General features: G+C 35.1%; 99 protein-coding genes and 3 pseudogenes. 67 read left to right on the top strand and 35 right to left on the bottom strand.

The genetic code is table 11. The features are described 5' to 3' along the window. Nucleotides 1-14: 14 nt before the first annotated feature. Nucleotides 15-131 (top strand): IS3 family transposase, encoded by a 117-nt coding sequence (locus ACR1PN_RS14970; RefSeq protein ID WP_433980698.1) that lies wholly within the window; start codon nt 15-17, stop codon nt 129-131. Nucleotides 132-191: 60 nt separating this feature from the next. Here ACR1PN_RS14970 and ACR1PN_RS14965 read toward each other — a convergent pair whose 3' ends face one another. The 4 genes from ACR1PN_RS14965 to ACR1PN_RS14950 all read right to left on the bottom strand — a co-directional run bounded on the left by ACR1PN_RS14965 (nt 192) and on the right by ACR1PN_RS14950 (nt 7,474). After that, the gene (locus ACR1PN_RS14965; protein ID WP_433980697.1) at nt 192-1,007 is read right to left on the bottom strand and encodes a hypothetical protein; all 816 of its coding nucleotides are present in this window, start codon (nt 1,005-1,007) and stop codon (nt 192-194) included. A gap of 18 nt (nt 1,008-1,025) precedes the next feature. Next, a complete protein-coding gene (locus ACR1PN_RS14960; RefSeq protein WP_433980696.1) occupies nt 1,026-2,600 on the bottom strand; it encodes a RagB/SusD family nutrient uptake outer membrane protein in 1,575 nt (524 codons plus the stop codon). 19 nt (nt 2,601-2,619) lie between these two features. Further along, complete coding sequence (locus tag ACR1PN_RS14955) at nt 2,620-5,469, bottom strand: SusC/RagA family TonB-linked outer membrane protein (RefSeq protein ID WP_433980695.1); 2,850 nt, start codon at nt 5,467-5,469, stop codon at nt 2,620-2,622. Nucleotides 5,470-5,554: 85 nt separating this feature from the next. Beyond that, nucleotides 5,555-7,474: a S8 family serine peptidase gene (locus ACR1PN_RS14950; RefSeq protein WP_433980694.1), complete on the bottom strand. Its 1,920-nt coding sequence runs from the start codon at nt 7,472-7,474 to the stop codon at nt 5,555-5,557. Between the two features lie 220 nt (nt 7,475-7,694). Here ACR1PN_RS14950 and ACR1PN_RS14945 point away from each other — a divergent pair, with 220 nt between their 5' ends. After that, nucleotides 7,695-8,375 (top strand): hypothetical protein, encoded by a 681-nt coding sequence (locus tag ACR1PN_RS14945; protein ID WP_433980693.1) that lies wholly within the window; start codon nt 7,695-7,697, stop codon nt 8,373-8,375. A 135-nt stretch (nt 8,376-8,510) separates the two neighbouring features. On the opposite strand, the gene ACR1PN_RS14940 is transcribed toward ACR1PN_RS14945, so the two are convergent. The 15 genes and pseudogenes from ACR1PN_RS14940 to ACR1PN_RS14870 form a co-directional block, all read right to left on the bottom strand. Then, nucleotides 8,511-8,849: a hypothetical protein gene (locus tag ACR1PN_RS14940; RefSeq protein ID WP_433980692.1), complete on the bottom strand. Its 339-nt coding sequence runs from the start codon at nt 8,847-8,849 to the stop codon at nt 8,511-8,513. Between the two features lie 27 nt (nt 8,850-8,876). Beyond that, nucleotides 8,877-9,452 carry a DUF6705 family protein gene (locus tag ACR1PN_RS14935; protein ID WP_433980691.1) on the bottom strand — a complete coding sequence of 192 codons (576 nt, stop codon included), beginning with the start codon at nt 9,450-9,452 and terminating at the stop codon, nt 8,877-8,879. A gap of 24 nt (nt 9,453-9,476) precedes the next feature. Further along, nucleotides 9,477-10,889 carry a hypothetical protein gene (locus tag ACR1PN_RS14930; protein WP_433980690.1) on the bottom strand — a complete coding sequence of 471 codons (1,413 nt, stop codon included), beginning with the start codon at nt 10,887-10,889 and terminating at the stop codon, nt 9,477-9,479. 102 nt (nt 10,890-10,991) lie between these two features. Next, a pseudogene (locus ACR1PN_RS14925) lies at nt 10,992-11,525 on the bottom strand (DUF6705 family protein); the annotation flags it as partial. Between the two features lie 46 nt (nt 11,526-11,571). Next, nucleotides 11,572-12,513, bottom strand: a complete 942-nt coding sequence (locus ACR1PN_RS14920) for a hypothetical protein (RefSeq protein WP_433980689.1) — start codon at nt 12,511-12,513, stop codon at nt 11,572-11,574. A 32-nt stretch (nt 12,514-12,545) separates the two neighbouring features. Further along, a complete protein-coding gene (locus tag ACR1PN_RS14915) occupies nt 12,546-13,124 on the bottom strand; it encodes a DUF6705 family protein (RefSeq protein ID WP_433980688.1) in 579 nt (192 codons plus the stop codon). Between the two features lie 12 nt (nt 13,125-13,136). Continuing rightward, entirely contained in the window at nt 13,137-13,412 is a 276-nt protein-coding gene (locus ACR1PN_RS14910; protein ID WP_433980687.1) for a hypothetical protein, read from the bottom strand. Nucleotides 13,413-13,462: 50 nt separating this feature from the next. Then, nucleotides 13,463-13,615: a hypothetical protein gene (locus ACR1PN_RS14905; RefSeq protein ID WP_433980686.1), complete on the bottom strand. Its 153-nt coding sequence runs from the start codon at nt 13,613-13,615 to the stop codon at nt 13,463-13,465. A 35-nt stretch (nt 13,616-13,650) separates the two neighbouring features. Next, a complete protein-coding gene (locus ACR1PN_RS14900; RefSeq protein WP_433980685.1) occupies nt 13,651-14,463 on the bottom strand; it encodes a hypothetical protein in 813 nt (270 codons plus the stop codon). Nucleotides 14,464-14,538: 75 nt separating this feature from the next. Beyond that, nucleotides 14,539-15,201 (bottom strand): DUF6705 family protein, encoded by a 663-nt coding sequence (locus ACR1PN_RS14895; protein WP_433980684.1) that lies wholly within the window; start codon nt 15,199-15,201, stop codon nt 14,539-14,541. A gap of 11 nt (nt 15,202-15,212) precedes the next feature. After that, entirely contained in the window at nt 15,213-16,823 is a 1,611-nt protein-coding gene (locus ACR1PN_RS14890; RefSeq protein WP_433980683.1) for a hypothetical protein, read from the bottom strand. A gap of 38 nt (nt 16,824-16,861) precedes the next feature. Further along, nucleotides 16,862-17,413 carry a DUF6705 family protein gene (locus ACR1PN_RS14885; protein WP_433980682.1) on the bottom strand — a complete coding sequence of 184 codons (552 nt, stop codon included), beginning with the start codon at nt 17,411-17,413 and terminating at the stop codon, nt 16,862-16,864. 50 nt (nt 17,414-17,463) lie between these two features. Further along, on the bottom strand, nt 17,464-18,021 hold the full coding sequence (locus ACR1PN_RS14880) for a DUF6705 family protein (protein ID WP_433980681.1): 558 nt from the start codon (nt 18,019-18,021) through the stop codon (nt 17,464-17,466). Between the two features lie 50 nt (nt 18,022-18,071). After that, nucleotides 18,072-18,626: a DUF6705 family protein gene (locus ACR1PN_RS14875; protein ID WP_433980680.1), complete on the bottom strand. Its 555-nt coding sequence runs from the start codon at nt 18,624-18,626 to the stop codon at nt 18,072-18,074. Nucleotides 18,627-18,637: 11 nt separating this feature from the next. After that, complete coding sequence (locus ACR1PN_RS14870) at nt 18,638-20,149, bottom strand: hypothetical protein (RefSeq protein ID WP_433980679.1); 1,512 nt, start codon at nt 20,147-20,149, stop codon at nt 18,638-18,640. 156 nt (nt 20,150-20,305) lie between these two features. Here ACR1PN_RS14870 and ACR1PN_RS14865 point away from each other — a divergent pair, with 156 nt between their 5' ends. Both ACR1PN_RS14865 and ACR1PN_RS14860 read left to right on the top strand, forming a co-directional pair. Next, nucleotides 20,306-20,662, top strand: coding sequence for a helix-turn-helix domain-containing protein (locus tag ACR1PN_RS14865; RefSeq protein ID WP_433980678.1), 357 nt, complete (start codon nt 20,306-20,308; stop codon nt 20,660-20,662). Nucleotides 20,663-20,831: 169 nt separating this feature from the next. After that, nucleotides 20,832-21,572 carry a DUF6261 family protein gene (locus tag ACR1PN_RS14860; RefSeq protein WP_433980677.1) on the top strand — a complete coding sequence of 247 codons (741 nt, stop codon included), beginning with the start codon at nt 20,832-20,834 and terminating at the stop codon, nt 21,570-21,572. Between the two features lie 226 nt (nt 21,573-21,798). Here the strand turns inward: ACR1PN_RS14860 and infB are convergent, their stop codons facing one another. The 3 genes from infB to rimP form a co-directional block, all read right to left on the bottom strand. After that, the gene (gene infB, locus ACR1PN_RS14855) at nt 21,799-24,804 is read right to left on the bottom strand and encodes a translation initiation factor IF-2 (protein WP_433980676.1); all 3,006 of its coding nucleotides are present in this window, start codon (nt 24,802-24,804) and stop codon (nt 21,799-21,801) included. A 78-nt stretch (nt 24,805-24,882) separates the two neighbouring features. Next, nucleotides 24,883-26,118 carry a transcription termination factor NusA gene (nusA, locus tag ACR1PN_RS14850; RefSeq protein ID WP_378176552.1) on the bottom strand — a complete coding sequence of 412 codons (1,236 nt, stop codon included), beginning with the start codon at nt 26,116-26,118 and terminating at the stop codon, nt 24,883-24,885. A 15-nt stretch (nt 26,119-26,133) separates the two neighbouring features. Then, a complete protein-coding gene (gene rimP, locus ACR1PN_RS14845) occupies nt 26,134-26,601 on the bottom strand; it encodes a ribosome assembly cofactor RimP (protein ID WP_433980675.1) in 468 nt (155 codons plus the stop codon). Nucleotides 26,602-26,862: 261 nt separating this feature from the next. On the opposite strand from rimP, the gene ACR1PN_RS14840 reads away from it, so the two are divergent. From ACR1PN_RS14840 to ACR1PN_RS14755, 18 genes are all read left to right on the top strand, one after another. Beyond that, nucleotides 26,863-28,185 (top strand): UDP-glucose dehydrogenase family protein, encoded by a 1,323-nt coding sequence (locus tag ACR1PN_RS14840; RefSeq protein ID WP_433980674.1) that lies wholly within the window; start codon nt 26,863-26,865, stop codon nt 28,183-28,185. Between the two features lie 172 nt (nt 28,186-28,357). Next, entirely contained in the window at nt 28,358-29,437 is a 1,080-nt protein-coding gene (gene rfbB, locus ACR1PN_RS14835) for a dTDP-glucose 4,6-dehydratase (protein ID WP_433980673.1), read from the top strand. 4 nt (nt 29,438-29,441) lie between these two features. Next, nucleotides 29,442-29,891: a hypothetical protein gene (locus ACR1PN_RS14830; protein WP_433980672.1), complete on the top strand. Its 450-nt coding sequence runs from the start codon at nt 29,442-29,444 to the stop codon at nt 29,889-29,891. 7 nt (nt 29,892-29,898) lie between these two features. Next, nucleotides 29,899-30,762 (top strand): glucose-1-phosphate thymidylyltransferase RfbA, encoded by an 864-nt coding sequence (rfbA, locus tag ACR1PN_RS14825; protein WP_433980671.1) that lies wholly within the window; start codon nt 29,899-29,901, stop codon nt 30,760-30,762. Between the two features lie 159 nt (nt 30,763-30,921). Continuing rightward, nucleotides 30,922-31,779: an ABC transporter permease gene (locus ACR1PN_RS14820; RefSeq protein WP_433980670.1), complete on the top strand. Its 858-nt coding sequence runs from the start codon at nt 30,922-30,924 to the stop codon at nt 31,777-31,779. 95 nt (nt 31,780-31,874) lie between these two features. Further along, a complete protein-coding gene (locus ACR1PN_RS14815; RefSeq protein WP_433980669.1) occupies nt 31,875-33,137 on the top strand; it encodes an ABC transporter ATP-binding protein in 1,263 nt (420 codons plus the stop codon). Further along, the gene (locus tag ACR1PN_RS14810) at nt 33,134-33,862 is read left to right on the top strand and encodes an FkbM family methyltransferase (protein ID WP_433980668.1); all 729 of its coding nucleotides are present in this window, start codon (nt 33,134-33,136) and stop codon (nt 33,860-33,862) included. The genes ACR1PN_RS14815 and ACR1PN_RS14810 overlap by 4 nt, the downstream gene beginning before the upstream one ends. A gap of 6 nt (nt 33,863-33,868) precedes the next feature. Next, nucleotides 33,869-34,855, top strand: coding sequence for a nucleotide-diphospho-sugar transferase (locus tag ACR1PN_RS14805; protein WP_433980667.1), 987 nt, complete (start codon nt 33,869-33,871; stop codon nt 34,853-34,855). A 76-nt stretch (nt 34,856-34,931) separates the two neighbouring features. Further along, a complete protein-coding gene (locus tag ACR1PN_RS14800) occupies nt 34,932-35,726 on the top strand; it encodes an FkbM family methyltransferase (protein WP_433980666.1) in 795 nt (264 codons plus the stop codon). Next, nucleotides 35,723-36,745 (top strand): hypothetical protein, encoded by a 1,023-nt coding sequence (locus ACR1PN_RS14795; RefSeq protein ID WP_433980665.1) that lies wholly within the window; start codon nt 35,723-35,725, stop codon nt 36,743-36,745. Before ACR1PN_RS14800 ends, ACR1PN_RS14795 begins: the two co-directional genes overlap by 4 nt. Beyond that, complete coding sequence (locus tag ACR1PN_RS14790; RefSeq protein ID WP_433980664.1) at nt 36,745-37,668, top strand: GDP-L-fucose synthase family protein; 924 nt, start codon at nt 36,745-36,747, stop codon at nt 37,666-37,668. Before ACR1PN_RS14795 ends, ACR1PN_RS14790 begins: the two co-directional genes overlap by 1 nt. A 4-nt stretch (nt 37,669-37,672) precedes the next feature. Then, nucleotides 37,673-38,746: a GDP-mannose 4,6-dehydratase gene (gene gmd / locus ACR1PN_RS14785; protein WP_433980663.1), complete on the top strand. Its 1,074-nt coding sequence runs from the start codon at nt 37,673-37,675 to the stop codon at nt 38,744-38,746. A gap of 1 nt (nt 38,747) precedes the next feature. Next, nucleotides 38,748-39,563, top strand: a complete 816-nt coding sequence (locus tag ACR1PN_RS14780) for a glycosyltransferase family 2 protein (RefSeq protein WP_433980662.1) — start codon at nt 38,748-38,750, stop codon at nt 39,561-39,563. Nucleotides 39,564-39,766: 203 nt separating this feature from the next. Next, on the top strand, nt 39,767-40,579 hold the full coding sequence (locus ACR1PN_RS14775; RefSeq protein WP_433980661.1) for a glycosyltransferase family 2 protein: 813 nt from the start codon (nt 39,767-39,769) through the stop codon (nt 40,577-40,579). A gap of 1 nt (nt 40,580) precedes the next feature. Beyond that, a complete protein-coding gene (locus tag ACR1PN_RS14770; RefSeq protein ID WP_433980660.1) occupies nt 40,581-41,423 on the top strand; it encodes a glycosyltransferase in 843 nt (280 codons plus the stop codon). A 3-nt stretch (nt 41,424-41,426) separates the two neighbouring features. Then, the gene (locus tag ACR1PN_RS14765; protein ID WP_433980659.1) at nt 41,427-42,449 is read left to right on the top strand and encodes a hypothetical protein; all 1,023 of its coding nucleotides are present in this window, start codon (nt 41,427-41,429) and stop codon (nt 42,447-42,449) included. A gap of 29 nt (nt 42,450-42,478) precedes the next feature. Beyond that, a complete protein-coding gene (locus ACR1PN_RS14760; RefSeq protein WP_433980658.1) occupies nt 42,479-43,609 on the top strand; it encodes a glycosyltransferase family 4 protein in 1,131 nt (376 codons plus the stop codon). 4 nt (nt 43,610-43,613) lie between these two features. After that, the gene (locus tag ACR1PN_RS14755) at nt 43,614-44,594 is read left to right on the top strand and encodes a hypothetical protein (RefSeq protein WP_433980657.1); all 981 of its coding nucleotides are present in this window, start codon (nt 43,614-43,616) and stop codon (nt 44,592-44,594) included. Here the strand turns inward: ACR1PN_RS14755 and ACR1PN_RS14750 are convergent. Beyond that, the gene (locus ACR1PN_RS14750) at nt 44,583-45,425 is read right to left on the bottom strand and encodes a glycosyltransferase family A protein (protein ID WP_433980656.1); all 843 of its coding nucleotides are present in this window, start codon (nt 45,423-45,425) and stop codon (nt 44,583-44,585) included. The two genes, ACR1PN_RS14755 and ACR1PN_RS14750, sit on opposite strands and share 12 nt — an antisense overlap. Before the next feature lie 169 nt (nt 45,426-45,594). On the opposite strand from ACR1PN_RS14750, the gene ACR1PN_RS14745 reads away from it, so the two are divergent. Further along, nucleotides 45,595-46,284 (top strand): alpha-1,2-fucosyltransferase, encoded by a 690-nt coding sequence (locus tag ACR1PN_RS14745; RefSeq protein ID WP_433980655.1) that lies wholly within the window; start codon nt 45,595-45,597, stop codon nt 46,282-46,284. 36 nt (nt 46,285-46,320) lie between these two features. Here the strand turns inward: ACR1PN_RS14745 and ACR1PN_RS14740 are convergent, their stop codons facing one another. Further along, nucleotides 46,321-47,199, bottom strand: a complete 879-nt coding sequence (locus ACR1PN_RS14740; RefSeq protein ID WP_433980654.1) for a glycosyltransferase family 8 protein — start codon at nt 47,197-47,199, stop codon at nt 46,321-46,323. Between the two features lie 179 nt (nt 47,200-47,378). Between ACR1PN_RS14740 and ACR1PN_RS14735 the strand changes: the two genes are divergently transcribed. From ACR1PN_RS14735 to ACR1PN_RS14715, 5 genes are all read left to right on the top strand, one after another. Continuing rightward, on the top strand, nt 47,379-48,437 hold the full coding sequence (locus tag ACR1PN_RS14735; protein WP_433980653.1) for an acyltransferase family protein: 1,059 nt from the start codon (nt 47,379-47,381) through the stop codon (nt 48,435-48,437). Nucleotides 48,438-48,440: 3 nt separating this feature from the next. After that, nucleotides 48,441-49,295, top strand: coding sequence for a hypothetical protein (locus ACR1PN_RS14730; protein ID WP_433980652.1), 855 nt, complete (start codon nt 48,441-48,443; stop codon nt 49,293-49,295). Beyond that, entirely contained in the window at nt 49,285-50,373 is a 1,089-nt protein-coding gene (locus ACR1PN_RS14725; protein WP_433980651.1) for a hypothetical protein, read from the top strand. The genes ACR1PN_RS14730 and ACR1PN_RS14725 overlap by 11 nt, the downstream gene beginning before the upstream one ends. A gap of 159 nt (nt 50,374-50,532) precedes the next feature. Beyond that, the gene (locus ACR1PN_RS14720) at nt 50,533-51,219 is read left to right on the top strand and encodes an NAD-dependent epimerase/dehydratase family protein (RefSeq protein ID WP_433980650.1); all 687 of its coding nucleotides are present in this window, start codon (nt 50,533-50,535) and stop codon (nt 51,217-51,219) included. A 19-nt stretch (nt 51,220-51,238) separates the two neighbouring features. Beyond that, nucleotides 51,239-52,255, top strand: coding sequence for a glycosyltransferase family A protein (locus ACR1PN_RS14715; protein ID WP_433980649.1), 1,017 nt, complete (start codon nt 51,239-51,241; stop codon nt 52,253-52,255). Between the two features lie 3 nt (nt 52,256-52,258). On the opposite strand, the gene ACR1PN_RS14710 is transcribed toward ACR1PN_RS14715, so the two are convergent. After that, nucleotides 52,259-53,266 carry a glycosyltransferase gene (locus ACR1PN_RS14710; RefSeq protein WP_433980648.1) on the bottom strand — a complete coding sequence of 336 codons (1,008 nt, stop codon included), beginning with the start codon at nt 53,264-53,266 and terminating at the stop codon, nt 52,259-52,261. Between the two features lie 70 nt (nt 53,267-53,336). Here ACR1PN_RS14710 and ACR1PN_RS14705 point away from each other — a divergent pair, with 70 nt between their 5' ends. From ACR1PN_RS14705 to ACR1PN_RS14660, 10 genes are all read left to right on the top strand, one after another. Beyond that, on the top strand, nt 53,337-53,906 hold the full coding sequence (locus ACR1PN_RS14705; protein ID WP_433980647.1) for an acyltransferase: 570 nt from the start codon (nt 53,337-53,339) through the stop codon (nt 53,904-53,906). A gap of 8 nt (nt 53,907-53,914) precedes the next feature. Next, nucleotides 53,915-54,721 (top strand): glycosyltransferase family 2 protein, encoded by an 807-nt coding sequence (locus tag ACR1PN_RS14700; RefSeq protein ID WP_433980646.1) that lies wholly within the window; start codon nt 53,915-53,917, stop codon nt 54,719-54,721. A 95-nt stretch (nt 54,722-54,816) separates the two neighbouring features. Beyond that, nucleotides 54,817-55,971, top strand: coding sequence for a glycosyltransferase (locus tag ACR1PN_RS14695; protein WP_433980645.1), 1,155 nt, complete (start codon nt 54,817-54,819; stop codon nt 55,969-55,971). Further along, nucleotides 55,971-56,864: a glycosyltransferase family 2 protein gene (locus ACR1PN_RS14690; protein ID WP_433980644.1), complete on the top strand. Its 894-nt coding sequence runs from the start codon at nt 55,971-55,973 to the stop codon at nt 56,862-56,864. Before ACR1PN_RS14695 ends, ACR1PN_RS14690 begins: the two co-directional genes overlap by 1 nt. A 73-nt stretch (nt 56,865-56,937) precedes the next feature. After that, nucleotides 56,938-58,089 (top strand): glycosyltransferase, encoded by a 1,152-nt coding sequence (locus ACR1PN_RS14685; RefSeq protein ID WP_433980643.1) that lies wholly within the window; start codon nt 56,938-56,940, stop codon nt 58,087-58,089. Nucleotides 58,090-58,100: 11 nt separating this feature from the next. Then, nucleotides 58,101-58,652, top strand: a complete 552-nt coding sequence (locus ACR1PN_RS14680) for a serine acetyltransferase (RefSeq protein WP_378176451.1) — start codon at nt 58,101-58,103, stop codon at nt 58,650-58,652. Between the two features lie 159 nt (nt 58,653-58,811). After that, nucleotides 58,812-59,480, top strand: a complete 669-nt coding sequence (locus ACR1PN_RS14675; protein WP_378176448.1) for a carbonic anhydrase — start codon at nt 58,812-58,814, stop codon at nt 59,478-59,480. Nucleotides 59,481-59,502: 22 nt separating this feature from the next. Continuing rightward, the gene (locus ACR1PN_RS14670; RefSeq protein WP_378176445.1) at nt 59,503-59,802 is read left to right on the top strand and encodes a hypothetical protein; all 300 of its coding nucleotides are present in this window, start codon (nt 59,503-59,505) and stop codon (nt 59,800-59,802) included. A 143-nt stretch (nt 59,803-59,945) separates the two neighbouring features. Continuing rightward, nucleotides 59,946-61,562 carry a SulP family inorganic anion transporter gene (locus tag ACR1PN_RS14665; protein WP_433980642.1) on the top strand — a complete coding sequence of 539 codons (1,617 nt, stop codon included), beginning with the start codon at nt 59,946-59,948 and terminating at the stop codon, nt 61,560-61,562. Nucleotides 61,563-61,615: 53 nt separating this feature from the next. Then, nucleotides 61,616-62,251: a carbonic anhydrase family protein gene (locus tag ACR1PN_RS14660; protein WP_378176439.1), complete on the top strand. Its 636-nt coding sequence runs from the start codon at nt 61,616-61,618 to the stop codon at nt 62,249-62,251. 59 nt (nt 62,252-62,310) lie between these two features. Here the strand turns inward: ACR1PN_RS14660 and pth are convergent, their stop codons facing one another. The 3 genes from pth to mfd all read right to left on the bottom strand — a co-directional run bounded on the left by pth (nt 62,311) and on the right by mfd (nt 67,561). Next, complete coding sequence (pth, locus tag ACR1PN_RS14655; protein ID WP_433980641.1) at nt 62,311-62,874, bottom strand: aminoacyl-tRNA hydrolase; 564 nt, start codon at nt 62,872-62,874, stop codon at nt 62,311-62,313. A gap of 88 nt (nt 62,875-62,962) precedes the next feature. Further along, on the bottom strand, nt 62,963-63,889 hold the full coding sequence (locus ACR1PN_RS14650; protein ID WP_433980640.1) for a hypothetical protein: 927 nt from the start codon (nt 63,887-63,889) through the stop codon (nt 62,963-62,965). A gap of 309 nt (nt 63,890-64,198) precedes the next feature. Continuing rightward, complete coding sequence (mfd, locus tag ACR1PN_RS14645; RefSeq protein ID WP_433980639.1) at nt 64,199-67,561, bottom strand: transcription-repair coupling factor; 3,363 nt, start codon at nt 67,559-67,561, stop codon at nt 64,199-64,201. Between the two features lie 241 nt (nt 67,562-67,802). Here mfd and ACR1PN_RS14640 point away from each other — a divergent pair, with 241 nt between their 5' ends. From ACR1PN_RS14640 to ACR1PN_RS14550, 19 genes are all read left to right on the top strand, one after another. Continuing rightward, nucleotides 67,803-68,192: a hypothetical protein gene (locus tag ACR1PN_RS14640; protein ID WP_433980638.1), complete on the top strand. Its 390-nt coding sequence runs from the start codon at nt 67,803-67,805 to the stop codon at nt 68,190-68,192. A 165-nt stretch (nt 68,193-68,357) separates the two neighbouring features. Then, complete coding sequence (locus ACR1PN_RS14635) at nt 68,358-68,612, top strand: hypothetical protein (protein WP_378176424.1); 255 nt, start codon at nt 68,358-68,360, stop codon at nt 68,610-68,612. Nucleotides 68,613-68,728: 116 nt separating this feature from the next. Further along, entirely contained in the window at nt 68,729-70,228 is a 1,500-nt protein-coding gene (locus ACR1PN_RS14630) for a GH3 auxin-responsive promoter family protein (RefSeq protein ID WP_433980637.1), read from the top strand. A gap of 21 nt (nt 70,229-70,249) precedes the next feature. Then, the gene (locus ACR1PN_RS14625; protein WP_433980636.1) at nt 70,250-70,627 is read left to right on the top strand and encodes a hypothetical protein; all 378 of its coding nucleotides are present in this window, start codon (nt 70,250-70,252) and stop codon (nt 70,625-70,627) included. Between the two features lie 132 nt (nt 70,628-70,759). Beyond that, on the top strand, nt 70,760-71,122 hold the full coding sequence (locus tag ACR1PN_RS14620) for a hypothetical protein (protein ID WP_378176415.1): 363 nt from the start codon (nt 70,760-70,762) through the stop codon (nt 71,120-71,122). Between the two features lie 93 nt (nt 71,123-71,215). After that, nucleotides 71,216-72,451 (top strand): MFS transporter, encoded by a 1,236-nt coding sequence (locus ACR1PN_RS14615; RefSeq protein WP_433980635.1) that lies wholly within the window; start codon nt 71,216-71,218, stop codon nt 72,449-72,451. Nucleotides 72,452-72,537: 86 nt separating this feature from the next. Next, nucleotides 72,538-74,616 carry a gliding motility-associated C-terminal domain-containing protein gene (locus ACR1PN_RS14610; protein WP_433980634.1) on the top strand — a complete coding sequence of 693 codons (2,079 nt, stop codon included), beginning with the start codon at nt 72,538-72,540 and terminating at the stop codon, nt 74,614-74,616. 113 nt (nt 74,617-74,729) lie between these two features. Next, nucleotides 74,730-76,784 carry a gliding motility-associated C-terminal domain-containing protein gene (locus ACR1PN_RS14605; RefSeq protein WP_433980633.1) on the top strand — a complete coding sequence of 685 codons (2,055 nt, stop codon included), beginning with the start codon at nt 74,730-74,732 and terminating at the stop codon, nt 76,782-76,784. A 154-nt stretch (nt 76,785-76,938) separates the two neighbouring features. Next, nucleotides 76,939-78,516 carry a replicative DNA helicase gene (dnaB, locus tag ACR1PN_RS14600; protein WP_378176403.1) on the top strand — a complete coding sequence of 526 codons (1,578 nt, stop codon included), beginning with the start codon at nt 76,939-76,941 and terminating at the stop codon, nt 78,514-78,516. A gap of 76 nt (nt 78,517-78,592) precedes the next feature. Beyond that, nucleotides 78,593-79,069, top strand: a complete 477-nt coding sequence (rnhA, locus tag ACR1PN_RS14595; protein ID WP_433980632.1) for a ribonuclease HI — start codon at nt 78,593-78,595, stop codon at nt 79,067-79,069. Nucleotides 79,070-79,224: 155 nt separating this feature from the next. Next, entirely contained in the window at nt 79,225-81,474 is a 2,250-nt protein-coding gene (locus tag ACR1PN_RS14590; protein ID WP_433980631.1) for a lectin-like domain-containing protein, read from the top strand. Between the two features lie 186 nt (nt 81,475-81,660). Beyond that, nucleotides 81,661-83,931, top strand: a complete 2,271-nt coding sequence (locus ACR1PN_RS14585; protein ID WP_433980630.1) for a T9SS type B sorting domain-containing protein — start codon at nt 81,661-81,663, stop codon at nt 83,929-83,931. Nucleotides 83,932-84,060: 129 nt separating this feature from the next. Next, nucleotides 84,061-84,690, top strand: a complete 630-nt coding sequence (locus ACR1PN_RS14580; RefSeq protein ID WP_433980629.1) for an NAD(P)H-dependent oxidoreductase — start codon at nt 84,061-84,063, stop codon at nt 84,688-84,690. A 30-nt stretch (nt 84,691-84,720) separates the two neighbouring features. After that, entirely contained in the window at nt 84,721-86,298 is a 1,578-nt protein-coding gene (nadB, locus tag ACR1PN_RS14575; RefSeq protein ID WP_378176388.1) for an L-aspartate oxidase, read from the top strand. Between the two features lie 19 nt (nt 86,299-86,317). After that, complete coding sequence (nadC, locus tag ACR1PN_RS14570) at nt 86,318-87,178, top strand: carboxylating nicotinate-nucleotide diphosphorylase (RefSeq protein ID WP_433980628.1); 861 nt, start codon at nt 86,318-86,320, stop codon at nt 87,176-87,178. Between the two features lie 212 nt (nt 87,179-87,390). Next, nucleotides 87,391-89,880 (top strand): TonB-dependent receptor, encoded by a 2,490-nt coding sequence (locus tag ACR1PN_RS14565; RefSeq protein WP_433980627.1) that lies wholly within the window; start codon nt 87,391-87,393, stop codon nt 89,878-89,880. 85 nt (nt 89,881-89,965) lie between these two features. Beyond that, nucleotides 89,966-90,403, top strand: a complete 438-nt coding sequence (locus ACR1PN_RS14560; RefSeq protein ID WP_433980626.1) for a hypothetical protein — start codon at nt 89,966-89,968, stop codon at nt 90,401-90,403. A gap of 31 nt (nt 90,404-90,434) precedes the next feature. Next, the gene (locus ACR1PN_RS14555; RefSeq protein ID WP_433980625.1) at nt 90,435-91,424 is read left to right on the top strand and encodes an aspartate-semialdehyde dehydrogenase; all 990 of its coding nucleotides are present in this window, start codon (nt 90,435-90,437) and stop codon (nt 91,422-91,424) included. 193 nt (nt 91,425-91,617) lie between these two features. Next, nucleotides 91,618-92,610: a cation diffusion facilitator family transporter gene (locus ACR1PN_RS14550; RefSeq protein ID WP_433980624.1), complete on the top strand. Its 993-nt coding sequence runs from the start codon at nt 91,618-91,620 to the stop codon at nt 92,608-92,610. A gap of 130 nt (nt 92,611-92,740) precedes the next feature. Here ACR1PN_RS14550 and ACR1PN_RS14545 read toward each other — a convergent pair whose 3' ends face one another. Then, nucleotides 92,741-93,187, bottom strand: a complete 447-nt coding sequence (locus tag ACR1PN_RS14545) for an exosortase F system-associated membrane protein (RefSeq protein ID WP_433980623.1) — start codon at nt 93,185-93,187, stop codon at nt 92,741-92,743. Further along, nucleotides 93,184-93,705: an exosortase family protein XrtF gene (gene xrtF / locus ACR1PN_RS14540; protein WP_433980622.1), complete on the bottom strand. Its 522-nt coding sequence runs from the start codon at nt 93,703-93,705 to the stop codon at nt 93,184-93,186. The genes ACR1PN_RS14545 and xrtF overlap by 4 nt, the downstream gene beginning before the upstream one ends. 50 nt (nt 93,706-93,755) lie before the next feature. Here xrtF and ACR1PN_RS14535 point away from each other — a divergent pair, with 50 nt between their 5' ends. The 5 genes from ACR1PN_RS14535 (at nt 93,756) to ACR1PN_RS14515 (ending at nt 97,407) form a co-directional block, all read left to right on the top strand. Then, on the top strand, nt 93,756-94,775 hold the full coding sequence (locus ACR1PN_RS14535) for an aminoglycoside phosphotransferase family protein (protein WP_433980621.1): 1,020 nt from the start codon (nt 93,756-93,758) through the stop codon (nt 94,773-94,775). A gap of 153 nt (nt 94,776-94,928) precedes the next feature. Continuing rightward, nucleotides 94,929-95,336, top strand: a complete 408-nt coding sequence (locus ACR1PN_RS14530) for a RapZ C-terminal domain-containing protein (RefSeq protein ID WP_378176361.1) — start codon at nt 94,929-94,931, stop codon at nt 95,334-95,336. A gap of 71 nt (nt 95,337-95,407) precedes the next feature. Beyond that, on the top strand, nt 95,408-96,121 hold the full coding sequence (locus ACR1PN_RS14525; RefSeq protein ID WP_433980620.1) for a nucleotidyltransferase family protein: 714 nt from the start codon (nt 95,408-95,410) through the stop codon (nt 96,119-96,121). Nucleotides 96,122-96,127: 6 nt separating this feature from the next. Further along, a complete protein-coding gene (locus tag ACR1PN_RS14520; protein WP_433980619.1) occupies nt 96,128-96,880 on the top strand; it encodes a TIGR00730 family Rossman fold protein in 753 nt (250 codons plus the stop codon). Between the two features lie 56 nt (nt 96,881-96,936). After that, nucleotides 96,937-97,407, top strand: coding sequence for a DUF6702 family protein (locus ACR1PN_RS14515; protein ID WP_433980618.1), 471 nt, complete (start codon nt 96,937-96,939; stop codon nt 97,405-97,407). A gap of 319 nt (nt 97,408-97,726) precedes the next feature. Here ACR1PN_RS14515 and ACR1PN_RS14510 read toward each other — a convergent pair whose 3' ends face one another. Next, nucleotides 97,727-99,787 (bottom strand): DUF5689 domain-containing protein, encoded by a 2,061-nt coding sequence (locus tag ACR1PN_RS14510; RefSeq protein ID WP_433980617.1) that lies wholly within the window; start codon nt 99,785-99,787, stop codon nt 97,727-97,729. 13 nt (nt 99,788-99,800) lie between these two features. Continuing rightward, on the bottom strand, nt 99,801-102,530 hold the full coding sequence (locus ACR1PN_RS14505) for a carboxypeptidase regulatory-like domain-containing protein (protein WP_433980616.1): 2,730 nt from the start codon (nt 102,528-102,530) through the stop codon (nt 99,801-99,803). Nucleotides 102,531-102,769: 239 nt separating this feature from the next. Between ACR1PN_RS14505 and ACR1PN_RS14500 the strand changes: the two genes are divergently transcribed. The 4 genes and pseudogenes from ACR1PN_RS14500 (at nt 102,770) to ACR1PN_RS14485 (ending at nt 107,504) form a co-directional block, all read left to right on the top strand. After that, a complete protein-coding gene (locus tag ACR1PN_RS14500) occupies nt 102,770-103,969 on the top strand; it encodes an endonuclease (protein WP_433980615.1) in 1,200 nt (399 codons plus the stop codon). 297 nt (nt 103,970-104,266) lie between these two features. After that, nucleotides 104,267-104,350: pseudogene (locus ACR1PN_RS14495) on the top strand (hypothetical protein); the annotation flags it as partial. 453 nt (nt 104,351-104,803) lie between these two features. After that, on the top strand, nt 104,804-105,619 hold the full coding sequence (locus ACR1PN_RS14490) for a hypothetical protein (RefSeq protein ID WP_433980614.1): 816 nt from the start codon (nt 104,804-104,806) through the stop codon (nt 105,617-105,619). A gap of 4 nt (nt 105,620-105,623) precedes the next feature. After that, nucleotides 105,624-107,504, top strand: coding sequence for a T9SS type A sorting domain-containing protein (locus tag ACR1PN_RS14485; RefSeq protein ID WP_433980613.1), 1,881 nt, complete (start codon nt 105,624-105,626; stop codon nt 107,502-107,504). Nucleotides 107,505-107,575: 71 nt separating this feature from the next. Here ACR1PN_RS14485 and ACR1PN_RS14480 read toward each other — a convergent pair whose 3' ends face one another. Next, on the bottom strand, nt 107,576-108,172 hold the full coding sequence (locus ACR1PN_RS14480; protein WP_433980612.1) for a superoxide dismutase: 597 nt from the start codon (nt 108,170-108,172) through the stop codon (nt 107,576-107,578). 260 nt (nt 108,173-108,432) lie between these two features. Beyond that, entirely contained in the window at nt 108,433-110,253 is a 1,821-nt protein-coding gene (rho, locus tag ACR1PN_RS14475) for a transcription termination factor Rho (protein ID WP_433980611.1), read from the bottom strand. Between the two features lie 144 nt (nt 110,254-110,397). On the opposite strand from rho, the gene ACR1PN_RS14470 reads away from it, so the two are divergent. After that, nucleotides 110,398-110,787 (top strand): DUF4293 domain-containing protein, encoded by a 390-nt coding sequence (locus ACR1PN_RS14470; RefSeq protein ID WP_433980610.1) that lies wholly within the window; start codon nt 110,398-110,400, stop codon nt 110,785-110,787. A 197-nt stretch (nt 110,788-110,984) separates the two neighbouring features. On the opposite strand, the pseudogene ACR1PN_RS14465 reads toward ACR1PN_RS14470, so the two are convergent. Continuing rightward, a pseudogene (locus tag ACR1PN_RS14465) lies at nt 110,985-111,148 on the bottom strand (IS982 family transposase); the annotation flags it as partial.

Here is a 111,148-nt window from a genome sequence, read left to right as displayed (position 1 = left end):
AAACAATCAATGAGTTGAAAAAAGAAATAAAACAATACATCACTTATTACAACAACGACAGAATACGATTAAATCTAAATGGAAAGAGCCCGGTACAGTACCGAACTCTTTTCTTTAATAATTTTGTTTAATTTTGTCTAAACTTTTGGGTGCAGTCTATTAGGGACGGTTTTTTTATTTCCTTTTATTTCTTAATAAAGAGCTGGCCAGTTACCATTTGATTTAGTCAAAGTAGTTGTACCGTATTCTCCATATGAAGTTGTCCATTTGAAGGTTAATTTATTTCCAGCTACTGCTATATTAGAAATCGCAAATGTATCTCCGTATTGATTAGCAGTCTTGAATGTGAGCTTACCACAAAGATCCTCAATTCTAACACCTGTAGAAGTTGGTTGATAGCCAGAGAATTGTGCAAAAGCACCAAAACTGGAATCAGAAATTTGATAAAGACCATCACCTACTTTAGAAAAAACTACAGTACCCGTTAATGGACCTGGAACATCAGGTAGACCTGGAGCAAAAGCATTAACTGTCGAATACTGATATGTACCTTCTAAAGCAGAATCACATCCAAAAATTAAAGATAAGCTTATTGTAGTATTGTAATCAGCTTTTCTAACTGAAGGAGAAATGAGATCAAAAACTAATGTTTTAGCAACAGTTTGTGACAAATTTGCTCCGTAAACTCTCAATTTGATAATACCTAAATTGCTCCCTGCAGCAATTTGTACTTTACCCCCGTTAAGAATTTCATAATCAGTTCCCAATACAGCATCTCCACTAATTCTAGTAATTGAAAATTCTGCTGGAGAACTTAACGGACTCATAGTCCCGATTTTAATATCAAAATCTTTATAACCGACACCTGGTCCTTTAGCTACAGCAAATTTATCGAGAAAAAATGATGTTGGCTCCCCCTCATACATCGAATTTTCTGTGCCATCTTCACAAGAACTAATTGCAAATAGAGCAACTAATAAATAGACGAATTTAAATATATTTTTCATTTTTTGAAGATTTTAAAATTAATAACCTGGGTTTTGTACAATAAGCGAATTCACATTAACTTCAACATTTGGAATAGGCAGTGTCCATTTGTAACTTGTTAACGGTAGATTAACAGGATTTGCAGCTGGATAGTTTGAGGTAAGAGAGCTATAATCAGCTGGATCTCTGTCAAGACCAGAATTAGCTTTTGCGCCTAAACGCTTAATATCCATAAATCTATATCCTTCAAAAGCAAATTCTAATCTTCTTTCGTCAAGAATCATTTTCCAAGCTGCAGTTGCATTTGCTGGAGTGGTAACAGTTACTGATGCACCATAACGAGCATCTCTTACTGTTTTAATTGCAGTTCTTACTCCTGCAAAATCACTAGCCTGAGCTCTTGCTTCTGCTTTAATCATGTACATTTCTGATAGACGCATGATTTTGAACGAATTGTTATTGGCATTTGCTCTTGTATCAGCCCAAAATGCAGATGATGTGTTCAAACGACCTCCATGCTTATTGATTATTAATCTGTCTGAATTTCTATAATCCGGTGCAAAAGCGTAATTAGGGTCAATAGAAGAGTCAGGGCCAATAATCACATTTGCTCTTACATCGGCAACCGTAGTACCTAAAGTATTTGCAGTTAAATTACCTGGATTCAGCTTATTATGTAAAGCTCTACTTACCTCAAAAGAAGGTGCGCCAGTAGCAGTAGGTTGTAGTGAAAACCAAGCATTGTGGAGATTTGTATCTTGATTATTCTGCTGCACAATTCTTTGTATTCTAAAAATAACTTCAGGTGCTACAGCATCAGTCCAGAATATTGATCTATATGTTGCTTTATTTGCTAAAATAAGTCCTGCAGTATTAATCACCTGATCAGCCCAAATTTCTGCATTAATGTAATCTCCTTTATAAGCATAAGACCTCGCTTTAAGCCCTCTAGCAAAATTGATATTTCCATAATTTGGATTTGCTGCAACACCAGATGACTGATAAAGAGCAATAGCATCATCTAAATCCTTATGAATAAATGTATAGAATTCTCCATTGGTATTTCTAGGGAAATCATTTACATCAAAAACATCTATTCTATTAGAGATAAGTCCAGCTAAAGCATTATTATCAGTTGGATCTGTACTAAAATATCCTAATATTAATAAATGTCCATAGGCTCTTAAAGTCAGTGCTTGAGCTTTAATATTAGCAATTACATTAGCATCTGCAGTGTTAGCAGGTACAATTTTATTTGAAGCATCAATAATTCTATTTAATCTAGAAATACTTGCATACGTATTAGCCCACAAAGCAGTTGGTAGATCAGATCCAGAATTTAAGAAAAAAACATAATCATCGTTTATCCCTTGTCCACCGTTAGCAAAGCCAATTCCCACCTCATCGGTAAAAATTGAAACGACTTCTGATTCAGTTCTACTCCCCATAGTAGTAAGTGCCGAGTTAAGTAGCAATTGCAGATCTGCACTGCTTAAAAGAGCATCCTCTTCATAAATAACCCCAGGAGAATATGTGTCTAATAAATCTCTATTACATGAACTTGTTAAAAGAACACCTAATGACAATATAGAAATTTTAAAAATATTTTTCATTGTATTATATTAATTTTAATTAAAATTTAACATCAATTCCTAATGTGAAAATTTTTGGCGTAGGATACCCATACTGATCTGCCGCTCTTGTACTTTCAGCATCAAAACCTCTCCATTTTGACCATGTGTATAGATTCTCACCTTGCACCATAATTGTCATACTTTTTACAAAAGTACCATTTAAAACACTTTGTGGAATACGATACCCAATCTGAAGATTTCTTAATCTCAAATAAGATGACTCAACTAAGAAACGATCTGATCTAGTTTCGAAATTTCTGTTTGCAGCCGTATTTGATGGAATATCAGTATTTGTATTTGTTGGAGTCCACGCATTCAATAAATCTCTTGAGACATTGAACTGACCTACATCATCTGGACTATAATATCCTGACATATCATAGTCATATCTGTAAATACCAGCAACATAATTGAATGTAGTGTTAACAAAAACACCTTTATAATCAAAATCAAAACCAAATCCTCCGACATATCTCGGATTTCTAAAGTTATATTTTAATGGCTTTAAATCGGCATCTGTCGGTGACTCTGTAGGACTCCCGTTAGCACTTTCAAATAGTAAATTACCATTATTCGGATTTACTCCCAAGTAGTGATAAACATATGGAGCTTGCCAAATACTTCCATTAGCTGAGTAAGTTTGTACAGTCGCTCCTTGAATCAATGGATTTTCCGGAATATTAAATACTTTCTCCTTATTTAAAGCACCATTACCACGCAACGTTAAATTAACTCCTTCAGTATTTTTAATAACATCAATAGCTAAGTTTAACTCATAACCATAATTCTTTAAATCAATGTCGGAATTTTTATTTAAAGAAGTCTGACCTAATAAAGGACTTTGCGGCCACGGATAGAAAATATTTTTTGATGTCTTATCGTACACGTCAAATTGACCTCTAATTCTTCTTGACAACAATTCAAAATCTAAACCTACATTCCAAGTACGCGTAGTTTCCCACCTTAGATCAGGATAACCTAGATTAATACCATAACCTAAACCTGTACCATATGCAGGGGAAGAAGTGACTGAAAAAGTATTAAGATATCTCTGAGGGTTTAAGCCTTCAAAAACGCCTGGCAAAACACGCTCATTTCCTACAGTTCCATATGAACCTCTAAGTTTCAAATCGTTTACCCAAGTTACATTTTCCATGAAACTCTCTCTATTGATATTCCATCTACCTCCAATAGACCAAAAGGTACCCCAAACATTATCTTCTGAAAAACGGCTAGATCCATCATAACGAATATTAGCTGCCAAACCGTATTTACCAGCATAGTCGTAGTCCGCATTAGCAAAATAAGAAAACAGATTATGCCTAGCCTGACCAACACTAATTGGACGAAGATAACCTGCAGCTGTGTTAGTAATATAACCTGTTCCTGTTCCTGGCACCCAAGTTCTTGGATTCAATCCGATCTGTCTTTGAGACGATTGTTGTAGCATATTATTATTGAACTCAAATGCTCCCTGAACTCCGATTTTATGATCCCCAAATGTTTCGCTATACTCTAACTGCGCTAAATTATTGAAACTGAATATTCTAGAATTTGCCATATCTTCCTGACCTTTAAATTCTAAAGAGCTTTGAAGAGCAAATGAATTAAAGGAAATAGGATGTTGCCATGCATTATCATTTAAATTCCTGAACGTAGCATTAGCACGAACACGCCCCGTTAAAGTAGGCAAAAATTTATATGATGCTTCAGTAGTAACATCTATTCTCACTTCGTCAGTAGACGCTCTATAAGTTCTTTCCTTATCGATCAAAAACAACGGAGTATACAAAAAATTACCAGTGGCTTGATATAGAGCTAATAAATCCTGACTTCCTTGATATTTGTCCGGAGAAATATGTGGTGCTCCTTTCATTGCTCCCAAGACAAGGTTTTGATTCACTCCTCCTGTGTTTAAATTCGAAGCTTGCGTATTTCTAGTTAATGATAATGCAGTACCAATTGAGAAATTGAATTTATTATTCTTAGATTTACCATTTAAGTTGTTTCTTAATGAAAATCTTTTCATTCCAGTAGTTGCAAGTAACCCTTGTTGATCTAAATATCCAATACTAGTATAATTATTTAAGTTTTCAGATCCAGCAGACACTGAAAAGTCATGCGATTGCAAAATAGAAGGCTGAAAGAAATAATCTAACCAATCTGTATCAACATTATAATCTGCAATTTGGGCATCCGTCATACTTGCACCAGGACCTCTACCAATCATTTTTTCAAGAGTTAATAATTCTCTAGAATTAGCAAGATTATATCTGTGCTTCTGTAATTGAGATACTCCAAATTGAGAGCTGTATCCAAAGTTAACACCTTGATTATACCTTGCACGCTTGGTTCGAATTACTACAACTCCATTAGACCCTCTGTTACCAAATTGCGAAAGTGCAGAAGCATCCTTAAGAACTTCCATGCTTTCAATATCGTTCGGATTTATATTTCTAAAACTTTCACTAGTTCCAGGGAAACCATCAATCACATATAAAGGCTCGGTATTACCTAATAAAGAACCTTTACCTCTAACAGTAATTGTCGGTGTAGCACCGGGTTGCCCTGTACCTGTAGCAATATTAACACCAGCCAACTGCCCTTGCGCTGCATTTAGTACGTTCGAGCTAGGACGATTATTAAGTGATTCGCTGCCAATTTTTGCAGTAGAAGTTACAGCCGAGCTTTTTGTAGTGGTTTTATAACCTACAACAACAACTTCTTCAATTTCTTTTTCTTTTACAGGTTTATTAATGGTATCTTTCACGCTTTCCTGCGCTTGCATACTTTGAAAACCTAAAAAGAATAGTGCACCAACACTTAATACTTTTAATTTTACATTCATATTAACAAATTTTAATATTATAATATTGCAAATATGTTAAAAATATTTAACATCTGCAAACGATTTTATTTAGATAATTATTTTCTTAATTTTTAATGAACTTCAAGCTCACTTCTCTATTTTGTTTATCAGAATATATAAGCATATAATTTCCGGGAACAAGATTTTGCACATTTATTTTAGAATCTTTAACATTATCTTTAACCACTATTCTGCCGGTAGTATCCAAAATTACCACATGAGCTTCAATGTTACTGTTCCTAATATTCAAAACATCTTTAACAGGATTAGGATAAATTTGAATAAGATTTTCTTTTTGCTTTACATCATTGGTATTAAGTATAGAAAGATTTTGTCCATTTACTATTAACGTGAAATTTTGATTTGAATCCACCAACGAACCTTTATGTGTAACTAAGATAGTGTATACTCCATTAGCATTTGGAATATCTACTCTTTCAAAATTATCAACGTCATTTGTGGAGTTATTAGTAGCTGGTGAAAATGCATTCGCCAAACCTTGTAATTTCCAAGGATAATATACTGTACCGTCTTCAGCAACCACCTTAAGATCTAAATCATTTACCAAATATTTTGTCGAAGGATCAATAACACCATTATTCACAGATGCCACTGGCGCAGCAGGATCAGTCCAGGAAATAGAAACTTTTAAAGGTCTATTACTAGTCATATTAACAGATTCTGTAAATGTAGATCCATTGTTCAGATTTAATTCTCTAATTACACTTCTGTTTGACAACAAGTTTTTATCTCTAATCAATCTTGCTGCAGCTTCTGCATTTATTAAGCCCCATCCAAATCCATAATCCGGACCAATCGCACCACCAGCTTCATCTGCAGTATGCATAATCAACCCCTTAACTGTAGCTGCTTTCATATAATTATTATAGAGTTGATTATGATATTGTTGCAATAGCGTCACAACACCCGTAACCGCCGGCGCAGCCATCGAAGTCCCATCTTTATAACCTATTGATGTATCTGTATTACTGGTAGTTGATAGTACATTTACTCCCTTCGCTGAAATTTCTGGCTTGATTCTTCCATCATCAGTTGGTCCATAGTTACTAAATGACGACATCACTACACTTTCATCATTTACGTATTGTAATACTTGATTAACAGCAGCTACGGTAAGCGCATTTTTAGCAACAGCATCACCAGCTATTAAATCGTATCCAAACTTTGAGGCGTTCTGAGTTCCGTAAGGAACAGCTGTTTTAGACCTATCATTACCCGCGGCATAAACTGGAAGATAGAAAGGATTATTATAGCATAATGCATCTAGTTGTCTAGCATCACTAATATAAGCCCCTAAAACCCAAAGCTGGCTATTATTAGTTAAGCTTGGTCCGTATGAATGATTTGAAACCAATAAACCTGTAGAAGCTTCACTTTGCATTTCTGTAAGATCATCGTTCCAATCATAAGACTTTATGGAAGAATTAAACGCTAAACCTCTCACAGCAGGAATAACACCTTTAGCAGCAATCGTTCCAGCTACGTGAGTTCCATGATCAGACATCGTTGACGTAAAATCAAGAATCGAAACTTTCGTAAATCCATCTACCATAAATTCTTGATGAGTATCCCGAACTGGACCACCATCCCATACTCCGGCTATCATACCCTGTCCTTGGATATTCAAACCTAAGCTTCCGCCATTATATAATGATGTTGCTCTAGCTGTAATTGCAGATCCTTCATTAGTAGTTGCCTTATACAAAGGACTTCCGTCTGGAAGAATATCAGTTAATTCGATTTTTCCAGAAGCATCGTCTTTAACGATCTTTTTTGCTGTTGGATTTTGAATTAAGTAATTTTGTATTTTATTCTTTCTTTTACTCTCATCACTTTGCAACTCCTGACGAAGCGTTGCATTTGCTGCTTTATTAGAACTCTCTGCTATTTTCCTTCTCTCCTCATTAGTTTGAGAAAAGATAAAGATAGGCAAGAACATTATTAAAAAGTATGTCTTTTTCATTTTTTATTCTTTATCTTCGTTTAATATAATATCAATTAAACTTTATAAGTAAAAAGCTAAATCACCTCAGTATTTATAAAATTCTTGCAAAAATGTTAAAAAAAACCTAAACCACCAAATTTTTTAACATAAAAGCTTTATATTAAAAAAAACAAGAATAATTTGCTCATTTAATAATTATCTATATGTTTTTTGTATTTTTGAATATAAATTGAAAGTTATGAAAAAAATATTGCTTATAATAACTAGTGCATTTTGTATACCTGCATTTGCGCAAAACACAATGATTTTATCCAGAAATGACTTATTAGCGGGAACTGCATTTGACAATCGCATTACAGGGGCTTCGGGTAAAACACTAAAATACGACGAGATTTCAGGCTCAGCTTATCCTGATAAGGCTTTTAAAAATGCTAAAATTGCAGAAAACTATGAAATTACTGCAATTAGATACAATTCCTATAAAGATGAAATAGAATTTAAAAATGACACAGCCATAATGGTACTTCCAAAAGAAAACAAATTTGCCAGACTTGAAGTTTCGTCCCCTAAGCAGGTTTTTGTACTAATGAGTCTTGATAATGAACCAGAAGGATATTACTATGAATTAGTAAATGGAAAGTCGTCACTATATAAGAAGGTGAAAACTAATTTTATTGACGTTAAACCAGCCTCAACTCCTTATGGCAGTGATCAACCTGCATCATTTAGCTCTCCCGTTACTACCTATTATTTAGTCTATAACGGTAAGACAATTAAAAAACCAAAAAATCAAAAACAGATTATTGATTTAATTCCAGAAAAAAAAGATACATTAACCTCTTTTTTTAAGGAAAATAAAATAAAACTCGATAAAGAAGATGATTTAAAAAAATTAGTTATTTTCATTAATCAACAATAATCATAATAAAATTTATAAAAACCAGATGAATTCTGGTTTTTTTTCGCTTCGTATAAGGCCAATTTTTATTGAGCATTTTTTACCAAATCCATAAAATATGCTATATCTGCAGGAGAAAATATCTTAATACCTTTCTTATTCTTTTGCTTTACTACTTTCTGCAACAATTCTATCACAGGGCTTACCTTTCACAGGTGGATCATTCGGCTGTGTAGCTCCACCAACATGACAACCGTTTTCATCGATGATACCTACTTCACCAGGATTATTGGCGACTGTAGTGCATTCATCCGGACCATTTCCTGCGGGACCGCCTCCGCCACCTCCGCCACTTCCGGGATCTGTCGGCATAAATGTTTCGTCCACCTGTTCCACACAGCTGTAGGTACTCACAAGGTACGGATAAGGTGGAAAACCGGGATTACCTGCATTGTCTACGAAATCACCAACAAATTGTCGGTAATAATTAAACAAAAACGCCCTACGTTAAGGGCGTTTTTGTTATTGCTTCGTAAAAACCATATTCAACGGGAAAGTAGAACCCAAATACAAAGTTCTTGGTTTTTTAGGATTTACATAAGAGCTATGTTGTGGTATCTTACCTATAAACTTCATTTGTGTGGGTGAAAGCATTTCTAAACTTACGGTAATTCTTTTTTCTTTGTTTCTATCCACAAAAAAACCTGTGTCTATTGTTGAATCGCAAGAAATATCAAAAGAAACAGCTATTCCGACATCATTTTGTAGATTATCTCCTGAAGTATCAGCTATAACAACTCCATTTTCTTTATAAATATAATACCCAACTAAACGGTCTTTATAATAATTGTGACTGTGTTGTGTATAATGAAATTTTGTTTGTTTAATTAGGACTAAAGTCATTTCCTTATTTCTAGATGACCATTTCCAAGTCCCAACATAAGGAGCATATATATTGTTAACATCTTTTAAGTAAAGACTTCCATTTTTTCTATCTAATGGAAGATGATTGCATCGATCTGTAATATCTATAATGTTTGTTTGTGCTTTACAAGACAAAGTAAAAACTAATATTAATATTAAAACTATTTTATTCATATTTTTGATTTTATCTGTTAATTATTATAGCGGACAATCATCTTGTCCCACTGTCCCGTCAGGGTTTAATTTAAGTTTTGCCCAACGCTTGGTTGTTTTGTCTCTTCGATACAAATGTACGCCATCTCCACTTCCTATGTCTGAATCATTTAACACGTTCATTAATATTTTTAAAGCTTCGTCTTCTGTATAATCTTTGTCTTCTTTAAAGCCATTTGCTCTATAAACTTCATAAATTAAGTTATTTGCTTTATCATCTTGTTCTGTTGTAGCTGGAGGATCAACGGTATCCTGATTAAGACCCGCAAGCAAAGCATCTAACGCTGTAGTATCATTCATCCTAAACGCATATTCTATACCATTAAAATTAACGACATAGTTCGTATAAGCATTTGTTCTGGCAGGGGCAGAAATTTTGTATCCGCTGTAGAACGTAAGAATATCCCCAAACTGCGGTACCGGGAAGGTACCTTCGTAGTGATTGTGTGCGGCAAGAATATCCCAGGGGTGAAGCCCTATTTCTACTGAAACAACTCCTGGAATACCGGTCTCCTTAGGTTTCTTAAAAACTTTATGTCTTAGTGTAGCCCCTCTCTTAGCTATGGTGATTCCGGTTTCGTGATGATCTCTACCCGTAGTTGTAAGAGCCACACGTTCTTTAAGGCTATCGAGCTTCGTCTGTATGTAAGGAGTTTCCGAATTTTCTTTTAATACTTCGCAAGGGGTTCTTTCGTCGGGATCATCAGAATCATTCGGTTGTGTAACACCACCCACATGACAACCGTTCTCATCGATGATACCTACTTCACCGGGATTATTGGCGACTGTCGTACATTCATTAGAACCATCGCCACCAGGTCCGCCGCCACCATCTGAACTGCCTCCTCCACTGTTTCCAGGGTCTATATATTCCGGTTGCTCGGTAATGCAGCCACCGGTTACAATAGTGTAAACACCTGGCGGTGTAGCCGCTTTGCATTGATGCCATTGTTCTACATTAGACGCATTATGTACATTGTCACTACACGTTACATAAATTGTTTGTTCAGTCCAGTTACAGCTCATCTTTGCCAGTTGACCTCCAGAATTGAATGTACCTTTTGCCAGTTCGGCAATCGTGGTTTTCCCTTTTGTGTTTACAGGTTCTCCGTTTCTTATTTTTTCCCTTTCCTGAGCGGTAAGATTATAAGTTACCAGAAACTCCTGATAAGTGCCATCGGGAAGAGGTGAAAGCAAAAGATTTTCTAATGGAGCATCTTCAGGAGCATTCTGCCTTTTAATATTAAAAGTATAGGTGTGGTAATTGGCACCGTTCTCTATGTAGATCACATGATCGGTATCAATGGAAACACCGTTTCCATAATCAATCACTCTTCTGTTGACATTGGTCTTAGAATTCTTAAAAGTGGCTTCTGCCTTTTCAAGTTCAGGAACCAAGACACTTTTGTGCCTGCTATCGTTTAAAGATATCCTCTTGGAGATCACCTTACAAATGAACAGCTTAAGACAAACTAAACCTCCTTTCAGAGGTTTAATTTATTACTGTTTTACCAAATGAATGAGTTGTTCATAAGGAATCGTAGGTTGAAAATTTACAGGACATTTTCCTTCAACAACAATATCATTATCCGGAAGCATAAGAATAGTCATTTGTGAAGGTGTGGAAGGTTGTATCCTTAAATAGACATCTCCATATTCCGCACATCCTACACTATTGCCCACAAAATACATTTTATAAGCTTTCAGGTCAGATTGAAAGTTAATTCCTTTAAATTTAGTCTTTAGATCATCTTGTTCATTAAATGTATTGTAAGTTACATTTCCATTAGAACCTGACACCTTCAATCTTCCCACTAAAAAGTCCCAATTGACATCATATCCTCCTACATTTTCCTTTTTAATAAAACTAAATTCATAAGTCTTTCCATTCAAATCCCCCTTCCATATCCCTATATATTTATTCAATGAATTATTGACATCTTTTATGTAGGTTGTACTTTGAGGAACACTTCCTGTTTGCTGTTCATAGATTACAGCTTGTTCCAATGAAATAATCTGAGATTTACAAGAATAAAAATATAATAAGAATTAAAAATGTATTTTTCATAAAATTTGTTATTTATTGTGGACAATTTGTATCAATTGTATCTGTCTTATCATCGTTTAGTTTAATTTCAGTTGAACTGCCATCTGAGTTCATCCTGTACAATGTCATACCTTTTAAGTTCATATTTTCATCAATAAATTTAAGAAATTTCAATTCTAAACTCATTTTTTTATTTTTAGAAATAAAGTCAATAAAAGGATCTTTGTATGCTTCTTTTTGGGCGTCAGTAAAAGTTTTTATTTGATACTCATTTCCTGTAAAACGAATCTGATAGTTCCCTACACTGGAAACCATTACTGCATATACATCACTTAGCGGTTGCCCTTTTGTTTGAGCATTTTTTACCAAATCCATAAAATATGCTATATCTGCAGGAGAAAACATCTTAATACCTTTCTTACCTATTCCATATCCTTCTGCATTAAGAAATTCATAATCATTCACATGCGTATGTATAAATCCTTTAATATAAGTGTTTGTTTCAACATCGGGCAACCTCAAGGTATTTGCATTATCTGTAGCACCTGCATTATCTTTATACACATAATCTCCTCCAAATTTTTGAATATATCCCGTCTCTTTTTTTAATGAAATCTTTGTTTTAAGAGTATCTATTCTTTTAGAAAATTCTTCATCTTGCCGTTGTTCCTTTATTTTTGTGCAAGGATTTTTTGGTCTTGTATCATTCGGCTGTGTAACACCACCCACATGACAACCGTTTTCATCGATGATACCTACTTCACCAGGATTATTGGCCACTGTGGTGCATTCATCCGGACCATTTCCTGCGGGACCGCCGCCACCACCTCCGCCACTTCCGGGATCTGTCGGCATAAATGTTTCGTCCACCTGTTCCACACAGCTGTAGGTACTCACAAGGTACGGATAAGGTGGAAAACCAGGATTACCTGCATTGTCTACGAAATCACCAACAAATTGTCGGTAATAATTCAACAAAAAACGCCCTTCGTTAAAGGGCGCTTATGTTACTGCTTTGTGAAAACCATCTCCAATGGAAAACTATATCCGCCATAAACCAATGTTGGTGTCTTCGTTTTAATAATGCTGTTTTCTCCCATCTTGCCAGTAAATTTCATCTGGGTAGAGGATAACTTCTCCAACTTTACTTCATAATATTTATTTTTTGGAATATCTTTAAAATTTACTGTATAAATACCTGTATCATCATCACAATGAATATCAAAACCAATTTTAAAACTATAATCACTCATTAAGTCAACATTGGAGGTGTTTATTATTTCTATACCGTTTTCCTTATAAATATAATAGCCTACCAACCTATCTTCATAAAAATTATCAATACCAGAACTGTAGTGAAACTTAGCTTGTTTAATCAAGACAAGTGTCATTTCCCTGTTTCCTTCTGTCCATTTCCAAGTACCTATAAATGGCTGATAAATGTTACTTATATCCTTTTTATATAAACTTCCATTCATTGAATTAAATGGATGGCTGTTACAAACATTAATTATATCTATAATTTTATTCTGACTTTTACATGATATCGAAGATATTATTATAATTATTAAAATTATCTTTTTCATTTTATTATTTTATTAGTTAAACGTACAGTTTTCTTTAATTACATTTTTTGCAGAATCCCATTTTAGTTTGCCCCAGACATCACCGTCTTTTCTATAAATTTGAATTCCATTTCCACTCCCCATTCTTGGGTCGCTCAATACATTCATCAACAGTTTTTCTGCTCCCGCCTTCATAAAGGCTTCAGGCTTAATTTGACCATATTCATCATAAATTTTTCTTATTTTCTCTTTCGCATCATATTTTCCTTGATCCGTATCTAAATCAAGTCCTGCAAAAAGAGTAGCCAAAAACGATGGATCATTTATTTTTATAGCATACGTTGTTCCGTTTTCGCTGGTTACATAAGAAATATATATCTTGATGCTACAAGATACTGATAACCCTCGTAATACGTGACAATATCAGCAAAGGAAAATATGGGAAGATAATCTTTCACATGATTATGCATTTGTGCAATATCATAAGGTGAGAGATCAAGTTTTACCGACATGGTGTTGGCAAAACCAATATTTGTAGGAGTTGCACTTAACTTATATTTTTAGTCTTTTTTACGGTAATGCTCGTTTCGTGCTTATCATTATACGTCACTACTCGATTTTTAAGGCTTTCTAATTTCGCCTGAAATACAGGATCTGCAGAGTTGTCTCTTAAAACTTCACAGGGTGTTCTACTATCTTCGACACCAGAATCATTCGGCTGTGTAACACCACTCACATGACAACCGTTTTCATCGATGATACCTACTTCACCAGGATTATTGGCGACTGTAGTGCATTCATCAGGACCATTTCCTGCGGGACCGCCGCCGCCACCTCCGCCACTTCCGGGATCTGTCGGCATAAATGTTTCGTCCACCTGTTCCACACAGCTGTAGGTGCTTACAAGGTACGGATAAGGTGGAAAACCCGGATTACCTGCATTGTCTACGAAATCACCAACAAATTGACAGGAACCATAAGTAGATTCACCATGTACTCCTTCTGAACAAAGAGCCCATTTTACACTATTATTCCAGCCACATACCATCGTCGATTTGGCAAGCTGACCACCGGAATTAAACGTTCCCTTTGCCAGTTCGGTAATCGTGGTTTTCCCGTTGGTATTTACCGGCGCTCCGTTTCTTACCTTCTCTCTTTCCTGAGCAGTGAGATTGTAGGTTACCAAGAATTCTTTATAGCTTCCGTCTGCAGTCGGCATAAGCAAAAGATTTTCCAGGGGTGCAGTTTCCGGAGCATTCTCTCTTTTGATTTTAAAAGTATAGGTATGAAAGTTCGGACCGTTTTCGATATAGATCACTTGATCGGTATCTATAGAAACTCCGTTGCCGTAATCGATCAACCTTCCGTTTAAATTCTTTTTAGATAAAAATTTAAACTCAGCTTTTTCTAAAGACTATGTAATTTTTTAAATTCTTTAAGGTACTTTCTTCATCACCACCATATTAGGAATGCTTAACGTGGGTTGACCATTGTATAAAGGGTTTTTATAAGGATCACCAATACCGCCTGTAAAGTTTTCTAAATACAGTTTGAATTTTATTCTTTGCGGCTCGTTTGGGATATTGGGCATTTTCTCTATAATACATGTTGGACGATAATACTCACCTCCTTGATGCAGCACTCCTAAATTAGAAAATGAAGGCCAATTGACTGGTACGGTTACCCTTCCATAATCTACAAATGAACCTTGTAACTTTTGACCGTTTTCGCTAATGAAGGAAGGTTCGTCAAAAAATGGTGATTCAAAAATAAGATTACCATTTTGGGATTTTTTGTATTTTATATTAATTCTGTCTTCAAAAAAATTTAATCCCACATCATTGTAAATAATATGATATTTTGTAGATTTAACTAAGGTAATTTGAAATTTCTCACTTCCTTTTATATATTCCCAAGTCCCAATAAAATCATTAAGAAAATTATTTACATCTTTATAATAATATTGTCCTGAGCTTAAAAAATTTTCAGACAAAGCTCCATTATTTTGACCTCTCACAATTATTGTTTGTGAATTAAGCATTGTGAAAGTTGTTAGGCTAAAATTAAATAATAAAATTTTATATATAATTGTTTTCATACTTTACATTTTTAAAGTTTACATGGTATCTCATTAAAGCTATAATTTCCGCTTCCGTTATTTACGAGTTCAAGTTTTCTCCAATTCTGATAAGTGTCTTTGCTCCCTTCATATAATTCCACCCCAATATCTTGATCATTAATAAATCTTAAAAACCCTGTAACCTGTTCATCATGCGTAGAATTATGTCTAATATTATATTCTTCTTGATTTTCGAATTTATCTTTCATATATTCTTCTTTTTTATTTTTTGACCATCCTGAGTAATTTATTACAAACGCTTTGAGTTTATTTATGTCTTTAATCTTCAAAGCAAACAATCCTATATCTGTAATTACATACGTTACAGCTTTTTTAGGCACAGGACTGTAGTAAGTACTTTGGGGGAGAGTTTCTATTGTTCCAAACAAAGCTATGGAATTCAAATCGAATGGAGCAAAAATACCTATATGTGTTGTATCTGATTTTAAGTGATTATGAGCATTACCATACAATGAGTTTGCCATGTCATTCGATAAACTTTGATAATATGTTCCATAGTCAATCGCATTGGTGTCATTTTGATTTGAACCCATTAACAAATAAGAAATAGGGGTACCGCTGTTTTCATGCAATACAAAACCAAACTCTTGTGTTCCATCATCCACATTATTTTTAAGTTGGTCCATTCTATCTTTGAAATACTGCTTTCCTCCTAAAGATTCCAATTGTTCACAAGGGTACTTCTGCCCTGGCCTTGGATCATTCGGCTGTGTAACACCACCCACATGACAGTCATTCTCATCGATGATACCTACTTCACCAGGATTATTGGCGACTGTAGTGCATTCATCCGGACCATTTCCTGCGGGACCGCCTCCCCCACCTCCCCCACTTCCGGGATCTGTCGGCATAAATGTTTCGTCCACCTGTTCCACACAGCTGTAGGTGCTTACAAGGTACGGATAAGGTGGAAAACCCGGATTACCTGCATTGTCTACGAAATCACCAACAAATTGACAGGAACCATAAGTAGATTCACCATGTACTCCTTCTGAACAAAGAGCCCATTTTACACTATTGCTCCAGCCACATACCATCGTCGATTTGGCAAGCTGACCACCGGAATTAAACGTTCCTTTTGCCAGTTCGGTAATCGTGGTTTTCCCGTTGGTATTTACCGGCGCTCCGTTTCTTACCTTCTCTCTTTCCTGAGCAGTGAGATTGTAGGTTACCAAGAATTCTTTATAGCTTCCGTCTGCAGTCGGCATAAGCAAAAGATTTTCCAGGGGTGCAGTTTCCGGAGCGTTCTCTCTTTTGATTTTAAAAGTATAGGTATGAAAATTCGGACCGTTTTCGATATAGATCACTTGATCGGTATCTATAGAAACTCCGTTGCCGTAATCGATCAACCTTCCGTTTACATTGGCCTTGGTATTCTTAAGGTCAGCTTCTGCCTTTTCGATTTCAGGAAGAAGTATGCTTTTGTGCTTACTTTCATCCAATGAAATTCTTTTCGAGGTAAGCTGAAACTTCGAGCTGTTGTTAAAAGTTTCGTTTTCATGGAACTGGTCTGTCCTGCAGGAATAGGCAGTAAGGGCGACCATAAGAACCAGGCAGAGCCTGAACAGTAGATTTCCCATAATATAAATAGAAACCTCATTTCAGAGCTTTTCTATTATTACTGTTTTATCAACTCCACATTAGTAGGAACCCTAAAATCCGTCGCCTGATTCATATTGAGATCACGGGAAGAAATATAACCTGTCAATTTTAAGTCCCAATGCAGTTTCTCAATTCCATTAACGTTTGAATAGGTTAATGTAGCTTCACTTGACATTTTTGGTCGCTCAGGATCATAAAAAAATAATGTAACTTTATTAAGATCTCCTTCCCAAAGTCTAGCACCTGTTAGTTTTGAATTTAAAAGAGGAAAATTACTTGTATCTACAATAGTAATTCCATTATTTGTATACTTATATTTTCCTTTTAATAAATCTTTATAGTAATCTATTATAAAAACCATTTCGACTTTCTGTAAAATTATTGTAAAGATTTTCCCATTTTCACTATAAACCCATGTTCCTGCGAACTTGTTTAGAATGTTGTTCGTATCCTTTATATATGAGTTTTGTGGTTTATTGATAGGACTTTGCCCTAAAGTGTAAACTGGTGACTGTGCTTTACAGTTTACTATCATTGTTAATAATAATATGGCTAAAAACTGTTTCATAATTTGTATTTTAAATGAAGAGGTTTTTTATAAAAACAACCTCTTCATATTTACTGTTTTATTAACTCCACATTGGTAGGAACTCTGAAATCTGTTGCTTGGTTCATATTGGGATCACGTGACGAAACGTAGCCTGTCAATTTCAAATCCCAATGTAGCTTTTCAATTCCATTTATGTTTGAATAAGTTAATGTTACCCTTGCACCTATTTTTGGACGTTCAGGATCACTAAAAAACAAAGTTACTTTATTAGGGTTCCCTTCCCATAGTGTAAAGCCAAAAATAGTTGAATTTTTACCAGAAAAATTTGATGTATCTGTATTTGCTATCATATTATTATTCACTGAATATTTAAAGTTTCCCTGCAGCTCATCAACATAATAATCGTTTAAATCAATCATTTCTGATTTCTGTAAAATTATTGTAAATACTTTCCCATTTTGACTATAAACCCATGTTCCTGCGAACCTGTTTAAGATATTATTAGTATCCTTTACATAAGAATTTTGTGGTTTATTGATAGGGCTTTGCCCTAATGTATAAACTGGTGACTGCGCTTTACAGTTTACTATCATTGTTAATAATAATATGACTAAAAAAATTTTCATAATTTGCATTTTCTAAATGGATAGGTTGTTACAAAACAACCTATTCATATTTACTGTTTTATTAGCTCCACATTTGTAGGAACTCTGAAATCTGTTGCTTGGTTCATATTGGGATCACGTGACGAAACATAGCCTGTCAATTTTAAATCCCAATGTAACTTTTCAACTCCATTAATGTTTGAATAAGTTAATGTTACTCTTGATGACATTTTAGGTCTTTCAGGGTCATTAAAAAGTAATATGACTTTGTTAGGATTATCTACCGAGATCCATGCTCCTGTGATTTTAGAGTTAGATAATGGATAACTACTTGTATCTACAATAGTAGAATTATTATCTATGTATTTAAAAAAACCATTTAACTCGTCGACATAATAAGTTGCAAGCTTTTTCATTTCTGATTTTTGTAAATTTACTGTGAAAATTTTTCCATTCTGATTATATTTCCAGGTTCCAACAAATTTATCTAATAGATTATCACTGTCTTTAATATAAGAATCAATAGGTATTCTTGTTGGAGTATTACTCCCTAAAGTATAAACTGGTGACTGCGCTTTACAATTTACAGTCATCGTTAATAATAATATGGCTAAAATTTGTTTCATATTGTTTATTTTTAATTGCAAGGTATTTCATTAACTGTATCTGTTGCTGGATCATAAACCATTTTATTCCAGCCATTCAATTGATCATCTGTTGCTTTGTATAAGCTGAGACCAAATTCAGGCAAAACACTGACAACTTGTTTGATTATATCATTGTAAGTAACATTAACCAATTGTGGAAGTTTGCCATAATATTGTTTATATAAATTATCTCTATTTGTCATCATTTCTCCACCTGCATTATAAAAACGAGTAGAATTATCAACCAATAGCGCATATACACCTGCTTTACTTATCACCATGATAGTCAATTTATCCAAAGGTTTATTATTGGTAAATCTTCGGAAATGAATCGCGTCAAAAACACCCAAATCTTCAAAGCTAAATATAGGCAACATCGTAGAACCCTCGAAATGAGTATGGATAAAAGCTGTCTGTTCCCCAGTAGGAGGTGTTAATACATTAATCAAGGTTTCTCCAGGGTTTCCATCAACAGATGTAACCACACTTTCTCCTTGTGCGTTATCGGCTACAATTGCTCCTCTCTCATAATTCAATGCTAAGTTCGCGGGGGTATTTAAAGTTTGGATTTTATTTTTTAGCCCTGTTGTATTATCCGTAATATTTTTTACTTTTTCGCACGGATTACCTTTCACAGGTGGATCATTCGGCTGTGTAACTCCACCAACATTACAGCCGTTTTCATCGATAATACCTACTTCACCAGGATTATTGGCGACTGTAGTACATTCATTAGAACCATCGCCACCAGGTCCTCCGCCACCATCTGAACTACCTCCACCGCTGTTTCCCGGATCTATATATTCAGGCTGCTCGGTAATGCAGCCACCGGTTACAATAGTGTAAACACCTGGCGGTGTAGCCGCTTTGCATTGATGCCATTGTTCTACATTAGACGCATTATGTACATTGTCACTACACGTTACATAAATTGTTTGTTCAGTCCAGTTACAGCTCATCTTTGCCAGTTGACCTCCAGAATTGAATGTACCTTTTGCCAGTTCGGCAATCGTGGTTTTCCCTTTTGTGTTTACAGGTTCTCCGTTTCTTATTTTTTCCCTTTCCTGAGCGGTAAGATTATAAGTTATCAGAAACTCCTGATACGTGCCATCCGGAAGTGGAGAAAGCAGGAGGTTTTCTAATGGAGCATCTTCAGGAGCATTCTGCCTTTTAATATTAAAAGTATAGGTGTGGTAATTGGCACCGTTCTCTATGTAGATCACATCATCGGTATCGATTGAGACGCCGCTCCCATAATCTACCACTTTACCATTTACATTCTTTTTAGATAAAGATTGAAATGCAGATTCAGCTTTTTCGATCTCAGGAAGAAGCAGGTCTTTGTGCTTTGCTTCATTGAGCGAAATACGTTTCGAGGTCAGCTGGAATTTTGAGCTGTTGCTGTATGTTTCTTTTTCATGGAACTGGTCTGTCCTACAGGAATAGGCAGTAAGGGCGACTGCAAGAACCAGGCAGAGCCTGAGCATTAGTTTTTTTCTCATCTTTGTTTTTAAAATTAACGGTTAAATATATCACTTTTTTATGATGCTACAAATATGTGACAAATATCCAGGGAATAAACGGAAAAAAATTACTGGTTTCCGTAGTATGTTACTAAAAGAAATTTTTATGTACTTTTGAAAAAAATACAACGCGCCATGACATTAGGTGACAAACTGAAGAAAGCGAGAATCAACAAAAACTTTACGCAGGAATATCTTGCCGAAGTGCTGAATGTTTCGCAGAAAACCTACTCCAATTTCGAAAACGACAAAAGCAAACCCGATTTTCAGCAGGTAGAACATATTGCCAAAGCTCTGGAAGTAAGTGTTCTTGATTTTTTGAGTGGTGATTCTCTTTCATTTAACTATGATAATACGCATGGTGGGAATAATGGTTTTATATATCAAAATCAACTTCCCGAAAAATTGGTAGAACAATACGAAGAGCGCATTAAAGAGCTGAAAGAACAGGTCGAGTTCTGGAAAAGCCAGTCGCAGGGCAGAACATCATAAAACTCCTTTCCCGAAAGGCTGCCGCACCCTCGCAACAGCCTTTCGGGAACATCCGAAAACCTGCTGCGCCCCTGCGACGGGTTTTCGGAAGCCCCGGAAAAATAACGCAGCCCTGCGCCATACTTTCGGGGAAAACAAGACACATTAACCTTTAAATAAAAACACATCTATGAATGCAATAGATCTCCCAAAACTTCGAAATGCAGAATATCTGCAATACGTGAAAGACTACTCAGGGATCATTAACCTGAATAACCCTACCCAGCTAGGGATCGAAGCAAAACTTTCTGCTTTCAACAACAGAATAACTGAATTGGAAGCCTTATACAAGAAAGCTTTAGCCAGTGAAAAAACGCAGGAGCTTTTAACACTTGATGAGCGAAGAGATGATGCCATCAACGGAATTTATTATTTCCTGCTCAGCCAAACTTACCATTTTGAAGCTGACAAACAGCAGAAAGCACAGCTCCTGTTATCCAATATGGAACTCTATGGCAGCGGAATCTCCAGGCTTAATTACCAGGCAGAAACAGCCACCCTCAACAACATCATCCGCGACTGGGAAAATAAGCCCGAGCTGATCGATGCAATTTCTTCTTTTAATCTGTCACCCTGGGTAAATGAACTGAAAAACGCTAATGATGAGTTTAATACAAAGTACCTTTCCAGAACGCAGGAATACGGCGACGCCAGTCCCGAAACCATTAAGCTGAAAAGAGAAGAAACGAATGCAGCCTATTATGCATTAAGAGACAGGATCGATGCGCTTCATCTTTTGGTGGAAACTCCGCCTTCGCCCTATGCTACCGTTATCAACCAGCTTAATGCACTGACGGATCAGTATAACAAGCTGCTGGTGAACAGAACGGATGGTGCGTCGACAGGCAATTCGGAAACTCCAACTGTTTAGGGCTTTAATTAGCTGACTACAAATCAACAAGGAGTTTGTCATTGACTTTGTCGAATCTTCGATTTCCGTAGGAATCTAGACTATACCTAAAAAGCATTGCTGAGATTCCTACGGAATGACAAACTAACTGCTAATCTCTTGGAAACTTTATCACAAATTCAAAGCTTAGAAACAAAAACTGCCCGCATCAAAGATGCGGGCAGTTTTAATATATTACAAAATTAAATTACTTCAATTTCTTCTTCACAGCAACCTCTTCGTATACTTCAAGAATGTCGCCCTGTTCGATATCATTGTAACCTTTAAGGTTCAATCCACATTCGTAACCTTTCGTTACTTCTTTTACGTCGTCTTTGAAACGCTTTAAGCTTTCAAGCTCACCATCGAATTTCACGATACCGTCTCTTAGCAAACGTACTTTAGAATTTCTCGTTACTTTTCCGGTAAGAACCATACAACCTGCAATCGTTCCGACTTTAGAAATCTTAAATACTTCTCTAATTTCAACATTACCGATAACCTGCTCCTGAATTTCCGGAGAAAGCATTCCCTCCATCGCTTCTTTCACCTCATCGATGGCTTTATAGATGACAGAATATGTTCTGATCTCAATTTCTTCACGGTCTGCAAGATCTTTCGCATTGGCTCCGGCTCTTACGTTGAATCCGATGATAATGGCATCAGATGCAGCCGCTAAGTTGATATCAGATTCAGTGATCTGCCCAACACCTGAGTGAAGGATTTTCACACTGATCTCTTCTGTTGATAATCTCTGTAACTGATCAGAAAGTGCTTCCACAGAACCATCCACGTCCCCTTTAAGGATAATGTTCAATTCCTTGAATTCACCCAAAGCAATACGTCTACCTAATTCTTCAAGGGTCGTATGTTTCTTGGTTCTGATTGATAATTCTCTCTGTAACTGCTCTCTCTTATTCGCAATCGCTTTACCTTCACTTTCGTCAGCATAAACACGGAATTTATCACCTGCTGTAGGCGCTCCGTCTAAACCTAAGATCGTTGCCGGGATTGAAGGACCTGCTTCCGCAAGATTCTTCCCTCTTTCATCCAGTAAAGCTTTTACTTTACCGTGGTTTTTACCTGCTACAACATAGTCTCCAACTCTTAAAGTTCCGGTTTGCACCAACATGGTTGCCACGTATCCTCTACCTTTATCTAAAGATGCTTCAATTACTACTCCATTTGCAGCACGATCCGGATTCGCTTTTAATTCAAGCATTTCTGCCTGTAATAAAACTTTCTCCAACAATACATCCACATTATTACCAAATTTTGCCGAAATCTCCTGAGCCTGAACGTTTCCACCCCATTCTTCCACCAAAATATTCATTCCGGAAAGTTGCTGACGGATGTTATCAGGGTTTGCATTCGGTTTATCTACCTTGTTGATCGCAATAATCATCGGTACACCTGCAGCCTGAGCGTGAGAAATCGCTTCCTTCGTCTGTGGCATCACATCGTCATCGGCAGCGATTACGATAATCGCAATATCGGTAACCTGTGCACCTCTCGCTCTCATCGCCGTAAAGGCTTCGTGACCCGGCGTATCTAAGAATGTAATTCTCTGACCGTTTTCCAGTTTCACATTGTAAGCTCCAATGTGCTGTGTAATTCCTCCTGATTCACCAGCGATAACGTTGGTTTTTCTGATGTAATCCAATAATGATGTTTTACCGTGGTCAACGTGCCCCATTACGGTAACAATCGGTGCTCTCGGCAATAAGCTTTCTTCAGTATCGATTTCGTCTTCCGCATCGGTATCTTCAAGATCCGCATCAGAGAATTCGATTTTATATCCGAATTCATCAGCTACCAATAATAAAGTATCGGCTTCCAATCTCTGGTTCATGGTAACCATTACTCCTAAAGAGAAACAAGCTGAGATTACTTCGGTTGGAGAAACGTTCATTAAACTTGCCAATTCACCAACAGTGATGAACTCTGTTACCTTTAATGTTCTGTCTGCAGCATCAATTTCCTGCTGACGCTCGTCCTGCTCTCTACGGAAACTTCTCTTATCTTTTCTGTGCTTGGAAGATTTAGATTTACCTCCTTTATTGGTAAGCTTTTCTAAAGTCTCCTTAATTTGATTTTTAACTTGTTCGTCAGTCAGTTCAACAGGCATTGTTCTCTGTCCTGGTCTGTTTCCACCTTGTCCGCCTCTATTGAAGCCCGGTCTGTTTCCACCTTGTCCGCCCTGACCTTGAGGACGGTTACCTTGGTTGTTGTTTCCGAAACGGTTTCCACCGCCTTGTCCACCCTGACCCGGACGGTTTCCGCCTTGACCTCCCTGACCCTGAGGACGGTTACCCTGACCTCCTTGTCCCTGAGGACGGTTTCCTTGACCTCCTTGCTGATTGCTTCCACCCTGTTGGTTGTTCCCTGTATTTTGGTTCGGGCCACCCGGCTTCTCAATTCTCTTTCTTTTCTTTTTCGCTCCCGGACCTGGCTTTGGTGCAAACTGAGTTAAGTCAATTTTTTCACCGACAATCTTAGGTCCGTCAAGCTTTTGATAAACAGTTTCTATTTTCTGAGGTTCCTGAGATTCTTCAGACGCAGGTGCTGCTTCTGATTTGGTTTCCTCTACTTTTTCTGCAGGTTTCTCAACCGGTTTCGGAGTTTCTTTCACCGGTTCAGCCGGTTTTACCTCCGCTTTTACCTCTTCTGTTTTTGGTTTATCTTTTTTTGCAGGTCTGTTTCTGTTCCCTTCGATTTGCGAAAGATCAATTTTATCCAGAACCTTGAATTCCTGTTTTTCAGATGTTGCTTTTACTTCAGAAACCGGTGCAACTTCTTCTTTCTTCACCTCTTCTTTCACCTCCTTCACTTCTTCTTTCTTCTCTTCTACCGGAGCAGGTGCAGGAGCTGGTTCTTCTGCAACAGGTTCAGATTTTTTAGGCTCAAGATCTATTTTACCTAAAATTCTGGTTTCTGGTTTTGTATTAGCTTTAGCTCTTATTACTTCAGGGGCTTTTTTCTCTTCCATTTCCAGTTTTTCTTCCGGAACTTTAGAAATCACCACCTCATGGGAAGCTTTACGCTGCTCACCGTCTTTGGCAAACTCAGCTTCCAATGCAGAATATGCCGCTTCTTCTAATTGAGCGTTAGGATTGTTTTCAACCACGAAGTCTTTAGACTGTAAAAACTCTACCAGTCTGGACATCGATATGTTGAATTCCTTAACCGCTTTATTTAATCTAATTTTTGGCATCTATATTATTTACTGTTTTTTTTAATTCTTAAAATTAAAGTGTTCTTTTTACTGTTTATTAAAATTTATTTCTAAATATTAATCTTCAAATTCCTCTCTCAAAATACGTTTTACATCTTCGATGGTTTCCTCTTCAAGGTCTACCATATTCAGAAGACTTTCCGTTTCCTTATCCAACACCGATTTTGCAGTTGTAAGACCTACTTTCTTAAACTCATCCAAAATCCACTGTTCGATATCATCATTAAACTCTTTCAAGTCTACATCATCATCTTCACTTGATTCTCTGTATACATCAATTTCGTATCCAGAAAGCCACGAAGCCAGTCTGATGTTTTGTCCCTGCTTTCCGATTACTTTAGAAATCTCTTCAACCGGAGTATAAACCAATGCATAGTTTGCGTCCTCATTGATGTCAATTTTATTGATGGTAACATTACCTAAAGCTCTCTTCACCATAATCTCAGGGTTTTTAGACCACTGGATCACATCTATATTTTCGTTTCTTAATTCTCTTACAACCCCATGAATTCTGGAACCTTTTACCCCGACACAAGCTCCTACAGGATCAATTCTGTCATCGTAAGCATCCACAGCGATTTTGGCTTTTTCACCAGGAATTCTTACTGCTTTTTTAAGGATGATGGTTCCGTCCTGAATTTCAGGAATTTCCAACTCCAATAATTTTTCTAAGAACTTCGGAGCCGTTCTGGAAACAATGATCTGAGGTTTTGAACCTTTAAAATCTACTGTTTCAACAATTGCCCTGATGTTTTCTCCTTTTTTGAAGAAATCTGAAGGTATCTGATTTTCTTTTGGCAGTATAAATTCATTTCCTTCGTCATCCAATAAGATTACATGCTTGTGACGGATATGGTGAATTTCACCAATTACAATCTCCCCGATTCTGTCTCTGAACTGGTCGTACAACATAGCGTTGTTATGCTCCTGCAATTTTGTTGCTAAAATCTGTTTCAGCGTCAAAATATTTCTTCTTCCCAACTGAGCTACCGGAATTTCCATTGTAAAATCTTCACCTACCTCAAAAGTCGGATCGATTTTTTTAGCTTCTGTAATTTCAATTTCCAGATCATCATCTTCAGACATTTCATCTTCAACGATTGTTTTATTTAAAAATATCTGAAAATCTCCTTTGTCAGGGTTTACAATAACATCAAAATGATCATCCGAATCATATCTTTTTCTCAACAAAGTTTTCAGAGAATCTTCAATGATCGCCATCAGATCAATCTTACTGATCCCTTTTTCGTCTTTAAAATCACCAAATGATTCAATCAACGCTATATTATCCATGTATCTTTTTTCTTTTTAAAATTTAATTACTACCAATGCTTTTTTTATTTCGGAGTAAGGAATTTCTTTTTCCTCCTCAACATCCACTTTCCCCTTACCTATATCTTTCGGTTTGCGGTAACGAAGTACGAGAGTGATTTTCTCTTCGTCTACTTTTACAAGTTCGCCCTCGGTTTTTGTTGAATCATTAAGCAAAACCTCAATTTCTCTTCCGATATTTTTCTGAAATTGTCTTGGGATTGCAAGTGGCTCGCTTAATCCGGCAGACATTACCTGAAGGCTGAAATCATGCTCTTCACGATCCATATTAAACTCGATGGCGCGGCTTGCATCCAGACAATCCTGAACAGAAACACCATTATCTCCGTCAAGAATTACCGTAATATCATCACCTGCAGAAATCTTTAAATCAATAAGAAACAAATCTTTTCTTGTTTCCAGGAAATCATTTAATAATGCTTCAATATTTTTTCTAAACTCCATATTCTTTATCCTGATTTACCAGTACGAAAAAAGGCTTTCTCTTCGAAGCCTTTCCATTTTTTCCGTAAATCTTATGCAAATATATGACAATTTTATAAAATATGCAAATCAGGTTCATAATCAACAAAATAAGATCATCAAATTATTTAAGGCTTTATGGTAAAATATTTCAGCATCATCTTCAAGAAGTTATTATTCATTTAAAAATACAATGAAACAATTTTTAGTATTTTTGTGACGAATTTTATAAAAACATATATTTTGAATATAACAATAGTAGGAACAGGCTATGTGGGTTTGGTTACAGGAACTACCCTTGCAGAGCTTGGCAATTCGGTTTATTGTGTTGATATCGATGAAAAAAAAGTAGAGGGAATGAAAAACGGCATCGTGCCGATTTACGAGCCCAACCTTGAAGAAATGTTCCTGAGAAACATTCAGTCTGAAAGATTATTTTTCACTACCAACCTAAAGGAAGCTTTAGACAAGAGTGAGGTTGTATATCTTGCTCTTCCGACGCCACCAGGTGAAGACGGGTCTGCAGATCTTTCTTATGTATTGAAAGTAGCTAACGATATTGGTGAAATGATGACAGACTATAAGGTGGTTGTCAATAAAAGTACAGTTCCCGTAGGTACAGCCGATAAAGTAAGAGAAACAATTTCTGCCAAAACAACAATAGACTTTGATGTAGTTTCGAATCCTGAGTTCCTGAGAGAAGGTTTTGCAGTAGAAGATTCGATGAATCCAGCGAGAGTTGTTGTGGGGTCAAGTTCCGAGAAAGCGAAAGATATTATGGCTAAAATTTATCAACCATTTACCAATACCGGAATTCCTATTATTTTCATGGACGAAAAATCGTCCGAGCTTACAAAATATGCAGCCAACTCATTTTTAGCGGTAAAAATTACCTTTATGAATGAAATTGCCAATTATTGTGAGAAAGTAGGCGCCGATGTAGACAAAGTAAGGCTAGGAATGGGAAGTGATGACAGAATCGGGCACCGTTTTCTGTTTCCGGGAATCGGGTATGGCGGAAGCTGTTTTCCTAAGGATGTAAAAGCTTTAATTAAATCAGGAAAAGACGACCATTTTGATTTTCAGATTCTTCAGGCTACAGAAAAAGTAAATATTTCCCAAAAAATAATTTTGGTCTCGGAAATTGAAAAGTATTTCGGAGGAAATATTAAAGGAAAGAAAATTGCGATGTGGGGATTGGCATTTAAAGCCAACACAGATGACATAAGAGAAGCGTCTTCACTCGACAATATTGCATTACTTCTGGAAAAAGGAGCAGAAATCATTGCTTACGACCTGATTGCTGAACAGAATGTTAAAAAATTATTGGGTGACAAAATATCGTATGCCAATACCATGTATGATGCGTTGGAAGGAACCGATGCATTATTTATTGCTACGGAATGGCCTGAATTTAAAAATCCGAATTTCGATCTGATGGCAAAAAAAATGAAAAATAAGGCTATTTTTGACGGAAGAAACATGTTCCCATTAGAAGTGCCGCAACAGAAAGGCTTCTTCTATAAATCGATTGGAAGAAAAACTGTTAGGCAAGAGACAAGATAAAAGTAAAGATACTAAGTATTTTACATTGTGAAAATATTTTGTCAGATAAAAAAGTACTGCAGAACCACGCAGTGCTTCAATATTAATAGCCGTAGGTAAAACCTATGAAAAAAAATCAGAAAGACATTAATAAATGCCAAAAGCTATAAGCCAGCGGCCATTAGCATAAAATATGAAAAACATCATCATTACCGGCGGCGCCGGATTTATCGGTTCACACGTTGTAAGAGAATTTGTAAAAAACAATCCGGCATCAACCATCATCAATCTTGATGCCTTAACCTATGCCGGAAATCTTGAAAATCTGAAGGACATTGAAAATGAACCCAATTATGTTTTCGAAAAAGCAGATATTACCAAACCTGAAGAATTAAGAAAAATCTTTGAGAAATATAATCCTGATGCAGTGATCCACTTAGCTGCGGAAAGTCACGTTGACAGAAGTATTACCGATCCGATGGCATTTATCAACACGAATGTAAACGGAACTGCAAATCTTCTGAATCTTTGCAAAGAATTCTGGACTTTGAATCCGGATCACACTCACGGAAGATTTCCTGATGAAAAAAGAACTAATCTTTTTTATCATGTTTCCACAGATGAAGTTTATGGAAGTCTGGGAGAAACAGGATTTTTTCTTGAAACAACACCTTACGATCCGCAATCTCCTTATTCAGCATCAAAAGCAGCCTCTGACCACTTAGTAAGAGCTTATGGAAATACTTACGGAATGCCATTTATTGTGTCCAATTGTTCAAACAATTATGGCCCGAACCACTTCCCGGAGAAGCTAATTCCACTCTGTATTTCAAATATTATCAATGAAAAGCCTTTACCAATTTATGGTGACGGGAAATACACAAGAGACTGGTTATTTGTGATCGACCATGCAAAAGCTATTCATCAGATTTTCAACGAAGCCAAAACCGGAGAAACATATAACATCGGAGGATTCAACGAATGGCAGAATATTGATCTGGTAAAAGAATTAATCAGACAGATGGATGAAAAGCTTGGAAATCCTGCAGGCCATTCTGAAAAACTGATCACTTATGTGAAAGACCGACCGGGACATGACAAACGCTACGCCATCGATGCCACAAAACTTAACAAAGATTTAGGCTGGAAGCCTTCAGTAACATTTGAGCAAGGTCTTGCCAAAACCATCGACTGGTTTTTGGAAAATAAAGAGTGGCTTGAAAATGTAACAAGCGGAGATTACCAGAAATATTACGAAAAACAATATAACTAAAATAATGAGGTACATTGTTTCATTGCTTTTCGTAGTGTTTTCGTCCTTGGTTTATGCCCAGTCATTCCCACCTCCCCCGGCAATGGCCAATTCATCACAACAAAAATTAATTGATGAATTCATAGAAGTATCTCATTACCGGGAAGCATTGGTTAACTACGCTAAAGAATATCTCGAACTAAAAATGTTTGATTATAGTATAGACCCTCCAAAGGAACTCCTTACAAAGGAACAAGCCCGTTCAATCATCAAAAACTTTAATTTTGACGATTTCAAGATTTCATTATATAGTGCATTCTCCTTTATACCGGAAAAGGAATTGAAGGAACTGATTAACTTCTATAAAGGCATAGGTGGTCAATTATCAAGAAACAACTCAATACTTTTGATGGATCCCAATATTGATTTGAACATCAAGAATCATATGGACTTTGCAATTGAGAATATAAAATAACAAAAAGATGAAAGGAATAATATTAGCCGGAGGTTCCGGAACAAGACTTTACCCTCTAACCATTGCCGTAAGCAAACAATTGATGCCTGTGTACGATAAGCCGATGATCTATTATCCACTTTCCACCTTGCTTTTGGCAGGAATTAAAGATATCCTGATCATAACAACTCCGCATGATCAGCCAGGATTCATCAAGCTTTTGGGAGATGGTTCACAGATCGGGTGCAATATTGAATATGTAGTACAGCCCAGTCCGGACGGATTAGCACAGGCTTTTATTTTAGGCGAACAGTTCATCGGAAATGATGCAGCTGCTCTGGTTTTGGGAGACAATATTTTTTATGGCTCTGAAATGGGAACATTGCTGAAAAACAAGACTAATCCTGACGGAGGAGTTGTCTTCGCCTATCACGTTTCAGATCCCGAAAGATATGGTGTCGTGGAATTTGACGATAACTTTAAAGCTGTTTCTATTGAAGAGAAGCCTTTACAGCCAAAATCTAATTATGCGGTTCCGGGATTGTATTTTTATGATAACGAAGTTGTAGAAATTGCTAAAAACATTCAACCTTCGCCGAGAGGCGAGCTCGAAATTACCGACGTCAACAACGTTTATTTAAACAAAGAAAAACTGGAAGTTGGTGTTCTGGACAGAGGAACAGCCTGGCTCGATACAGGAACTTTCGATTCGCTGAATGATGCTTCGGAATTTGTAAGCGTTATTGAAAAAAGACAGGGTTTTAAAATCGGATGCATTGAAGAAATCGCTTACAGAAATGGATTTATCAATGAAGAAAAACTTCTGGAAACCGCCACAAAATATGGAAAAAGCGGATATGGTGAATATCTGAAAAAGCTTATCGGTAAATAAAATAATAACAAAAAGCTATTGGTCTGTGATCAATAGCTTTTTTGTTAAAAGATAAAATATTAATATATTAGCTCTGTTTTTGCCAGCCTATGAAGATTTCACCATTCAGAACACTGCCAATCAATTAATTATTTTAAATTTGCAAAAAATTCCCCACAAATGAATGAACCACAACAAAAGTGGACAGAAACCATTGAGTCTGGTCACTCTTTATTCCAGCTCAACCTGAAAGAAGTCTGGCGATACAGAGACCTGGTTTTAATGTTTGTAAAAAGAGACTTTATCTCTTCATTTAAGCAGACCATCTTAGGCCCGCTCTGGTTTTTTATAAATCCTATTTTAACGACGATTGTCTTTACACTTGTATTTGGAAATATAGCCAACTTACCTACAGACGGTATTCCGCCGATATTATTTTACCTTGCAGGAAACACACTCTGGGGATATTTCAGTACCACAATGCTCAGCGTTTCCAATGTATTTACAGGAAATGCGGGAATTTTCGGGAAAGTGTATTTCCCAAGGCTGGTAACGCCTATTTCTACGATCATCTCGAGTTTTATGAGACTGGGAATACAACTCGTCCTCTTTTGGATTGTATTGATTTATTACATATACCGTGGAGAAGTACAACCTAATGCATGGGCATTATTCTTTCCGGTTCTGATCATTTTCCTTGCATTGTTTTCATTAGGATTAGGAATGATATTTTCTTCGCTTACGACAAAATACAGAGATTTATCTCTACTTTTAGGCTTTGGTGTAAGTTTATTTATGTGGTTTACCCCTGTTATTTTGCCAACTTCTTTAGTAAAGCAAAAATTAGGCAGCTACAGTTTTTTAGCAGATTTAAATCCTTTAACCCCAATTTTTGAATGCTTTAAATACGGATTTATAGGATCCGGAGATTTTAGCTTAACAAGGCTGTTGTCAAGCTTTGCTTTTATCATTGCCATTCTTCTTTTGGGCATTGTTATTTTTAATAAATCGGAAAAATCATTTATTGATACCGTTTAATTATAAGTAATAAATGATGAGTAATAAGGAGCTTTATATATATAAACTTATAACTCAACTTTAAACTCAAACTTTAAACCTTAAACAAAAAACACATGCTTGCATTAAAAGCTGAAAATATATCAAAACAATACCGTCTCGGACAAGTGGGGACAGGAACGCTGACCCACGATTTAAACCGATTCTGGCACAGAATGCGGGGAAAGGAAGATCCTTATCTGAAAATTGGCGAGACAAATGACCGATCATCTAAAGGAAGTTCAGAATACGTATGGTCACTGCGCGATATCAATTTTGAAATTGAGCAGGGCGATGCTGTAGGAATTATCGGCAGAAACGGCGCCGGAAAATCTACACTGCTGAAACTTCTCAGTAAAGTCACCAAACCAACAACCGGCAAGATTTATACCAACGGAAGAATTGCATCGTTGCTTGAAGTAGGAACCGGCTTTCATCCCGAAATGACAGGTCGCGAAAATATTTATCTTAACGGTGCTATTTTGGGAATGACCAAAAAAGAAATTAAAAGGAAATTTGACGAAATTGTAGATTTCTCAGGAGTAGAACGATATATCGACACTCCTGTAAAAAGATATTCTTCCGGTATGTATGTGCGTCTGGCTTTTGCCGTTGCCGCTCATTTGGAATCTGAAATTTTGATTGTGGATGAAGTTTTGGCGGTTGGCGATGCTGAGTTTCAGAAAAAATGTCTAGGAAAAATGGGGGATGTTACTAAAGGAGAAGGTAGGACGATCCTTTTTGTGAGCCATAATATGGCTGCTGTAAAATCACTATGTAATAAGGGAATACTTCTTCAAAATGGAAAGTTGCTATTTAATGGCGGTGTTAATGACTGTTTAGACAAGTACCTTGTCAGTTCTATTGATTATACTAAATCAAAAGTATCCGACATTACTGATAGAACAGGATCTCAACAGGTAACCTTCTCCGATGTATATATTGAAGATCAAAATGGTTACACAATTAATTCTATTTTTACAGGTCAAAATTTAAAATTGGTGATTATCTTGAATTGCGTAAGCGATACAGAAAATGTTGATATAGGAATATCTTTTCATGATAAGTTTGATGACACACTAAGTTATATTTACAGTGGATTTCAAAATCATTATTATCATCTAAAAAAGGGAGAAAATAAAATTGTTCTATTACTTGAAAATTTTTCGATATTCTCTAGCCTACTTAAAATAAGAGGTCGGATATTAGTAGGAACAGTTGAAAGTGATTGGCCACAACAGGCTCTTTTGGAAATAAAAATTGAACAAGGAGATTTCTTTAACACGGGTAAAACAATAGAAATAGAAGCACCATTTTTGATAAAAGGCAATTGGTCATGAAAAACATAATTAAGAAAAAATTAATCTTACTAAAAGAACTTTTTTTCGGAAATATAGAAAAGCAAGGGGAAATTGATGTAAAGAAACAGTATCAAAATTTTTCCTTTGCTCAAGAAGGTGAAGATATGATTCTTTCAAGATATTTCGAAGGACAGCAAAATGGCACCTTTGTAGATGTTGGTGCCCATCATCCTTTTAGGTTCTCTAATACATATCTTTTTTACAATAAAGGTTGGCGAGGTATTAATATTGACCCACTTCCGGAAAGTAAAGAGCTCTTTGATAAATATAGACCTGAAGATGAGAATCTTTGTATTGGTATTTCGAATACGGAACAAATTCTTACATATTACATGTTTAATGAAACCGCTTTAAATACATTTGATGAAAAAGAAGCAAGAGAAAAAGATGGAGCTGGTAATGGAAGATTTTTAATCACAAATAAAGTTCAAATTCAAACAAAAAAATTATCAACAATACTAAATGAATCTAGCTTAAACTTAAATACTATTGATTTTCTCAGCATTGATGTTGAAGGTCTTGACATTGAAGTTTTAGAAAGTAATGATTGGGAAAAGTATCAACCAAAAGTAATTTTAATAGAAGAACTTAGAGCCGATATTCAAACAATTGTTGAAAACAGTAAGATCAACAATTACATGATAGAAAAAGATTATAAGCTTTATTATAGAACAGTAAATACTTCATTTTACGTCAAAAACTAAGAGCAAATGCCAACAAAGCAATATAACACACCCATTTTATTTCTCATTTTCAAGCGAGAACAATCTAGTCTTTGTGTCTTAAATGAGATACGAAAAGCAAAACCGACACATTTATATATTGCTGCAGATGGTCCCAGAGAAGATAACAACGATGATATAATTAATTGCGAGAAAACTAGAAAGGCTGTTTTAAAAGCAATTGATTGGGAATGTGAAGTGAAAACTTTATTCAGAGACATAAATAGAGGTTGTGGTTATGGTCCCGCAGAAGCAATAACATGGTTTTTTAATCAGGTAGAATATGGCATTATCTTAGAAGACGACATCATACCTTCGCAATCATTTTTCTCCTTCTGCGAAGAGCTTCTTATCAAATATAAAGACGATGATAAAATAATGTCGATTGCAGGCACAAATTTCGTTAGCCAGATATTCAAATCAGCAGAAAGTTATTATTTCACCAATTATGCTGGGGGATGGGGATGGGCGAGCTGGAAGCGAGCTTGGAAACATTATGATTACAACATTTCATCTTGGGAAAAACCACAAACAAAAAAGAAAATACGTGAAAAGTTTTCAGCAGCAGGTTATGCATTCTGGGAGGAAGCTTTCGATTTAGTATGCAATAAAAATATAGATCATATATGGGATTATCAATGGGTTTTTTGTAAAATGGTGAATGACGGTATTGGAATTATTCCTTCAAAAAATCTTACAACGAATATTGGATTTGGAGAAGATGCTACACACACTTTTGAAGCGAGTGAAGACATAATAAAAGCCAATATCAATGAAGAGATTCTCTTTCCTTTAATTCATCCACAACAAATTGTGATTAATAATGATTTTGATAAATTTATTTCTGAAAAGTTTTTTTCGAAGACACCTAAACAAAAATTTCAAACAAATCAATTTAATATAATATACCAGAAAAAAACTTTTTTAAAGAATATTATTAAAAAAATATATTGGAAAATATTTCATATTAATTAATATAGAAATATTGGTATTTAGAGCTGATAATCATTATAATAAAAAAAATGCTAATATTAAATCACAATAATATCTGATGTTTAATTTTCTAAATAAAAATACTAATAGAGAATTGTATAACAAATTCTCTTCAATAATACCATATCACGAATATACAGAACTCAAAAAAAATAGTTCACAAAAAAAAGAATCCCTACTTTTCAATAAAAAAGTAAAGATCACCGATCCTTTTTGGTATTTACATTCTTTAAATGAATTGTTCATCGAGGAAGTATATAAATTCAAATCTGAAAAAGCAAATCCCAAAATAATAGATTGTGGATCCAATTTAGGTTTAAGTATTATTTATTTTAAAAGACTTTTTCCTCAAGCGAAGATTATCGGGTTTGAACCTGACAATGATATTTTTGAAATGGCTAAACATAATCTACAGCAGTTTGGAATACACGATGTTGATCTTCACCAGAAGGCAGTTTGGATTAATAATGATCCGCTTATCTTTGCAAAATTAGGATCACTAAGCGGACACTTTGTAGAAAATGAATCAGATAATACAATTAACATCGAAACCGTTCGTTTAAAAGATTATCTCCATGAAAAAATTGACTTCCTTAAAATAGATATCGAGGGTCCTGAATTCGACATTATAAAAGATTGTAAAGATGATTTAAAAAATGTTGAGAATATATTTGTTGAGTATCATAGTTTTGCTGAAAATCCTCAAATGATAGGTGAACTTTTAATTTATCTAAAAGAGGCCGGATTTAAAATATACATTAAAGAAGCCTGGGAAAACATGAAAAATCCCTATTTGGAAAAAAAAGGTCCGTACTTCGATTTGCAACTGAATATTTTTGGATATCGCTTATGAAAATAATTTTCACAATATGTTCCAATAATTATCTTGCCCAGGCAAAAGCTTTGGGAGATTCCATTAAAAAAACAAACCCCGATTATACTTTTTTTATAGGATTAGTTGACCTTCTTTCCGAAGAAATTAATTACCAAGAAGAAATTGGCCATCCTATTATCCTTACACATGAGATAGGCATTCCTGATTTCGATAGCTTGTGGAGAAAATATAATATCATTGAATTAAATACATGTGTAAAGCCATTCTATTTTGAATATTTTACTAAAAAATATTCAGAGCTTACACACCTTATGTATTTTGATCCCGATACATTCTTATTTGGAAATCTATCTGCTGTTGAAAAAGAACTAATGGATGGTAAAGAAATTATCCTTACGCCACATATTCTCACGCCTATTCCGATCGACTACAAAATGCCTTCTGAACAGACGTTTCTTAATTACGGAACTTATAACTTAGGATTTATTGGTGTAAAAAATCCCAACAACAATTTACCCTTTTTTAAATGGTGGGGTGAGAGAACATACAATATTGGCTACGATAAAGTTTCTGAAGGTTTATTTGTGGATCAGCTTTGGATGAACCTTACTCCAATCTTTTTTAAGAACTGTGTTGTTTCTAGAAATCCCGGATTAAATATGGGGCCTTGGAATCTTCATGAAAGATACTTATCGAAAGACGAATTTTCAAATCTCATTATTAATAAAAACGAAGAACTTATATTTTATCATTTCAGCAATTATAAATACAGTTCACCAGATGTTTTAGCAAGCTATTATGACAGATTTTCTTTCTCAACAAGGACAGATTTGATAGAATTGTACAGTGATTACCGTAAAAAATTGATTCTGAATAACATTGAAAAACTAAGCTTTTTACAATGTCACTATGTCCTTTTAAGGAAAAAACTCTTGGAACAGGAATCAATCAGAAAGCAAAAAGAAGCGGATGAAATCCTTAAAAACAGAAGTCTTAAAACAAAAATCAAAGATAAGCTAAAAAGCTATTTAAAATAATGCAAAAAAACTCCAAAATATACATCGCCGGTCACCGAGGAATGGTGGGAAGCTCACTTCTAAGAAATCTTGAAGCTAAAGGTTTTACCAATCTGGCCCTTCGAACCTCTTCTGAATTGGATCTTCGCAACACAGCTGCAGTTGCAGAATTTTTTGAAAAAGAAAAACCTGAATATGTATTTCTAGCTGCCGCCAAGGTAGGAGGTATTATGGCAAACAATACGTACAGGGCAGATTTTCTGTATGAAAACCTGATGATACAGAATAATGTTATCCATCAATCTTATTTATCTGGTGTTCAGAAACTGTTGTTTTTAGGCTCCAGCTGTATTTATCCTAAAATGGCGCCACAGCCACTAAAGGAAGACTATCTTTTGACAGGAACCCTGGAACCTACTAACGAACCTTATGCAATCGCAAAAATTGCAGGAATTAAAATGTGCGATGCTTATCGCAGCCAGTACAACTGCAATTTTATTTCTGCTATGCCTACCAACCTCTACGGTCCAAATGACAATTACGACCTCAACAACTCTCATGTTCTACCGGCTATGCTCAGAAAGTTTCATGAAGCAAAAAACGATAATAACCGTGATGTAGAACTTTGGGGAAGCGGAACTCCGTTGAGAGAATTCCTGCATACCGATGATCTTGCCGAAGCATGTGTATTCCTTATGGAAAATTTTAATGATTACGGACAGATTAATCTTGGTATTGGCGAAGATTTAAGTATTAAAGAACTTGCAGAGCTGATACAGAAAATCACAGGACACGAAGGAAATATTATTTGGGATAGCTCAAAACCAGACGGAACCCCAAGAAAACTGATGGATGTAAGTAAAATAAATGATATGGGCTGGAAAGCAAAAATAAGCCTGGAAGAAGGAATCACAAAAGTATATCAGGATAAATTTTTAGTTTAATATAATGAAGAAAGCACTTATTACGGGGATTACAGGGCAGGACGGCTCTTATCTTGCAGAGTTACTCTTAGAAAAAGGATACGAAGTTCACGGGATAAAAAGAAGAGCCTCTTCTTTCAATACCCAGCGCATTGATCACTTATATATCGATTTACATGAGTCTAATGTACGCTTTAAGCTGCATTATGGTGACCTTACCGATTCTACCAACATCATACGAATTATACAAGAAGTACAGCCAGATGAAATTTATAATTTGGGAGCGATGTCTCACGTGAAGGTAAGCTTCGACTCTCCCGAATACGTTGCTAATGTAGACGGCATCGGAACGCTTAGAATTTTGGAGGCGATAAGAATTTTAGGGCTGACCAATAAGACAAGAATCTACCAAGCTTCAACTTCAGAATTGTATGGTGGCTTGCCTGAAAACAAAAACGCTGCAGGTTTCTACGACGAGAACTCCCCCTTTTACCCACGTTCACCTTATGGAGTTGCAAAAATTTATGCATTCTGGATTACAAAAAATTATCGGGAAGCATACGGAATGTACGCTTGTAACGGAATTTTGTTTAACCACGAATCTCCAAGAAGAGGTGAAACTTTTGTAACGCGAAAAATTACAATGGCCGTAGCAAAAATTGCGAAACGCAAACAGCAGGTTTTATATCTGGGGAATTTAAATGCTCAGCGAGACTGGGGACATGCCAAAGATTACGTAGAAGCCATGTGGAAAATACTGCAGCAGGATAAGCCAGAAGATTTTGTCATTGCTACAGGAAAAACAACTTCAGTGAGGGACTTTGTCAAAATGGCTTTCGCAGAGGTAGGAATAGAAATAGAATGTGAAGGTGAAAATGAAAATGAAGTGGCAAAAATAAAGTCATGCAGCAATCCGATGTATCAATTAGAAATCGGTAAGATTGTCGTTAAAGTAGATCCTGAATACTATCGTCCCACAGAAGTTGATTTACTGATTGGCGATCCTACCAAATCGAAAACCCAACTCAATTGGGAGCCAAAATACGATTTGCCGGCTCTGGTAAAAGATATGATGCAATCAGACCTTAAACTTTCTTAAAATGAATCCGAAGATTTCTGTCATCACCATTAACTTCAATAATAAATACGGTTTAGAAAAAACGCTTGAAAGTGTAACCTCACAGAATTATACAGATTATGAGTACATTGTGATTGATGGCGGTTCTGCTGATGGAAGCAAAGACTTACTTGAAACGTATTCTAAAAATATCACCTATTGGGTAAGCGAACCGGACAAAGGGATATATCATGCAATGAATAAAGGGATTGCATCGGCTAAAGGAGAATATCTTATCTTTATCAACAGTGGTGACCATTTTTATCATGCAGATACCCTTTCTTCAGCGGAACAGTTTTTATCGCATGAAGATATTATTTATGGTAATTTAGAAGTGGTTCAAGGCGATCACAAGTATCTTAAGAATTACTCTCAAGACCTTACCCTGTTCTATTTCTTTTACGAGTCTCTGCCTCATCCCGCAACATTTATCCGAAGAGATGCATTTGAAAAATATGGTTTTTATGACGAACAGCTTAAAATAGTTGCAGATTGGAAATGGTTCATGATGGCAATCTGCAAACAGCAGGCTAGTTACAGAAAGATTGATAAGACAATTTCAGCGTTTTATTTAGATGGCATTAGTTCAAATACACAGAATTTAGAAAAAATTGCAAATGAAAAAGACCTTACATTTTCTATTCATTTTCCATTTATAACGGATGATCTCAAACGCCTGAAGTTTTTACAAGATGAAAATAAGCGATTACAAAACGCTGAAAATAAATTTAATTATCTGAAAAATTACAGAGTCATTAAACTTTTACACAGGCTCGGTCTGATAAAAATACCGAAGTGAAAAACGCAATGTTGATTATTAATGTATTCTTTATTTATAATGAGATGAGCCTATCTTAATACCATTTAAGAGCAAATTAATACAAATAAGCAACAATAAAAGAACAAGTCAAAACCATCCTTCACTACATTTAAGGTGATCCTAAATCAATTATGAGACATCTTTATTCCTGATTTTTAATATCTTTGTATCTAAAACACTTTATGACTATCCCTCTGATCTCTATCATTGTTCCATGCTATAATCAAGCACAATATCTCGACGAATGCCTTCAGTCTGTTCTTGATCAAACCTATCACAATTGGGAATGCATCATCATCAATGACGGATCTACTGATTGTACAGAAGAAGTGGCAAAGGGATGGATTGAAAAAGATCCACGGTTTCACTATATTCATCAGGAAAACAGAGGTGTGTCAGCTGCCCGGAATAATGGAATCAATCACGCTTCCGGAGATTGGATTTTGCCTTTGGACGGAGATGATAGAATCAGCACGCATTACCTGGAAAAAGCAAAAGATTATTTCGACAAAAATTTTACATTGATCTACTGCAAAGCAGAATTTTTCGGGAATACTACCGGAGAATTTGGATTGCCTGAATATAACTTCAAAAAAATTCTCCTTCACAACCAAATCTTTTGTAGCGCTTTTTTTCGAAAAGACACCTGGATCTCTGCGGGCGGATATGACGAAAATCTGATCCATGGTCTGGAAGACTGGGATTTCTGGATTTCAGTATTGGAAAACAGCAGTCAGGTCTACAAATTGGATTATGTAGGGTTTTTCTACCGTAGGAAAGCTCATTCAAGAGATACCGCCATCAATGCAAATACGGATCATAAGAACTCTGTTAAACACTATATTTACCAAAAACATTACAAAAAATACATAAACGAATACCCCGATTTTTTTGATTTAATGAACAAAATTTATATTTTAGAAAGAGAAAACGCCCGCTTGCTTGATTTAATGAACGAATCTATTTTTCGCAAAGTACTTCGTAAATTATTTTAAAATGCTTTCAATCATCATATCCTCATATCAGCCCGACCTTTTTGCTGCACTGGAAAAAAACATTGCGGAGACATGCGGCATTTCCTATGAAATCGTGAGGATTGATAATCCTGGACTAATGGGAATGTGCGAAGCCTACAATAAAGGTGCTGCAATGGCGAAGTTTGAAAATCTTCTGTTTTTACATGAAGATGTCTCTTTCGAAACTAATGGCTGGGGAAATATTTTAGAAAGTTACCTTCGGGAAAATAAGCCAGGTTGCCTGGGTATTGCAGGTTCGGCATATCTACCTAATGTTCCCTGTGGATGGTGGATGGTAGAAGGTTACGCCTACAGTCACATTACTCATTTTAATAAAAATACAGCAGCCCGGTCACATTATACTTTTGAAGGGAATAAGGATGGCCTGAAAGAGGTCCGTTTTATAGACGGAGTTTTCATAGCCTGTACAAAGAACAGATGGATGGAGAATAAATTTGACGAGAGATTAAAAGGCTTTCATGCGTATGATGTTTCATTCTCTATAAAGATGACTCCTACATCAAAGAATTACATTACCAATGCGATCGATCTCGTGCATTATTCGGCCGGCAGCCCGGGAAAAGCCTGGCTTACTCAGCTTCTGCTCAACCGTAGAATTAATGCCAGATTCTTTAGCCAGAAAATAATTGACAATAGCACTGAAATAAAAGCTTACCAGCAGCTTGCCAGAGAATTAATCCATAAGAAATTTGACAGAACAGAAATCGTCACAAACCTTATAAATTTCCTGTCTTTAAGAAGACTGGGGATGATGGGATATTTAAAAGCGTTGAAAACCATATATTGGTCATTAAAAAATTAAAACATGAAACCGAAAATACTGATCATCGAACAAGGCTTTTTAAGAAAAGATGCTTTTAGATTTTTAAGGACTCAGGGATACGATGTTGATTATTATCTTATTGATAACAATTATTCTTCACAACGCAGATTTTATGATAAATACATCAATATATTCAAAAGGCAGGTTCTGAATAATACTTCCCACTGGACAGATCTTGATACCAGAGATAAAAACAGGCATTTTGTTAAACAGATTAAAGAACATATCAAAGGTATGTATGACCACATCGTTGTGATCCGTCCTGACAATTTCAGTGTTGAAACGCTGAAATACCTCTCTGCACATACCCATCAGAAAATGACGGGATATCTTTGGGATAGTATTAACGACTTTAAAGCTCAGTCACTTCGCAGATCAAGAAACCTGTTTGCTGATGTATTCTGCTTTGACAAAAACAGTGTAGAAAAATACACTGAACTGAGACTTGGGTATGAGACAAACTTTTATTACCCCGTTGAAGAAATTGAAAATTTAAAAAGAAATGTTCATGCTGCATCACGATCAATCTCATATGTTGGGAATATTGCAGACCGACGGGATAAGACGATTACCGATATTTTAGACTGCATAGACGTTTCGGAATTTTCTCTTGATATACATATTGTAAAACATCATATGGATGAGGATATATTAGAAAAAAAATATCCTTTCCTGTATTTGGATGGCGGCATCTCTATTCACGACTATCTTAAAATCACGCTTAACTCTACAATCGTTCTGGATATTCAAGCCGGTTGGCAGAATGGTTTTACGTTCAGAATCATTGAGGCAAATTATTTGAAGAAGAAAGTAGTCACAACCAATCAGTTTGCAAAAGAGCTTAAATTCTACCACCCGGATAATATATTTATATACAACCAGAATACTAAGCAGGATCTTGCGGCATTTATGGAGAAGCCATTTTTTGAAAGCGAAAAAAGTGCAATTGAATATTATCGTATTGACAGCTGGTTAAAACGCATCTTAGGCTTAAGTAGCATCTAAACACGACAACTAATTGCCCAAATAATAAGATGAAAATAGGTTTTTACAGTTCAATGCCATTAGAAAATAAAGCCAACTGGTCAGGTACGATGTACAAAATGTATGAGAAGATGCAGGAGATGGGTCATGATATAGAGTGGATTCCTCAGCAGAAACTAAGTGGAAAAGAAGAAAGGACATTAAAAAAAATACAAAATATTTTTTATCGGATATTCCACCGTGGTTACAACACAAAGGTTAATTTGTACACCTCCTGGAGATTGGGAAAGAAAATCACTCCTTTTCTTAAACAAAAAGATTATGACTTGCTTTTTGTTCCAACATATCTTAATGATTTTGCTTTAGTAAAAACAAATATCCCTATTGTATATCTGAATGATGCCAATGTTGCACAATTGCTGAACTATTATCCGTATTATTCTGGTTTCGGTTGGCTTTCTAAATGGGAGACGAAAAAGATTGAAAAGATGATGCTAAAGAAAAGTTCAGTTAATATTTTCTCTTCCGAATGGGCAGCGAATTATGCTGTTAATCATTACGGAATTAATCCTGATAAAGTGAAGGTTTTAAAATTCGGTGCCAATCTAGCGGTTCCCGATTTTTTATATTTTAATGAAGACAAATGTGAAGATATCGTTTTCTTATTTCTTGCTGTAGACTGGGAAAGGAAAAGAGGAGATCTTGCTTATGAAGCAGTAAAAATCCTGCGCCAAAAAGGCTATTCGGTTAAACTGCAAATCATTGGTTGCAATCCGCAAATTCAGGATAAATGGGTAAACATTATACCCTATCTCAATAAAAATTTCCCGAATGATTTAGCAAAAATTCAGATGCATCTTTTACATTCTCATTTTCTATTTGTTCCTACAAAAGCAGATTGTACACCTATCGCATTTTGTGAGGCTGCAGGATATGGTTTGCCCGTAATTTCTACTGATACGGGAGGTGTTTCCGCACATGTCGAAAATGGCAAAACAGGCTTGCTTCTTGCACAAAATTCTTCTTCTAAAGATTATGCTGATGCTATTGAAAAAATTATTATAGATGAACCTTTAATGCAGAAACTGTCTTTGCAGGCAAGAAAAAAATATGAAAACGAGCTAAATTGGGAGGTTTGGAAGGGAAAATTTTTGGAAATTATCAGCAAAACTATTGACTAACAGTATGGCAAAAGTTCTTTTCATTTATAAAAATCAAGTTCTAGCAGAACCATTTGTAGAGCAGTTTGTAAAAAATGGCTACGATTTAGAAATTTTGTTCAAAGAAAAACTCTATTATAATCAATTCAGTGTTTGGCAAAGGCTTATAAATATCTTTCATAGAAACGTTTTGAAAAATAATTTCTATCCTATTACCGCCAATCAAACTAATTTTGAAAAATATTGTGAAAAAAGTCTAGAACAGCTTGAGAATAGTTATTTTGATTATTGTTTAGTTATCCGTGGAGATTTGGTTCCTGAATTTGTCTTAAAAAAGGCAAGGGCAATAAGCAATAAAATGATTGGCTTTCAACTTGACGGAATTTCTGTATCAAAAAAAATTCTCTCATACAGGAATTATTTTGATGAAATTTTTGTTTTTGATAAAGATGATATAGAGAATAATTCGGATTATCATTTTAAGTTTATTACCAATTGTTTTTTTGGAAAAGACTTTACAACTTATACAGAAGAATATGATTTTTTCTATATCGGACAATACCTTGAAGAAAGGCATAAAAAAATAATTAACCTTCTTACTTATCTTGATTATAATACTATTAAAACAAATCCCCTCATTTACCTCAATAATGATAAAGACTATCCAAATATCGACTCCAGAATTAACAATCTTGTAATTGTGTCCACTTATAAGGAGAACCTAAAAATGGTAAAAAAATCATCTATTCTTATTGACATGAAACGAAAAGAACATAATGGGCTTTCTCTTCGATTTTTTGAAGCTCTTCAATACAGAAAAAAAATGATCACCAATAACCCAACGGTAAAAGGATACGATTTTTATCACCCGGATAACATTTTTGTCACTGATTTTGAAAACTTTGATGGCCTATCAGATTTCCTTAAAAAACCATACCACCCTATTGATGAGAAAATTACAGATCAGTATGAATTTAAAAACTGGATTAGAAGACTATTTGCTTAGATAATAAAAAAGAATTTTTGGGATAGAGATATCTTTCAGAATTCTCAAAAAACGATGAGGTACACTGTGAGAAAATGCAAAATAATTTTTCAGAGCTTTTATCTTAATTTCTTTTGGAACATTCGAAGCAGCAAGCTCAGACCAATAAATCATAGAATAATTGACTGATTTTTTAAAATTCTCCCAATACTTTGCATATAAACCATCTTCTAGATAATCTCCTGTATATATTGATTTTCCAAAATAATAAAACGTGTAGTTCTTAGAAATTCTGTTCAAAACTAAAGATTCCGGGCAGAATTTTTCACCTTTGATTACCGGAAATGGAAAATTTTTAGCGACAGAAGTTTTCAGGCAGACTGCCATCTCTTCATTATAACCATATTTATAAGTAAAATCTAGAGATGAGCATTCTACATTTTTACCGTCAAAAGTTCTTTTTATAACAGATTGATTAAGATATGATCTAAGACCTATCAAACCCGCATTATCTGCTCGTAGTACATTTTGACTTTCTTTATTTAATAATTCAAGACTATCATTCGGTAAGAGATCATCACTATCAACCGTGAAAAACCAATCTCCTTTTGCTTCCTTAAGCCCTGAATTAATTGCAATATGTTTACCTTGATTTTCCTGCTTATAATATCGTATTTTTATTTTACCTTCTTTAATAAAAGAACTTATCAACTCTTCAGTATTATCTATAGACCCATCATCTACAATCAGCCACTCAAAATTTGTATAAGACTGTAGAATAAGACTCTTATAAAGATTTTCAATAATATAAGCCCTGTTGTAAGTTGGGGTAAAAACAGTAAATTTGTGCATCGTGCTAATAGTAATGCATAAAATTACAACAAATATGAACTACTCAAAAAAAATAAGAAGATCTATTAAGAAGATCTATTCTTTTTGTTCTGGAAAAGAGCAGAAAAACATAATCCAAATACCTGTACAAGCAAGATTCGGAAATTTGTTATATTTTTATTTGCATTGCATGATTGCGCAACAGAAAGGAAATATGGTTTCTATATTACACACGGAAACAATGGATTACTGGTTGAAATTTTTCCCTGCACTTAGAAATTTCGTTATTAGCCCAGAGCAACTCATAAAAAAAGTAGATAATCTCGATTGGTTTAATTCTTATTATCAGCAATTTGGAAATGATTTCACAAAGAAGGAGCTAAATTATTTTATCCAGAACATTCTTTTAACAAACTCTATATTAGACAATATAGAAATATCAGAAAAAACAATTATTAATATAAGAAGAGGTGATTATTATTCTACAGAAAAAAAGCTTCCATCAAGCTTCGATCAGAATGCATATTTAAATGAAGTAATAGAGAAATTTCCAAAAATATTTAATTATCCGATTGAAATTGTCAGTGATGACGTTGAATGGTGTAAAGAAAATCTTAATTTCCCCTATCATATAAAGTCTGAAGATATTTTTTTCAAAAAAGACAGTACCCCAATTGAAGACTTTAAATCGCTGTGCTCAGCAAGAAATTTAGTAATCACAAATTCAACTTTTTCGTATTGGGGTGGCTACATATGTAAATTTCTTTCAAATAAGAATACAGTTATAGCACCTAATTTTGCGTCAACGCTTTATGAAAATTCTACCGCATACCAGCTACATCCTGAATGGGAAATTATTGATGTTCTGCACTTATGCTAACCCCCCCTACAAAGCATTTATGTAAATAAGACTAAATTATGTACTAAAAATTAAAGAATAAAAAGGAGACTTCTTGGCATATTTTTCAAATAACAGTCCATCTATTCTTTTTTCCATCCATGGCTTGTTTTTCCCTACATAATGGTAGATATAAAACCAATTGCCCTTTTTACTAAGACCAAACAAATCTTTTAGATTCTCCAGAAAAATTCTTTTTGAAGTTATCGTGTAAGCCTTGGTCATATTATATTTACTGGATATCATCTTTATTCCTCCGTTTCTGGACAAAACCGAATTCAGAATATCCTGATCCTGCAATAGTGGTTTTTTAATTTCTTCAATTGCAGTGAAAAATTTCTTTGTGATTTCGATTTCGTGCATTTTCTTGAGATTATAAAGCATAACTCCTGCATTAAAATATAAGGTAGGATCGGGCATTTTCAGATATTCGTGAAAATATTCTCTTGTAAAAACCTCATCGTTCCCCGCTTTCACTTTATCTACAATGAATGGACTTGGGCTACAGATCGCAAGCTTATCATCAAAATCCATGACCGCTAATTCAGAAATATCTGCATCTACGATCAGATCACTGTCCAGATACAAAATTCTTTCATAATTTTTAAATAACTGAGGAATATAAAACCGATAATAAGTACTTACCGTCATATAAGAATTCAGATAAAATTTACCTGCATCAAAATTTTCTAAAATGATGAATTTTATAGAAAAATTGCTGAATTTGGAAATTTGTTTTTCGGCTAATGCCTTGTTTTCATCACTGATGTATTCACTAATAATATTAATTTCATATCGACAATTTTTATTTTGATTTACAAGCAACGAAGCAATAACTACGCTGGTGTATTTAAAATAAGAATCATCGCAAGTGAATACAATGGGAAGGAAATTCATCATTTAAAATTTTCAACAAAAATAGGAAGAAATTCATTATAAAATTAATCTTACTATATTTGCCAAAATCATTTTTCTATTTCGGAGAATGTATTGTGCACCAAAGGTATTTTTAAAATCATTTAAAAATACGAAAGCTTTGGAACTTTGATGAAAAACTTTATTTCCCAAGAATCTGTATGAAGATTGATCAACTTACTTTCACCCGATTTGTAGCAGCAATCGCTATTGTTGCCTACCACTTTGGAAGACCGCTCAATATTTTTTCCCAGCCTTTGGTCAGCAAAATTCTCACACAGGCAAATATCGGGGTTAGCTTTTTTTTTATTTTATCCGGTTTTGTGATGATTATTGCGTATGGTAACAAAAAAAGCATCGATCCACCTTCTTACTTCAAAAACAGATTCTCAAGAATCTATCCTTTGTATCTATTTGCAATTATACTTATGCTTATTTTGCAGACTTTCGATCCAAGAGAAGGTTTTGGCCTTATTGATTTAGTCTTAAATATTTTCATGTTGCAGGCGTGGTTTCCGGAAAAAGTTTTCACTGTTAATCTTACGGGATGGTCATTATCCGTAGAATTTTTATTCTACGCAGTATTTCCGTTAATGTTCAACTTTTTCTACCGGAAATATAAAATAACAAAACTGTTAATACCCATTTTTTTGATTTGGCTTTTTACGCAGATATTTCTTTTTTGTGCAATAAATGATAATTGGGTAATCATCAATGAATCTGTTACAAAAAGATTTCTTCTATATTTCCCGCTGATGCACATTAATCAGTTTCTTGCAGGGAATCTTGCAGGATTATTTTTCATACAGCATTTGAAGAACAGGTCCGGCAACTATGATTGGATAATTTTGCTGTTATTTTGCCTTATTCCTTTAGCGCTCATTTTCCGTCCTGAATATTTGAATTACCACGATGGCTTATTAGCTTTGATTTTCATACCATTGATTATTTTCATATCATTAAATACCGGGATAATAACAAAAATTTTCAGCAAGAAAATTTTCGTATTTTTAGGAGAGATAAGTTATGGTATTTATATATTACAGATCCCTGTGTTTGGCTTCACAGAATATGCTTTACAAAAGCTAAATATTTCCGGAGATCTGAAACTATTTTTATGTGGCGTGACGGCATTACTGTTTTTTTCTGCTCTCAGCTATCTGTTGATAGAAAAACCACTCCGTGAAAAAATAAAAAAAATAAACTTTTCTATTCGATAAAAAATGATTGGAACTTTGCTGTATAGACTGGGACGTGCGTGGGCAATTCTGAAAGGAGATGCTTTTGCCGTCAACAAAAAAAAGAGAAAACCTTTTAGAAATATTCCTTTCTCAGAGACGGATAAAGAATTTATCAATTCCATAAGTATCGAATTTTTATTTTCAGAATTCGGAGAACAAAGAGTAAACGGCGGCGGCGCAGATTTTCAAAATAACGAATCCAGATTAGACCCATCTCTCAGAACTTTAAAAGAATACTTTCCCAATGCAACATATACCGTGTATTCTGACTTTGATCTGAAAATTGATGGGGTAAACCTGATCAAAACCCAATCTCCTGTTGTCGATTCAGAGCATGAGCGATATGGCTACCGGACGGCAGATTACTTTAAATTTCTGTCACTTAATCAGTCAGATGCAGACTTTAAATGTGTTTTAGATTCTGATATGAAGGTTGTTTCCAGCGATATTATTGCTCTGATCTATCTCACCAAAAAATTTGGGTTCTGTGTTCCGGATAATGACAGACAACTGCTCAGACAGGATATGATTTGGTCTAAAGATGCAAAACCAATACAAGATGAGAGCTTAGGACTCGGGCATTCTTACAACCAAAGCCCAATGACTCTGTGGAAAAATGATGAAAGAGGCAACCTTTTTTATAAAACCTGTGCAGAAATTATGAAAAACGACCCTTCGAGATCTTCTTTAGTCATGTGGAAAACTGCATGGAAGACAGGGATTTACCCATACATCCTACCAAAACAATGGTGTCTTTGTGAGGGAAATGAGGGTTTGGGTGAAGAGGTAATATTGCATGTGGGACATAAGAAAATTAAAGAATTTTATGAAAAGTAAACTATATGTTTTAATTCCAGTTATTCAGGTTTTATATATCTTATTTACCTCATATTTTTTTATTACAGAAACAAATGATAGCAGATCATATTATGGAATAGCATCACAACTTCCTAAGATTTCTGAAAGCTTATTTCCTATCTTTTATCCTTTCTTGCTAAGAATTGCATCGTTCATATGTGGAAGTTATTTTGTAACATCTAAGATTATCAATGTAATCTGCATTCTCAGTTTTTTCTTAATCACTAAAAAATATATTGAAGAATGGAAGATCCTTTGGTTATTCTCTTTATCATGGTTTTTCTTTTCAATTCTTAGTAACTCATGGTCAGAAGCCGTCTTGATTCCGCTAATGACAGCTATTTTTGTCTTACAAAGAAAATTTTGGAATACTAAAGGTGAAAATAATATTTATATCATATATCATACCTTATTACTATTTCTTTTGTTTATTACAAAATATTCAATGGTATATATGATAATAGGTACTTTTCTATTCGGAGCCTTAATGTATATTTACACAAAGCAAAGAAAGTTTTTATTTTTTATTTACTCTGCTTTTTTTTCGATAATTTTAGCCTTATTATATTTGTATGCAAATTATCAATTGACGGGATATTTTACAGGAAATCGAGCTGCATTAGGTGACCTTAACATCAATTTACGATTAAGCCTTTTTAATACTTTGCAGGCAGTAAATCCTTTTTTTGGAAATATATATGGCAGAACTCCTTTTTTTGTAGTAATCATTATTTTCATCATCTTATCAGTAATATACATTAATCGTATTTTTACAATCTGGAGAGAGAAAAAGACAGAAAACTTATATTTTATATTTGTCGGCCTGTTCTATCTCTTTTTCTTATGGGCTTCTTATTTCTATACAAAAATTGATATTCTCAATATTAGACTCCTATTCCCATTTTGTTTTTTATTTTTTTTAGGATTGATAGCCAATAATTTAGAAACAAAAAAAATTAAATTTTATAAATACCTAATAATTTTTATGTATACCTTACAAATCTTAATATCATTAAATAATATTCTTTCTCATAACAATTATTATTTATCTCATTAATTCCGATAAAATAACAATATTTATTGTGTTAATACTTAAGAATTGTTTATTTCAAAATAGATAAACTCTGAAAATAACCTTTACTTATCTTTGTATTAACAGTCGTAATATATAATCTATTTTTAACTACATATAATTAAACACAAAATAAAATCGAAAATGATTATTGGTAACGGTCTTATTGCCTCACTATTTACAAATAACGATAGAGAAAATACTATTTTCTTTGCATCCGGAGTATCCAATTCGTTAGAAACAAAACCTGAAGAGTTTTTAAGAGAAGAAAATCTGATAAAAAATACGATTGCAGGAAACGAGGAAAAGATTTTTGTTTACTTCTCTACCTGCAGTATATATGATTCTTCAAAAACAGGTAGTGACTATGTGCTTCACAAACTGAAAATGGAGCAGCTTATAAAAAAACTGTGTTCAAAATTTCTTATTCTAAGAGTAAGCAATGCAGTGGGAAAAGGAGGAAATCCTAATTTGCTGATCAATTACATTATACGGGCTGTCAACAATAACGAAACCATAAATGTTCACACAAAAGCAACCCGTAACCTCATCGATGTCGATGATATTAAAAATGTTACTTTTTCTCTCATTGATAGTCAGAAATTAAACAGAGTTGTAAATGTTGCTTATATCAAAAATTATTCGATTATTGAAATTCTTGAGATTGTAGAACAGTTTTACGGTAAAAAAGTAGATATAAATCTCCACAGAAGTGGATCTGGATACGACATTAATATTCCGGATATTGAAAATTATTTTGTCGAAAACAATTTAAATAACAAAGAAATATATTTCAAAAATATATTAAGAAAATATTATCCGACTTTATAAGCATTTATAATCACCCCCCATGCAAGATCTACCTTTAATCTCAATCATAACAACCTACTACAATTCTGTACAACTTGGCAATTTTGTAAAGTCGTCGATGAACTGCCTTCTTAATCAAACCTATCCAAATATAGAATTCATCTGTGTAAATGACGGTTCTACAGATTCTACTTTAGAAGAGCTGCTTTATTTCGAAAAGCGGGATTCTAGAGTAAAAGTCTATACAAAAGAAAATCAAAAGTATGCACAATATTCTAAAGCCTATGGACAAGATAAGGCATCCGGAGAGTTTATTTTTTTGTTTGATCATGATGATCTCATCGAACTTAATACTATTGAAAAATGTTTTAACACTTTCTGTCAATCGCCCGATTTAGATATTGTTACTCCGATTGTAGACACAAGATTTACAACGGGACAGCTGAAATATATTATTAATCTCGACATGAGTTTTAAGAATCACACTCAATTTATTTCCCGAAAAATCTCTGGTAAAGATGCAATAAAAAAAACCGTTGGCAAATATGACATTCACATCAGAGGATTATACCGCAAGGAAGTTTTCAAATCTCATTCATTCAGATTTACAGAACCTCTACTAAATGCAGATGAAATAGTAGAAAGAATGATTTTCGAAAATGCAAAGTTTATCGGCAGTTGTGATGCTGTATATACACATTACATACATCCAGATTCTTCTGCTAAAATGCCATCTGTAAAAAAAATAGATATTGTAAGAACAGATGTCTTATTAAGAAAAATTTTTAAAGACAAAAACATCTATTCGTCAAGAAAATCGATTTTTGAACTGACAGCTTACAAAAATCTGGTGAATGCCATCAAAATATATCATCGTTTTTCTGAGAGTATGAATACTGAAGAAAAAGTATTCCAGAAAAAAAGGCTTCGGGATTCTTATAATCATCTCGAAAAGCACACCGTAAAATCACAATTTAAAGGCTTCAGCAAAATTTATAATTCTATAGTAATGTGTACCTTTCCTTTCCTTTTTTTGTTTTATAAATTCAAAAAATAACATTTACCTTTCAAATCGCCAGATAAATAATTTCGTTGCAAGCCCTGCGGAAATATTGTGAAAAAAATTCTTCTTTTTTATATCTGTATTAAAATCAGATTTAAAATAATCAGCCATACTCAATCTCGTCAATTTCTGCATTCTGGCTATATTTGCTTTAAGATAATCTCTGTCTTTTAAGGCTTTCCACTGCATAATCAGAACCATTTCTTTAAACAGAATGACCTTCGTTTTGATCAGCTTTTTTAATGTGACATTTTTCTCCCTTTGATAAGCTTTGGTAAAATACTCTAAAATGGTCAGGAAATTTTCAAAATTCTTTTTTGTTCTGTTAAAAATGACAGATTCACCGTGAAGATAATACAGATATGTGATATTGTCAATCACTGAGAGTGTGTCGGCTTTCAGAAGAAGATCAAAAAACCACAATTCATCCTGTGCAAATAATCCCGGTACAAAGTAAATTTCATGATCAACAATAAAGTCACGTTTGATTAATTTGTTCCAGGATGAAGAAGGGAAACCGCCGTTACTGTAAACAGAAAAAATCTCAAGCCTGTCATTATAATATTTTTTATCTGCCGTCGTAGGAAAACCAAAATCTTTCGTTGTGCTATCAAAAGTGTTTATCCATTGGTTTTGTGAAATGGTGATTTGTGCATCAGTTTTCAAAGCATTCTCAACAAGCAGTGCAATGCAATCTTCAGTGATCTCATCATCGCTATCTAGAAAATAAATATATTCGCCAACAGATGCATTTATCCCGGTATTTCTCACCACAGAAAGTCCAGAGTTTTTTTCATGTTCATAAACTTTTACCGTCAGATCAGGATTTTCATTTACAAATTGTTTGATAATCGTCATACTTTCATCCGGAGTACAGTCATTAACCAAAATAATTTCTAAATTTTTATAGGTCTGATTTTTTACAGATTCCAGACATCGAAGGATGTATTTCTCACATTTAAAAACTGGAATATTAATACTGACTAATGGTTGGTTGGGTATCATCAAGTTGTTTTTCCTTTAATTATTACAAAACTATAAAGAATATTTAATACTTTTGAATAAAACATCTTAGATGAAAAAGGTTTTAGGTCTGTGTTTCATAAAAATAAAGAATTTTGCAAATAGCTGCATTAATGCAAAAAACCGGGATCTCTTTTTTACCCGTAAAAGTTCTGTTCATCAGTCTTTCAAATTAGGTTCTGCTAATTTTCTTGACATTTCTCCCGAAGCTGAATTTCAATTTGGGAAAAACGTGACCATTAACCAGTCAAATTATATTACGGTTAAAGCCAATGGTAAAATAAGTATTGGAGACGATACGTACATAACAAGAGCTACGATCTCTTGTCTCGGAGAAATAGAAATTGGAAAAAACTGCATTCTGGGAGAAGGAATGAAAATTTTTGATCATAACCACCATTACGAAAAACAACCATTTTCTGTTTCAAAAACAGATTTTAACATTGGAAAAGTAAAATTAGGAAACAATGTCTGGACAGGAGCAAACGTCACTATTTTGAAGGATGTAACAATTGGTGACAATGTGATTATTGGAGCGGGATGTGTGATTCATAAAGATGTTCCTGCCAATTCGCTTATTATTAATCAACAGAACCACAATATTATTCCGTTCATAAAATAAAGTTTGTCATGCTTTTTTCTATTCTTATTGCCCATTATAACAATTATGATTATTTTAAAGACTGCTACAAAAGCATTCTCAACCAGACATACCAAAATTTCGAAGTTATACTCGTTGATGACCATTCTTCTGACGATTCATTCTTAAAAATATCTGAGCTTACCCAATATGACAAAAGATTTCGCCTATTCCGCAATGAAGAAAACAAAGGGGTCGGATATACTAAAAAACGTTGTGCAGAATTAGCGTCCGGTGAGATCTGTGGCTTTTTAGATCCAGATGATGCACTTGCTGAAAATGCAGTTCAGTTGAGCATTGATAATCACCATATGGGCAATGTTGCAACCTATTCGAAATTTCACCTATGTGACAGTGAGCTAAAGCCTGTTCGTTTATTCCAACATTCACGTGCTGTGAAGAATGGAAATAAATCTTTTTTCAATATTTTTCTCGAAATAAATCATTTTTTTACTTTTAAGAAAGAGGCGTATAACAAAACAGAAGGCATCAATCCCGAACTCACTTCTGCTGTTGACCAGGATCTCTATCTAAAGCTTTATGAAGTCGGAAAAATAACGTTTATTAATACCCCGACCTATTATTATCGATTGCATGATAAAGGTGTGTCACAGGAGGCTTCAAAAAAAGACAAACTCCATCATAATTGGCATAAAGTCATTCTAAACTCTGCAAAAAGAAGAAATCTAGAAAAAATTTTTAGCCGAAAAATAAATGATATCGACAATTTACCCAGTTTTTTGAAAGAGAAACAAAATAGCTTTTATGCCAAAGTTCTCAGAAAATTTTCCCGGTAAAATTGTTCTCAATAGAATTTCCTAAACAAGTCGGAGAGAAATTAGATAAAACAATCTTATATTTGTCTTTTAAAGATTAATTTTAAAACACACAAATGCCCAAAAAAATAAAAGTTCTGTTCTACCATCGTTCCATGGAGATGGGAGGTGTGGAGCGGGTAATTCTGGATCTGTTTCAAAATCTGCCGCAAGATTTATTTGATATTACACTGCTTCTCAACACTTTCCAGGGAGAGCTCAGGCATGAAATTCCACCACATATCAGAGTAATCACCGTGGAGAAAGGCAGAGAAGACATGAGTTCCAATAAACTGATCAAATTTGCCCAGTTGGTGAAAAGAGCCATCATCCTGTGGTATTACCGCAAAAATCCCAAGGCACTCTTCCGTAAATTCATTAAAACAGATTTCGACATTGAAGTCGCATCAGGATATACCGATTTTGACGCAGTTTTAAACAGCCCAATGAAGGCAAGAAAAATTGCATGGTTTCATAGCGATGTTTCCTATGATCCTGACCAAAAACGTGTTATGAGCAGAATTACGAGCCTTAAAAAATTTGACTGGGTTATTTTCGGATCGCTACAGACAAGAGATGTCATTAAAGAGTTGTACCATATAGAATACCCCAATAGTTGTGTAATTTATAATGCGATTAAAATTGACGAAGCAAGAAAAAAATCCTTAGATTTCCCTGTTTCTTTCGATCAAAGACCCGTTTTTTCGTCTATGGGAAGACTTCACATCCGGAAAAATTACCATACACTTATGAAAGTTCACAAGAGACTTTTAGATGATGGATTTGAACACTCTATTGCAGTAATTGGCGGAGGCTCTGAGATGGAAAATCTGAAAACCCAGGCTAAAGATCTTGATGTAGAAAAATCTTACCTTCTTTTAGACTCACAAATTAATCCTTATCCATATATAAAAAATTCAGACTATTTTATATTTCCTTCTGAATCCGAATCTTATCCGTTAACTATTGGAGAAGTCATGGGTCTTGAAATTCCTGTTATCAGCACCAATGTAGGCGGTATCCCAGAGATGATCGAGCATAATTATGATGGTTTACTGGTAGAACCAAATGAGGAATCCATCTATCAGGGTATGAAACTTTTCCTGACTGATAAAACCCTTGTTGAGAAAATAAAAACCAGCGCTAAAGTTTCTGTAACAAAATTTGATAATGATGAGATTTATCGTCAGGTAACATCTGTTTTCGAAAAACAATACCAGCTGAAACAATAATGAAACCCTTAGTCACAATTCTTACACCAACTTATAACCGGGCTCATACACTTCCCCGGGTTTTTGACTCTTTGCAAAGACAAACTTTCAAAGATTTCGAATGGCTGATTATAGATGACGGGTCTACAGATGGTACTGATGTATTGGTAAAACAATTTAAGGAAAAAGCAGATTTTCAAATCCGATATTATCATCACGAAAACCAACACAAGTTTATAACATTTTTCAGAGGAATTGAACTTTCTGAAGGAACCTATTTTTCACCTCTCGATTCGGACGATGCATTGCTGGATGATGCCCTGGAAGTACTCGTAGAAAAATGGAAAGAAATAGACGATAAACAAAATATTGTTTTTGTATCCTCTCTTTGTCAGGATCAAAATGGAAAAATTGTCGGGGATAAATTTCCTAAAGACCCTCTTATCTGCAGTATATTCGATATGCGTTACAAATACAATGTAAAGGGAGATAAATGGGGAATGGGAAAAGTAGAAATTTATAAAAAAATGGAGCTTGACCTTGAAAAACTTAGCGGTAAGGGATTTATTCCCGAAGGAGTTTTTCAATTTCAGTTTGACACACTGGGGTTTCATTATTGTATCAATAAAATAAGCCGTATCTATTACAGAGATGAAAATGACGAGCAATCTCTCGCCAACCAGTTTTATGATAAAAAAAACGCTTTTGGGCTCGCAGAAAACTACAAAGCTTTTCTGAACACGTATAGCTCAAAATTATGGACCAATCCTGTACCCGTCCTGAGAAATCTGGGTGGATATTTAAAATTTTCAGCAACTGATCGAAGAAGTTTCGGAAGAACAATTTCTGAACTCAATTCTGCTCCTGTAAAATTATTGGCAACCCTGCTCTATCCTGTATCAAAATTAATTTAATGAAAAAAATTATTTTTAGAATATTAATTTGCTGCCCGTTAAAGATTATTTAAAAGAATATAAATTTAAATTTATGTCACAAAAAAAGAAGATCTTAATCCGCATTGGCTCACTCCGTCACGGTGGCGCCGAGAAAGTTTTGATTAATTTTCTCAAAAATCTTCCGGAGGACAAATACGAAATAGATTTATTGATCAATCTTTACACGGGAATGTACATAAAAGAGGTTCCGTCTTGGGTTAATCTGTATTATCTACTTAAAGGGGAAATGATCACCACCAATAAACCCCATGAAATTCCTGTAAAAATATTCAGAGTACTTTATCAGAAAATGTTTTTATGGTTTCCATGGCTTCTATATCGTTTTGTGTTGAAAAATAAAAAATATGATGTGGAAATTGGAGCCATCCATGGAATGTACAGGGAAATTCTTTCTAGTCCGCAGAGCAATTCAAAAAAAATCATCTGGATACAGAATGATATTTTTAATCTTAAAGAATATACGCCCGAGGTCATCAAACAGTTTTTCAAATTTGATAAAATTCTGGTGATCTCAAATAAACTCAAAGAGGAAATGCAGAAAGTTGCAGAAGATAGAAAGCAACGACAGGCCGTTATTCAAATTTTTAATCCGATAGATAAGAATGACACCTTACGGAAAGCAAATGTAGAAATCGATGACTATCCTTTTTCCAATACCATTCCAACTTTTATTACGATCGGAACAGTTTACCCCCAAAAAGGTTACGACAGGCTTCTGGATGTGCATAAAAAATTGATAGATGAAGGATTAAAGCACCAGATTATTATTATCGGTGACGGTTTTGATTTTGAAAACATCTATACAAAGCTTAACGATCTGAACCTCATGAAAACTGTTAAAATGCTTGGTTTCAGAGACAACCCCTATCCTTATCTGAAAAAAGCTGATTTTTATATCATGTCTTCAAGACATGAAGGCTTCCCAACAATAATTGCTGAAGCTTTGATTTTAAACAAGCCCATTGTATCTACCGATGTTTCAGGGATAAAAGATCTTCTCCAGAATGGGAAACTGGGAATGATCACGCCAAACTCTGAAGCCGGAATCTACGAAGGCATGAAAAAGATGTTGACCAATCTGGAACTCGCAGACCAATACAGAAAAGAAATCGCTTCGGCTGAACTTCCTTTTGTACTGGAAAAATCTGTGGCGCATCTTCAGGAAATTATTGATAACGTTTAAAAAACAGTTAAATGAGTTATACAATTATTCAAAAAGATTTTTATCGGGAAAGCGGGAAATGGCTATCAAACTTTCAGATCTTGAAGAAATGCCTGAATCCGAATCTTCACTTCATTTATATTTTCAGAAAAACCCAGAAATATAATAAGACTCCTTTTTTAGGATTGTACTGGCGAATTGTTTTAAGACATTTTCAGATTAAATACGGATTCCAGATTTATCCCGAAACCGAAATCGGTGAAGGATTTTATCTGGGGCATTGGGGAAGTCTTGTGATCAATCCAAAAACAAAAATTGGCAAAAACTGCAATATCGCTCAGGGTGTAACAATAGGACAACAAAATCGCGGAAAGAATGCTGGTTTTCCGGTGATTGGTGATGAGGTCTGGATCGGTCCGAACGCTGTGATCGTAGGAAAAGTGAATATAGGGAGTAATGTTTTGATCGCTCCGAATGCCTATGTGAATTTTGATGTTCCGGCAAATTCGGTTGTAGCAGGAAATCCCGCAAAGATTTATTCTAATGAAAATGCTACAGAAGGGTATATAAATAACAAAATATAAACCTGAATTTTATCATATCTTTATCTTTATTAAACTTTGTTAAAAAATGTTTGATAATTCAGCAAAATTAATACTTTTGTATAATTATTGATTCAGTCTATTGAATTTGAAAATAATTTACACGAAATAAATAATTATACTCTTTAAAATTTTTAATTAATGAAGAATTCGTACGAAGTTATTTTTGAAAACAACAGAAAATGGGTAGAATCTAAGGTAGCAGATAACCCGAATTTCTTTGAAGATCTTGCTAAAACTCAAAATCCTGAATATCTTTACATAGGGTGTTCAGACAGCAGAGCAACAGCCGAAGAACTCATGGGAGCCAAACCGGGAGAAGTTTTTGTCCACAGAAACATTGCTAATGTTGTTAACACTTTAGATATGAGTTCCACTGCTGTCATTCAGTATGCAGTAGAGCACCTGAAGGTAAAACACATTATAGTTTGCGGGCATTACAACTGTGGTGGTGTGAAAGCAGCGATGACCTCACAGGATTTAGGACTTTTAAATCCGTGGCTGAGAAACATTCGTGATGTGTACAGGCTTCACCAGACCGAACTAGATTCTATCAATGATGAGACCAAACGTTACGACAGGCTTGTGGAACTTAATGTTCAGGAGCAATGTATTAACGTTATTAAGATGGCCTGTGTGCAGGAAAGATATATCTTAGAAGAGTATCCTATTGTTCACGGCTGGGTTTTTGACCTCAGAACGGGTAAAATTATTGACTTGAAAATCGATTTCGAAGAGATTCTGAAAGACATTCAAAAGATTTATAACCTTACAAGTTCAGATTGGGTCATGAGCAGAAAGACGAAATAATCTTTCTAAAATTTGAGTGAAAATGAAATTCTGGAGCATCATTACATTACTGTTCATCATCAACTTTACAGCCTTGCCGAGCATCGCTGCAATTTGCGGGTGGAAATTACAGAGAACGAATGTAATTCTGAACGAAGAAGAAACACACTCTCATTATTCATCATTTACGGTTTATGAGAAGACTTTACCCAAGACTCTGAACGTACATGATTTTCTGAAGTTTTTCGAGCCTGATCTCGAACGCAGATCCTTTGTATTGATCGATGATTCTTGTCATCTATCCCCATTTCTCACCATATTTTCTCCGCCTCCGGAAGCTTAATTTTTCTTCACAGACCAATAAAATATTCATATCAGATTTTGATGTTGAATAGATGTCTTTTTAAATTAATTTCCAATTTACTGTAAGTTTTAGTTAATATTTTAATTAAGATCCAACGGTTACACTAAGTATTTTTCGCTGTCATGAAAAAAACAAACTCATTATTTGGAGGAATTAAGGAGAATTTCCCTTCAGGCCTCGTTGTATTTTTAGTAGCTCTTCCTTTATGCCTGGGAATTGCTTTAGCATCCGGTGCGCCACCATTATCCGGCATTATCGCAGGTATCGTGGGAGGTTTGGTGATCGGCTCGATCAGTAACTCAAACATTTCAGTTTCGGGACCCGCCGCAGGTCTTACCGCCATTGTTTTAACGGCAATTACCGATTTGGGAGCTTTCGAACTGTTTCTGTGCGCTGGTATTATTGCTGGTATTATTCAGCTGATTTTAGGCTTTATAAGAGCGGGGAGTATTTCCAATTATTTCCCAAACAATGTGATTGAGGGAATGCTTGCTGCCATCGGAATTATTATTATTTTAAAACAAATTCCCCATGCATTAGGAATTGATACAGATTATGAAGGAAATGAAAAATTATTTAAGGGAGGAATCAATTTGAATTACTTCAAAGAATTATTTCAATATTTCCAAGATGCAATAAATGATATTCAGCCGGGAGCAGTAATTGTAACTATTGTTTCAATTTCTTTACTTTTAGCTTGGGACAAAATTCCAACTTTAAAAAGAATGAAAATGCTTCCTGGAGCTTTAGTTGCTGTTGTTGTAGGAATTTTATTAAATGAACTTTTTAAATTATCCGGAAGTTCTTTGGCAATCGGTAAAGAACATTTGGTTAATTTACCTGTACCTAAAGGTTTTGATGACTTTAAAAACCTGATTACACTTCCTGATTTTAATGGCTTCACAAACACAAAAGTTTGGATTGCAGGTGCAACAATTGCCATTGTCGCATCAATTGAAACTTTACTTTGTATTGAAGCTTCAGACCGTCTGGATGTTCAGAGAAGAATTACCGATACCAATTTAGAATTAAAAGCCCAGGGAATCGGAAACCTTGTAAGTTCGTTCATTGGTGGACTTCCAATGACATCGGTTGTAGTAAGAAGTTCGGCAAATGCTAATGCAGGAGCAACTTCGAAAATCTCTGCTATTATACACGGATTTTTATTATTAGTTTGTGTATTGTCAATTCCGGTGATTTTAAATCTAATACCTTTGGCAACGCTTGCTGCGGTTCTACTTTTGGTGGGATATAAATTGGCAAAACCTGCAACATTTAAACATTTCTGGCATTTAGGAAAATTCCAGTTCATTCCTTTTGTGGCAACCGTAGTTGCGATTGTAGCAACCGATTTACTGAAAGGTGTAGGAATTGGTTTGGCGATTTCGGTTTTTTATATTTTACAGGGAAATATGAAACGTGCATATTATTTAAGCCGAGAGAAACTGAGTAATGCAGACGCAATTACAATAAAATTGGCTGAAGAAGTATCTTTCTTAAATAAAGCTGCTATTAAAAAGACATTGAAAAACATTAAATCAAACTCTACGGTAACGATTGATGCGAGAGGAACATCATATATCGCAACAGATGTTCTGGAAATGATCCAGGATTTTGCCAACATCAGAGCGAAAGAAGAAGATATTAATGTGGAACTATTAGGCTTCAAAACTTCGTATAAAGATTATGAAACTGATGAAGACTCTCACATCGTCATTACCCATAAAAGAGCAATGTAAGCTCAAACAAAATAAATTTTTTAACTTTAAAAATAATTCAAAAAAATAAAAATATGAAAGCACATACGTACGAAACTCAGTCAACGATCACTCCGGAAAAAGCATTAGACTTTTTAAAAGAAGGAAACCAAAGATTTGTAAACAATTTAAAGGCAAACAGAGATCTTTTGGAGCAGGTAAATGCTACACGTGAAGGTCAGTGGCCATTTGCGGTAGTTTTAAGCTGTATCGATAGCCGTACTTCTGCAGAACTTATCTTTGATCAGGGATTGGGTGATGTTTTCAGTATCAGAATTGCAGGAAATTTTGTAAATCAGGATATTTTAGGATCAATGGAATTTGGCTGTAATGTAGCAGGCTCTAAACTGGTCGTTGTTTTAGGTCACACAAAATGCGGAGCTTTGAAAGGTGGTCTTGATGCTGCTAAAATCGAGGGAATGGGAATGGATAACCTAAACCACCTGATCAACCATTTTGATCCGATCATTAATACAATCATCGAAGATGGCGAAGAGCGTTCTTCTGCCAACGCAGCACTTCTGGAAAGGCTGAATCAGCATAATGTAAAGCATGCAATTGAGGACATCCGTAAACAAAGCTCTACTCTGAAAAGACTGGAGGAGGAAGGTAAAATCAAAATCGTTGGTGCAAACTATGACGTTGAAACCGGCGTTGTAACATGGCTATAAGCAAACATTCATCTTTCATAAAAGTTCGGGCGGAAGCTTTGCTTCCGCCCGAACTTGTTCTATTTCCCGTTAAAAGCAGACATGGTATTGTTAATTCCTGCAAAAACAAAAGACAGACACGCTTTTGAAAACTTTTCAATTCTCTCGGACAGCTTCTCATTTTCTTCTGCATTCCATGTACCTAAGACATAATCGACTTGTTTACCTTCAGAAAACTCAGCAGAGATTCCAAAACGCAGTCTCGCATAATTCTGAGTTTGCAAAACCTCCTGAATATTTTTCAGTCCGTTATGACCTGCATCAGAACCCTTCATCTTCATTCTTAACGTTCCGAAAGGCAAAGCGAGATCATCAGTAATGATCAATATATTTTCTAAAGGAATATTTTCTTTCTGCATCCAGTATTTCACGGCATTTCCAGACAGATTCATATACGTATCAGGTTTTAAAACCAAAACTTTTCTTCCTTTATATTTTCCTTCTGCCATCCAGCCGAAATTGGTTGTATTGAATGATGTTTCTAAAGTTTCCACAATTTTTTCAGCAACCTTGAAACCTATATTATGACGTGTATTTTCGTATTCTGTGCCTTTATTACCAAGACCTACAATTAGATATTTCATGAGAAATTTTTTGCAAAATTAAGGGTTCTGAAATAAAAAACTCAATCCTTATCGGATTGAGTTCTAAAATATTTTTAAAAATTAATGATTACATCGGTTTATAGAAGTAATTTACTCCAAACCCCTGAATCATGTAAGTCTGCGGATCGTATTTATAATTTGTAGAGACCACAATAGGGTTAGGAATCGGCTCCGTCAAATCTGTCATAGAAATTCTTCTCGGGCTGTTTGGCGACAAAATTAAACTTCTTTCATCATTGATTTTTGTATCAATAAGCACTGAAACCTTGTATTCAAATGGTAAAAGTGTATAACCATTGATTTGGGAATCGTAATTGGTAAATCCAAATTCATAATTTTCCACAGGTGGTTCAAATGTTGTACCGTTGGTAAGAAGCCCCACTTCTTTTGTTACTTTAGAAACATTATCTCCTAAATAAGTGTAATTTGCTTTTGTATAATCTGTGTATGCAAAAGGTATAATATCTTTCCCTCTTTTCATTACGATTAATGCCAATTTTGCTGTCGTAGAACTATAAGTAAGATTATATTCTGCTTTTGTTTTTTCGTAAAGAGCATAGGGACCTACTGTTGCAGGAGGAACTGGTGCTAATCTTCTGTAAACAGATCTGTTTTCAGAGATTAATGTTAATCTTCCTAAGTTTCCGTATGTATATTGCTGAGTATAAGAAATGCTGTCGGCATCTATTGTACCATCATTATCCAAATCCATAAAACCATTAAATGTTACCTTACTGATTTTATCGCCACTCCATTCCACATTTTTCACAGAACCTTTTTCTGTAAGAACTTTTGTAAGAAGCAGACCGCTGTATTGATATTCAGCAATCGTTCCAAAGTCGGTGATCTCTCTTGAAAGCGCTCTCGGACCAATCAAACCCGTGTTTTCATTAAGATCCAAAAGCGGATCTCCTTCTTCATTGGTCATATCTTTACAAGAGTTTATAGAAGAAAACCCTGCGATGATTAAAACAAAATAGAAAAATCTTTTCATTTCTAAAGGGGATTATTTATTTTTCCACAAATATAATTTTTTTTTGTATAAAAATCATATTTTTATTAATATTCTAACAAAACCATCAACAAAAAAACTCTTTATAACATCTTTTATATATACTTTTATGCTTGCGTTTGATCCAAAACCGGATAATTTTGAGAATCATACAGATAGATCAAATAAAAAAGAAGGACTTATAAATATTGAAGCATATAGGATAATTAGCTGACAGACTAAATTGTTAAAAAGACAAAAGCCACCTAAAAACAAGATTTATATGGCTTTAATTATTTATTTACTAGCTAATTAAATTCCTAATATAGATTTCAGCAAGACATTCACCTCATCTACATTCTTCACTTTATCTTTTCGCATCATCAGATTATTCCCTTCTTTTCCAGCTTTTTCTTTCAATTGAGCTTGTGCCGGATTTTGGGTTAAATAGGTAATAATATGTCTGAATTTCTCGGTCTGATAAAATTTATCCTGCGGATTACCCGGAAAATACCCAAGGAAAACGCCGTTTTTCATGACAATTTTTTCGAAACCAATATCTGCAGCAAGCCATTTCAGGGCAACACTTTTTAATAAATTAACTGCTTCTTCCGGTAAAGTTCCGAAACGGTCTTTCAACTCGGCTTCAAACTTCTGAAGATCTTTTTCATTATCGATTTCAGCCAATTTCTGGTAAAGCAGCAATCTTTCTTCTGTACTCGACACATAAGAATCAGGCAACATCAGTTCGAGATCGGTATCGATATTCACTTCCTTTACAGACTTGAATAATTTCTGGCGATCTTCTTCGTTTTCAAAAAGATTTCCGAAGTTTTCATCATCTTTTAATTCTTCCAAAGCTTCCTGCATTAGTTTTTGATAGGTTTCAAAACCCATTTCATTGATAAATCCGCTTTGTTCGCCACCCAATAAATCTCCGGCTCCACGAATTTCCAAATCTTTCATTGCAATCTGGAAACCGCTTCCCAAATCTGAAAACTGTTCAATGGCTTCCAGTCTTTTCCTTGCATCGGAAGTCATCATATCAAAAGGCGGCGTAATCAGATAACAGAAAGCTTTTCTATTGCTTCGTCCTACCCTTCCTCTCATCTGGTGTAAATCTGCCATCCCGAAACGTTGTGCATCATTAATGAAGATCGTATTCGCATTCGGAACGTCTACTCCACTTTCAACAATTGTTGTAGAAACCAAAACATCGTATTTCCCTTCCATAAAATCCAGAACGTTTTGCTCAAGCTGCTTTCCATCCATTTGTCCATGACCGGTAATTACCCTTGCATCAGGAACGAGTCTTTGAATCAAGCCCGCAATATCCTTCAGGTTTTCAACTCTGTTGTTGATAAAATATACCTGTCCGTCACGCTGAAGCTCATAAGAAACCGCATCACGAATCAGCTCCTCATTAAAACCTACAATCTGTGTTTCTACAGGCTGCCTGTTTGGTGGCGGAGTTTTTATCACCGATAAATCTCTTGCAGCCATTAAAGAAAACTGCAGTGTTCTCGGAATCGGTGTTGCCGTTAAAGTCAGCGTATCAATATTAGTTTTTAAAGTTTTCAGTTTGTCTTTTACGGCTACTCCAAATTTATGTTCTTCATCAATGACCAGTAAGCCTAAATCTTTAAATTTAATTTTGTCTGAAGCCAATTGATGCGTTCCTATGACAATATCAATTTTTCCGGTTTTTAAGCCTTCAATAGTTTCATTTTTTTGCTTTGCTGTTCTGAAACGGTTCAGATAAGAAATATTAACGGGGAAATCTTTCAGTCTGTCTCTAAAACTTCGGTAATGCTGAAATGCCAAAATTGTGGTCGGAACCAAAACAGCCACCTGTTTTCCGTCTGTTGCAGCTTTAAATGCAGCACGAATTGCAACTTCAGTTTTACCGAAACCTACATCTCCACAAACCAAGCGGTCCATTACCGTTTCGGCTTCCATATCGGTTTTCACATCGATGGTTGCTTTTTCCTGATCCGGAGTATCTTCGTAAACGAAACTAGCTTCCAGCTCATTTTGCAAATAAGAATCCGGTGTAAAAGCAAAACCTTTTGCCGTTTTTCTTTCGGCATATAATTTAATCAGGTCAAAAGCAATCTGCTTAACTTTTGCTTTGGTTTTTTGTTTTAAAGATTTCCAGGTCGGTGAACCGAGCTTGCTTAGAACAATTTCTTTTCCGTCGGGACCGTTGTATTTCGAAATTTTATGAAGCGAATGAATACTTACGTAAAGTAAATCGCCATTTTTATAGGTTAGTTTGAAACATTCCTGAATTTTACCGTCATTGTTCACTTTCACTAGTCCCATGAATTTTCCGATTCCGTGATCGATGTGAGCAATATAATCGCCAACTTTAAGAGACATTAAATCTTTCAAAGTCAATTGTTCTGATTTTGCAAAAGCATTTTTGGCTTTGTATCTCTGGTAACGGTCAAAAATCTGGTGATCGGTATACACTAAAACTTTATGATCCGTATCTACAAAACCTTCGTGAAGCTCAGATTTAAAACTTTTAAATGCAATCTGATGACCAAGCTCTTCAAAAATAGATTCTAATCTGTCTTTCTGTTTATCGCTGGAAAATGAAATCCAAAGATCAAAACCTTCTTCTTTTTTTTCCTGTAAATCTTCAATCAGCAACTGAAAATTTTTATGAAAAGACGGCTGAACAGTCTGATTGAGCCTGATTTCTTTAGATTTTATTTCCTCAATTCCCACAGCACTGAAATCAATCGTTTTGAATTTTTTATAATCAAAAAGAAATTCCTGGTCAGAAATAAATAATTCCTGTGGTGTTCTATGCGAAATATCTTTGCTTAAACCTTCATATTTTTCTAAAGCTTTTTCATAAAAAGAACGAAGTTTCTGAAGACCAACAATTCCGTTTTTCGAAACAATCAGGCTGTCTTCCGGTAAAACTTCAAGCAACGAAACTTTTGTCCCCGAAACTGAAAAATTCATATTTGAAACCAATTGAAACTCATCTACTTTATCCACAGAAAGCTGAGTTTCAATGTCAAAAGTCTTAATATTTTCCACTTCGTTTCCAAAGAAAGTGATTCGATAAGGTTTTTCATTGGAGTAAGAAAAAACATCAACAATTCCGCCACGCACAGAAAACTCTCCCGGCTCAGAAACAAAATCAGTCTGATGAAACTGATAATGATTCAGCAGTTCATCTACAAAATCAAAATCGAGCTGGTCTCCGGTTTTTATATGATGGGAAATTGCTTTAAAATCCTCTTTTTTAAGAACTTTTTCAGACAATGCGCCGATGTAAGCTACTATGACTTTTTGTGACTTTTCAGAATTTATTTTATTTAAAACTTCAGTTCGCAAAACCAGATTGGCATTCTGAGTCTTTTCAACCTGATAAGGTTCCATGTGAGTTGCCGGAAAATAGAGTACATTTTCTTTTCCGAGCAGATCTTCCATCTCACTATTTGCATATAATGCTTCCTCTTTATCATCAACAAGAAAAAGCAGATTTTTTTTGTAGGTAAGAAAAAGTTCGGCCGCAAAAACCGAAGCTGAAGAACCCGCGGTTCCCCTTACTGAAAGGTGAGATCGGGTATCAATTTGTGCGAAAATTTCTTTGCCAAATTCTTTTTTAAGTAAGTCGGGAAGGAAGTTTTCACTGATATTTTTTAGCTGCATAAATAATGTAGATATAAACGACAAAAGCGATTTCGGGATATTTCCGAAACCGTTTGATATGTCAAAGATACGTTATTTTTTATTTTTAACCTTTTAGACAAAACCAATCAAATTTCAACCCAAAAACATTATTCTCTTAATTTTTAGAAAATTTTGTTTAAAAAAAGTTAAAATTATTCACAAATTCAATTTAGGCACATTCTTTGAAAATTCATTACTCACAAACCAAAAAATAAATATTATGAAAAATGTATTCAAAATTTTAGGAGTATTCATTCTTCTATTCACAGCCTTCTCGCTTTCATCATGTAGTGACGATGATGATCCGGCAGACAACGACTTCTTTGCGGGAACTTATAAAGGAAGCATTGCTTACACCGACAACGACAATGACATCTCTACGGATAACGGGGAAGTTTTTGTCACAAAAATCGCAAGTGGAACTAAGTACAACTTCAGATTTTCAAACGGAATTCCTGATCTGAACGGTCTTGAATTCCAGAAACAAGGTGATAATACTTTGGTAATGGTAAATTCTACAGCACTTGTATACGTAAGAATCGACAATAACGAATTAAAAATGCTTTACACTGCAGATGGCAAAACATGGAGAGCAAACTGTACAAGGTAATCTGACAATAATTCATTCATATGTTTACCCGCTTCCGACTTTGGAGGTGGGTTTTTTATTTAAATTAATTGGAATTTAATAATTTATAAAATTTAGTTAAGTTTTAATAACCGTATTTTTATAATAAGTTTTTACTTACATTTACTTTACTAAAAAATAAAACAAATGAAAAAATTCCTTACTGCAATGTCTATCGTATTAGGACTAGGATTTGCAACTGCACAACAAGCTGTTCCTGCTACAAAAAGCACAACAACAAGAACAGTAACAACAACTAAACCTGTAAAAGCTGCAGAAACAAAAGCAGTGAAACCTGCACAAAAACTTAAAAAAGACGGCACTCCCGACAAAAGATATAAGGAAAATAAGAAACTCAAGAAAGACGGGACCCCGGATATGAGATATAAACAAAACAAATAACAACATATATCAGTTGTCATTCATAATCAAATTTTTCAATAAACCGATGCCTGGATCATCGGTTTTTTATTTTAAAATATTTCCCTGAATTCTATTCTTATTTATAAATTTGGACCATGTTAAACTTTCTAAAGAAAAATGCAGCGTTGATTTGGGCGAAAAAACATGTTCAAAAGGCTGAAGAATTTAAGAAAAACGCCGAAAAAAATCAGGAGGAATTATTATTATCCCTTGTAGATACTGCTAAAAAAACTCTTTTTGGAAGAACATACGGTTTTGAAAACATCAAATCTGTAAAGAATTTTCAGGAAAAAGTTCCCGTTGCAGATTATGAGGATTTAAAACCATATATTGAAAAAGTAAAACGCGGACAACGGGATATTTTATGGATTGAAACCCCTGAATATTTTGCCAAGACTTCCGGAACGACTTCCGGCTCAAAATACATCCCGATTTCTAAAGAAGGAATGCCTTTTCAGGTGAAAGGAGCCCAAAGTGCACTTTTCCATTATATTGCTAAAAAAAACAATGCTGATTTTGTCGGCGGAAAAATGATTTTTTTACAGGGAAGCCCGGAACTCGAAGAAGTTTTTGGCGTAAAAACCGGAAGACTTTCAGGGATTGTAGCCCATCACATTCCCAATTATCTTCAGAAAAACCGTTTACCGAGCTGGGAAACCAACATGATGGAAGACTGGGAAGCCAAAGTAGATAAAATTGTAGAAGAAACTGAAAAAGAAAACATGACGCTGATTTCGGGAATTCCGCCCTGGCTCATTATGTATTTTGAAAAGCTGATCGAGAAAAACGGTAAGAAAATCAAGCAGATTTTTCCGAATCTTCAACTCATCGTTACAGGTGGTGTAAATTATGAACCTTATCGCGATAAAATGGAAGAACTTTTAGGCGGAAAAGTAGATATTGTACAGACATTTCCTGCTTCGGAGGGTTTTTTTGCCTTTCAGGACGATTATACGAAAGAAGGCTTACTTCTTTTAACCAATCACGGAATTTTCTATGAATTTATTCCTTTGGAACAATATGGAAAACCAAATGCACAAAGATTAACTTTAAAAGATATTGAACTCAATAAAGATTATGCATTAATTTTGACCACGAATTCCGGTTTGTGGGCATATTCGATTGGTGATGTTGTACGATTTATTGACAAAAATCCGCACAGAATTTTGGTGAGCGGAAGAACAAAACATTTCACCTCAGCTTTCGGAGAACACGTCATTGCGTTTGAAGTGGAAGAAGCTATAAAATCGACAGTAGAAAAATTTCCGGCTCAGATTACAGAGTTTCATTTAGCCCCACAGGTAAATCCGGAAGAAGGTTTGCCTTATCACGAATGGTTTATCGAGTTTGAAAAAGAGCCTGAAAATTTAAATGCATTTAAAGATGAACTGGATGATCAGCTGAGAAAACGCAACACGTATTATGATGATCTGATTTCGGGGAACATTCTTCAAAAACTTCATATTTCTAAGCTTCAAAAAAATGCATTTCAGGAATATGCAAAAGCAGAAGGAAAACTTGGCGGGCAAAATAAAATACCAAGACTGGCAAACGACAGAACAATTGCAGAGTTATTGCAACTTTATAAAAAGTAACACACCAAAAAGCCATTAATCATGAAAAGAATTTTAGCAATTTCAGTAATGATATCAATTGCATCATGCTCATCATTGAAATATAGCTCAGCAAAAAATCCTGACAATTACAAAAAAATAAAAACTGGCGATAAATATACTTTTCATCAAACAGACGGAAGTAAAATCCCTATGACCATTTCTTCCATTGCTAAGGACAGCATTATTGGAACCAGAAAAAAAGAAAGAATTTCGATTGCAAAAACCAATATTACAGAAATAAGAAAAGACAGAACGGCAGTTGCAGTTGTTGCAACAGCCGGTGGAGTTGCCGCTTTAACGACTTTGGTTGTAGTAATGACAAAAGCCACAGATGTTGTAGCTGATACCGCTGCAGCATTTGGAAGTGGCGCAAATTAATTAAGCTAATTATCTTTTAATTATAAAATTGTTTCATTTTAGATTAAAATCTTACAAAAAATATGAGATTTTCTTTTCAATGAAAACGTATATTCAAAAAAAATTATAAATTTGAAAAACTAAAAAATTATAATGAAAGCATCTGTACTTTTAAAATCATCATTATTAACATCTTTATTTGTAATCTCATCTTGCGCAACAACAAAGTACAGCGAAGATATTGCACAAAATAATTACTCAAACCTTCAGGCCGGAAAAATCTATGTGGTAACTCCGAGAGACGGATCTAAAAAACAAAAATTCCTTTTCCGTAATATTGATGGCGATAACCTTATCGGAACTGCAGGAAAAAAAGACAGTACAGAAGTAATCATTCCGAAATCTAATGTTGCATCTGTAAAAGACAGATCAAAAGCAAGAGTTGCAGGAGGCGCTGTTTTGATCGGTGCTGCAGGCGCTGCTGCGATTGTAATCAGTTCTTTGAGAGCAGACTAAAATAGACAAAATCTTTCAGGTGATATTTTATTTATCATTTGAAAATTGAAAATACAGATAGCCTTAAATAAACATTTAAGGCTATTTTTGTGCATGATTTCTTTATTGCCGCTTAAAACATTACAAAATGTTGAATTCAGAAATCTTCTTACCGGAAGATTTTTCATTGTTTTAGCTTTCAGAATGCTTGCTACTTTACTTGGGTGGTGGGTTTATCAGTTAACAAAAGATCCTTTTTCTATAGGACTTATCGGGCTTTCTGAAGTTATTCCGGCGGTAAGCTGCGCTTTGTACGCAGGTCATGTCATTGATATGAATGAAAAGAAAAGGCTTCTTTTAATTTGTAATTACGTTTATGTTTTCCTGATTAGTTTACTAATGATTCCTGCATTTTTTGATGTTGAACTTCATTTTACAGGACATGAAATCACGTATTTTATTTACGGTGTTATTTTCTTTACCGGAATTGCAAGAGCATTTATTGGCCCAATTGTACCTTCAATGATTCCTAAAATTGTTGAAAAGATAAATCTTCCGAGTGCAATTACTTTAAATCAGGCAACGTTTTTGGTTTCTTCGGTTTGCGGTCACGCTGTTGGAGGATTTTTAATCGGATTTTTTGGCGTTAAATGGACATTATTGGTCATAATTTCACTTTTACTTGTCGCTTCAGTATTTTTCTGGCAGCTGAAACCTCAGTTTTCGGAATACAAAAAAGAGCAAATCAAAGTGATGGAAAGTATGCGAGAAGGAATTTCTTATATTTTTAAAACGAAAGAAATCTTAGGTGCACTTTGTCTTGATATGTTTGCTGTACTTTTCGGAGGTGCCGTTGCGATGATTCCGGTTTTTGCAACAGACATTCTGAAATCAGGAGCGGAAGGTTTTGGATTATTGAACGCGGCTTCAGACATTGGTTCAATGATTATTATTATGACCCTTTCATTGGTTCCGTTGAGAAAAAACCAGGGCAAAATTTTACTGGCAGTTGTTGCCGGATTCGGGCTGTGCATTATTGGCTTCGGATTATCACATTATTATTGGCTTTCGTTCATGTTCTTAGCACTAAGCGGAATGCTGGACGGAATTTCCGTAGTGATTCGGGGAACGATTGTTCAGCTTAAAACTCCGGATCACATTAGAGGAAGAGTTTTAAGTGTAAATTCTATTTTCATTATGTCGAGTAACGAGATGGGTCAGTTTGAAAGCGGATTGATGGCGAAACTTTTAGGAGTCGTAAGATCGGTTGTATTCGGCGGAAGCATGACTGTTTTGGTTGCCTTAATTGTAGCAACTTCTAATCCTAAATTGAGGAAAATGCAATATTAATGTTCCAATAACGTTATACAAGAATATGCAATGAAAATTAAATTAAGATTAATAAATTCTTTACATTTGTATAAAAATATTTCAGAATGAAAAAAATTTTACTCATTTTTTTGATGATTATTTCCCAAGCTGTATTCAGCCAGTCAAGCTCAGATTGCGGAGGAACAATACAGGTTTGCGGAAATTCACCTATTTCCTTTACCCCTACAGGACCGGGAGATATACTAGAAGACTTAGGAGGTTGCCTTTCCAGTGACGAAAACTACTCCGTGTGGTACACCTTCACCATTGCAACTTCAGGAACTTTAACATTTGTAATTGATCCTAATGTTTTTGCTGATGATTACGATTGGGCGGTATACGGACCGGATAAGACATGTAGTAATTTAGGCACTCCTATCAGATGCAACTATTCCGGTTCTGACGGACCAACAGGTCTGAATATGACCAGCACGCTTACCACAGTACCTGGTACAGGGCCGTTATTCTGCCAGTACTTAGACGTTATCGCAGGGCAAACGTATCATTTAGTAATAGACAACTTCTTATCTACTGCTAACGGATTCCAGCTTACTTGGGGCGGAACAGCAACTTTGGTTTCGCCTTTTAATTCGGCATTTCAGCCATATCCGTTTATCCCGCCGGGAACAGCAGGACCTACACCAACCTCGCCAAATGAAGTAATTGTTTGTAATGAGCCACCGACTTTTGATTTCAACACGTTATCCGCCGGCATTATTAACAATAACCCTAATTTCGTTGTAAATTATTACACAAATTCCAATGATGCACTTAACGGAAACAATCCTATCTTGGGAGTATCTCCTGTAAATACGACAGATACTTATTACTATGTAATCACTTATTCTGATCCCAGCGCACCTGGCGGAGCTATCAGTAAATGCAGGCTTCCGGGAACATTCAAGTTTGTTCAGCGTGCTATAAATGTTGTGGATGCTACTTTAACATCCTGTAACAACAATAATGCAGGAACAGCTACTTTCGATTTGACTACAGCAAATGTTATTAATGATCCTACGGTGGTGAAGAAGTATTATCAGTCGTTATCGGACCTGAATAACAATACAAACGAAATTACAAATCCTTATCAGTATGTTTCTGCTGTTGGATCAGTCTTTGTTCTGGTAACTTCTCAATACGGATGCACCGACATTGCCGAAATTAAACTTAATTTCTATCCCCCAATAGTAGTAACAGATGCGACTTTACGAACATGCTTTATAGAAGGAACTCCTACAATGGGAGAATTTAACCTAAATGAAGCAATAGTTAACAACCAATCGGGAATGACAAAGAAATATTACCCTTCATTGCAGGATGCCATCGATCAGACCAATGAGATCACTCCGCCACAGCCTCATATCGCTCCGAATGGCGTTGTATACGTGAGAGTATCAAATGCAGAAGGATGTTATAATATTGCTAAAATTAATCTAATTGTAATTCCTCCGGTTTATTCAACTGTGCTTGAAGATAAAATCATCTGTGCAGAAGACACAACAACACTGGATGCAGGTCCCGGATTTGACGCCTATGAATGGAGCACCGGTGAAACAACACAGACAATTTCAAACGTAGGTTTGGGTACATATTGGGTCAAGCTGAAAACAGGTGACTGTACTGCTAAGCAAGAAGTAAAAGTATATGCATCAGAACAACCTGTAGTATCAAATATTGAAGTTTCTAGCAACACGATAACTGTACAAGTAATTGGAGGTACGCCTGCCTATAAATATTCAATCGATAATGTTAACTGGCAGGATTCTAATGTTTTCACCAATATTACAAGAGGAGATCACACGATTTATGTAAAAGACAGTTATGATTGTAACCCGATTGAAATTACCGTTGTTGTTCCTAATATTACCAATGTAATTACTCCAAACGGAGACGGAGTGAATGATTTCATCGATTATTCTGCCTTATCCAATAAACAGAATCTGGTACTCAGTATTTTCGACCGATATGGCACAAAAATCTTCCAGGCAGACAAAACCAACGGATATAAGTGGGATGGTTCCGCCAGCGGAAGCAAGAAGGTTCCTACAGGAAATTACTGGTATTCCGTAACCTGGAATGAAAACAATAAAAATAAAACCCCGATTAAGTTCTCAGGATGGGTTTTAGTGAAAAACAGAGAATAAACAATGATATATTAAAAAAAGCCACTGAAGAGTGGCTTTTTTATTTTAATTAATTTAATTAACAGTAAAATTAATTAAATTTTTGTTAAATTTGTATTCAAAATCATTTGGAAATGAGAAAACTATTACTCTTTTTTATTTTTATAACTTCTCAACTATTTTATTCACAATCTGACTGCGTTTCTGCAATACCAGTGTGTGGAAATTCGGGCATTTCATTCACTCCATCAGGACCAGGAAACATATTAGAAGATCTGGGCGGATGTTTGACTGACGATGAAAACTTTTCAGTTTGGTATACTTTTACCATTGCAACATCAGGAACATTAGCTTTCACCATAGATGCAAATAATAATGGAACAGATTATGATTTTGCTGTTTACGCACCTAATGCGAGCTGTTCTAACTTGGGTACACCCATAAGATGTAATTTCTATGGAGTTTCGCCTACAGGAAATACCGGACTGGAGCTTACGGATAGTAATGTACCTTATTATGAGCCCTATCTAGATGTTATTGCAGGACAGACTTATTACTTGGTTATCGATAATTACAGCAATGCTCTAAATAGCGGTTTCTCTTTAATTTGGGAAGGTACTGCAACTTTATCATCAGCATTTTCAGATCCGGCATTAGCACCCAACCCTTTCCTTGCACCAGGAATTCCAAATCCCGCGGGAGGACCTAATTTAGTTCCTACATGCCCACTTCCTGGTCAATTTGACTTTTCAACATTAACTCCAACAATTTTAAACGGAAACTCTAATTTTGTTGTTTCTTATCACACAACAGCCAATGATGCATTGTCAGGAACCGCCCCTATCACAACACCAATTTTAGTGAACGGAACAGATACTTATTATTACAGTATTCGTTATCAAGACCCTGCAAACCCAAACAATCCGTTGAATAATTGCCGACAAACAGGATCATTCAAATTCACATTAGGAGCAATACCTGTTAAAAATGCAACCGTTTTTGCATGTGCCAACAACGGAGCAACTACAGCCATATTTGATCTTACAACAGCAAATGTATACTTCGATGCTACAGCAACTAAGAAATTTTATTTGACAATGGCAGATCTTAATGCAGGTATAAATGAAATCCAAAATCCGAACAATTATAGTTCTGCTGAGAAAACCGTATACGCAAAGATAACAACTAGTGCAGGATGTACAGGAAACGCTTCGATTGATCTAAAATTCCACCCTAAAGTAATTGTAAATGAAGCTACTCTGGAAGAATGTTTTTTACCCGCTAATACCAATACAGCATCATTTGATCTTACATTAGCAAATGTTACCTCACAGCCAAATACCACAAAAAAATTCTATCTTACTTTAGAAAATGCTTTAAGCGGCACAAATGAAATAGGAAGTACTCATATAGCATCAAATTCTTCAGTATATGTAAGAGTGTTTTCACAAAATGGATGTTATGCGATTACGAAGATCAATCTGAAAGTTTTACCTCCGGTAAAATCATCAGTTCTTAAAGATAAAACAATTTGTTTCGAAGATAAAACCACATTAGATGCAGGCAGCGGTTTTGACGGATACGAATGGAGCACCGGAGCTACTACGCAAACAATTACAGGCGTGGGTGTAGGAGCTTACTGGGTAAAATTAAAAACAGGAAAATGCTTCACGCTTCAGCAAGTAAATGTATATCCTTCACAACAACCTGTCATTGCAAGTCTTGATATCAACAATAATACAATTACAGTGAATGCATCAGGAGGTTCTGCTCCTTACCAATATTCTTTAGATGGAATAAACTGGCAGGATTCAAATGTATTTACAGGTTTACCAAGAGGTGAAAATAAAATTTTCTTAAAAGATTCTTATGACTGTAATCCGATCGAAATCCAGATTACTGTACCTAATCTAGTAAATGCAATTACTCCAAACGGAGATAATGTAAATGACGAGGTTGATTATACAGCTTTAGCGTATAAAAAGAATCTTGTCTTCACAGTATACAACAGATACGGAAACAAAATCTACCAGGCTGATAAAATAAGAAACTACAAATGGAATGGTACTTCAGGAGGTAAGAAAATCCCTACAGGAACTTACTGGTACACTATTACCTGGAATGAAAATGACAAAAACAGCACCCCTACAAAATACGATGGCTGGGTTCTTGTAAAAAACAGAGACTAATACAATATTTTTCCAATTAAATCACCTCATTTTCTGAGGTGATTTTTTTATTAACATAAACCAGCACCCTTCATTACTCGTATTTTAAAAGTTATCAACAATAATTCTTAATTACTCATTTCAGATTATTTTCTAAAAAAACTATCTTTGCAATATGGCGCAGAAAGAAACACTCTCCTCTCTTACACAAGGCAACTTTGCAAGAGAATTGTCGATTGCAGATGGAAAAATGCCTCCCAATGCAGTAGATTTTGAAAGATTGGTAATTGGTACTTTTTTAATTGATAAAAAAGGACTCGATCATTCTATTGACCTGCTTACACCGGAAGTTTTTTACGACCCGAGACACTCAGTAATTTTTGCTACTATACTAAAACTATATGAAGCCAATCAGCCAGTTGACATCATGACGATCATCCAGGATCTGAAAAAGAATGACAAGCTGAATCAGGCAGGAGGTGATCACTACATTATCGAGCTCACAATGGGTGTAAGCTCATCCGCTCATATCGAATATCACGTTCGTGTTATTCTGGAAAAATATATTTTAAGAAGCTTAATAAATGTTTCTGCCAACGTTATTGATTCTTCATATAAAGAGTCAACAGATGTTTTCGAGCTTTTAGATAAAGCAGAACAGTCATTTTTTGAAATTACCAACGGTACCATCAAAAAAGGCTTCGATACTGCCAATTCATTAGTAAAACAGGCAATTGACACCATTAAATCTTTAAAAGATAAGGAAGGTCTTTCCGGAGTTCCATCAGGATTCAGAGATGTAGATAAAGAGACCGGTGGCTGGCAAAATTCCGACCTTATTATTATCGCTGCACGTCCCGCAATGGGAAAAACAGCATTCCTTCTTTCCATGGCAAGAAATATTGCAGTGGGTCACAAAATTCCAATGGCATTATTTTCTCTCGAGATGGCATCGGTACAGCTGATTACCAGAATGATTGCTTCTGAAACAAGAATTTCATCAGAAAAATTAAGGAAGGGAACATTAGATGATGAAGAGTGGCAAAGATTATTCTCCAACGTATCTGAGCTGGAAAACGCACCTTTATATATTGATGAAACACCTTCACTTTCTATTTTCGACTTCAGAGCAAAATGCCGAAGACTCGTAATGCAGCACGGGGTGAGACTAATCATGGTCGATTATCTTCAGCTGATGACTGCAGGTGGTGGCGGTAAAGGAACAGGGAACAGGGAACAGGAAATTTCAATGATTTCCCGTTCATTAAAAGCCATTGCAAAAGAATTGAATGTTCCTGTGATTGCACTTTCGCAGCTTTCAAGAAGCGTAGAAACGCGTCCGGGAAAAAGACCGCAGCTTTCCGATCTGAGGGAATCCGGAGCCATTGAGCAGGATGCCGATATTGTATCTTTTATTTTCAGACCTGAATATTATAAAATCGCAGTATGGGATAATGATGAAGAAGGCGCAGAAACATCAACTGAAAATCAGGCAGAATTAATTATTGCGAAACACAGAAATGGAGCCACAGCCGATGTTAGGCTATCTTTCTTGAAACATTTTGCAAAATTCGGAGATATTGAAGCAGCAACTCACGGAATGGATTACTCTACTCCATTTGGCGAACCAAGTGGTTTTGATAAGATTAAAACAACGATTCAGCCAGGTGCAGCATTCGATCTTCCCGACAGTTCGAAACTTTCTGGTTCATCCATGAACGATTTTGATGACGAAGAAGATTTTCCTTTTTAATAATTAAGGTTAAGATTTAGATTAATTTAAAACTTACTCTAAATAATAGCTAACCTCAACCCTAGCCTCAATCTCAATGAGAATCGAAATATATACAGACGGAGCCTGTAGCGGAAACCCCGGAAAAGGCGGTTATGGCATCCTGATGCGTGTTCCGGAAAAAAATTATCAAAAAACATTTTCAAAAGGATTCCGGAAAACAACCAACAACCGAATGGAGCTGTTGGCTGTGATCACGGCTTTGGAAAAACTGAAATCCCCAGAAAATGACATTCATGTTTTTACTGACAGCAAATATGTTTCTGACGCCATTAACCAAAACTGGATTTCAGGTTGGATAAAACGAGGTTGGAAAAACGTTAAAAACCCTGATCTTTGGAAAAGATTTGTAGCCCTATACAACCTTCATAACCCGAAAATGCACTGGATAAAAGGTCATGCGGGACATTTTGAAAATGAGTTATGCGATAAACTTGCGGTAGCTGCAGCCAATTCTGAAAATCTTGAAACAGATACTTATTTTGAAGGCACAGAAAACAATTCTCTATTTTGAATAAGACTAAGACCGCGGTTATCATATTCAACTTTTCGTTATCATTCTTGTTTTTTATTATAAAATAATTAAATTTTTTGCAAAATTAACAACATTTATTCATTTATTAATTGAGATTTAATATCTTTACGCGTCTAATTAAAGTATGCTAATAAATGAATAAAAAACTACTGTTTTATTTTACCCTTTTTGTACTTTGTATTTCCGGGAAACTATCATCCCAAACTTACCAACTCACAGGAAACCCCATTAGCACCACCGGATGGACTATGGTAAGCCCGACAGTTGTAGGAACCGGAGGAGATTTTATTCAACTAACACCAGATACAAATAACCAATCCGGGTCAATCAGGCTTAACGATCCTATCAATCTGAAATACTGTGACAAATGGAGGGTTGAATTTGATTTTCGTATGGACTCTAACCAAACTGCCAACGGAGATGGTATTGCTTTTTGGTATTTAGCAAACCCTCCCGTAGCAAGTGTATTGGGATCAGGTCTTGGAGCTTCTCAGAATGCAATCGGTCTCATTGTAGGATTTGATACTTACAACAATACTACTACCGCAGTAATGAGCAAGGTGCACGTCGGCTACGGACAGATACAAAACACAACCGATACCAATAATGTAGAATTTTTCAATGTTGCAGGAAGCTCTTTTCACTCTCCGGACATGAATACGACGCTGCCATTCCAGGGAGCAAATTACAAACACGTAGAAGTTACAGCACAGGTAAACACAAGCATTCCTAACACTTGGAATATAAAAATAACAATAGACGGAAATCTTATCTGTGATCAGCCATTCACAGCATCAGGAACCGCTGCAGCAATGACTACCGGATATTTTGGCTTCTCGGCTTCGACCGGTGGAAACAGATCCAGACATTCTATTAAAAATGTAAAGATATACACCGATAAAGTAAGCATATTAAATCCAACTGTTACACAGAGTTACTGCCCCAATCCTTCCACAGGATACGGAACCGTAAATTTAACAACATTTAATTCGCAGTTCGTTGCAAATCCATCAAACTATACATTTACGTACATGGTAGGCGGAGTACCAGTTTCCAATGCAACAAATTTTCAGTTTAATGCAAACACCACAGTCAATGTAATCATCAGAGACAATGCATCTATTCTTTGTGATAATCCTGACGGAAAGATTTTATTGACACTATCTCCATTTACAGCAAATAATGTCAATCTTTATGCCTGTAACAATAACGGAGCAACCACTGCAACTTTCGACCTCTCTGCAGCTAACGTGACAGGTGTTCCCGGTGTTACTAAAAAATATTACAAAACCTTGGCAGATCTCAACGCAAATACCAATGAGATTACCAATTACACTGCTTACGTTTCTGCACCAGGAAAAGTATATGTAAAAGTTACAACACCACAAGGTTGTACCGGAAATGCCGAGATCACCCTTATCTTTCACCCATTGCCTGTATCTACCGATGCTATACTCGAGTCTTGTTTTATCGAAAATGCTACAACAACAGCTTTATTTGATCTTACCACAGCAAACGTTTCAGCTGAAGCAGGCATCACTAAGCAATTTTACACCTCATTATCCAATGCATTAGGCGGAACTGACGAAATTATCCCTGCAACAACATATATTTCAGCTTCAAAGGATGTTTTCGTGAAAATCACAGGATCAAACGGATGTTTTATTATCAAAAAAATTACATTAAAAGTATTGCCTCCGGTAAAATCATCTGTATTAAAAGATAAGATTATTTGTATTGATGAAAGAACTACATTAGATGCCGGTCCGGGATTCGATGGATACGAATGGAGCACCGGAGCTACAACCTCATCGATTACAAATGTTGCCGTAGGAAACTATTGGGTTCTTTTAAAAACCGGAAAATGCTATACACTTCAGGCAGTAAATGTAAAAAAAGCTAATACTCCTGTAATTTCAACCATCGACATTAGTAACAATACAATTACCGTAAATGTTTCCGGAGGAACTGCTCCCTATAAGTTTTCTTTAGACGGAATCAACTGGCAGGATTCTAATGTATTCACAGGACTTCCAAGAGGCGAAGTAAAAGTATTTGTAAAAGATTATTACAATTGTGAGCCTACAGAAGTTCAGATTACAGTACCTAATCTCATCAATGCTATTACTCCGAACGGAGATAATGTAAATGACTTCATTGATTACAGTGCTCTTGCTTATAAGAAAAATCTTGTCTTTACAGTATATGACAGATACGGAAACATGAAATATCAGGCAGACAAAATAAGAAATTACACCTGGGACGGAACTTCCGGAGGTAAAAAATTGTCAACAGGCACATACTGGTATACGATCACATGGACTGAAAGCGACAATACACAGACAAAATACAATGGCTGGGTATTGGTGAAAAACAGAGAATAATCAAAATAAAGCACCACTGCATAAGTGTGGTGCTTTTTTAAATTATTAATTTCAGATTTCTCTTCACAATAAGCTTTTAACAGCAAGGTAATCATGTACTCAATTGCTACTTCAAGGCAGCAGACAAAGATATTCTGCATAAAAAAACAAATAACTTTACCAAATAATAAATCTCTAAGTTAAAAAATGAAAAAAATTTTACTCCTCAGTTTTTTGTTCGTTTTAATAATCATCAATTCAAATTTTACTGCGCAAACTTACCAGCTTACCGGAAGTCCTGTTATCAATACTACCGGTTGGGATATTGTTCCATCGGCCTCTGCGACAGGTGACTTTGTACAACTCACCCCCGATCAAACCAGTCAATTTGGAGCAATAAAACTATCCAATCCAATCAACTTAAAATATTGCGATAAATGGAAGGTTGAATTTGATTTTAGAATTGACGGAAACGGAACAACTTCTTACGGAAGAGGTGACGGGCTTACATTCTGGTATCTTTCGAATCCCCCGACAGGATTTACTACCGGTGGAGGATTGGGAATTCCTGCCAATGCAAATGGATTAATGGTTGCATTTGATATATTCAATAATACGACAGAAGGACAAATGAGTAAAGTGCACCTTCTTTATGGTACAAACAATGTTCCTGCAGGAAACCCCAATATTGAGTACAATATGACGGCAAACAGCACCTTTCATTCACCAGACCTTAATCCTACACAACCTTTTGTAGGAGCAAATTACAAACATGTTGAAGTGAATGGTGAAGTAGATCCTGCCAATATCAACAACTGGAAAATCCAGATTAGAATAGATGGTGTTTTAATTGCAGATGATTCATTTGCTCCATCGGGTGGCGCAATCGGCATGACACAAGGATACTTTGGGTTTTCTGCAGGTACGGGAGCAGCAAGCGCAAGACATTCCATTAAAAATGCCAAAATATTCGTTGATAAAGTACCTATTCTTCAGTCTACGATCACTCCTTTTGTTTGCACAAACCCCGCAACCGGAAACGGATTCATTGACTTAACATCGTATGCAAATCAGTTTGTAAACAATCCTTCAAACTACATTATCACTTATTACGTTTTAGGAAATCCTACACCTATTTCAAATCCTACAAACTTTCAGTATTCGGGAAATACCACCATTACAGTTGTCGTAAAAGATCCTTCATCAACTCTTTGTGACAACGGCGACGGAAAAATTATTCTAAATCCGAGTCCTTTTGCGGCAGACGACGCCACAATCACGGCTTGTAACAATAATAATGAAGGGCTGGCTTACTTTGATTTAAGCACTGCTGCAGTAACCACACAGCCTGGTGTAACAAAAAAATACTATCCTACTTTAGCAAATTTGAATGCTGGTACAGGTGAAATCTTAAACTGGGCAAATTATCCTTCAGCAAACGGAGGAACCGTACACGTGAAAGTTACAACGTCACAAGGATGTACTGACAATGCAGTGATTACTTTAAACCACTATCCTGTAGTTGTTGTAAACGATGCTATTTTAAGAAGCTGTTTCATTGAAGATAATATTTCGATGGGATCGTTCAATCTTACAAATGCAGCCGTGACCACACAAACCGGAGTTACAAAAAAATATTATCCGTCTCTACAGGATGCTATAAACGGAACAAATGAAATCACACCTCCGCAACCTTATATTGCTCCAAACGGAGTTGTTTATGTAAAAGTTACAAACGCAAACGGATGCTATGCAATCGCTAAAGTAACACTAATTGTCATCCCACCGGTTTATTCGGAAACTTTAAAAGATAAGATCATCTGTATTGAAGATAAAACTACTTTGGATGCAGGTACAGGATTTGACGCTTACGAATGGAGCACGGGAGAAACAACCCAAACCATTTCTAATGTGGGAGTAGGAACTTATTGGGTAAAGCTGAAAACAGGCGACTGTACCGTAAAGCAACATGTAAAAGTATTTGCATCAGAACAACCGGTCATCACAGCAGTAGACGTATCTGCCACAACAATCACGGTGTATGCAAACGGAGGAACTCCGGCATATCAGTATTCTCTGGATAATGTACACTGGCAGGACTCTAATGTGTTTACCAATATCTCAAGAGGCATTCATAAAGTTTTCCTGAAAGACGCTTATGACTGCGAACCAATGGAGGTTGAAGTTACAGTTCCGAACATCATTAACGTGATTACTCCAAACGGTGACGGAATGAATGACATCATTGACTACTCAGCTTTAGGCAGTAAGAATAATTTAGTATTTAACATTTATGATCGTTACGGAGCCAAATTACATCAGGGTGACAAAACCAATCAGTACAAATGGGACGGAACCGCAAACGGCAGAAAAGTCCCTACAGGAAGCTACTGGTATTCTGTAACATGGAATGAGAATAACAAAACCAAAACCCCTGTAAAACTTACGGGCTGGATCATGGTAAAAAACAGAGATTAATTTTTTTTTCATACTATACTTAATTTTGAATCACTTCTTTCGGGGAGTGATTTTTTATTCAGAAAATTTCAAAATAGATATTTGCTTTAAAAACAACCTTTATTCGGCTTCAATTCTTAAATTTGTCTTATGAATTATTTGGAAGCTTTAAGCAGAAGATATTCTGTAAAAAAATTTAATCCTGATTTAATTATTCCTCAGGAAACCCTTCTCAGCATTTTAGAGTCAGGAAAACTGGCGGCAAGCTCTTTGGGATTGCAACCTTATAAAATATTGGTGGTAGAAAGTAAAGAGATGAAGGAAAAACTGATTCCTGCATTCTATAATCCTTCGCAAATTTCTACCTGTTCGCATTTAGTGGTGATTGTTTCAAAAAAAATGATTGAAGAAAATTACATCAATGGCTACTTCAATCACATATCTGAAGTCAGAAACATTGAACTTGAGAAGCTCGATTTATTTAAAAAAAGCATCAATCAGCATATCGTTCAGAAAAACGAAACAGAACTTTTCAACTGGGCAGAGAAACAGTCTTACATTGTTTTAGCAAATTTAATGTATGCTGCAGCTATTGAAAATATAGACACTTGTCCGATGGAAGGTTTTAAGCAGGATTTAATAGAAAAAACTCTGGATATTGATCCTGAAAAAGAAAAAGTGACTGTTACACTGGCTTTAGGTTACCGTTCCGAAGAAGATCATTTCCAGCACATGAAAAAAGTAAGAAAACCAAACGAAAAATTGTTTAAATTTATTTAATGATTTAGACAGTTGTCTTAAAGTAAAACTATGATAAAAGCGGATGTATTAGTGATTGGTTCCGGAATTTCCGGATTATCTTATGCCATAAAAGTTTCTGAACAGTTTCCCGATGCCAAAATAATCATTGTAACAAAATCTGACGAAGACGAAAGCAATACCAAGTATGCTCAAGGTGGTTTAGCAGTTGTTACCGACTTGAAAAATGACAATTTCCAGAAACATATAGACGATACCATGAGAGCCGGCGATGGCGAAAACAAGCTCGACGTTGTTGAAATGGTTGTAAAAGAAGCACCCGCAAGATTTAACGAAATCGTTGAATGGGGCGCAAACTTTGATATGAAAAACGGAAAATTTGCTTTAGGTAGAGAAGGCGGTCACACCGAAAACAGAATTGTACATCATAAAGACATTACCGGTTTTGAAATCGAAAGAGCCTTACTTGAAACGGTAAAAAACAGTCCGAATATTGAAATTCTCGACCATCATTACGTAATTGATATCATTACACAACACCATGTTCCGGGAAAAGAATTGAATGAAGGCGAAATTAATTGCTATGGCGCTTATATTTTAGATGAAAAATCAAAATCCATCAAAAAAATCACTTCCAAAATTACTTTAGCTGCAACCGGCGGAGCGGGACACGTTTACAAAAACACGACCAATCCGACCATTGCAACCGGAGACGGAATTGCTTTCGTTGCCCGTGCAAAGGGTAAAGTAACCAATATGCAGTACTATCAGTTCCATCCGACTGCTTTATATAGCAAGCTTGACGGAATGCTGTTTTTAATTTCTGAAGCCGTTCGCGGAGATGGTGCTAAATTAAGAACCAAAAGAGGTGAAAAATTCATGCATAAATATGATGAAAGAGAAGAACTCGCCTCAAGAGACATCGTTGCAAGAGCAATTGATGCGGAAATGAAAATCACGGGAGACGAATTTGTCGGACTGGATTGCAAAGCGATGAATCACGAAAAATTTTTAGAGCACTTCCCGAATATTTATAAAAAATGCAAAGACGAAGGAATTGATCCTTTTACACAATTAATCCCGGTAGTTCCGGCCTGTCATTATCTGATGGGTGGAATTGAAATCGATAAAGACGGACAATCTTCTATCAATAATTTATTTGCCGTTGGTGAATGTACCAACTCAGGATTACACGGCGCAAACAGATTAGCTTCCAACTCGCTATTAGAAGGTTTGGTTTTTGGTCATAATGCTGCCATGAAAACGGTAGAATTATTAAAAGAAAACAATTTTAATTTTGATGATCTAAAAGCGGTTCCCGAATGGAACGAAGAAGGCATGAAAATCATCGATGAGATGGTGATTGTATCTTATCTAAGAAAACAGCTTCAGGAAATGATGAGCGACCTTGTAGGAATTGTAAGAAGCAACCGAAGACTGAAAATGGCACTTCAAAAGCATGCAGAAATTGCAGCTGCCGTTGATGAGATCTACCACTACTCTATTCTTTCACCACAACTTTCAGAATTAAGAAATTTGACGACCGTCGCTCATCTCATCATTACCCAATCGATGGAAATGACTCAGAATAAAGGTGCATTTTACAATAAAGATTTAGTTCAAGCATAATTGATTATTAATAAAAATCATGAAAAGACCAAACTACGCTACAGATAAAGTTTTAAAGCAATTTATAAAAAATGCTTTGGAAGAAGACATTCAGGATGGGGATCATTCTACGTTGTCTACAATTCCTAAGGACCTTCAACAAAGCGCAAAGCTTTTAGTAAAAGAAAACTGCATTCTGGCAGGAGTAGAACTTGCTGAAATTATTTTTAAAACCTTTGATAAGAATCTGAAAGTAGAGAATTTCATCAAAGACGGTGAAATGGCTAAAGTAGGTGACATCGCATTCATTGTTACAGGAAGTGCGAGGTCAATTCTTTCAACAGAAAGACTAGTTCTTAACTGCATGCAAAGAATGAGTGGTATTGCCACACTTACCCACGACTGGGATTCAAGATTGATCGGTTCCAAAACAAAACTTTTAGACACCAGAAAAACAACACCGAATTTCAGGGTTTGCGAAAAATGGGCAGTTGCCATCGGTGGCGGAACCAATCACAGATACGGTCTTTACGACATGATTATGCTGAAAGACAATCACATTGATTATAACGGAAGCATTACCAATGCCGTAAAAATGGCAAAAGATTACGTTAAAAAATCTAAGAAAAAGCTAAAAATAGAAGTTGAAACGCGAAATCTTGAAGAAGTACAGGAAGCCATCGATGCTAAGGTTGACAGAATCATGCTTGATAATATGGATGTTGCCACAATGACCAAAGCCGTAAAATTAATTAACGGTGTTTGCGAAAGCGAAGCCTCAGGCGGAATTACCCGAGATCAGCTAAAGAAAATTGCTGCTACAGGAGTTACTTACATCTCTGCAGGAGCACTAACTCATTCTGCAGAAAATATAGATTTAAGTTTAAAAGCCATTATGTAATACATTATATTTTTAATAAAAACACACGTATTTTGTTAAAAATTAAATAATATGATTTTTTTCATCGAAAAATTAACAATTTGTATTTAGTACTGATTTTCAGCAATTTACACGTTATTTGTAATTAATAAAAATTAACATTAAGTTAATAATAGTTAAAGTTTATTTACCGAATTTTGCATAAAATTTAATTCTAACTATTACTTACGATTATGAAATTAATCAACAAATCGATGCTAACTGTGGTTATCACCCTTTCAACAGCTAGTGTTTATTATGCACAACAGGTTCAGGATACCGTTGACACCAGGTCAAAAGATATTGAAGCTGTTGTTCTTACAGGTGTTGCCGATATCGCTAAAGATAGAAAAACACCGGTTGCAGTTTCTACAATTAAAGAAGCACAAATTGTTGAAAGATTAGGGAACCAAGAATTCCCTGAAATCTTAAACACAACTCCATCTGTTTATGCTACCAAATCTGGTGGTGGTTTTGGTGATAGTAAAATCGGTATAAGAGGTTTTGACCAGATTAACATTGCAGTGATGGTAAATGGTATGCCTGTAAATGACATGGAAAATGGTGCTGTTTACTGGTCTAACTGGGCAGGTCTTTCTGATGTTACTTCAGCATTACAAGTTCAGAGAGGTTTAGGAGCTTCTAAATTAGCTATTGCTTCAGTTGGTGGTACAATTAACGTTTTAACAAGAGCTGCGGACAAAAAACAAGGAGGTATCGTAACATTTGGTTTAGGTAATGACGGTTACTATAAGGGATCTTTCGCATATAATACCGGAAAGTCAGCTAAAGGATGGTCGTCTTCTTTCTTGATGTCAAGAACAGCTGGAAACACGTATGCTGACGGAACTAACTTTGAAGGATACAACTATTATTTTGCATTAGGTTTCCAACCAAATAAAAAGCACGACTTCCAATTTACAATAACCGGAGCCCCACAATGGCACAATCAGAGATCTTATCAAATTAAAATTTCAGATCTTTTAAAATACAGTTCTAATGATAAGCCTAACAGAAGGTATAATGCTGACTGGGGATATCTGAATGGAGAAGAATTCTCAAATAGAGCGAATTACTATCATAAACCAGTAATGTCTCTAAACTGGGACTGGAAAATGAGTGACAATTCAAAATTAAGCACAGTAGGATATGCATCTTTTGGTAGAGGTGCCGGAACTGGTGATCTTGGAAGCGTTGGAGGAAAAAGATTAAGTAATTTTGCAAGAACATCAGCAGGTCTATTAGATTTTGATGCAATTTACGCAGCAAATCAGGCGTCAAATCCTGACGCAGGACAATTAATCAGGAGGGCATCTGTAAATTCCCATAACTGGTTTGGATTAATATCTAACTTTAATCATAAAATTAACGAGAACTTAAACTTTAGTGTCGGTATTGATACGAGATACTACAAAGGATACCACTATCAAGTTGTAAGCGACCTTATTGGAGCTTCTGCATATAAGGATACTGCTAATAAAAACATTCCTGCAAATTATGTTTCTGCAGTTTATGCGCCTAAGCCAACTTGGAATCCGTTTGGTGGGAAAACAGAACCAATGAATGAGAGAATTGGTTACAGTAATGACGGTGAGGTATTATGGTACGGAGGTTTCGGACAAGTTGAATACTCAAATGATAATTTATCAGTATTTGTTCAAGGAGCAGTTTCTAATCAAGCATTCCAAAGAATCGACAGTTTTATTAAAGATGGTACAGTTTTAACTAATGGTACTTTATATACAAAAACTGGTTTTAAAGACATTATTGGTTACAATGTAAAAGCGGGAGCTAACTACAATATAAACGAACAGCATAATGTTTTTGCTAACTTAGGATACTATTCTAAACAACCTTTCTTTAATGCAGTATATCCTAACAACCAAAACTTAATCAACCCGTACTTAACAAACGAAAAGATTTTCGGTATTGAAGCAGGTTATGGTTTCCGTTCTTCATTCTTTAATGCAAACATTAACTTGTACAGGACTTCATGGGCAGATAGATTTCAGAGAAGAAGTGAGACTGTAAATGGAGTAAGAGGCTACTCAAACATAACAGGTATTACTGAAATTCATCAAGGTATTGAGGTTGATATGAATGCAAAAATCAACGATATTGTTGCTTTAACAGGTATGTTCTCTTTAGGGGATTGGAAGTATGATGGAAATGCTCAAGGTAATTTATTCAATGATAACAATGAGCCTATGGATTCTAACGGAAATACTGTTGCAAGTGCTGCTACATCTACTCTTTATCTTGATAAAGTTAAAGTAGGAAATTATGCACAAACAACTGCTGCATTAGGTGTAGATTTAACTCCTTTTAAAAATTTTAAATTTAATGCACAATATAGATATAATGCTAACTTATATGCTAACTTAAATGTTTTAAACTTTGCGACACCAGAAGCTGGTGCTGCAGGAGCTTTAAAATTACCAAGCTTCGGGCTTGTTGATTTAGGGGCATCTTATGTAATTCCGGCAGGTGGCAAACGTTATTTCACAATCAGAGGAAATGTTTATAACTTGTTTGATACTTACTATATTCAAGAATCATATACAAATATCCATCAAGGAACTACCAATGCTACAGGAACTTTGTATGATGGTATTGATGTAGCAAACGAAGTATTCTTCGGGTTTGGAACAACTTGGTCAGCATCTGTGTCTTTCAACTTCTAATAATTTAGATTTATACATATCAAATCCCAGCTTTATCGCTGGGATTTTTTATATTTGTATACTTTAAAATAGAAAAAATAGAAGTATGGATTTTTACAAAATTTTAATCAATGCTCATAAAGGGTTCGCTTATCTTGAGCTCCTTTTGGTAGCCTTATTTATTATTGCACTTTTGGCTACTATGTTTGGTTTCAGCGGGAAAGTAAATAAATTCCTGAAGAAAACAACCCTGTTCACCATGATTTTCTTCCACATTCAATTTTTGGTGGGAATTATATTGTGGTTTACGTCTCCGGCGGTGAAAGCTGCTTTAGATTCAGGAACACTCATGAGTAACGCTTATTCAAGATTTCAGTATGTAGAACATCCCGCTTCTATGCTTATTGCAGCAGTTTTGATGACCATTATCAACAAAAAAGTAAAATCTAATGACACCATTTCTTTAGGAATCGTATTCATGGGATTAATCGCTGTAGCATTATTCGGATATGCATTTCCGTGGGCAAGAGTCTTCGGAGCTTAATTTATATTAACTTAATTTTTTTTAAACAACAATGAAAGTAGCTGTAGTAGGTTCAACAGGAATGGTTGGACAGGTTATGCTTAAAGTTCTCGAAGAGAGAAACTTCCCTATCACCGAATTAATTCCGGTAGCATCGGAAAAATCTATTGGTAAGAAGGTGAAGTATAAACAGGAAGAATTTACCATCGTAAGCATGAACGACGCTATAGCTGCCAAACCTGAAATTGCAATTTTCTCTGCTGGAGGCGGAACTTCTTTAGAATTCGCACCTCTTTTCGCTGAAGCCGGAACGACCGTAATCGACAATTCTTCAGCCTGGAGAATGGATCCTACTAAAAAATTAGTTGTTCCTGAAATCAACGCAGGTGTTTTAACAAAAGAAGACAAGATTATTGCAAACCCAAACTGCTCTACCATTCAGCTGGTCATGGTTTTAGGTCCATTGAATAAAAAATATGATTTAAAAAGAGTAATTGTTTCTACTTATCAGTCGGTAACAGGAACAGGAAAAGCTGCAGTTGATCAGCTTAATTCAGAAATCAAAGGAGAAGATGCGGAAAAAGTTTATCCTTATCAGATCTTTAAAAATGCATTGCCACACTGCGATGTTTTCGCAGACGACGATTACACTAAAGAAGAGATTAAACTGATGAAAGAGCCTAAGAAAATTTTGGGCGATGACACATTCAATTTAACGGCAACTGCTGTAAGAGTTCCGGTTCAGGGAGGACATTCTGAAAGTGTAAACATTGAATTCGAAAACGAATTTGATCTTGATGAAGTAAGAAAAATTTTATCTGAAACTCCGGGAGTTGTGGTAATGGATGATGTAAAAAATAACGAATATCCGATGCCTTTATATTCAGAAGGGAAAGATGAGGTTTTTGTAGGAAGAATCCGAAGAGATCTCTCGCAACCGAAAACACTTAACCTCTGGATTGTGGCAGACAATCTGCGAAAAGGTGCTGCAACAAACGCAGTACAGATTGCAGAATACTTGGTAGAAAACAACTTAGTATAAGCTAACAAAAAGAAAAAGAGTCTCCAAAAGAGATTCTTTTTTTTATCGAATAATTATCTTTGGTTGATGGTGTCTGGTTGTCAGTTGATGGTAATTTATTCTAAAAAAGTCCCGAAGGGACGACTTTCTAAAGAATAGGATAAAAACCTATTGAAATTAAATTTTAAGTGTTCAAAAAATTGAACAGATAGTAATGACAACAAAGAATATCAATAAAAACAAACTCGGCTTCCAGAAACTTATTGCAGTTTTCGGGATCATTCTTTTTGTCGGAAAAATTATTGCATGGAAGCTCACAGATTCTGATGCCGTTTTTTCTGATGCTATGGAAAGTATTGTAAATGTTATCAGTGCATTTATGGGATTGTATTCGTTATATTTAGCTTCAAAACCCAAAGATGAAGATCATCCTTACGGTCATGGAAAAGTGGAGTTTGTAACTTCCGGAATAGAAGGCGCTCTCATTGCCATTGCCGGAATTATGATTATCTATGAAGGTATCAACAGCTTAATTACAGGAAAGGTTTTAAACGAATTAGACTGGGGAATTGCCATTATTGCAGCAACTGCCATTATCAATTATATTTTGGGTTATATATCCGTGAAAAAGGGAGAAAAAGAAAACTCTCTGGTTCTGGTTTCCTCCGGAAAGCATTTGCAATCCGACACCATTACCACGTTAGGCGTTGTGGTCAGTTTAATTATTGTTTACTTTACAAAGATTTTCTGGATCGATTCTGTGGTTGCTTTAATCTTCGGTTTCTACATTATTTTTGTAGGTTATAAAATCGTCAGAAAATCACTGCGCGGGATCATGGATGAGCAGGATCCTGAACTTTTAAACAATATTATCCAGCTTTTAGAACAGAACAGAAAAACAGAATGGATCGATATTCACAACATGAAAATCCAGCAGTTTGGTTCTTCTCTTCATATCGATGCACACATAACACTTCCCTATTATTACAGTCTTCGTGAAGCCCACCAGGAAATGGAAAATGTGATTATTCTATTGGCAAAAAACACAAAACGGACTGTTGAGTTTAATTTCCACATGGATGATTGTAAAACAATTTCGTGCCCGGTTTGCCAGATTATGAATTGCCCGGTACGTGAACTTCCCTTTGAAAAACGCATAAAATGGACTCCGGAAAATGTAACAAGCATAGAAAAACATACAGTTTAAATCCTTTCAGGAGCTATTTCCAGCTCTGCGCTCATACTCCTCGCTCATCTTCTTTCCTATACTAAAGCCTACGCTATCAAATTCTTGTTGTGGGGTAACCGCTGCGATCTGGGCTAAATAGATCATAAAATTACTGTTGGGAATTTGTTCTCAGCAGCATCTGCTTTCGATAGTAAAACAAAGGAATAATAAGAAGCAAGATCAAAGGCTGGATCACAAACCTTCTCATATAAAACGAAAAGAGAAAGCCAATCTCGAATTTTGTGAAAACACAATAAAGATAAATAGGAAAAGTAATTGCAAAAACAATACAGATTAATGCAGCTCCCTGTAAAGTCCAGTTTTTATTTTTAAAAATAAAATGTATGATGATGCAGGAGAACAAAAGATTTAGCAAAAATCTCAATAAATGGCTCAAAATCAAACGTCCCCATTGAAATTCGGTATATCCGGTCTGCTTATCTGCTTCATGAAAATATTTAAGGAAAGGATCGTAAAAAATCTGATCTTCTAAAACTCGTACTGAGATAAGACCTGCAATACTGAGAACAACCAATAACCAGCTTAGAATTTTCATTTCTTTAATGCAAAAAATTTAATCCAGATCAGCCAAAGTAGTACTACAGTCCCATAAATTACGGCAGGAAACACATAATCGTGTGTCATTTTTCCATATTTAGGATAATCACTGTACACAATATTAAGACCTGCAATCCTTAATACATTCATTATATGAAGTATAAGCAGGCTTACTCCCACAAAAACGAAAGTTTTAGTTCCTTTATAAAAAGCAAAAATAAAAGATACAAAAAGAATCATCACCGATATGGCATTACATCCTTCCACCATTCTTGTTGTAAATTTTGTTTTTACATGATACCAAACCTGCTGATTGGGCACATCATCATAAAGTGCAGAAGGATAACCAAGGCTTTGTTGCAGAAACATGACCTGTCTTGTAATCATCTTGGAAAAAGGATCCAGACCAGATTCTTTAAAACTGTTAAGGTAAAACTGATACGCAAAAAGCAGCACCAGATAAATGATGATAAAGCGCAGCAAAATACCCAAAACAGGTTTAAAGTCTTTTAACATACTGCAAAGATAGCAATTAGCTTGTAAATTAGTATATTTGTTACCCTATTATGACTTCTGAAAACGCAAAATTATTTTTTGAAAGCCATTTTCGTGAAAAATCTGTTGATTTTATCACATTAGCTCAAAGCGGTTCTGCAAGAGTAAATTTTCGGGCTGAAAATCCAAAAGGAAAATACATCATTACTTACAATGAAAATATTGCTGAAAACGAAAGTTTCCTGTATTACTCTGAAGTTTTTTGTGATCTTAATCTAAATACGCCGCAGATTTTTGCAGTTTCAGATGATCGAAAAATGTATATTCAGGAATTTCTGGGTGGCAAAACCTTTTCAGAAACCATTGCTGAAGAAGGTTTATCTGAAAATGTACAGTCATTGGTAAGGCAGACTCTTCAAAAACTTTTTGAGCTTCAGACAAAAACCGACGGGAAAATAGATTTCAGGAAAACCTTTGAATATGAAAGTTATGATGAACTTCCCATAATGCATGATCTGTATTATTTCAAAAACTTTGTTGCCGATGTTTTGGAACTGGAATACCATAAATCTACATTACTTAAAGAGTTCAAAAAAATCGTTACCATCATCGAAAATTTAGAACCGAAAGGAATAATGATCCGGGATTTTCAGGCAAGAAACATTATGATCAATGAGAAAAATGAAGTTTCATTTATCGATTACCAATCGGCAATGAAAGGTCCGCTGATGTATGATGTTATTTCTTTTCTGTTTCAGGCTAAAGCTAATTTTTCCGAAAATTTTAAAGGTGAAATGCTTGAATTTTACATTCAGCAGTTTGAAAATAAAAAAAATCAGATTCAACTAAGAAATTCGGTAAAACCAATTCAGATGATGAGATTTCTGCAGGTTTTGGGAGCTTATGGTTTCCGCGGACTGATTCAAAGGAAGCAACATTTCATTTCAAGCATCCCAAAAGGAATTCAAAACATCACAGAATTTGCTCAAAACTGGGAAGACATGAAAGATTTCCCTGAGCTTAAAAAAGTGATCGAACAATTAAATTCGGAGAAAACAAAACTTAAAATTGAAGAAATATTGAACCATTAAGTTTTATATTTAAGAAGTTAAGAATATTAAGCTTTATGAAGAAAAAAGAAAGTTCTAAAAAACCTCAAGGATTATTGATTAATTTCTTTACAAATAATATAACGAAGTCATTAAAGACTTTCATCAATGAATAATGGTAAAAAAAATAAAAATATGCTACACATAGACATCCACAGTTTTTCATATAAAAAAGGAGGAATTCCCAAAGACGAAACCGGAAACGGTGGTGGTTTCACGTTCGACTGCAGGGGAATTTTAAACCCGGGAAGAGTTGAAGAGTATAAAATCCAGACCGGAAACGATATCGGAGTTCAGGAGTATCTGGAAACAAAAACCGATATGCCAAAATTTTTAGAATTAATCAAAAGTTTGGTTTCTATCAACATTGATAATTATTTGGGAAGAGGTTTTGAAAATCTTCAGATCAACTTCGGATGCACGGGCGGACAGCACAGATCGGTTTATTCAGCCATCAAAATTGCGCATTTCATCGAAGAAAAATATGGCGATAAGGTTGAAGTAAGCCTTCATCACGATGAGCAGCACCAACTGAATAAATGATGACTGATAAATCATAAATGATTTAACCAAACCATCATCAACCATCATTCATCACCTATCAATTATAAATAATGAAGGCATTAATTTTTGCAGCAGGAAAAGGAACCCGTCTGAAACCTTTTACAGATCATCATCCGAAAGCTTTGGCCAAAGTCAACGGAATCCCTCTTTTAGAGCGAAATATCGATTATCTTAAGAGCTTCGGGATCTCCGATTTTGTGATCAACATCCATCATTTTGGGGATCAGATCGTTAGTTTTTTAAAGGAAAACAACAACTTTAATTGTAAGATTGAAATCTCTGATGAATCAAATGAATTGCTGGAAACCGGAGGCGGCCTGATTTTTGCTAAAGAATTCCTCAATCACGGAGAAGACTTCCTGATCATGAACGCTGACATCCTGACGAATATCAACATCAATGATTTTGTAAAATACCATAAAGAAATTAAAGATTTTGTTACCTTAGCAGTTTCAGACAGAGAGAGTTCGAGAAAATTGCTGTTTAATGATGATCTGGTTTTAAGAGGATGGCTCAATGTGCAGACCGGAGAACAGCGTCTTGCAGAATTCAACAAGGGATTCAGACCTTTTGCTTTTAGCGGAGTACACTGCATCAACCCTGTGATTTTTGATAAGATTAAAAGAACAGGGAAGTTTTCTGTGATGGAAGAATATCTGGATCTGATGCAGACCGAAAAAATTCATGGCTTTGTACATGACAGCATTTTGGTGGACGTGGGAAGACCGGAATCTGTGATTGAAGCAGAGAAATATTTTAAATGATTTAAAATGGGCATTGAAGGAACGAGAGACGAAAGTTTAGAAAATACAGAATTAGACATTAACGAAACAAAGCTGCATAACAGCCTAAGAGAAAAGACCTGGGATGAAACCATTACCAAAGACAGCTGGATGGTTTTCAAAGTAATGGCAGAATTTGTTGACGGCTACGAAAGAATGGCAAAAATAGGACCTTGTGTTTCTATTTTTGGTTCGGCAAGACTAAAACCGGAAAGTAAATACTATCAAATGGCAGTAGAAATTGCCGAAAAGATTACGAAAATTGGTTTTGGCGTAATTACAGGCGGTGGTCCCGGAATTATGGAAGCCGGCAATAAAGGAGCTTTCAATGCAAAAGGAAAATCGATCGGGTTAAATATTGACTTACCATTCGAACAACATTTTAATCCTTATATCAATAAGTTATACTCTTTGAATTTTGATTATTTCTTTGTAAGAAAGGTTATGTTTGTAAAATATTCGCAGGGATTTATCGTAATGCCGGGTGGATTTGGCACCTTAGATGAGCTTACTGAAGCGCTTACCTTAATTCAGACGAATAAAATCGGTAAATTTCCGATTGTTTTGGTAGGATCAGAATTTTGGAGTGGTTTACTGGGTTGGTTTAAGGAAACTTTACTGCAAGAAGGAATGATTTCTGAAGGTGATCTCGATCTTTATCGTGTGGTAGACAGCGCAGATGAAGCAGTGGCTCATATTAAGGCTTTCTATGATAAATATTCTGTAAATGTTAATTTTTAATTGGCACTAAATTTGACCCAATCTATTTAGCAAAATGCTATAATTTATAAATTGAGATGAAAAAATTTTTATATCTATCGAGTATTTTTACATTTTTAATAATGATGAGTTTCACGGTTTTTGATTTCTATTCTTCGATGACGAAGGTGGATTATGTCGACGGAAGTAAGACCCTGAAGTTTACAACAAAAATGAATACGAGTCATATCTCCGATGCGATAAAGATCAACAGGAATACTGCCGGTTTTGAAGCTGAAGTAAAAAAATATGTGAACAATAACTTTGATGTATTTGTAAACGGTGCTCCCAAGAATTTAACTTTCACAGGAAGTCAGGTAAACGGAGAAACGGTTTGGGTATATTTTGAAACAGGAGGTGTTTCTGACATCAGCAGTTTAAAAATAAAGAATTCGATACTTTTAAGCGCTTTTCCTAAACAGTTCAACATTGTGAACATTGCGTATAAGGGAAATCAGAAAACAATGAATTTTCAGCGCGGAAAAGAGGTGAATGAGGTTTCTTTTTAAGAGCTTTAATTAAATTACAGAACCATTGCTTTTGCAGTGGTTTTTTATTTTGATATTTGTGGTATAATAGTCTGAAATAGTTGGTGAAATTCTTTTTATGTATATTATGACAATCTAAATTACCAGATTAAGATTTTATACATAAATGTCACGCTCCTACGGAGCGCAAGGTCTATAATTTATTCTTCTACAAAAATACTGCTCCGATGGAGCAGCTAACTATTAAAAATTAAACTTTAATCAAAAATAAAACAGAGCTATTTAAACAAAAAAAGACGAACATTACTGTTCGTCTTTCATATTTTACAAGTATCAAATATTATTGACCTTTGATTTTGAAATCATCAATTTCCCATGTTGCTGCAGCAGAAGATGTTGATGTATATTTAAATGCAATTCTTACATTTTTACCTAAGAATGCTGCTAAATCTACGTTTCCTGAGCTCACCCAGTCTCCGAATGCCGCAGTGTTTGTATCTAATGATGCTGGTAAAGCAACCCAAGTCGTTGTAGCAGGATCTCCTGTATAGTTTTCAGTTGCGTACACCTGAAGTGCGGGTCCTGAATATCTTACATCTGTTGTGAAGCTTACAGCAGCCTTAGTTTTTCCTACTAAACTCACTGTTTTTGATATCAGCCAATCTTCATTTATATTTCCTAATACTCCATTCACAACAGCATAGTAATTTGATCCATTACCTTGATTTGAAGTATTCCAAAACTGATTAGGACCTGCAACATTTACAGTCGTCCAGTCCCCTCCGAAACCTCCTGCAGCAAAATCATCTTTATACAATACTGGAAGTGGCGTGTAAACTGAGCCATCACATCTTGGATCATCTAAATCCGCGCCCAATACATCTGTAATCCACAGTTGGTAAGTTCCATTAAAAATACTAAGGATACCATAAACATCTCCTTTTCCGCCTTCGATTACCTGCCCTGCAAAATCTGCAAAATTACTGGTTCTCAATATCACTTTATTTCCTGAACAGTCTTCTAAAGTTCTGTTGGTAACTGCTCCTGAAGCATATACTTTTTCTAAATCTCCCGCAATAAACTGAAGGTTTTTAATTTTAACCCATCTTCCTACGTCAGCTGTAGTAAACTCGTTAATCATTTTCTCAGTAGAAGTAACTGCTGTAATTGGTTTTTTAGAATCAAAGAAATATTTATAAACATCTGCTTCTGCAATTCTACCAACTGCTCCACTGAAAGGGCTTCCCAGCTGAATTTCGCCTGAAACAGCTCCTACATATAAGTTTTTAAGTTTTACATAAACTTCTTTACCTACAACAAATCTAGGATCGTTGAACATATCTGCTTTATCGATATTGATTCTAATACCTCCAGTAGCATCTTCAACATAAATATATTTGAAAAGGTTTCCTGATTTATCGTTTGCCGTTACTTTAGCTTTAAGAACAAAATCCCCGGTAATCAATGTAAGCGGGCTTGTAGCCAATTGCTTAACTTCAGCAACTGTTTTCTGAGTTAATCCATTGTCGCTGTATTCACAAGGGTTTGATGCAATACCGTCGATTCTCGGGAATTTAGTCATCTCAAGATCAGTAACCTTGTTGATGTACATTTGGTAAGTGCTGTTGAATTTACTGTAAATACCAACAAATTTTCCGTTTCCTGAAGGAAGAATCTGATTAGCAAATGATGCATAACCACTGTTTCTTACGACTCTTGTTGTCGCTGTTGTATTATCTCTGATGATTCTGTCAACAGTAACACCATTCGGAGCAAAGTTTGTACATAAGATTCTGCTGTCGAATTCTGCATTATCCATCTGGATCAAACATCCGATATACTGATCGTTTGCAGAAACCATCTGTAAAGAAGTCATTTTCTTAGGAATAATATTCTCTCTGATCGAACACGATCTGAAAATTCTTGCCGGTACAAGTTTCTCTGGAATTCTCGCTACTGAAGTTGTAGATCCCGCAGCATCTTTTACTCCTAACTGAACTACTCCACCATAAGTTCCTAAAGCCAAACCAGCTAGTTTAATATAGATTTTAGATCCTTGAGGATATTTTGTATAGGTACTTACAGCATCTACACTGATTACAAATCCTTGTGTAGGGTTTTCAGGTTTATCCTGAATGTAAATAGTCTTGTAGATATTTCCTGTTTCATCTGTGGAAGAAACATATCCTTCTACAATATCATTAGAATCATCGGGAAATACATAAGTAGCAGTTGTATATTTAGCTCTCAGCTGAGTAAGTGTCATTGTAGCAGTAAGATCTGCACACTGATAACCGTCAAGGTTGGGCTCATCATATTTATCATCATGCACACAGCCAGTAATTATCAAAGCTGCGAACATTACGAAAATATATTTTAAAATTGAATTATATTTTTTCATTATTACTTTAATTTTAGAATCTTAAATAAACATTTGTAAAGAATGTAGTTCCTCTGTCATACCAAAGTTTTGGTCCGAAATATGGAGTTTGTCTCTGTGACTCTTCGAGCACTGCAGGAAAGTTCGCCAATCTTCCTTGTTCAAAACCTCCGGTTACATAATTTCTGTTATTCAGAATGTTATTTACTGATAGACTGATTCCCATTCTGTATTTACCAATTAGAAAGGATTTTCCGGCATTGGCATTCAACATGAACTGATCATCGAATTTAGTCTGTGCCGTCAATTGCTGAATAAGCTCAGGAGTTGCACCAGGATAAGGGTCGTTTGTTCCCGGATTTGTATACATGGAAGCTGTTTTATTTAATGCTGAAAAATCAAGATACTGATCCATTAAATAATTCGCAGATGCACCAACCCACCAGTATTTTGGCGAATTGTATTTTATACCAAATGAAAATGCTTTCTGTGGAGTTCCTGCAACTTTGTAGTCTTTGATGTTTGCTTTTCCATAGCTTCTAAAATCGTTTAAATCATCAAATGAATACACATTTGGACGGTTTGTATATTTGTATTCACCGATACTAGCAACACCGGTTGCATTTAAAGTAGGCGTAATTTTAACATCGAAACCAAGCTCTGCTCCCATATATCTTTTGTCAACACCCGTCATTGCTTCGTTAATCAAAGTGTTTACAGATCCTGTCTGATCACTTACTGCTGCATAATATCTAGAAATCTCTGTAGAATTGCTGATCGTTGTATAGAAAGCTGATACTCTAAGTTTTAAGATCTGACTTCTTAAGATATAGCTTAAATCATTTGAATTGATGATCTGATTCTTAACTCCCGGAGTTAAATAATCCACAGCTCTTGGGTTGATATATAGTTCATTAAGCGTTGGTGCTAAGCTAAAGAACGCTCCGTTGTAAACGATGAAATTTTTACCATTGATTTTATAGGTTACTTTACCTTTCAAACCTGCATCTAAAGCATCATAAATTGCGCTCTTTCCTTTTGAATTGTTTTGGAAATTTACCAGACCACTTCTGAAATGCCCATCTCTTTGAGACTCAGAATAAGAACTGAATATTGAAGCAACAATATTAAACTTGTTGAAATCTACTTCTGATGAAACATTTAATGAATAGTGGTTTTTTGTCAGTTCATAAGAGTACTGTGTTCTGTCACCTACTTTTACTTCAACATTTTCATCATCAATATTATATCTTACATCATTATTAAATGCATTTAAATTATATGCATAATTTGCCCCTAATAAATCTTTTACTCTTCTAAAATTATCTGATTTTAAATTCTGATAATTAAAGTTAACATTCAGCTTCCAGTTTTCTTTTAATCTGGTATCGAAATGAGACGCAAAGTTGAATGTTTTATCTTTATTTACATCTTCAACAATTGTGTAAACAGCTCCTCTTTTAGAAGCATCCATGTTCTGATTGTTTAGATAGTTTGCCTGATAAAGACTGTTCCAGTCGATCTGAGCCTGTGCTCTGAATTCATCAGCCGTTAGCAGACCGTAGCTTGGTAACTTCCTGTAATAAGTAGGGTTCGGGTCGGCTGCATGGAACCAGTCTAATCTGCTTCTTGCATCGCTTCCGATTTGGTAAGAAACTGTGTTTGTCCAGTTGGAGCTTTTACCAATTTTTAAATAATCAGTAAGCATGAACATTGGTTCGAATACTTTTCTGATTCTTGAATTTCTTTGCTCACCATCTTGCCATCCCCAATATGAATTATAGTTTTTACCCATTAAGTCATAAACTTCCTGTGTATTTGGAGCATTTGAAGCTCTGTATGTAGGAGAACCAAAACCAGTGAAGTTGATTGAGTGTCTTTCACTGAATTTTTTCTCAACTGATGCAAAATATGCATAAGCATCCTGATAAACTCCATCGATGATCGCATTATCACCCCATCTTCTGCTTCCTGAGAAAGTAAATGCCCAACCATTCTTGGTCATCCCTGAGTTGTAGGTTGCCATTGCTCTGTGCAAATAGCTTCTGTTGGTGAATGAATAGGCTAATGAAGTTTGTTTTCTGTATGAAGAAGCTCTTGTATTGTAATAAACAACACCTCCTAAATTACCAAATGTATATTCCGAAGGAGTAATATTATCTACGTTTTCATAAGGATATCTTGTAACATCGTTCAAACCACCCCAGTTGCTGAAGTCGATTCTACCGTCATCATTCTTTGACATAGACACCCCATTGAATAAAACATCTTCAAAACGATTATCTACCCCTCTTGGTCTGAACCAATAAGCTCCCAATTCAAAAGCAGAAACATTTTGAAATGCATCTCTACCTGAACTCAAAAGCCCTACAGTAGGCTGCATAGCAGAACCTCCGTCTTCAGTATCGTTCGCAGAATCATCAATCACAACAACTCCGGCATCCGTTGCTGAACTGTTGTTCAGTACAATTACACCCAAGTCTTTTCTTTTCTCATCTGCCGTTACATCAAACTCTACGATCTTGGAATCGAAATTTGGTTTTGTAATGGTAATGAGATAATGTCCTGGCTTTAAATCTACAAACTGGAAGTAACCGATTTTGTCTGCAGTTACATCATCAACAGATTGTTCAAGATCAACCTCTGCTCTCTCTACCGGCTTACCATCCTGACCTTTAACATACGCATAAACAGTAGTTTGCGCATAGTAATAAGATGCAGGCAATAAAGTAAACAAAGAGATTAGGGATAGTTTTTTAATCATAATAAACTTATTTTAAACACCTTCTTTATTTAAGGGGCAACAAATTTAGGATTATTTTCATTAACTCAAACATTTTCTGCACTTTATTCTATTAAATATTCTTAACAAATAAATGATATCCTAAAAATATAGCTTCTTTATGATTGAAATCAAAAAACCACTCTTAAAGTTAATTTAATATTTTATTGATTTAAAAATGTGTAATTTTACCGCCTCAATTTTTTGAATACTACGAAAACATGAAAAAATTCGCACTCATATTAGCAATTGTATGCTTTACTTTTAGCTTTTCTCAGCAAAAACAGGTTAAAAGAGCAGCTGTAGCTTTCTTAAATGTAGAAAACCTTTGGGACACCATTGCTTCTGCAGATTATATCGATGGAACTTTACCATTTTCAAATCCTAAATTTCATAGAAGTGTACCTATAGATTCACTTAAATTTTTAGAAACAACCGAAGATTATAAAGGAGAATGGAGTAATGAGCTTTTGGTAGGAAAAAAAGTAATCCGTCATCAGATTTTAGCCGATGATTTCACGGCAAACAGCAAAAAAAGATGGGGTACAAAATATTACAATCAAAAATTGGCTAACGAAGCCAAAGTAATTTCTGAGCTTGGAAGACAGTACACCAATGATAATCCTGCAATTTGCGGTCTTATCGAAGTTGAAAACAGGCAAGTGATTGAAGATCTCATCAAGCAGCCGATTTTAGCAAAAAGCAACTATGGTATTGTGCATTACAATTCTTACGATGCAAGAGGTATTGATATTGCGATCATTTATCAGAAAAACAGATTTACCCTTCAGGATTCTTACACTAAAGAGATTAAAGTGTATAATGAAGACGGTAAAAGACAATATACAAGAGACGTTTTGGTTGCAATCGGACTTTTGGATGGAGAAAAAATTGCTGTATTTATGAATCACTGGCCTTCAAGGAGTGGCGGAGAAGCGGCTTCACAGCCAAGAAGAAATGCAGCAGCAGCGGTTTTAAAAGCAGAAATGGATAAGTTATCGGCTGAACATCCCGGAATTAAACTAATTTCAATGGGCGACTACAACGATGATCCTGTAAGTCCAAGTTTAAAAAAACATTTAGGTGCCGTGGAAAGCCCTGAAGATTTATCTGACAAAAAACCTTACTATAATCTAATGTACAAGTTATATAAAGCAGGAGTTGCGTCTTTAGCCTATCGGGATGCTCCAAATTTGTTTGATCAGATTATCGTTTCACAGAATTTATATTCAAAAGAAAAACTTACGCCTACGTACACCGTTTTTAAAGCAGAGATTTATGCACCTTCTTATCTTGTTAATAAAGAAGGACAATGGAAAGGTTATCCGTTCCGTTCTTGGGATGGTGACCGGTTTACAGGTGGTTACAGTGATCACTTTCCGGCCGTTTCGGTTCTTCAGAAAGAATACATCAAAAAATAAACAAAGGCACTCTATTTGGAGTGCTTTTTTTATACCGTTCATTTGTTATGAAAAATTTGCTTATCATATTATCCTAATCATTCTACCATTAAATTTACTGATACCGAATAACCCATCAAAAGAAAAGAAAGAATCTGCAATGAAACCCGAAAAAATGACGATAGAGAATGGGATTTAACAGTAATCGACACTCAATTGATTATTTCATAGATGCAGTTGCAAACCAATCAGCCGGTATTGTGAAACTTATTTTAAAAACACAATGCAATCTTAGTAATTGAATGAAATTCTTATTATAGGTCAGGAAAATACAGAAATATTACTAAGCCTCTTATTGATTACGATTCGGAAGAAAAATGCGGATTAAGTTTGAGTCCTTAGTAGTGCTGACTTCTTAAGATAAAATTCATAAAATATTTATTTCTTTAATCAAATTTTTCATTAGTTTTGTTATTCACCATATATTGAACAAATTTCAATTTAAAACTAATAACAAAATATCCATGAAAAACTCAAACACTTTATTAGCAATTCTGCTATCCTTCTTTTTTAATTTTGCCAAGAAAAATTGAATGTAATTTAATCAAGATTACAAGTTTTTCATTTGAAAAACCCACACTAATCCAAATCGTTACAGATATTTACAAATGATTAATTGTCAATTCACATTTACAATTAATTTAATCAAAAAAATGGAAAAACAGTTTATTATCTACGTTGGTTTTGCGTCGGCTTCACACTCTGCTTTATTCTCCGGATAGAGGTCCTGAACGTCAGACACACAATTAAATAAAAAAATAACTAAAATCTAACATTAAAAAAAATTAAAAAGTCATGAAAAAAATCTTATTAGCATCAACCTTATTATTGTCTATTAGCTTTCAAGCACAACAAAATACGTTTTTTGAAAATTTAATAGGGAAAGAATTTGAAAATTATCCCACAGAACATCAAAATTATAGAATATCTAATAAACTAATTACGAATGTAGGCTGGGTATTAGATACATTCTGGTGGGGAGGAATACAATTTGAAACACATAATCATATAAAATTAAAATCTCGATATGGTACTGTATATATTTCAGAGTCGGGTTACACCGGGATAAATACAGAAAATCCCCAATCTACTTTAGATGTAGCTGGAAATTTTAGAGTTGCCAGCAATGGTAATTATTTATTCTATGATGGTTTGGGAGATTTAAAATTAAGTTACCAAGCAAGAGGTACAGGAGGAAGAGCTATTGTTCATGATACAAACAACGTTTTATCTCTTAATTACCAAGAAGACTTTTCTGGCGGAACTCAAATTGGACATACTTTTTTTGTAAAAGGCAGCAATGCTTCTCTACAAGGTAAGTTCGAAGCCAAAGAAATAAAAGTAACCCTTACTCCAACTGCTGACTTTGTATTCGCTGATGATTACGATTTACCAAAATTAGAAGACGTCGAAAAGCACATTAAGGAGAAAAAACACTTACCGGAAATTGCTTCTGCAAAACAAATGGAAAAAGAAGGTGTAAATGTTGGTGAATTTCAAATCAAGCTTCTTCAAAAAATTGAAGAACTTACTCTGTATACGATTGAGCAGAATAAACTAATTAAGGAGCAGCAGAAGAGAATTGAGTCTTTAGAAAACAAAAATAAATAGCCATATGAAGACTAAAATTATATTAACTATAGCTTTATTCATTGGTTTATTTAAAACTTTTGCTCAATCTTACGAAGAGGAATATCTATACGAGGAACAAATACGTTTGAACCATGTACAGATTATTGAAAATGAAATACAAATCTTTATTAATCAAAAAATAAATACTACAGATTTTACAGAAGTAATAAATAATGTGAATAACATTAAAGATGAAGAAGGAAATTCTTTATCAGGAAGTTCTTATGAAGTAGCCTTACTTCAGGCGAAAGAACAAAAATTAAGAGACCTATTTTTTCAACAAAATCCAGAAAAACTAAAATATTTTTACTCTACAACACTTAAACAACAATGTGTAAATAGTGGATTTGAGAATGCATCATATGCGGGCTTTTCTTTTTTTACAAAGTCATTTAATAGTACAAATTACAACGCGCCATTTAACTATACAAACAACCCTTTATGGAGACCTTTTAACAATAATCCTTTAACTTCATTTACTCCTTCTCCAACAAATTTAGCAACGATTGTAGATTCCTCAATTAATGACCCTTTACTTTCAAATCTTCCAAGAGTTAAAAGCGGTAGGCATGCTATAATGCTAAATAACAATAATAATGCAGAATATGATGTTACTAAAATGACAAGGCAGTTTGTAATTAATGAATTTTATATCAGTTATGCTTTTGCCTTGGTTTTAGAAAAAGCAGATCATCTAGATCCAAATGATCCTAGTAAAAACAAAAATCCATATTATCAAGTTATTTTAAGGGATAACAGCAATAATAATCAAATTGTTTTTGAACGTAGAGTAATGGGAAATCAAAATAATCCCATTTTTAATAATGTGGGTAATGGTTTACTTTATACAAATTGGTCATGCGAATATATTGACACTTCAAATTTGATAGGTCATACTGTTACTTTAGAAATTTATCTTGCTGATTGTGGAGAAGGGGGGCATCGGGCATATGGATATTTTGATGATTTTTGTGGAACTTACTGTGGTCCGGCAACATTTAATCCAAATCTTTTTTTACACCCTATTAAAGATCAATGTCCAAAATTCCCCATTCCAATTACTGGTAATTTTACATTACCTAGTAACGCTTCTTTTACAAATGTCACCTTACAAGTAGTAGATAATTCAAATAATGTTGTTAGTACACATATTATAACATCTGCACCAGGTGGTAATTTTTTAAAAAATCTTGACTTTTATGACCTTTATCCGAATGGGTATAATGCTAATACTGATTTTAATATTTGGGCCTATTTAAATTATTCTATTAATGGAATTCCGCAAAGTTCTATTTTCATAAATAATACAAATCCACCCGGCCCTGATATTTCATTTAAAAATTGTCCTCTGCCATGTTTAGAAATATGGGATTTTGAAGTATATCAACCAATTCAAACTGCTACGAATTTTCAAGGAGCCCATATAGTTTCTGCATCTGCAATCTATCCCAATATTAATGTAGAATTTAGAGCAGTTGATGAAATAATTCTTAAACCAGCACCAAATGGGACAGCAGGGTTTTATGCTACAAGTCATCAGTCAGGTAATTTTCATGCTTATATTGCTCCTTGTGATGAAAGTGATAATTTTTCAGAACCCCAAATAAAAGGGTCAAAAATGATTTCAAAGAACACTTTTGGTTATTCTCACATTAAAATCTTCCCCAACCCCACCTCCACATTCATCAACATAGACTCAGGAAATGAAAAAATCACTTCTTGGGAATTGTTTGACATTTCAGGAAGAAGTGTACTGAAGGGCAATTCTTCACAAGTAAATGTTCAGGGATTACCTAAAGCATCTTACTTATTAAATATTAACGTTAACAATAAAACAGTTACTAAAAAGGTTATTGTAAAATAATAAACAAAAAGATAACAACAAAAAAAGGTTCAGAAAATTCTGAACCTTTTTTATTTTATAGCAAGTGAAGACTATTTATTGAATAATTCCTCAACTTTATCCCAGTTTACCACATCGAAGAACGCCGTTACGTAGTCAGGTCTCCTGTTTTGATAGTTTAAATAATAAGCATGTTCCCAAACATCCAATCCTAAAACCGGAGTTCCTTTTACATCTGCAACCGGCATTAACGGGTTATCTTGGTTCGGAGTAGAAGTTACAGAAACAGATCCGTCTTCATTTTTTACCAACCATGCCCATCCTGAACCGAATCTTGTTTTTGCAGCATCAGAAAAATCATTTTTGAATTTTTCGAAACCACCATAATTTTCGATAGCCGTTTTCACACCTCCTACTGGTTCTTTGCTTCCACCTGGAGTTAAAATCTCCCAAAATAAAGTGTGGTTGAAGTGACCTCCCCCATTATTTCTTACAACAGGTTTTTCAACACCAGTTCTGCAGATCTCTTCAATGGTTAATCCATCAAGGTCAGTACCTTCGATGGCTTTATTTAAATTGTCGACATATGCTTGGTGATGTTTTGAATGATGAATTTCCATCGTTTTTGCATCAATGGTTGGCTCTAAAGCTTCGTAAGCATATCCTAATTTTGGTAATTCGAATGACATAAGTTTTATTTTTAATGTTATGATTCAAATTTAGCCAATATTCAAGCCAACTTCAAAAATTACGGATTATTTTAATAAATCTTTAACATTGATAATAACAAAAACTTTAATAAATACCTTTATCTTCTATGTTTATGAAAATTTAAGTCAAATGAAAATTTATAATATGATTTAAAATTATTTTTACTCATTATAATTTTATCAAAAAAGAAAAGCAGTCTAATTCTGACTGCTTTCTATTTATATCAAAAAATTAAATCTTATTTATTCATCGACATCAAAAACTCTTCGTTATTCAAAGTTCCTCTGATATTTTTGTTGACAAACTCCATCGCTTCCACAGGATTCATTTCAGAAAGATATTTTCTTAAAATCCACATTCTCTGCGTAGTAACTTCATCCATTAGTAAGTCATCACGACGCGTACTTGATGCCACCAAATCGATTGCAGGATAAATTCTTCTGTTGGCAATTTTTCTGTCCAATTGAAGTTCCATGTTTCCTGTACCTTTGAATTCTTCAAAAATAACTTCATCCATTTTAGAACCTGTATCAATCAAAGCCGTTGCAATAATCGTCAAAGAACCACCTCCTTCGATTTTTCTTGCCGCACCGAAGAATCTTTTCGGCTTGTGAAGCGCATTGGCATCAACACCACCCGAAAGTACTTTTCCTGAAGCCGGAGTTACGGTATTGTAAGCTCTTGCCAATCTTGTAATTGAGTCTAAAAGAATCACAACATCATGACCACATTCTACCATTCTCTGAGCTTTTGCCAAAACAAGGTTGGCAACTTTTACGTGCTTATCTGCTGCTTCATCAAAAGTAGATGCAATAACTTCTGCATTTACACTTCTTTCCATGTCGGTAACTTCTTCAGGACGTTCGTCAATCAAAAGAACCATCATATAAACTTCAGGATGATTGGCTGCAATAGAATTGGCAATATCTTTCAGCAACATTGTTTTACCGGTTTTCGGTTGTGCAACAATCATTGCTCTTTGTCCTTTTCCGATAGGTGCAAATAAATCAACGATTCTTGTAGATATTGTAGAATTATTTCCTGCTAAATTAAATTTCTCTTCAGGGAAAAGTGGCGTTAAATATTCAAAAGCAACACGGTCTTTAATAAATGCTAAATCACGTCCGTTAACTTCCGTTGGTCTTAATAAAGAAAAATATTTTTCTCCTTCTTTCGGTAAACGAACGATTCCTTTTACAGTGTCTCCGGTTTTTAAACCAAAATTTCTGATTTGTGCTGTAGAAACATACACATCATCCGGTGAAGAAATATAAGAAAAATCTGATGAACGCAAAAATCCGTAGTTATCCGGTAATATTTCTAAAACCCCTTCAATACTCACCATTCCGTCAAAGCTGAACTCTTTTTTCTGCTCTTGTTGCTCCTCCTGTCTTTCAGAATGCTGCTGTTGTTGTCTATTCTGATTTTGATTAGGATTCTGGTTGTTGTTTTGGTTTCTGTTTTGAGAATTTCCACCGTTTTGCTGTGGATGATTTTGACCTTTCTGATTTTGAGGCTGACCTTGCGGTCTTTTTGGTCGGTCTTCTTTTGCCTGAGCTGGCTGAGAATCTGTATTGGTAGGAATTTCTATTGTGCCTGTCGCTTCAATTTCGCTGCTTTGTGCAGGGGTTGAAATTCTTTTTCTTTTTTGCTTGTTGCCGGAAGGAGCCGGTTTTTCTTCTGTCGTTTCTTGAGCGACTTCTGCCTCTGCTTTCACTTCTTCTACCGGAGCTTCTTCTGTTTTGGGAACTTCCGGCTCTGCTGCAGGCGGTGTTTCTTTTACCTCAGTTTCAGCCTTTGGTTTGGCCGTCTTTTTAGCAGCTGGTTTTTTAGGTGCTGGTTTTGGCTTTTCAACTGGCTTTTCCTCCGCACTTGTTGCTGTTACTTCTGTGGTATTGAAATAATCTTTTGTAACTTTAGGGTTAGATGCCTGAAAATCAAGAATAGCAAAGATTTTATCATTTTCGTTGCTGTTTCTTGCAACCTTAACGCCTAAATCCTTTAAGATTTTAGTCAATTCCGTTACGGATTTTGACCTTAACGTTTCTATGTTAAACATATTTAATGTAAAAATGTAATTAATTGTGAGTAAGAAAAGTAAGTCAGGTGACTTTTGTTTTCAAGTACATTGTATATTGCAAATCTACACTTATTTTTGAATTGTGCAAAATTTATGTTATTTTTGCTTCTGAATTTAAATTTCATGTTACAAAGAATACAGACAATCTGGATATTGCTGTCGGTTTTAGCAGCAGTTTTCTTATTTATTACGGGGCAAGATGTTGAAGTCTTCGGAGGCATTCCGGTAATTAAAGTTGCATCGGTCATTTTAGTTTTGGCAGGAGCATTCAGTCTGTTCAGCTTTAAAAACAGAAAAAGACAAATCATGCTGAATAATTTCAGCATCATTATAAACGCTTTGTTGATTGGTGTATTGGCGTACTGGTTACAAAACTTATCCGGAGGAATAGATTTTCCTGAGAAGGGTATTGAGCCGATTTTCCCATCGATTGCGATAATTTGTTTGTTTCTGGCAAACATCTATATCAAAAAAGATGAGAGGCTCGTAAAATCTGTAGACCGACTTCGATAGCCTTACAACGATTTTTTGAGTGAGAACAGCTTCCTTTTTGGGAGCTGTTTTTTTGTTTTCCCATAGATTGCACAGATTTTCACAGATGATTAAATAAAATCCGTGTTAACCTGTGCAAGCTGTGGGAATTAAATATTTTAACAGTTCTGCAACATTTCATATAAACTTGCGACGTATATAATTAACGTGAGTTCGATTTAAGCAGCGATTAATCTATCTTTGTCAATAATGTCGTCATTGGTGTTTATTGATGGTTTTTTATCAAAGAATGAATAAGCAGCTAAAGCCGATAAAATATTCAGAACAAAGTTGTCAAAACTTCTGTGACGGGTATGCTCTATTTGACAAATATTCTTGAGTT

The sequence above is a fragment of the Chryseobacterium sp. RLHN22 genome, from assembly GCF_051011795.1.
GTDB lineage: Bacteria > Bacteroidota > Bacteroidia > Flavobacteriales > Weeksellaceae > Chryseobacterium > Chryseobacterium zhengzhouense.
Note: the sequence above shows the minus strand (reverse complement) of the source record. Positions and strands in the feature narration are given on the sequence as shown.

Excerpts from the sequence above, each read along its gene's own strand:
- ACR1PN_RS14965 (WP_433980697.1), bottom strand. The coding sequence starts at position 1,007 with ATGAAAAATATATTTAAATTCGTCTATTTATTAGTTGCTCTATTTGCA.
- ACR1PN_RS14960 (WP_433980696.1), bottom strand. The coding sequence starts at position 2,600 with ATGAAAAATATTTTTAAAATTTCTATATTGTCATTAGGTGTTCTTTTA.
- ACR1PN_RS14955 (WP_433980695.1), bottom strand. The coding sequence starts at position 5,469 with ATGAATGTAAAATTAAAAGTATTAAGTGTTGGTGCACTATTCTTTTTA.
- ACR1PN_RS14950 (WP_433980694.1), bottom strand. The coding sequence starts at position 7,474 with ATGAAAAAGACATACTTTTTAATAATGTTCTTGCCTATCTTTATCTTT.
- ACR1PN_RS14945 (WP_433980693.1), top strand. The coding sequence starts at position 7,695 with ATGAAAAAAATATTGCTTATAATAACTAGTGCATTTTGTATACCTGCA.
- ACR1PN_RS14935 (WP_433980691.1), bottom strand. The coding sequence starts at position 9,452 with ATGAATAAAATAGTTTTAATATTAATATTAGTTTTTACTTTGTCTTGT.
- ACR1PN_RS14915 (WP_433980688.1), bottom strand. The coding sequence starts at position 13,124 with ATGAAAAAGATAATTTTAATAATTATAATAATATCTTCGATATCATGT.
- ACR1PN_RS14905 (WP_433980686.1), bottom strand. The coding sequence starts at position 13,615 with ATGTCGGTAAAACTTGATCTCTCACCTTATGATATTGCACAAATGCAT.
- ACR1PN_RS14895 (WP_433980684.1), bottom strand. The coding sequence starts at position 15,201 with ATGAAAACAATTATATATAAAATTTTATTATTTAATTTTAGCCTAACA.
- ACR1PN_RS14890 (WP_433980683.1), bottom strand. The coding sequence starts at position 16,823 with ATGGGAAATCTACTGTTCAGGCTCTGCCTGGTTCTTATGGTCGCCCTT.
- ACR1PN_RS14885 (WP_433980682.1), bottom strand. The coding sequence starts at position 17,413 with ATGAAACAGTTTTTAGCCATATTATTATTAACAATGATAGTAAACTGT.
- ACR1PN_RS14880 (WP_433980681.1), bottom strand. The coding sequence starts at position 18,021 with ATGAAAATTTTTTTAGTCATATTATTATTAACAATGATAGTAAACTGT.
- ACR1PN_RS14875 (WP_433980680.1), bottom strand. The coding sequence starts at position 18,626 with ATGAAACAAATTTTAGCCATATTATTATTAACGATGACTGTAAATTGT.
- ACR1PN_RS14870 (WP_433980679.1), bottom strand. The coding sequence starts at position 20,149 with ATGAGAAAAAAACTAATGCTCAGGCTCTGCCTGGTTCTTGCAGTCGCC.
- ACR1PN_RS14865 (WP_433980678.1), top strand. The coding sequence starts at position 20,306 with ATGACATTAGGTGACAAACTGAAGAAAGCGAGAATCAACAAAAACTTT.
- ACR1PN_RS14860 (WP_433980677.1), top strand. The coding sequence starts at position 20,832 with ATGAATGCAATAGATCTCCCAAAACTTCGAAATGCAGAATATCTGCAA.
- infB (WP_433980676.1), bottom strand. The coding sequence starts at position 24,804 with ATGCCAAAAATTAGATTAAATAAAGCGGTTAAGGAATTCAACATATCG.
- nusA (WP_378176552.1), bottom strand. The coding sequence starts at position 26,118 with ATGGATAATATAGCGTTGATTGAATCATTTGGTGATTTTAAAGACGAA.
- rimP (WP_433980675.1), bottom strand. The coding sequence starts at position 26,601 with ATGGAGTTTAGAAAAAATATTGAAGCATTATTAAATGATTTCCTGGAA.
- rfbB (WP_433980673.1), top strand. The coding sequence starts at position 28,358 with ATGAAAAACATCATCATTACCGGCGGCGCCGGATTTATCGGTTCACAC.
- ACR1PN_RS14830 (WP_433980672.1), top strand. The coding sequence starts at position 29,442 with ATGAGGTACATTGTTTCATTGCTTTTCGTAGTGTTTTCGTCCTTGGTT.
- rfbA (WP_433980671.1), top strand. The coding sequence starts at position 29,899 with ATGAAAGGAATAATATTAGCCGGAGGTTCCGGAACAAGACTTTACCCT.
- ACR1PN_RS14820 (WP_433980670.1), top strand. The coding sequence starts at position 30,922 with ATGAATGAACCACAACAAAAGTGGACAGAAACCATTGAGTCTGGTCAC.
- ACR1PN_RS14815 (WP_433980669.1), top strand. The coding sequence starts at position 31,875 with ATGCTTGCATTAAAAGCTGAAAATATATCAAAACAATACCGTCTCGGA.
- ACR1PN_RS14810 (WP_433980668.1), top strand. The coding sequence starts at position 33,134 with ATGAAAAACATAATTAAGAAAAAATTAATCTTACTAAAAGAACTTTTT.
- ACR1PN_RS14805 (WP_433980667.1), top strand. The coding sequence starts at position 33,869 with ATGCCAACAAAGCAATATAACACACCCATTTTATTTCTCATTTTCAAG.
- ACR1PN_RS14800 (WP_433980666.1), top strand. The coding sequence starts at position 34,932 with ATGTTTAATTTTCTAAATAAAAATACTAATAGAGAATTGTATAACAAA.
- ACR1PN_RS14795 (WP_433980665.1), top strand. The coding sequence starts at position 35,723 with ATGAAAATAATTTTCACAATATGTTCCAATAATTATCTTGCCCAGGCA.
- ACR1PN_RS14790 (WP_433980664.1), top strand. The coding sequence starts at position 36,745 with ATGCAAAAAAACTCCAAAATATACATCGCCGGTCACCGAGGAATGGTG.
- gmd (WP_433980663.1), top strand. The coding sequence starts at position 37,673 with ATGAAGAAAGCACTTATTACGGGGATTACAGGGCAGGACGGCTCTTAT.
- ACR1PN_RS14780 (WP_433980662.1), top strand. The coding sequence starts at position 38,748 with ATGAATCCGAAGATTTCTGTCATCACCATTAACTTCAATAATAAATAC.
- ACR1PN_RS14775 (WP_433980661.1), top strand. The coding sequence starts at position 39,767 with ATGACTATCCCTCTGATCTCTATCATTGTTCCATGCTATAATCAAGCA.
- ACR1PN_RS14770 (WP_433980660.1), top strand. The coding sequence starts at position 40,581 with ATGCTTTCAATCATCATATCCTCATATCAGCCCGACCTTTTTGCTGCA.
- ACR1PN_RS14765 (WP_433980659.1), top strand. The coding sequence starts at position 41,427 with ATGAAACCGAAAATACTGATCATCGAACAAGGCTTTTTAAGAAAAGAT.
- ACR1PN_RS14760 (WP_433980658.1), top strand. The coding sequence starts at position 42,479 with ATGAAAATAGGTTTTTACAGTTCAATGCCATTAGAAAATAAAGCCAAC.
- ACR1PN_RS14755 (WP_433980657.1), top strand. The coding sequence starts at position 43,614 with ATGGCAAAAGTTCTTTTCATTTATAAAAATCAAGTTCTAGCAGAACCA.
- ACR1PN_RS14750 (WP_433980656.1), bottom strand. The coding sequence starts at position 45,425 with ATGCACAAATTTACTGTTTTTACCCCAACTTACAACAGGGCTTATATT.
- ACR1PN_RS14745 (WP_433980655.1), top strand. The coding sequence starts at position 45,595 with ATGATTGCGCAACAGAAAGGAAATATGGTTTCTATATTACACACGGAA.
- ACR1PN_RS14740 (WP_433980654.1), bottom strand. The coding sequence starts at position 47,199 with ATGAATTTCCTTCCCATTGTATTCACTTGCGATGATTCTTATTTTAAA.
- ACR1PN_RS14735 (WP_433980653.1), top strand. The coding sequence starts at position 47,379 with ATGAAGATTGATCAACTTACTTTCACCCGATTTGTAGCAGCAATCGCT.
- ACR1PN_RS14730 (WP_433980652.1), top strand. The coding sequence starts at position 48,441 with ATGATTGGAACTTTGCTGTATAGACTGGGACGTGCGTGGGCAATTCTG.
- ACR1PN_RS14725 (WP_433980651.1), top strand. The coding sequence starts at position 49,285 with ATGAAAAGTAAACTATATGTTTTAATTCCAGTTATTCAGGTTTTATAT.
- ACR1PN_RS14720 (WP_433980650.1), top strand. The coding sequence starts at position 50,533 with ATGATTATTGGTAACGGTCTTATTGCCTCACTATTTACAAATAACGAT.
- ACR1PN_RS14715 (WP_433980649.1), top strand. The coding sequence starts at position 51,239 with ATGCAAGATCTACCTTTAATCTCAATCATAACAACCTACTACAATTCT.
- ACR1PN_RS14710 (WP_433980648.1), bottom strand. The coding sequence starts at position 53,266 with ATGATACCCAACCAACCATTAGTCAGTATTAATATTCCAGTTTTTAAA.
- ACR1PN_RS14705 (WP_433980647.1), top strand. The coding sequence starts at position 53,337 with ATGAAAAAGGTTTTAGGTCTGTGTTTCATAAAAATAAAGAATTTTGCA.
- ACR1PN_RS14700 (WP_433980646.1), top strand. The coding sequence starts at position 53,915 with ATGCTTTTTTCTATTCTTATTGCCCATTATAACAATTATGATTATTTT.
- ACR1PN_RS14695 (WP_433980645.1), top strand. The coding sequence starts at position 54,817 with ATGCCCAAAAAAATAAAAGTTCTGTTCTACCATCGTTCCATGGAGATG.
- ACR1PN_RS14690 (WP_433980644.1), top strand. The coding sequence starts at position 55,971 with ATGAAACCCTTAGTCACAATTCTTACACCAACTTATAACCGGGCTCAT.
- ACR1PN_RS14685 (WP_433980643.1), top strand. The coding sequence starts at position 56,938 with ATGTCACAAAAAAAGAAGATCTTAATCCGCATTGGCTCACTCCGTCAC.
- ACR1PN_RS14680 (WP_378176451.1), top strand. The coding sequence starts at position 58,101 with ATGAGTTATACAATTATTCAAAAAGATTTTTATCGGGAAAGCGGGAAA.
- ACR1PN_RS14675 (WP_378176448.1), top strand. The coding sequence starts at position 58,812 with ATGAAGAATTCGTACGAAGTTATTTTTGAAAACAACAGAAAATGGGTA.
- ACR1PN_RS14670 (WP_378176445.1), top strand. The coding sequence starts at position 59,503 with ATGAAATTCTGGAGCATCATTACATTACTGTTCATCATCAACTTTACA.
- ACR1PN_RS14665 (WP_433980642.1), top strand. The coding sequence starts at position 59,946 with ATGAAAAAAACAAACTCATTATTTGGAGGAATTAAGGAGAATTTCCCT.
- ACR1PN_RS14660 (WP_378176439.1), top strand. The coding sequence starts at position 61,616 with ATGAAAGCACATACGTACGAAACTCAGTCAACGATCACTCCGGAAAAA.
- pth (WP_433980641.1), bottom strand. The coding sequence starts at position 62,874 with ATGAAATATCTAATTGTAGGTCTTGGTAATAAAGGCACAGAATACGAA.
- ACR1PN_RS14650 (WP_433980640.1), bottom strand. The coding sequence starts at position 63,889 with ATGAAAAGATTTTTCTATTTTGTTTTAATCATCGCAGGGTTTTCTTCT.
- mfd (WP_433980639.1), bottom strand. The coding sequence starts at position 67,561 with ATGCAGCTAAAAAATATCAGTGAAAACTTCCTTCCCGACTTACTTAAA.
- ACR1PN_RS14640 (WP_433980638.1), top strand. The coding sequence starts at position 67,803 with ATGAAAAATGTATTCAAAATTTTAGGAGTATTCATTCTTCTATTCACA.
- ACR1PN_RS14635 (WP_378176424.1), top strand. The coding sequence starts at position 68,358 with ATGAAAAAATTCCTTACTGCAATGTCTATCGTATTAGGACTAGGATTT.
- ACR1PN_RS14630 (WP_433980637.1), top strand. The coding sequence starts at position 68,729 with ATGTTAAACTTTCTAAAGAAAAATGCAGCGTTGATTTGGGCGAAAAAA.
- ACR1PN_RS14625 (WP_433980636.1), top strand. The coding sequence starts at position 70,250 with ATGAAAAGAATTTTAGCAATTTCAGTAATGATATCAATTGCATCATGC.
- ACR1PN_RS14620 (WP_378176415.1), top strand. The coding sequence starts at position 70,760 with ATGAAAGCATCTGTACTTTTAAAATCATCATTATTAACATCTTTATTT.
- ACR1PN_RS14615 (WP_433980635.1), top strand. The coding sequence starts at position 71,216 with ATGATTTCTTTATTGCCGCTTAAAACATTACAAAATGTTGAATTCAGA.
- ACR1PN_RS14610 (WP_433980634.1), top strand. The coding sequence starts at position 72,538 with ATGAAAAAAATTTTACTCATTTTTTTGATGATTATTTCCCAAGCTGTA.
- ACR1PN_RS14605 (WP_433980633.1), top strand. The coding sequence starts at position 74,730 with ATGAGAAAACTATTACTCTTTTTTATTTTTATAACTTCTCAACTATTT.
- dnaB (WP_378176403.1), top strand. The coding sequence starts at position 76,939 with ATGGCGCAGAAAGAAACACTCTCCTCTCTTACACAAGGCAACTTTGCA.
- rnhA (WP_433980632.1), top strand. The coding sequence starts at position 78,593 with ATGAGAATCGAAATATATACAGACGGAGCCTGTAGCGGAAACCCCGGA.
- ACR1PN_RS14590 (WP_433980631.1), top strand. The coding sequence starts at position 79,225 with ATGAATAAAAAACTACTGTTTTATTTTACCCTTTTTGTACTTTGTATT.
- ACR1PN_RS14585 (WP_433980630.1), top strand. The coding sequence starts at position 81,661 with ATGAAAAAAATTTTACTCCTCAGTTTTTTGTTCGTTTTAATAATCATC.
- ACR1PN_RS14580 (WP_433980629.1), top strand. The coding sequence starts at position 84,061 with ATGAATTATTTGGAAGCTTTAAGCAGAAGATATTCTGTAAAAAAATTT.
- nadB (WP_378176388.1), top strand. The coding sequence starts at position 84,721 with ATGATAAAAGCGGATGTATTAGTGATTGGTTCCGGAATTTCCGGATTA.
- nadC (WP_433980628.1), top strand. The coding sequence starts at position 86,318 with ATGAAAAGACCAAACTACGCTACAGATAAAGTTTTAAAGCAATTTATA.
- ACR1PN_RS14565 (WP_433980627.1), top strand. The coding sequence starts at position 87,391 with ATGAAATTAATCAACAAATCGATGCTAACTGTGGTTATCACCCTTTCA.
- ACR1PN_RS14560 (WP_433980626.1), top strand. The coding sequence starts at position 89,966 with ATGGATTTTTACAAAATTTTAATCAATGCTCATAAAGGGTTCGCTTAT.
- ACR1PN_RS14555 (WP_433980625.1), top strand. The coding sequence starts at position 90,435 with ATGAAAGTAGCTGTAGTAGGTTCAACAGGAATGGTTGGACAGGTTATG.
- ACR1PN_RS14550 (WP_433980624.1), top strand. The coding sequence starts at position 91,618 with ATGACAACAAAGAATATCAATAAAAACAAACTCGGCTTCCAGAAACTT.
- ACR1PN_RS14545 (WP_433980623.1), bottom strand. The coding sequence starts at position 93,187 with ATGAAAATTCTAAGCTGGTTATTGGTTGTTCTCAGTATTGCAGGTCTT.
- xrtF (WP_433980622.1), bottom strand. The coding sequence starts at position 93,705 with ATGTTAAAAGACTTTAAACCTGTTTTGGGTATTTTGCTGCGCTTTATC.
- ACR1PN_RS14535 (WP_433980621.1), top strand. The coding sequence starts at position 93,756 with ATGACTTCTGAAAACGCAAAATTATTTTTTGAAAGCCATTTTCGTGAA.
- ACR1PN_RS14530 (WP_378176361.1), top strand. The coding sequence starts at position 94,929 with ATGCTACACATAGACATCCACAGTTTTTCATATAAAAAAGGAGGAATT.
- ACR1PN_RS14525 (WP_433980620.1), top strand. The coding sequence starts at position 95,408 with ATGAAGGCATTAATTTTTGCAGCAGGAAAAGGAACCCGTCTGAAACCT.
- ACR1PN_RS14520 (WP_433980619.1), top strand. The coding sequence starts at position 96,128 with ATGGGCATTGAAGGAACGAGAGACGAAAGTTTAGAAAATACAGAATTA.
- ACR1PN_RS14515 (WP_433980618.1), top strand. The coding sequence starts at position 96,937 with ATGAAAAAATTTTTATATCTATCGAGTATTTTTACATTTTTAATAATG.
- ACR1PN_RS14510 (WP_433980617.1), bottom strand. The coding sequence starts at position 99,787 with ATGAAAAAATATAATTCAATTTTAAAATATATTTTCGTAATGTTCGCA.
- ACR1PN_RS14505 (WP_433980616.1), bottom strand. The coding sequence starts at position 102,530 with ATGATTAAAAAACTATCCCTAATCTCTTTGTTTACTTTATTGCCTGCA.
- ACR1PN_RS14500 (WP_433980615.1), top strand. The coding sequence starts at position 102,770 with ATGAAAAAATTCGCACTCATATTAGCAATTGTATGCTTTACTTTTAGC.
- ACR1PN_RS14490 (WP_433980614.1), top strand. The coding sequence starts at position 104,804 with ATGAAAAAAATCTTATTAGCATCAACCTTATTATTGTCTATTAGCTTT.
- ACR1PN_RS14485 (WP_433980613.1), top strand. The coding sequence starts at position 105,624 with ATGAAGACTAAAATTATATTAACTATAGCTTTATTCATTGGTTTATTT.
- ACR1PN_RS14480 (WP_433980612.1), bottom strand. The coding sequence starts at position 108,172 with ATGTCATTCGAATTACCAAAATTAGGATATGCTTACGAAGCTTTAGAG.
- rho (WP_433980611.1), bottom strand. The coding sequence starts at position 110,253 with ATGTTTAACATAGAAACGTTAAGGTCAAAATCCGTAACGGAATTGACT.
- ACR1PN_RS14470 (WP_433980610.1), top strand. The coding sequence starts at position 110,398 with ATGTTACAAAGAATACAGACAATCTGGATATTGCTGTCGGTTTTAGCA.